The following is a 110,286-nucleotide window of genomic DNA, read 5'->3' as shown; positions in this document are numbered from 1 at the left end:
GCCTCGTCCGTCAGGTTTTCCACCGTCATCACCGCCACCTCCTCGCGTTCGCGCGAGGACGACAAAAGGCCCCGGTCGCCCTCGGCCCGCTGCGGCATCTCGCGCTTCAGCCGCAGCCCGTCGATGGGGCCGAAGGCGATCTCGGCCTCCATCCCCGGGGCCAGAAGGCCGAGGCCGTGCTGCCCCACCATCACCGGCCCGCGCAACAGGAAGGCCGTGCCGGGCAGAATGATTTCGTCGCTGGTATTGGTGACATGGGCGACCAGAAAGGCGGTGGCATCATGGCGCGGCACGGCGCGGGCCTCGATCCGCGCCGACAGCGGCAGAGGGCCGAGCGACAGGCGCAGATCCTCCACCCCCGTCGCCAGGTCGGCGGGTTCGGGATAACGGTAGACCAGCACCTCGCCGTCCTGCACGGGCATGGCGGCCATTTCGGGCGCGGGGGCGGGCATCGGCGCGGCCTCCATCATCGCACCACCGGCGCCGCGGCGGGTATCGGCCGCGGGGCGGCCTTCGGGGCGGATGCGGCGCAGGTCGGGCCAGAGGTCGGCGGGCGCGGCCCCTTCGGCGGGCCGGGCGGTGGAAAGCGTCAGCGCGACGTCCGCCCAGTCCTCGCCGCTGCCCTGCCAGACCAGCGCGCCACGGTCGAGCGTGACCGAGGCCCCCGCCCCCGCGCGGTCGAGCCGCAGGTCATAGACCGGCCGCCAGCCGGCATCGGGCACCATATGGGTGACGCGCAGCACCGCCTCCACCGCCTGCGCAGCGGTCACGGCAAGGTCGAGCGTGGCATAATCGCCGTCAGGCCGCGCCAGCGCGTCGAGCGCCGCGCGGGCATCGGCACTGGCGCGTTCGGCCTTGTCCAGCGCGGTGCGGGCGGCGTGCAGGTCGGGCGCCGCGGCCAGCGCGGCACTGCGGGCGGCGAGCATCTGTTCGCCGAGCGTGGCGGTCAGCGCCGCCAGCGCCTCGGGCGTCGCCGCCTCGGGCTTGGCGGCGCGCAGAAAGGCGACCTGCGCCTCGGCCGCCTCCACCCGCGCCTCGACGGCGGCAAGCGCGGTGCGGGCGGTGCGTTCGGCCGCCTCTGCCGCCTCCAGCCCCGCCTTGGCAGCGGTCCGTTCCGGGCTGTCGGGCAGATCGCGGGGGGCGAGCCGCCCGCTGCGCAGGGCATGCCCGCCAAGCGCCAGCCCCTCGCCCGGCGCCAGCCGCAGCGTCTGCGCAGGAACGCCCGCGGGCAGGTCGCTGACCAGCAGGCTGTGGCGGCCCGCCGGCACCTGCGCGCGCACCTCGCGCGTGACCTCTGCCCCCTGCGGATAGAGCGTGACCGCCACCACCCGACTGGCGGCGGCGATACGGTCGGCCTGCGCCATCTGCGGCAGGGCCAGTACGGCGGCAAGGACAAGGATGCGGCGCATGGGCGGACCTCCGGTTGCGGGCGGGGCCAGCCTAGGGCCGGGGATGCGGGGCTGGCAAGCCGCCGGGATCGCACCGCGGGGGAAGAAACTTTTTCGACGAAAAATTTTCGGCGCCGGGCATGAAAAAAGGGCCGGAAAACCCGGCCCTTCCTCAGCATCCCCTTGCGGGATCAGCCCTTTTTCAGCACCCGGTTGCCCAGAACCTCGGCGATCTGCACCGCGTTCAGCGCCGCGCCCTTGCGCAGGTTGTCGCTGACGCACCACAGGTTCAGGCCGTTCTCGATCGTGGCGTCCTGCCGGATGCGGCTGACATAGGTCGCATATTCGCCCACGCATTCGATGGGGGTGACATAGCCGCCCGGTTCGCGCTTGTCGACGACGAGGATCCCCGGCGCCTCGCGCAGGATGTCGGTCGCCTCTTCCCAGTCGAGGAAATCCTCGGTCTCGATATTGATCGATTCCGAATGGCCGACGAACACCGGCACCCGCACGCAGGTGGCCGTGACCTTGATCGCGGGGTCGAGGATCTTCTTCGTCTCGGCCGCCATCTTCCATTCTTCCTTCGTGTCGCCGCTGTCGAGGAACACGTCGATATGGGGGATGACGTTGAAGGCGATCTGTTTCGGATAGACCTCGGGCGCGACCTCCTGCCCGGGGACATAAAGGCCCTTGGTCTGGTTCCACAGCTCGTCGATGGCCGCCTTGCCGGTGCCGGACACGGACTGATAGGTCGAGACCACCACCCGCTTGATCTTCGCCCGGTCATGGATCGGCTTCAGCGCCACCACCATCTGCGCGGTGGAACAGTTGGGGTTGGCGATGATGTTCTTCTTGGAATAGCCGTGGATCGCCTCGGCATTCACCTCGGGCACGATCAGCGGCACATCGGGGTCATAGCGGTAAAGCGACGAGTTGTCGATCACCACACAGCCCGCGGCGGCGGCGCGCGGCGCGTATTCCTTGGTCGGGCCCGACCCGATGGCGAACAGCGCGATGTCCCAGCCGGTGAAATCGAAGGTCTCGATATCCTTGGTCTTCAGGGTCTTGTCGCCAAAGCTCACCTCGGTGCCGATCGAGCGGCGCGATGCAAGCACCGCGATCTCGTCCACCGGGAACTCGCGTTCTGCGAGGATGTTCAGCATTTCGCGGCCCACGTTCCCCGTGGCCCCCGCGACGACGACCCTGTAGCCCATCATGGCCTCCTTCAGCACGGACCGGGGGGGCATAGCGCAAAGGCGCGCGGGGGGAAAGGGGCATCGTACCGCCCCCCCCCCGGGATCAGTCGGTACGGTCGGCGCTGAACAGATAGGCGGCGCAGCCCGCCAGCGTCACCAGCGCGAAGAAACCGAAGACCGCGCCATAGGCGGCCGCGGGCGTCGCCCCGCCCGCCAGCGCCACGGCATGCACCCGGCCCGACACCATCTGGAACAGCCCCACCCCCCCGATGCCGAAGAGGTTGAGCAGCGTCACCCCCCGCCCCACCAGATGCGGCGGGAACAGCGCGCGCCCGTGCGACATGATGACCGGGAAGGACATGCCGAAGAACCCCACCCCGGCGATCATCACCAGCGCCGCCCAGACCCCGGCCTCGGCGTGATACCAGAGCACCAGCAGACAGGCGACCATCAGCAGGTTGCCCGCCAGCACCACCCCCTTGCGCGTGCGGAACAGCCGGTCGAGCGGCCCATAGGCGAAACTGCCCGCCACCATCGCCAGCCCCATCGCCAGCGTCACCATGCCGATCGCGGCGCTGTCGAGCCCGTGCACCTGCGCGAAATAGGGCCCGATCCAGAGACCGCGGATGCCCGACCCCGGGACATTGACCACCAGCATCATCAGCAGGATTAGCCACAGCGCGGGGTTGCGCAGCACGGACCCGAGCGACCCGGCCGCCGGGTTCGGCGCCACGCGCGGCGGATCCTGCACGAAAACCAGGATCGCCGCCGCCACCGCCAGCGTCACCACCGCCAGCCCCGCCACCGTCCCACGCCAGCCGAAGGCCTCGGCCGCCAGCGACAGGGGCAGCGCCGCCCCGAGATTGCCGAGCGAGCCGACCCCGATCACCACGCCCGCCAGCGTGCCGAAAACCGCCGGGCGGTACATGCGCGCGAAGATGTAATAGGACGACATCAGCACCGGCGCGCAGCCGATCCCGATCAGCGCCATCGCCAGCAGGATCGCGCCGGGCCCCTGCGCCGCGGCGAAAAGCAGCGCCCCGCCCCCGCTGCAAAATCCCAGCAACACCGCCGCCGTCCGCCGCGGCCCCACCCGGTCGAGCGCCCATCCCACCGGGATCTGCATCGCCGCGAAGGCCAGGAACCAGATGCCCACCGCATCGGCCAGCACCGCCTCGGTCGTCCCCAGATCGGCGGCGAGCGCGGGGGCCAGAACGGCCAGGAAGGCGCGATAGAACTGGCTCAGCACATAGCCGAGCACCAGACAGACGATCCCGATGCGCATGACCCCTCCCGGCCCCCCCCTCGCCGGGCGACCTTGGCCGGGGCGCCGGGCCGATGCAAGGGGGCGCGCGCAATCGCGCCCGGCCTGTGGCACGGGCAGCGCCCCCCGGCCGCCGGCCCGGTGCCAGGGGCAGGAGCCTCCGGCGGGGATATCTGGATCCAGCCTGAAGGCGGACGTTGCGCCCCCTCGGGGAAGGAGAGCCCTGTTCACTTTCTGTCCATAAATATCCCCGCCGGAGGCCACCGCCCTCTCCCCCCGCACCGCCGCCGGGCGAAGGCGCAACACGCCGCGGCCTGCGCGCTCAGCCGAGCCGCAGCTTGTAGCCCAGATGGCTGCCCTCGAAGCCGAGCCCCTCGTAGAACCGGTGCGCATCGGCGCGGCTGCGGTCGGTGGTCAGTTGCACCAGATCGCAGCCCCGTTCGCGGCACCGTTCGATGGCCCAGAGGAACATCGCCCGCCCCAGCCCCGCGCCGCGCTGTCCGGCGGCGATGCGCACGCCCTCGATCTGCCCCCGCCAGGCGCCGAGGCGCGACAGGCCGGGGATGAAGCTCAGTTGCATCGTGCCCACCACCGCATCATCCGCCACGGCAACCACCTGCATCTGGTTGGGGTCCGCCGCCATCGCGGCGAAGGCGGCAAGGTAGCGGGGGTTCAGCGGCATCCCCGCATCCTCGCGCCCCCGCCCCAGACCGTCATCGGCCAGCAGCGCGACGATGGCGGGCAGGTCGTCGATCGTGGCGGGGCGGAAGGCGATCGCGGTCATGGCATCCGGGATGGCAGGGGCGGCGGGCGCGGTCAAGCCCGCCCGCGGCATCCGTCTATAGCGGCGCGATGTCGCCCTCGGCCCGCGCGGCGTGGAAATCGGCCACGAAACCCGCCAGCCGCCCCGCCGCGACGGCCTCGCGCAGGCCGGCCATCAGTTCCTGATAATAATGCAGGTTGTGCCAGGTCAGCAGCATCGAGGCGATGATCTCGCCCGACCGGACCACATGGTGCAGATAGGCGCGCGAATAGTTGCGGCAGGCCGGGCAGGTGCAGTGTTCGTCCAGCGGGCGGGGGTCGTCCTGGTGGCGGGCGTTCTTGATGTTCACCTGCCCCCGCCGCGTCCAGGCCTGCCCGGTGCGGCCCGAACGCGAAGGCAGCACGCAATCCATCATGTCGATGCCGCGTTCGACCGCGCCCACGATATCGTCGGGCTTGCCCACGCCCATCAGATAGCGCGGCTTGTCCGCAGGCAGGAAACCCGGCGCATAGTCCAGCACCCCGAACATCGCCGCCTGCCCCTCGCCCACCGCCAGCCCGCCCACGGCATAGCCGTCGAAGCCGATGGCGCGCAGCGCCGCCGCCGATTCCTCGCGCAGTTCGGGCGTTACCCCGCCCTGCATGATCCCGAACAGCGCATGCCCCGGCCGGTCGCCGAAGGCGTCGCGCGAACGCTGCGCCCACCGCATCGACAGCCGCATCGAGGCCGCGACCTCCCCTTCCGTCGCGGGCAGTGCGGGGCATTCGTCGAAACACATCACGATGTCGGAGCCCAGAAGCCGCTGGATCTCCATGCTGCGTTCGGGCGTCAGCAGGTGTCTGGAACCGTCGATATGGCTCGCGAACCGCACCCCCTCCTCGGTCAGCTTGCGCAGGGCGGCGAGGCTCATCACCTGGAACCCGCCCGAATCGGTCAGGATCGGGCGGTCCCAGTTCATGAAACGATGCAGGCCCCCCAACCGCGCGATCCGTTCGGCCCCGGGGCGCAGCATCAGGTGATAGGTGTTGCCCAGAAGGATGTCGGCCCCCGTGGCGCGGACCGATTCGGGCAGCATCGCCTTGACGGTGCCCGCCGTGCCCACCGGCATGAAGGCCGGCGTGCGGATCGCGCCGCGCGGCGTCTCGATCACGCCGGTGCGCGCGCGCCCGTCCACCGCCTGCACCCGAAAGCCGAAAGTTCCCGTCATGCCCGCCCCCTGCGCCTTTGGCGGCCTTGATAGGCCAATCGCGGGAAATGCCAAGCCTTCATGGCGCGACCCCGCGGCACTGGACCCCGGCGGGCGGGTTTCCTATATAATCGGTCAGGAACACAGCGGGACGACAGCAGATGCACACAGAGACCACCCATCCGGTCGAGGGCGCGCCCCTCATCCGCCCGTCCACGACCGACCATCCGCTCTACGACAGCATCGTCGAAGCCTGCCGCACCGTCTATGACCCGGAAATCCCGGTCAACATCTTCGACCTCGGACTGGTCTACACGATCGAGATCGGCCCCGAGAACGCGGTGGAGATCGTCATGACCCTGACCGCCCCCGGCTGTCCCGTGGCGGGCGAGATGCCCGGCTGGGTCGCCGATGCGGTCGAGCCCCTGCCCGGCGTCAAGCAGGTCGACGTGCGCATGACCTTCGACCCGCCCTGGGGGATGGACATGATGTCGGACGAGGCGAAACTCGAACTCGGCTTCATGTGAGGCACCCCATGTTCGGCATTCCCGGAAGACAGGCCGTCACCCTGACCCCCGCCGCCATCACCCAGATCCGCCGGCTGATGGAACGCCAGGGGGCCGAGGGCCTGCGCATCGGCGTCAAGAAGGGCGGCTGCGCGGGCATGGAATACACGATGGACTATGTGTCCGAGGTGAACCCGCTCGACGAGGTGGTGGAACAGGACGGCGCGCGGGTGCTGATCGCGCCGATGGCGCAGATGTTCCTGATCGGCACCGAAATCGATTACGAGACCTCGATGCTCGAGGCGGGCTTCCGCTTCCGCAACCCCAATGTGGTCGAAAGCTGCGGCTGCGGGGAATCGATCAAGTTCCGCGAGGATGCGGGCGAGGGGGCCTGACCCTGCCGGTTTCGCCTGTGGCGAGGACAGGGCCGGGGGCCAGCCCCCGGATCCTCGGGATATTTGGGCCAGCCTGAAGATGCGGGCGGCCTTCAGGTCAAGAAGGCGGGCGGCTTCATCTTGCCGAAAATACTCCGGGGGTCCGGGGGCTGGCCCCCGGCCCTGCGCTCTGCGCCCGCGATGCCCCCCGGCGGGTTTCCCTTCGCGCGCCGATGCTCTATGCCTGTCGCGGTTTGACAGAGGGGATCTGCATGCGCCGCAAGCTTGCCGCCGGAAACTGGAAGATGCATGGCACGGGGGCCGATCTGGCCGAGGTCGCGGCGCTGATCGCCGCCCTGCCCGCCCAGGGCGCGGGGCCCGAGGTGCTGATCTGCCCGCCGGCGACGCTGATCCACCGCATGGCGCAGGCGGCGGGCGGGCGGATCGCCATCGGCGGGCAGGATTGCCATGCCGAACCCGCGGGCGCGCATACCGGCGACATTTCCGCCGCCATGCTGGCCGAGGCGGGGGCGAGCCATGTGATCCTCGGTCATTCCGAACGCCGCGCCGATCATGGCGAGTCCGATGCACAGATCGCCGCCAAGGCGCGTGCGGCGGTGGCGGCGGGGCTGGTGCCGGTGATCTGCCTGGGCGAGACCGCGGCCGAAAGGGACGCGGGCGAAACGCTGGCGGTGATCGACAGGCAGGCGCGGGGCGCGATCCCCGACGGATTGCCGGCGGGGCGGCTGGTGGTGGCCTATGAGCCCGTCTGGGCCATCGGCAGCGGCCGCACGCCCACGCCGGACCAGATCGCCGAGGTCCACGCCCATCTGCGCGCGCATCTGGCGGGGCGGCTCGGCCCCGGGGCGCAGGCGGTGCGGCTGCTTTACGGCGGGTCGGTCAAGCCCGGCAACGCGGCGGCGATCTTTGCACTTCGGGAAGTCGATGGCGCGCTGGTGGGCGGCGCCTCGCTGAAGGCGGCCGAATTCGGGGCGATCATCGCGGCGCTGGCGGCGGCCTGAGGCGCGTCAGCCCGCCAGCAGGGCGCGGGCGGCCTCGCGCGCGGCTTCTGTCACCGTATCGCCGGAAATCATCCGCGCCACCTCGTCCACCCGCGCCTGTGCGTCGAGCGTGATCACGGTCGAGGTCGTGACCTCGCCCGCCACGCGCTTTTCCACCCGCCAGTGATGCGCGCCGAGTGCGGCCACCTGCGGGCTGTGCGTCACCACCAGCACCTGCGCCCCGTCGCCAAGCGCGCGCAGCCGCCGGCCCACCGCATCGGCGGTGGCCCCGCCCACGCCGCGGTCGATTTCGTCGAAGATCAGCGTCAGCCCGGTGGTGCCCTGCGTCAGGCAGACCTTCAGCGCCAGCAGGAACCGCGACAGCTCGCCCCCCGAGGCGATGCGGTCCAGCGCCCCGGCGGGCGCGCCGGGGTTGGTGGCCACGGTGAAGGCCACCGCATCCGCGCCCTCGGGCCCCGGTTCGCCCGGGCTCACCGCCGTCTCGAACCGCGCGCGGTCGAGCTTCAGGGGCGGCAGTTCGACGGCCATCGCGGCATCCAGCCGCCCCGCCGCCTCTGTCCGCAGCGCGGTGAGGGCGGCGGCAGCCTCGGCATAGGCGGCCTCGGCGCGGTTCAGGTCGCGTTCCAGATCCGCCAGCCCCTCGACCCCCGCATCCAGCGCCCGCAGCCGCGCCCGCAGCCCCTCGGCAAAGCCGCCCAGATCGTCGGGCGCGACCTGATGCTTGCGCGCGGCGGCACGGATGGCGAACAGGCGTTCCTCGGCGGCCTCCAGCGCGGCGGGGTCGAAATCCAGCAAGTCGAGGGCGGATTCCACCCCCGCCTGCGCATCGGAAAGTTCGACAAGTGCACGTCCCAGGGCGGCCAGCGGCGGCTCCAGCGCGCCCTCGGCGCGGTCGGCGGCGCCTTCCAGCCAGCGGCGGGCATCGGTCATCAGCGCCTCGGCCCCCTGATCCGACAGCGCCTGCGCCGCCCGGGCCACATCCTCGCGGATGCGCGCCGCGCCCTGCATCTGGCGGCGGCGGATGTCGAGGGCTGCTTCCTCGCCCGGCTGCGGGTCGAGCCTGTCGAGTTCGCCCACCGCGTGGCGCAGATATTCCTCTTCGGCGCGGGCGGCGGCGATCTGCGCCTCTGCCCCGGCCAGCGCGGCGCGGGCGGCGGATTGCGCGCGCCAGGCGGCGCGGGTGGCGGCCAGCGCCGGGCCCGCCCCGGCAAAGGCATCCAGCAACGCGCGATGGCCGCGGGGGTTCAGCAACCCGCGGTCGTCCTGTTGGCCGTGCAGTTCCACCAGCACATCCGACAGCGCGCGCAGCACCTCTGCCCCCGCCCGGCGGTCGTTGACCCAGGCGGTCTTGCGCCCCTCGGCGCTGGCGATGCGGCGCAGGATCAATTCGTCCTCGGCCTCGATCCCGGCTTCTGCCAGCACCGCGCGGGCGGCATGGCCGGGGGGCAGGTCGAACACGGCCGTCACCTCGCCCTGCGCGGCGCCCGCGCGCGCCAGATCCGCCCTGCCCCGCCAGCCGAGCACGAATCCCAGACAGTCCAGCAGGATCGACTTGCCCGCCCCGGTTTCCCCGGTCAGCACGTTGAGCCCGGGGTGGAAGTCGAGTTCCAGCCGGTCGATCAGCAGCATGTCGCGGATGCTCAGCGTGCGCAGCATGGCATCACCCGGTCGCGCGGCCCGCCCCGGTCACAGCCATTCGCCGCGCAGCGTCTGCCGGTAGACCTGCCGCAGCCAGCTGTCGCCCACCGCCTCGGGCGACAGGCCGCGCCCGGTCAGCAGGCGGTGGCTGTCGTCGTAGAACGGGCTGGAGCGGTAGTTGTGGCCCAGGATCGCGGCGGCGGTGCGCGCCTCTTCCGTCAGGCCGAGCGCCAGATACGCCTCGACCAGCCGGTGCAGCGCCTCGGCGGTGTGGGTCGTGCTCTGGAATTCCTGCACCACGATGCGGAAGCGGTTGATCGCCGAGGTGTAATGGCCGCGCCGCAGGTAATAGCGGCCGATCTCCATTTCCTTGCCGGCCAGATGGTCGAAGGCGAGGTCGAACTTGAGGATCGCGGATCGCGCATATTCGCTGTCGGGATAGCGTTCGATCACATCGCGCAGGGCCTGCAACGCCTGGAAGGTCAGGCCCTGGTCGCGGCCCACATCCTCGATCTGGTCGTAGTATGAAATCGCCAGCAGATACTGGGCATAGGCCGCGTCCTCGTCGCCCGGGTAAAGGTCGAGGAAACGTTGCGCCGCGCCGCGCGCCTCTTCATAGGCCTTGCGCTTGTGCAGCGCATAGGTCTGCATGATCAGCGCGCGCTTGGCCCAGGCAGAATAGGGATAGAGCCGTTCGACCTCGGCGAAATAGTTCGACGCATCCTCGCGCCGCGGGCGGGTTTCCAGCGCGTTCTCGCCAAGCTGGTAGATTTCCTCGGCAGACAGGGTTTCCAGCGCGGCCTGGCGTTCCTTCTGCGTGCTACAGCCCGCGAGAATGGCGAGCGCCAGCACCATGCCGATCCGCCCCGCCGCTGTCCTGCCGCCCGTCATGTCCTGCCTGCTCCTGCCTACGGCCCCGGATCGGCGGGGCTTGGGTCCCCGCCGGGGCCTGCACCGCCTTTGCTGCCGTTTCGTTAGCACAGAAAAATCCGGGGCGCAAAACGCCTTTCGCGCGGGCGGTCAGCCCGCGGCGCGCAGGTCGGCGCGGGTGACGCCGGCGCCGGGCAGTTTGCGGCCGGTGGAAAACCCGCAATCGACCCATTCCCAGGCGCCGGGCTGCGCGAACAGCGCCCGCAGCAGCCGGTTGGTCAGCGCATGGCCCGCGCGCGAGCCGGTATAGCGGCCGAGGATCGGCCCCCCCGCCAGCGCCAGATCGCCAAGCGCGTCCAGCATCTTGTGGCGCACGGGTTCGTCGGCATGGCGCAGGCCGCCCGGGCTCAGCACCCGTTCGCCCTCGACCACCACGGCGTTTTCCAGCGTGCCGCCAAGGGCGAGGCCATTGGCGCGCAGCGCCTCGACATCGGCGTTGCGCACGAAGGTCCGGCTGTCGGACAGTTCGCGCACGAAGGCGCCGTTGGACATGTTCAGCCGCTTTTCCTGCCGGCCGATCACCCGGTCGGCAAAGTCGATGCGGAAGTCGATTTCCAGCATGCCGGCGGGTTCCAGGCGGGCCCAGGCCTCGCCCTCGCGCACCTCGACGGGGGCGAGGATGCGCAGCGCGCGGACGGGCACGCCCTGCCCCACGACGCCGGTTTCGATGAAGCCCTTGACGAAGGGTTCGGCGCTGCCGTCGAGGATCGGCACCTCGGGCCCGTCGATGGCGATGCGCGCGTTGTGGATGCCGCAGCCGGCAAGCGCGGCCATCACATGTTCGATGGTGGACACCGAAGGCCCGTCCGCCGCGCCGACGAGGGTGCAGAGCTTCGACGGGACCACCACATCCCACCGCGCCGGGATCTCGGCCCCGCCGAGATCGGTGCGGACGAAGCGGATGCCGTGATCGGCGGGCGCAGGATGCACCGTCATGCGCACCGGGGCGCCGGAATGAAGGCCGACCCCCTCGAATGTGACCGCTGCTGACAAGGTATTCTGCACGTCAGAACCTCTTTACCTGACAGGTCCCCCCGGACCCGCAGGAACGAGGTAGTTTCACGGGGCCCATATCTCAACTCACAGATTGCAACGCTGTGTAACAGGGGGATGGCAGCAAGGTGCAACCCTTTGACAGAAAAGAAAAAAGCCGGGCAAGCCCGGCCTTTACCCACGTTAACGCGGGGATCAGTTCGCCTGACGGCGGAGGAAGGCCGGAACGTCGATCCGGTCTTGTTCGTGATCCTGTTCGTCGTCGTATTGCGTTACCGGCGGCTGGTGGCGCGGGGCCGGTGCCGGGGCGGCGCCCCGTTCGGGTTCCGCGATATGGCCCGCCATGCGGTTGATGAGCGAGCCGAGCCCGAAGCGCGGGCGTTCCTCTGCCACGCCGCCGCGGGCGGCGGCGGGCTGGTGCTGCGGCGCGTGCTGCGCGGGTGCGGGCGTGCCCTGGCGCATGCCGGGGTTCTTGTTCACGGCAGCGCGCAGCCGGTCCATCGCCTCGGGCGAGGGGGTGCCGGCGGGGCGGCGCTGCGGGGCGACGAAGGCTGCGGCCTCGCGCTCGATCTCGGCGTTCGGGACAGGGCGGGGCTGGTGGGCGGCCTGCGGCTGCGGGCGATAGGCGGGGGGCGGCAGGTCGCCCGCGTCCAGGTCGTCGATCAGTTCGGGCAGGAATTCCTCTTCCAGCGGCGCAAGGGGATCGTGCGCGGCGAAAAGGTCCGCCGGCTGCGGCTGCGGCGCGGGGGCCGGGCGCGGGGCGGCGGCCTGCGGTTGGTGCTGCACCGGCTGGGGCGCGGGTTGCGGTGCGGGCGCGGGCTGCTGCTGCACCGGCGCGGGGGCCGCGACGCGGGGCTGCGGCGCGGGGGGCGCCATCTGGCGCTGGACGGCAGAGGCCGCGGCGGCCAGACGCTGTTCCGCGCGCGGTTCGGCCGGCGACGCGGACGCCGCGACGTCGATCCCGGTGGCCACCACCGACACCCGGATGCGGCCTTCCATTTCCGTGTCGAGCGTCGAGCCGACGATGATGTTCGCGTTGGGGTCCACCTTCTCGCGGATCTCGTTCGCGGCCTCGTCCAGTTCGAACAGGGTCAGGTCGTAGCCGCCGGTGATGTTGATCAGCACCCCGCGCGCGCCGTGCAGGCTGATTTCATCCAGCAGCGGGTTGGCGATGGCCTTCTGCGCGGCCTGCTTGGCGCGATCGTCGCCCTCGGCCTCGCCGGTGCCCATCATGGCCTTGCCCATCTCGTCCATCACCGAACGCACGTCCGCGAAGTCGAGGTTGATGAGGCCCGGCCGCACCATGAGGTCGGTCACGCCCTTGACGCCCTGATACAGAACGTCGTCGGCCATCGCGAAGGCTTCGGTGAAGGTGGTGCGTTCGTTCGCCAGCCGGAACAGGTTCTGGTTGGGGATGATGATCAGCGTGTCGACGACCTTCTGGAGCGATTCAACGCCCTCTTCGGCCTGCCGCATGCGTTTGGAGCCCTCGAACTGGAAGGGTTTCGTGACCACGCCCACGGTCAGCACACCCAGTTCGCGTGCCGCCTGCGCGATGATCGGCGCGGCGCCGGTGCCGGTGCCGCCGCCCATGCCGGCGGTGATGAAACACATATGCGCGCCGGCCAGATGGTCGATGATGGTCTCGATCGACTCTTCGGCCGCGGCGGCGCCGATTTCCGGCTTGGCGCCCGCGCCGAGCCCTTCGGTCACTTTGACGCCCAGTTGCACCTTGTGCGCCGCGCGGCTTTGCTGCAACGCCTGCGCATCGGTGTTGGCGACGACGAACTCCACCCCGTCCAGCTGCTTGTCGATCATGTTGTTGACGGCGTTGCCGCCCGCGCCGCCGACGCCGAAAACGGTGATCCGGGGTTTCAGATCGTCGGACCCGGTATTCATGATGAAGTTCAATGCCATTGCTCTGTCCGCCTGCCTCTGGTTGCCCCGGCCCTGTGTTTCGGCCCCAAGTTACGCCCGATTCTATCCACAGAGGCGCATTGCGTCACGAAAAAAACACAAGACGCCCCCAAATATTGCGGAAACCGTGAACGCACCAGCGGTATTTCGCCGAACCTACCGGATATTGCGTCTACCAGTTGTCCTTGAACCAGCGCAGGGCCCGTTTGAGCGACCGCGCCGGGTAGCGTTCCACCGGGATCTCGAAATCCCACCATTCGTCCTGCGGATGCGCGGCAAAGAGGCACAGCCCCACCGTGCTGGCGAAAGGCGCATCCGTCGCCACCTGTGGCAGGCCCTGCAACCGCAGCGGACGCCCAAGCCGCACCCGCTGGCCCAGGATCCGCGCCGCCAGCCCGTCGAGCCCGGGAATGAGGCTCGTCCCCCCCGTCAGCACGATCTGCTGGCTGGGAAGATGTTCGAACCCCGCCGCATCCAGCCGCACGCGGACCTCTTCGAGGATCTCTTCCACGCGGGGACGCATGATGCCGATCAGTTCGGTGCGGCTGATGGACCGGCGGTCCTTTTCCCAGTCGCCGCTGTCGCCGCCCAGTTCGATCCGCTCGCGGTCGTCCATGCCGGTGGCGTGCACGCCGCCGTGGATGGTCTTGATCCGTTCGGCCACGGTTTCGGATACCTGAAGGCCCTTGGCGATGTCCGAGGTCACGTGATCGCCGCCCATGCGCACACTGTCGGCGAAGATCATGTGTTTCTTCATGAAGATGGAAATGCCGGTCGCGCCGCCGCCCATGTCGATGCAGGCGGCGCCGAGTTCCTGTTCATCCTCCACCAGGCTCGCCAGCCCCGCGGCGTACGCCGAGGAGGCGATGCCCGCCACCTCCAGATCGCAGCGTTTGAGGCAATGCAGCAGGCATTCCACCGCCGTCGCCTCGACCGTCAGCAGGTGCATGTCGCAGGTCAGCCGGTGCCCGATCTGCCCGCGCGGGTCCGACAGGCCCGAACGGTGGTCGAGCGCGAAGTTGACCGGATGGGCGTGCAGCACCTCGCGCCCCTCGCCCAGATCGGGCATGGCGCAGGCGGCCAGAACGCGGGCGATGTCCTGTTCCGTGACCACGCTGTCGGCCAGATGGTGTTCGCCCGCCAGCCCATAGCTGCGCGGCCGCGCGCCCGACAGGCAGGCGATGACGTGATCCACCCTTTGGCCCGCGTTCTTTTGCGCCGATTGCAGCACGGTGCGGATGGCGCGTTCGGTTTCGTGCATCGCATCGACCTCGCCGAAGCGCACGCCGCGCGACCGGGTGATGGCCCGGCCGATGACATGGAACTGCGACTGCCCGGCCATCGGGCCCACGCCGTCCTCTGCATGGCTGCGCTCGGGCCCGTCGAAGCGCAGGATCAGGCAGGCGATCTTGGACGACCCGACATCGAGCACCGCGACGACGCCGCGCTGCATCGCCGCCTTGCGCATCTGGCGCATCGCGCGTTGGGACTGGTACAAGTCTGTCATAGGCGGGCCTTTCCGGTCTCTTCCATGGGGGCGCCGCGCAGTTCGGCGGCGGCGCGCGGGGTCAGACGCAGCGTGGGGCGCTGTGCATGGCGCAGGTCGATGGCGACAAGATCGCGCGCCAGCAGGCCCTGCGCCTGATCCAGCGCGATGGCGCGTTCCAGCGCGCGCACGGGGTTGGCGGCGGGCAGCAGAAGGCGCTGGTCGCGGTCCAGCACCACGTCCCACCGCCGCTCGCCGAACCGCACCAGCCCGCGCAGGCGGGGCAGCAGGGGCCCCGCGGCGGCGACCAGCGCCAGCGCCTCGGGCACCGCCCGGTCCGCCCCTTCCCCGGTGATCAGCGGCAGGTCGGCGCGCAGGGCGCGGGCGGTGATCGCGGCGACGCGGTGGCCCTCGGCGTCCAGCAGCCACAGCCCCTCGGCGCTGCGCCAGACCACGGCGGGCAGGCGTTCGGTCACGTTGACCTGCAACACCCCGCCCGGCTGGATGCGCAGATCCGCCGCCTTCACGGCGTCGAAGGCCGTCACCTGCGCATGCGCCGCCGCCATGTCGATGTCGAACGAGGATTTCGGCAGGTCGAGCGCCAGCGCGCGGCGGATGCTTTCGGCCAGCACCGGCGAGGCGCCCTCGATGGCCACCAGCCGCACCATGAACTCCGGCCGGCTCTGGATCGCGTCGCGCATGTCGGTGAACATGCCCGCGAAAGAGGCGCGCCGGTCGGCATCGGCCAGCCAGACGCCGCCGAAGAAGGCGATCAGGAAGGCCGGCAGACCCACCCGCACCAGCACGCGGAACAAGGGCGTCAGCCACAGCCGCTGCATCCGGTAGGCCCACCGCGAGGGCGCGGGGTCGCGGCGCGCGGCCGGATCGCGGCGCAGGGGGGGCTCTATCCGGGTCTGCCTCAGCGGTCGCAACGCGCGTCCTCCACCATCCAGCGCACCAGTTCGGGAAAGCCGATGCCGCAATGCGCCGCCTGTTCGGGCGACAGCGACGTGGGCGTCATCCCCGGCTGGGTGTTCAGTTCCAGCACCACCAGCCCGTCCAGCCCGCGCGGCGCGTCCCACCGGAAATCGGTGCGCGACAGCCCCCCGCAACCAAGCGCGCGATGCGCGCGCAGCGCCATGTCCAGACAGGCGGCGGTGATGTCCGCCGGCAGGTCGGCGGGCAGCACATGGTGCGATCCGCCGGGGCGGTATTTGGCGTCGTAGTCGTACCAGCCCTCGGTCACGATGTCGGTGACGCAGAGCGCGCGGTCGCCCATCACCGTCACCGTCAGTTCGCGCCCCGGGGCATAGGCCTCGACCATCACCATGTCGGGCATGTCGGCGGACAGCGCGGGGGGGGCGTTCGCGGCGTCATGCACGATATAGACGCCGACCGACGACCCTTCGTTGTTCGGCTTGACCACATAGGGGGGCGGCAGGACGTGGCGGGTGCGCACCTCTGCCGCGGACGCCATCACCCCCGCCGCCACCGGCAGGCCGGCGGCGCGCAGCACCTCTTTCGCGCGGGTCTTGTCCATGGCGAGCGCCGAGGCCAGCACGCCCGAATGCGTATAGGGAATGCGCAGCCATTCCAGCAGGCCCTGCACGCAGCCATCCTCGCCCCACCGGCCATGAAGGGCGTTGAAGGCCACATCGGGGGCGATCGCACGCAGGCGTTCGGCCAGATCGGGGCCGGCATCGACCTCGATCACCTCATATCCCGCCTCGCGCAGAGCGGCGGCGCATCCACGCCCGGACGACAGCGACACCTCGCGTTCAGACGAAGGGCCACCCATCAACACTGCCACTCTGGCGGATGCCTTGCCCGACACGCCCGCCATGATCTGCCTCTTGCCGGGGCTGTTGCCGCCCCGTTAGTCGCGCGTCTCTCCGACGCGCATGATTTCCCACTCTAGCGAAATACCGCTGTGGTGCAAAACCCTTTTTCGTACTTCCTCGCCAAGCCCTTCCAGATCGGCCGCCGTGGCGCCGCCGGTGTTGATGAGGAAATTGGCGTGTTTTTCCGACATCTGCGCCCCGCCCCGCCGCGCGCCCTGCATGCCCGCGTCCTGGATCAGCTTCCATGCCTTGAGGTCGTGCACGTCGTCGGCGCGGCCGGTGCTGGAAAACCCGGCCGGGTTGCGGAAGGTGGATCCGGCGCTGCGGTCCTTCACCGGCTGGCTGGCGTCGCGGCGGGCGAGTTGATCCGCCATGCGCGCGGCCAGATCCTCGGGGTCGCCCGGCGGGGGGGCGAAGGTCGCGTCCAGCAGCACCCAGCCTTCAGGCAGGTCGGTCTGGCGGTAGCGGGGGTTCAGGTCATCGCGGGTCAGCGTGACGATCCGCCCGTCCCTTGCCGCGGCGCGGACGGATACCAGATGATCGGCGGTATATTGCCCATAGCAGCCCGCGTTCATCCGCACCGCGCCGCCGATGGACCCGGGGATGGTGCGCAGGAAGGCCAGATCCAGCCCCGCCTCTGCCGCCTTGCGGGCGACATGGGCGTCCAGCATCGCCGCCCCGGCGGTGACGCGGCCATCCGCGATCGTCAGCCCGGAAAACGCCCGCCCCAGACGGATCACCACCGCCCGCAGCCCCCCGTCGCGCACGATGAGGTTCGAGCCGACACCCATCGGGAACACCGGCACCCCCGCGGGCAGCGCGGCGAGGAAGGCGCACAGGTCGGCCTCGTCCGCCGGCTGGAACAGCCAGTCCGCCGGGCCGCCGACGCGCAGCCAGGTGAGATCGGCCAACAGGCGGCCCGGGGTCAGGCTGCCGCGGACGGCGGGAAGGGAAAGGGGCGCAGGCATGGACATGGGCCGTGACTAGCCCCGCGCCCGGGGCACCGCAAGGGGCGGTTCAGCGCAGCGCATGGCGCAAAGGCAGGCCGAGCGCGATTGTCGCCGCCACCAGCCCGCCCAGGCCCCAGACCGGCCCGTGCCGCCAGGTGATCAGCCCCGCCAGCGGCACCGCGATCACGGCCAGAACCAGCGCCACCTGACGGCGGCGCGATTCAGGCAGGAAAGGCACCGCCGCCGCCGCCAGAATCCAGGCCGCACCCAGCCAGAAGCAGACCGGAAGGCCCGCCACGATCACGCCGCGTCCCTTTCCGCCAGCCGGTCGGGCAACGCCTGCGCCCAGGCCGAAATCGTGCCCGCGCCGAGGCAGACCACGATGTCGCCGGGCCGCGCCTGTTCGCGCACCAGCCGCGACAGATCGTCCTCGGACAGGATCGCGCGGGCGTGGCGGTGGCCATGGGCGATCAGCCCCGCCACCAGATCGTCGCGCGATGCGCCCGGGATCGGATCCTCGCCCGCGGCATAGACCTCGGCGATGGCGACGACATCGGCCTCGTTGAAACAGGCGCAGAAATCCTCGAACAGATGGCTCAGCCGCGAATAGCGGTGCGGCTGGTGCACCGCGATGACGCGCGCGCCGGGGCTGCCCGACACGGCCTGCCGCGCCGCACGCAGCACGGCGGCGATTTCCACCGGGTGGTGGCCGTAGTCGTCGATCACGGTGACGCCGCCCAGAACCTCGCCCACCTTGGTGAAACGGCGGTTGACCCCGGCGAAACCGGCCAGCGCCTCGCGGATCTCGGCCTTCTTCATGCCCAGGTGGCGGGCGACGGCGATGGCCGAAAGGGCGTTCGACACGTTGTGATCGCCCGGCATCGGCAGGGTGCAGCCTTCGATTATCGAACCTTCGCCTTCGTTCTGAAGCAGCACGTCGAACTGCGCCTTGCCGTTTTCGAACCGCAGGTTCACCCCGCGCACATCGGCCTGCGCGTTGAAGCCGAAGGTGATGATGCGCCGGTCGGTGACGCGGCCCACCAGCGCCTGCACCTCCGCGTGGTCGGTGCAGCAGACGGCCACGCCGTAGAAGGGGATGTTCGACACGAAATCGAAGAAACCCCGGCGCAGCGCGTCGAAACTGCCCCAGTGTTCCATATGTTCGGGGTCGATGTTGGTGACGATGGCGATGGTCGCGGGCAGGCGGTTGAAGCTGCCGTCGGATTCATCGGCCTCGACCACCATCCATTCCCCTGCCCCCGCCCGCGCGTTCGACCCGTAGGCATGGATCACGCCGCCGTTGATGACCGTGGGGTCGAACCCGCCCTTGTCCAGCAATGTTGCAACCAGAGTGGTCGTGGTGGTCTTGCCATGCGTTCCGGCGATGGCGATGTTCGATTTCAGCCGCATCAGTTCGGCCAGCATCTCTGCCCGGCGCACCACCGGCAGCTTGCGCCGCCGCGCCTCTTCCAGTTCCGGGTTGCCCTTCTTGATGGCCGAGGAAATCACCACCACCGCCGCCTCGCCCAGGTTTTCCGCCCGCTGGCCCTCGAACACCTCGGCGCCGAGCGCGACCAGCCGGTCGGTGATCTTCGACGCCTTCGAATCCGACCCCTGCACGCGATAGCCGAGCGTCATCAGCACCTCGGCGATGCCCGACATGCCGATGCCGCCGATGCCGACGAAATGGATCGGGCCAAGCTCCAGCGGCAGCTTCGTGGCGGCTGCGTTCATGCGGTATCTCCTGCCAGTTCTTCGACCAGGGCGGCCAGCCGTTCGGCCGCGTCGGGCTTGCCTTGCGTCAGCGCATTGCCGGCCATCCGTGCGGCCGCGGCGGGGTTGCCCAGTATCGCCGCCATTTGCGCGCAGAGCGTGGCCGGGTCAAGCAGCTTTTCGGGGATCATCACCGCGGCCTCGGCCCCCACCAGCCCGCGGGCATTGGCGGTCTGGTGGTCGGCGGCGGCGGCGGCATAGGGGATCAGGATCGCGGGCCGCCCGATGGCCGCGATGTCGGCGATGGACGAGGCCCCGGCGCGGGAAATCACCAGTTGCGCCTCCGACAGGCGGCGGGGAATGTCGGTGAAGAAGGGCGCGATGTCCGCCCGGATGCCGGCGGCGGCATAGGCGGCGGCGGCGCGGTCCGCATCCTCGTCGCGGGCCTGATGGGCGACGCGCAGGTTGGCGCGCAGCCCTTCAGGCAGCGCGGCCACGGCGGCGGGCACCACATCCGACAGGATCCGCGCGCCCTGGCTGCCGCCGATGACCAGGAGGCTCATCGGATAGTCGCCGGGCGGAATATAGGGCGCGCCCGCGCGTTCCAGCACGGCGGCGCGCACCGGGTTGCCGGTGTGGATGCCGGTCACGCTGTCGGGCAGCGCGGTGGGCCAGCTGCCGCAGGCCACCGCCTGCACCCGGCGCGCGAAGGCCGCGTTCACCCGGCCGAGGATGCCGTTCTGTTCATGGATCATCCGCGGCAGGCGCAGAAGCGTGGCCGCCGCCAGCGCCGGGATCGAGGGATAGCCGCCGAACCCCACCACCACCGCGGGCCGGTCGCGCAGCATCCGCACCGCCGCCGCGATCACCCCGCCCGCGATCCGCGGCCCCACCGCCAGCCGCGCCAGCGCGCCCCCGCGCGCGAAGGTGGCCGAGGATACCCGTTCCACCGCCACCTGTGCCGGAAACCCCCCGGCATAGCGCGCGCCGCGCGCATCCGTCGACAGCTTCACCCGCCAGCCGCGGGCGATCATGGTTTCCGCCAGCGCCTGCGCGGGAAACATGTGGCCCCCCGTCCCCCCCGCCGCGATCAGCAGCAGCGGCGCCATCACCGCCCCCGCCGGAAGATGTCGCCGATCTCGCCCTGCGGCCGGGTCCGGGTCAGCGCCAGCAGCGCCCCCACCGTGATCCCCGCCGCGATGACGGACGACCCGCCGTAGCTGACGAAGGGCAGCGTCATCCCCTTGGCGGGCAGAAGCCGCACCGCGACCCCCATGTTGATCATCGCCTGCACCCCGAACACACAGGCCAGCCCCGCCCCCGCCAGCCGGGTGAACGGGTCGCGTTCCCGGATCAGCCGCAGGAAGGACCGCACGACGACCACGCCATAGAGCAGGATGACCGCCAGCACGAGGATCAGGCCGTATTCCTCTGCCGCGACCGCGATGATGAAATCGGTATGCGCATCGGGCAGTTGCCATTTCACCTGCCCCTCGCCCACGCCGGTGCCGAAGAAGCCGCCCTGCTGGATCGCATTGGTGGCATAGCCGATCTGCGTGCGCGGGTCGATGTCGGGCGACAGGAACCCGTTGATGCGGCGGGCGAAATGCTCGCTCGCGCCATAGGCGATGAAGCCGCCGAAGAACGCGACCCCCACCAGCAGGCCGATCAGCAGCATCGGCGCACCGGCGATGAAATACATCACCATCCAGGAAAACAGCACCAGCGCCGCCTGCCCGAAATCGGGTTGCAGCACCAGAAGCCCCACCACCGCACCGGTCACGGCCAGCGAGATGCGCCGCCCCGGGGGCCCGTTGATTTCCTGCGCGGCGGCGATCAGCCAGGCCGACAGGATGATGAAGCCGGGCTTGAGGAATTCCGACGGCTGGACCGAGGCGAAGCCGAAGGAGAACCACCGCACCGCGCCCTTGCCGAAATCGGTGCCGAAGAAGGGCAGCGCCGCCAGCGCCGCGAAGCCGAGCGCGAAGGCCAGCACGCCGAGCCGCCGGATCTGCCGCGGGGTCAGCATCGAACAGCCCAGCATCACCGCCAGCGCCAAGCCCCCGAAGGCCGCCTGCCGTTCCACATAGTAGAACCGCGGCAGGTTGTTGCTTTGCGCCAAGGGGACCGAGGCCGCGAGGCCGAGCAGGAGCCCGATGCCGAACAGCAGCAGGATCGCCGTCAGCGACCATTTGTCGATCGTCCGCCACCAGCGGGGAAGAATCGGCTCGCCCACCCGCAGGGGAAGGCTGCCATGAACCATTTCCGTCATGGGATGCCGCCTGAACTGTTCGTACTGCCTCGATCGCCCGGGTTTGCCCGGATCCGGGCCAGACCTTACCACAATCCCGCCCCAAGGCCAGCGGAAACGCGCGGGCGTGGCGCGCGGCGCGCCGGGGGCCAGCCCCCGGACCCCCGGAGTATTTCGGGCAAGATGAAGCCGCGAGGTTTTTTTCGGTTCCGGCGAAGATTCTTTTTGCGGTTAACCGGTTGGTAACGATCTGTGGCGCAATGTCGGACCTGCGAATGAGGCGAGGTTGCGATGGAAAAGGGTTTGTTCTTCTCCCCCACACCCTTCACCCCACCCACCACGGAAGAAGACAGACTGTCGTGGCTGCGTCTCATTCGCTCCTCCCGCGTGGGGCCGACGACCTTTCACCGGCTTCTGGGGGAACATGGTTCCGCCGCCGCGGCGCTGGAGGCCCTGCCCCGCGTCGCCCAGGCGGCGGGCGTGAAGGATTACAGCCCCTGCCCCGAAGGCGTGGCGCGCGCCGAAATGGCCGCCGCGCGGCGGGCAGGCGCGCGGATGGTCTGTTTCGGCAGCCCCCACTACCCCCCCGATCTGGCCGACCTGCCCGATGCGCCCCCGGTGCTGTGGCTGATCGGCGATGCGGCGCTGTTGCACCGGCCGATGGTGGCGCTGGTGGGGGCGCGGAATGCGTCGAGCCTGGGGCTGCGCATGGCGCGGCGGCTGGCGGCGGAACTGGCGGAGGCCGGGATCGCGGTGGTTTCCGGCCTTGCGCGCGGCATCGACGCGGCGGCGCATGAGGCGGCGCTGTCGGGCGGAACGGTGGCGGTGCAGGCGGGCGGGGTGGATGTGGTCTATCCGCTGGAAAACACCGCGCTGACCCACACCATCGGCACGCGCGGGGCGCGGATTTCCGAACAGCCGATGGGGCTGGAACCGCAGGCCCGCCATTTCCCGCAGCGCAACCGCATCGTTTCGGGCATCGCGCTCGGCGTCGTGGTGGTGGAGGCGGCGGAACGGTCGGGCAGCCTGATCACGGCGAAGAACGCGCTCGACCAGGGGCGCGAGGTGATGGCGGTGCCGGGCCATCCGGTGGATGCGCGCGCGGCGGGCTGTAACCGGCTGATCCGCGAGGGCGCGGTGCTGGTGCGCGGTGCGGAGGACGTGATCGAGGCGCTCGGCCCCGCGCTGGCGGCGGCGCGGGCGAACCGGGGGGCGGCCCCGATGGCGACGGCGCCCGAACCCCGCCGGCCGCTCGGCCATCTGGCGGAGGTGGCGGGGGCGGTGCTGCGGGGGCGCAGGACGACTGCCCCCGGGGTGCCGCCCGGCCCCCCGCCGCGGCCCGCGGCGGAAACCGCGGCGCTGCACCGCGCGATCCTCGACCGGCTCGGCGCGGCGCCCCTGGCAGAGGATCAACTGATCCGCGATCTTGCCCTGCCCGCCGCCGCCGTGGCCCCCGAACTGGTGATGCTGGAGCTTGACGGCGCCATCGAACGCGCGCCCGGCGGGCTTCTGTCGCGGGTCCAGGATCATGCCGCAGCGCCGCGAGATTGACATTCGGCCGGCCTTTCGCACATGGTGCCCCGCCGCCGCACCGGTGCGCCAGAGGAAGATCCATGCCCGTCGTCGTCGTCGAATCGCCCGCCAAGGCCAAGACAATCAACAAGTATCTCGGCCCGGATTACACGGTTCTGGCCTCTTACGGCCATGTGCGCGACCTGCCGGCCAAGGACGGGTCGGTCGACCCCGAGCACGATTTCGGCATGACCTGGGAGGTGGCGCCGGAAAGCAGGAAACATGTGCGCGCCATCGCCGAGGCGCTGAAATCCGACGACCGGCTGATCCTCGCCACCGACCCCGACCGCGAGGGCGAGGCGATTTCGTGGCATCTGCGCGAGGCGCTGGCCTCGTCGCTGAAAAAGGGCAAGACGGTGCAGCGGGTGGCCTTCAACGCCATCACCAAATCGGCGGTGACAGAGGCGATCGCCAACCCGCGCGAGATCGACCAGGATCTGGTGGATGCCTATCTGGCGCGCCGGGCGCTGGACTATCTGGTGGGCTTCACCCTGTCGCCGGTGCTGTGGCGCAAGCTGCCGGGCGCGCGGTCGGCGGGGCGGGTGCAATCGGTCTGCCTGCGCCTGATCGTCGAACGCGAGATGGAGATCGAGGCGTTCCGCGCCCGCGAATACTGGACGGTGGGTGCGCGGCTCGCCACGCCGCGGGGGCAGGAATACGATGCGCGGCTGACCGTTCTGGGCGGCAAGCGGCTGGAAAAGTTCGATATTCCGCATGCCGCGGCGGCGGAACTGGCGGTGGCGGCGATCCATTCGCGCCCCTTCGCGGTGAAGTCGGTCGAATCGAAACCCGCCAGCCGCAACCCCTGGCCGCCCTTCATGACCTCGACCCTGCAACAGGAGGCGAGCCGCAAGTTCGGCATGGGCGCCAAGGCCTGCATGTCGGCGGCGCAACGGCTCTACGAGGCCGGGCACATCACCTACATGCGGACCGACGGCATCGACATGGCGCCCGAGGCCGTGATGGCCGCGCGCGACGAGATCCGCAGCCGTTTCGGCGCGAATTACGTCCCCGACAGCCCGCGGATGTACAAGAACAAGGCCAAGAACGCGCAGGAGGCGCATGAATGCATCCGCCCCACCGACATGTCGCTGTCGCCGGAAAAACTGCGGGCCGAGGATGACCAGCGCAAGCTCTACGATCTGATCTGGAAGCGCACCATCGCCAGCCAGATGGCGGCGGCACGGATGGAACGGACCACGGTGGATGTCGCCAGCCCCGACGGGCAGGTGGAACTGCGCGCCACCGGGCAGGTGGTGCTGTTCGACGGGTTCCTGCGCGTCTACGAACAGGGCCGCGACGACGAGGATGACGAGGACGGCGCCCGCCTGCCCCAGATCATGCAGGGCGAACCCGCCGAAAAGCGCGCCGTCACCCCCGAACAGCATTTCACCCAGCCCCCCCCGCGCTATACCGAGGCGACGCTGGTCAAGCGGATGGAGGAGTTGGGGATCGGCCGGCCCTCGACCTATGCCAGCGTGATCACCACCATCCAGGACCGCGAATATGTCCGCAAGGACAAGAGCCGCCTGATCCCCGAGGACAAGGGGCGGCTGGTCACGGCGTTTCTGACCAACTATTTCCGCCGCTACGTCGAATACGACTTCACCGCCGATCTGGAAACCGACCTCGACGACGTGTCCGCCGGCAGCGCGGATTACAAGGAGGTGCTGGCCCGGTTCTGGCGCGATTTCTCCGCCGCCGTCGCCGAAACCGCCGATCTGCGCATCGGCGAGGTGCTGAGCACGATCGACGATTTCCTCGCCCCCCATCTTTACCCGCCGCGCGAGGACGGGTCGGACCCGCGGTCCTGCCCGGTCTGCGGCGCGGGAAGGCTGCATCTGAAAACCGCGCGGTCCGGCGGGGCCTTCATCGGCTGCGGCAACTATCCCGAATGCCGTTATACCCGGCCGCTGTCCGCCCCCGGGGGCGAGGATGGCGCGGTGCAGGCGCTCGACGGCAAGGTTCTGGGCCATGACGAGGACGGCACGCCGGTGACGCTGCGCATCGGCCGCTTCGGCCCCTATGTGCAGAAGGGCGAGGCGACGGCGGAAACGCCCAAACCCCCGCGCGCGAGCCTGCCCAAGGGCTGGCCGCCGGAAACCATCGACCTTGCCCGCGCGCTGGCGCTGCTGTCCCTGCCCCGCCCCATCGGCCCGCATCCCGAGGATGGCGCGCTGGTCGAGGCCGGGATCGGCCGGTTCGGGCCCTATGTGAAGCACGGGCCGAAATACGCCAACCTGCCCGATGTCGAAGAGGTGTTCACCATCGGCATGAACCGCGCGGTCGAGGTGCTGGCGCAGAAGGCCAGCCGCGGCGCGCGCGGCAGCACGCCGGCCACGGCGCTGCGCGATCTGGGCGAACATCCCGACGGCGGGCCGGTGCAGGTGATGCCGGGCCGGTATGGGCCCTATGTCAAATGGGGCAAGATCAACGCCACCCTGCCCAAGGACAGCACGCCCGAGGACGTCACGCTGGACGCGGCGCTGGAACTGATCGCGGCCAAGGCGGGCAAGGCGAAGCCCAAGGCCAAAGCGGCGGCGAAACCGAAGGCCGCAGCCAAGCCCAAGGCAGCCGCCAAACCCAAGGCCGCGGCCAAGACCGCCGCCAAGCCCAAGGCGGCCCCCCGCCGCAAGGCCGCCGCCGATTGACACTGCCGGACGGCCGGGCAACAATCTTTCAAACACGGACGCGAGGGCCTCATGAACAAACTCCATGCCACCGCCGGAGAGGCCCTTGACGGGCTTCTGTTCGACGGCATGACCATCGCCGCGGGGGGGTTCGGCCTCTGCGGTATCCCGGAACTGCTGATTTCCGCCATCCGCGATGCGGGGACCAAGGACCTGACGGTCGCCTCGAACAACTGCGGGGTGGATGATTTCGGGCTCGGGATCCTGCTGGCGACCAAGCAGATCCGCAAGATGATCTCGTCCTATGTCGGCGAGAACGCGGAATTCATGCGCCAGTACCTGAGCGGGGAACTGGAACTGGAATTCAATCCCCAGGGCACACTGGCCGAACGCATGCGCGCGGGCGGCGCGGGGATCCCCGGCTTCTACACCGCGACCGGCGTGGGCACGGTGATCGCCGAGGGCAAGGAGCACAAGGAGTTCAACGGCAAGACCTATATCCTGGAAACCGGGATCGTGGCCGACCTGTCGATCGTCAAGGCGTGGAAGGCGGACCCCTCGGGCAACCTCGTCTTCCGCAAGACCGCGCGCAACTTCAACCCGCCGGCGGCGACCTGCGGCAAGGTCTGCGTGGCCGAGGTCGAGGAAATCGTGCCGATGGGCAGCCTCGACCCCGACCATATCCACCTGCCCGGCATCTATGTGCACCGCCTGATCCAGGGGCAGCACGAAAAACGGATCGAACAGCGCACGGTGCGCAAGCGGGAGGCGGTGTGATGGCCTGGGATCGCAACCAGATGGCGGCGCGCGCCGCGCAGGAACTGCAGGACGGCTGGTATGTCAACCTCGGGATCGGCATCCCGACGCTGGTGTCGAACTACATCCCCGCCGGCGTGAACGTCACGCTGCAGTCGGAAAACGGCATGCTCGGCATGGGCCCCTTTCCCTACGAGGGCGAAGAGGACGCGGACCTGATCAACGCCGGCAAGCAGACGATCACCGAACTGCCGCAGACCGCGTTCTTCGACAGCGCGCAGTCCTTCGCGATGATCCGCGGCGGCAAGATCGCCATGGCGATCCTCGGGGGTATGGAAGTGTCGGAAACCGGCGATCTGGCGAACTGGATGGTGCCGGGCAAGCTGGTCAAGGGCATGGGCGGCGCGATGGATCTGGTCGCGGGCGTCGGCCGGGTGGTGGTGGTGATGGACCACACCAACAAGGCCGGTGAATCGAAGGTGCTCAAGCAATGCACCCTGCCGCTGACCGGCAAGGGCGTGGTCAACCGCATCATCACCAACCTCGGGGTGCTGGATGTGGTGCCGGGCGGGCTGAGGATCGTCGAATGCGCCGAGGGCGTGACCGAGGACGAACTGCGCGCCGCGACCGAGGCGACCATCGTCGGCTGACGGCCCGTGCCGCCGCCTCGGGGGGCATCGAGCCCCCCTCGCCGGCGCTGCCGCGGGCGGGTGGGGACGGTGGCCCTTCATCCGGCCGCCTGTGTCGGGGGAGTGCGGGGGCCTCCGGCGGGGATATTTGGGTCCAGCCGGAAGGATGCGCCGCTTCGTTCCGGGAAGCAGCGTTTTTTGGTTATGACGGGCGGCTGCCGTCCACCGCATGCGACGTCTGCCCCCTTTGGACCGCGACCATTCGCCCGCACCTCGGGGGCGGGGTGGATGTTCCCTCCCCGGCTTTCCTGCGGCTAGTCTGTGCCGACCGCAGCGGGGGCAGGACATGGACGGCAACAGGGTCATCGTGGGCATATCCGGCGCCTCGGGCGCGATCTATGGCCTGCGCTGCCTCGACGCCCTGCGCGCGGCGGGGGTGGAAACCCATCTTGTCGTCAGCCGCGCGGGCGAGATGACGTTGCGCACCGAATGCGGCCTATCCCTGCGCGACATCGAACCCCGCTGCGACCATCTGCATGCGGCCCGCAATGTGGGCGCGGCGATCGCCAGCGGGTCTTTCCGCACCAGGGGCATGATCGTCGCGCCCTGTTCCATCCGCAGCCTGTCGGAAATCGCCACCGGCGTGACCGCGGGCCTGCTGACCCGCGCCGCCGATGTGGTGTTGAAGGAACGCCGCCGGCTGGTGCTGATGGTGCGCGAAAGCCCGCTGCATCTGGGCCATCTGCGCAGCATGGCGGCGGCGGCGGAACTGGGTGCGGTGATCGCGCCGCCGGTGCCCGCCTTCTACACCCGGCCCGAAACGCTGGACGACATCGTGGACCATTCCGTCGGCCGCGTGCTGGACCTGTTCGGGATCGACGCCCCGATCCGCCGGTGGGCGGGGATGGGGCTCAGCCCCCCGCCGAAATCACCTTGAACACGCAAGGATCCGTCACCAGTTCCGGCGGCGTCAGGCACAGGCCCTGCGCCACCTGCCAGGCGGCCAGCACCTTGGGCACATAGGCGCGCGTTTCCGCATAGGGGGGCACGCCCGCATTGCCGCGCACCGCGCCTTCGCCCGCGTTGTAGGCGGCCAACACCATCAGCGGATCGGCGTCGAATTCGCGCATCAGCCAGTCCAGATAGGCCACGCCGCCCTTGATGTTCTCCATCGGGTCGGTCGAATCGGCCACGCCGAAGCGGCTCGCCGTCGCCGGGATCAGCTGCATCAGCCCGACCGCCCCGGCCGAACTGACCGCATCCGCCCGCCCCGCGCTTTCGATCCCGATCACCGCCAGCACCAGCGCGGGCGACACCCGCGTGCCGATGGTCGCGCGCAGGATGTCGGTGCCGAAGCGGGTGGCGAGGTCCTGCATCTGTTGCAGCCGCGGCGCCGGCACGCGCTGGCCGCCGGGCCCCTGCGCCAGCGCCGCCAGCGCCTGCCCGAACCGCCCCGCCTGCGGGCCGAGGCCGGGGGGAACCAGTTCCCAATACCATTCATAGGGCCCCGCCACGACGGGCCCGGGGGCGGCGGGCGCGGACGGGGGCGCATCGGGTTTGCGGGGTTCCACCCTGGGGGCCAGCGCCAGCAGGCGTTTCTGTTCCTCGGGGTCGATCTGTACCGTGATCCGGCGCTGGCCGGGTTCCGGCGGTTTCATCCGGCGGAAGGTGAAATCCGCGCCCTGTTCGGCCATGGCCGGAACGGGGGCCGCAACGGGGGCCGCCGCCAGCGCCGCCGACAGCGCCAGACGCAGCAGCCGCGCGCGGGCGGCGGGTGCGCCGGGGGGGATTCGGCGCTTCGGGGTCATGCGGGGCATCCTGCTCTGCCTGCCGTCATTTGTTTGCGCCGATCATCGCAGGAATCGGCCCGCCGATCCAGCTTTTCCCCCTGCCTTGGGCCGAATCTGCGGCGCAAAGGCCCGCGCCGGATTGGGATCGCATAAAATACCATTCAAAAACAGGTAGTTAAAATTTATCGCAGAAAAATCGCGCTGACCGAAAATACCCCGGACCGGCCCCAATGGTGCCACGATTCGGGGGCCATATATGCTCAAGCCAGGACGGAAGGCGGACCGGAACAGAGGCCGGGGTGATGCAGACCGAAGCGGTGAAACACGTAACGAGCAAATCCTGAAGGGACGTACCCATGAAATTCACCAACCTCCTGAAGAAATTCCGCAACGACGAATCCGGCGCCGTGACCGTTGACTGGGTCGTGCTGACCGCCGCCATCGTGGGCCTCGGCATCGTGGTGATGAACGTCGTCGGCGGCGGCATCGAAAGCGTCGCGACCGGCATCAACGACAACCTGACCGACACCACCATCGGCTACGAGAAGCAGGGCGACGGCGGCGAACAGCAATAATCGCGCCACAGAGCATCCCTTTTCCCGGCGCGGCCGGACAACCGCCGCGCCTCCTCAACCCCGAAACAACCGACATCAAGGACCAGACACATGAAACTCTTCTCGCTGATCAAGAAATTCCGCAACGACGAATCCGGCGCCGTGACCGTTGACTGGGTCGTGCTGACCGCCGCCATCGTGGGCCTCGGCATCGTGGTGATGAACGTCGTCGGCGGCGGCATCGAAAGCGTCGCGACCGGCATCAACGACAACCTGACCGACACCACCATCGGCTACGAGAAGCAGGGCGACGGCGGCGAACAGCAATAATCGCGCCAGAAGCCGAAAAGTTTCAGGGCCGCGCCGCTTGCGCGGCCCTTTTCCTTTTCCGCCCCGTTTGCAATCGCCCGCTTTCCACCCCCGATTGCACCTTCTTTCGCCACATTCGGGCACAAGGCTCATGTCCTGTGGCAGGCCCGATTCCCGGGCCGCGTGACGAGTGGACCCCAAACCGGAAGGGACCGGCAATGTTCAGGATCAGGCGTTTCCTTGCGCGGCAGGACGGGGCGGTGACCGTCGATTTCGTCGTGCTGACGGCGGCGGTGATCGGCATGGTGATGGTGATCATCTTTCCCTTCATGTCGGGCACCACCGATTTCGCCGAACGCCTGGCGGCGCTGACCGCGACCTACACGCCCAAGTGACGGCGCGGGCGGTCCATTCTTTTGCCGCAATCCTGCATCAGGGTGCGGCGTTGACGGAATCGTAACCGATTCCGCCACAGAACCGAGGCGGAACAGGCAAAACCTGCCCCGAGCAGTGAAAGGAAACGGTAGATGCGTCTTGTCTTCGGACTTGTGCTGGTCGTCGGCCTGGGGCTTGCGGGCTTTGCCGCCTATATGGTGCAGGGCTATGTGAAACAGACAGAGGTCGCGCTGGCCCGCGAACGCGCCGCCCGCGCCAAGGCCGGGCCCATGGTCGAGGTCTTCGTCGTCAACAAGCAACTGGCCTATGGCAAACCCCTGCTGCCGGAAGACGTGCAGGTGATCCTCTGGCCGCAGAACGCCCTGCCCGAAGGCGTGTTCACCGACAATGCGGCGCTGTTTCCCGGCGACGGGTCGAAAAAGCGCATGGTGACGCGGCAGATGGAAAAGTTCGAACCCGTGCTGGCCGTCAAGGTGACGGAACCGGGCGAGGTCGCCTCGATCACCTCCAGCCTCGCCAAGGGCATGCGCGCCTTCGCGATCCAGGTCGATGTGGCCTCTGGCGTGTCGGGGTTCCTGCGGCCGCTGGACCGGGTGGACATCTACTGGACGGGCTCCACCCGCGGGATTTCCGAGGCCGAACAGGGCGAGATCACGCGGCTGATCGAAACCGGCGTGCGCATCATCGCCGTGGACCAGACCGCAAGCGCCGATACCGCCGCGACGATCATCGCCCGCACCGTGACGGTCGAGGCGACGCCGCAGCAGGTGGCGAAACTCGCGCAGGCGCAGGCCACGGGGCGGCTGGCGCTGTCTCTGGTCGGCAACGACGACGAGATGACGACGGGCGTCACCGACGTGATGCGGCGCGACATCCTGGGGATCGAGGAAAAGGTCGTGGCCGAGGTGGAACGCGAAAAGGTCTGCACCATCCGCACCCGCCGGGGCGCCGAGGTGGTGGAAATCCCGATCCCCTGCACCAACTGACCACAGCCGCACGGCACCGGGCGCCCGCCGCAAGGGGGGCGCCTTTCGCCATTCCGGCTGCCGGAAGGGTGCCCGCGGCCGGCCCTGCTAGGAAGGCCGCCTGCGCGCGCCCGGGCCGCCCGGGGCCTCTGCCGGGGGCAGGAATTCGTCGGGGAACTGGCTGACGCGGGTCAGCGTGCCCGCGCCGACGAAGGACACATGTTCCAGCATGATCCGCGCCGCCCGTTCCCCGTCGCGCTGGCCGAGCGCATCGGCGATGCGGCGGTGGTCGTCGTGCGAGCGGACGACATCGGCGTAATCCTCCCAGATCGCGATCCGGTCCGACACCAGCGGCACGCTGTGCAGTTGCTCGATGAAGCTCTGCAGCCAGGGGTTGCCGGCCCCGCGGTAGATGGTGCCGTGGAATTCGACGTTCATCTGCCGGTAGGGCACTTGCGTCTCGGGCCGCAGCGTGCCGCAGGCCAGCAGCGCATCGCCCTGCCGCACCAGATCGTGCAGATGTTCCACCTCGGCATCGGTGATGTGGAGCGCGAACAGCCGGCAGGCCAGCGCCTCCAGCTCCGCCCGCACCCGCAGCCCGTGCCGCAGGTCCGACATCGAGAATTCGCGCACCCGGAAACCGCGGTTGGTTTCATACCGCACCAGCCCGGCCTGGGCGAGCGTCGTCAGCGCGGTGCGCAGCGGCGTGCGCGACACGCCCATCTCTTCGGCCAGCCGGTCCTGGTGCAGCCGGTCGCCCGGCCGCAGGGTACCGCAAAGGATCGCCTCGCGCAGTTGCGCGACCAGTTGTTCCGACGTGACCGGCGGCTGGCCCTCTTCCCGCACAAAATCCTGCATGTCGCCCGAAACTCTCCCACGATCAGGGTTTCCCGGCAGCATAATGTATTCAAAACGGATAAACTCAACGAAAATCCCTCGTGACGGAACGTCACGAACCGGGGCTCAGCCCGCAACCACCGATTGCAGCTCGAAAATCGGCAGCAGCACCGCCAGCACCACCACCAGCACGAAGGCGCCGACCAGCACCATCAGCGCCGGGTCCAGCACCGCCGCCAGCCGCTTGCGTTCGGTGTCGAGCCGCGTTTCCAGCACCATCGCCGCGCGGTCGGCCATGCGCGCGACCTGCGCGGTTTCCTCGCCCACGCGCACCATCTGCAGGACGATCCCGGGCAGAAGCGGCAGCCGGGTCAGCGCGGCGGCGAGGCTTTCGCCCTCCGTCACCGCGCGCAGCACCTCGCGCGCCTGATCCTGCGCGCTGCGCAGCGCGATGACCTCTGCCGCGCTGGCCACCGCCGCCTGCACCGTCTGGCGGCTGCCCAGAACCAGCGCCAGCGTGCGCAGGTATTCAGCCGCCATGGCGAGCCGCATCAGCCGCCCCAGCACCGGCAGCCGCAGGGCCGCGCGCTGGATCGCGTCGCGCGGGCCCGGCGCGCGCCAGGCCAGCACCGCGCCGGCCACCGCCGCCGCCAGCAGAAGAAGGATCAGCACCGCATGGCGCTGCACCGCGCCGGATATGCCCAGAACCGCCTGTGTCAGGTCCGGCAGCGGGCGGTTCGCGGCCTGGAACATCACCTGCAATTCCGGCGCGATCTGCGTCACCAGCACCCCGCAGACCAGCAGCGACACCAGCCCCACGAAGGCCGGATAGACAAGCGCCGTGGCCAGAACCGACTTGCGGTTGCCCTGGTTTTCCTGGTGTTCGGCCAGCCGCTCGAACACCTCGGCCAGCCGCCCCGACGCCTCGCCCGCGCGCAGGGACGCGATGCAATAGCCCGGAAACCCCGCCCGCGCCTGCCCCACCAGATCAGCCAGCCCCCGGCCTTCCAGCACGCCGGCCTTCAGCCAGGCGGAAAAAGCATGCAGCCGGGCGGAGCCTTCGGACCCGATCACCGCATCCAGCGCCTGTTCCTTGGACAGCGAGGCCGCCAGCAGCACCGCCATCTGCCGGCAGAAGATCGCGCGCTCGTCGAGGTCGAGCCGCATCGACCGGCCTCGCCGCACCGGCCCCGCCGCCGCCGCGCCCGCCCGGATCTCTGACGGAAACAGCCCCTTGCCCTGCAACTGTTCCAGCGCCGCGCGTTCGTTTTCCGCCACCACCGAGCCCGTGCGCCGCTTGCCCTCGCGCGTGTAGGCGACATAGGCGAAGGCCCGCATCAGAGGTCCCCCAGAACGCGGGCCAGTTCCTCGGGGCTGACCTCGCCGGCGGCGATGCGGCGCAGCGCGCTGGTGGTCATCGTTTCCGCCCCGGGGTCGAGCAGGGCGCGCAATTCGGCCTCTGCCGCGCCCTGGCCGATGGCGGCGGCCATCGGGTCCGGGATTTCGGCGACCTCGAAGATACCGACGCGGCCCGCGTGGCCGGTGCCCGAACAGGCGGGGCAGCCCACGGCATGGCGCACCATGGCGGGCACGGGGATGCCGGCGGCGGTCAGGCGGTGGGCCAGTTCCGCCGCCGGCGGTTCCGCCCGTGCGCAGGCCGGGCAGAGCCGCCGCACCAGCCGCTGCGCCAGCACGCCGCGCAGGGTCGAGGCGATGAGGTAATCATCCAGCCCCAGATCGCGCAGCCGCGTGACCGCCCCCAGTGTGCCGTTCGCATGCAGCGAGGACAGCACCAGATGCCCCGTCAGCGCCGCCTGCGCCGCGACCTTGGCGGTTTCCTGATCGCGGATCTCGCCCACGAGGATCACGTCGGGATCCTGCCTCAGGGTGGCGCGCAGGCCCGCGGCGAAGGTCAGGCCGATGTCGGGGTTGACCTGGGATTGCGAAATGCCGGGCAGTTCGTATTCGATCGGGTCCTCGACCGTCACCACATTGCGTTCGCGCCGGTCGATCAGGTGCAGCAGGGAATAAAGCGTCGTGGTCTTGCCGCTGCCCGTGGGCCCGGTGGCCAGCACGATGCCGTTCGGCCGCCCCGCCAGCCGCCGCAGCTGCGCCGCCTGCGCGGGCGACAGGCCAAGATCGTCCAGCGCCCGGATCCCCGCCTGCCGGTCGAGGATCCGCAGCACCAGCCGTTCGCCATGCTGGCCCGGCAGGCTGGAAAACCGCAGGTCGATCGCCCGGCCGCCGAAACGCAGCGCGATGCGCCCGTCCTGCGGCAGCCGGGTTTCGGACGTATCCAGCCCCGCCATCACCTTGAGCCGCGACACGATCCGGCGCACCGGCACGTCCTCGCGTTCCAGAATGGGGTAGAGCGTGCCGTCGAGCCGCATCCGCGCGCGGATCCCGTCGCGCAGGGGCTCGACATGCAGGTCGGACGCGCCCGCCCGCACCGCGCGGCGCAAAAGCTGGTTGACCAGTTCGATCACCGGTGCCTCTGCCGCATCCTCCAGCAGGTCCTGCACCCGGGCGCCGGTCTCGGTTTCCTCCAGATCGAAGGCGATGTCGGCGCCGCTGTCCTCTGCCTGCCCCGCCACGGTGCTGTAGTGGGCATCGAGCAGCCGGGCAAAGGCGGCGGCGTCGACCTCTTCCACCGCCAGGGGCGCGCCCGCCGCGCGGCGCACCTCTGCCAGCGCCGCGGCCTCGCCCCCCGGGCCCAGGATCATCCGGCCGCCGGTCAGGATCACCTGATGGTCCCGCGCAAAGGCGAAGGGCAGATGCGCCCCCGCCCCGGCGGGATCAGCGGCCATTGCCGAACCTCAGGGGCGCGGGCAGCGGCGGGAAGGACCGTTCGCGCGCCACCCGGTCCACAATGCCCATGTCGAAGGGCTGGTTCAGGTCCACTCCGTCGAAGGGCAGCCCCGCCGCCGGCACCGCCGGATAGACGCCATCGTCGCGCAACTGCATCGTGGCCGAGGCGCGCCGCGCATCCGCCGTCACCTCGCGCGTCAGCTGGTCGGCCAGCTGGTCGTTGTTCACGATCCGGGGCCGCAGCAGCATCAGCAGCACGCGCTGTTGCTTGTTGACCGCCCGGCCGCGGAACAGCCCCCCGATCAGCGGGATCTTCCGCAGCCCCGGCACGCCCGCCGACTGCACCCCCGCGCCGTTTTCCAGCAGGCCCCCCAGCATGATCACCCGCCCGTGGCGCACCAGCACGTTGGTTTTCAGCGCCCGTTTCGACGTGATCTCGCCCCCCGCGGCAGAGGCGGTGTTGGTCAGGCTCGACACCTCCTGCGAGATTTCCATGCGCACGATCTCGTCCGAGGTGATCTGCGGCGTCACCCGCAGCGTCAGGCCCACATCCTCGCGCTGCACGGTCTGGAAGGGGCGTTCGGGCACCGCGCTGTCGCCCACGGTGGCGAAACTGCCGGTGACGAAGGGCACGTTCTGCGCCACGACGATCTCTGCCTCGGCGTTGTTCAGCGTCATCACCGAGGGGGTGGAGAGCAACCGGGTCGAACTTTCGCGCGCCAGCGCCGACAGGAAGCCGACGAAGCCGTCATCCCCGCTCATCCGCGCGCCGCCGATGGTGCCGCCCGCGCCCGGCGTGGCGACGGTGGTGCCCGCCATCGCCGCGCTGACGAGGCTGGACAGCGTGGGCCGGTTGCCGATGGAAAACTCGGCCCCGCCCACCAAAGCGTTGTTCAGCAGCGCCCCGAACTGCGCCGACAGATCCGAGAAGTTCTCGACCGACAGTTCGAAGATCACCGCCTCGACCAGCACCTGCCGCGGCCGCTGGTCGAGGCTGCGGATGGCGGTGACGATGGCGTCGATCCGGTCGCTCGGCGCGGTGACGACAAGGGCGTTGCTTTGCGGTTCGGCCACGATGGACACCTGCGGGCCGACGGCGCCCGCCTGCCCCTCGGTCGCGGTGGCGGTAAACGACCGGGTGATGATCGGTTCCAGTTGCGACGCATCGGCATAGCGCAGCGACACGACCTCGGATTGCAGGCTGCGCTGCGGGGTGTCCAGTTGCGTCACGAGGTTGCGCACGCGCGCGCGAAAGGCATCGCTGCCGGAAATCAGGATCGCATTGGCGCGCGCATCCGCCGACAGCGTGGCCCCCGCGGGCATGATGTCCAGCCCGCGCAACGTTTCCACCATGTCCTCGGCCACGCCATGGTTGAGCCGGACGGTTTCCACCGCGCCGCCGCGCGCACGTTCGAGGCTTTCCAGCAGCCGCCCCACCCGGTCGAGGCTTTCACGCCGGTCCGATACGATCAGCAACCGGCTGGCCGGGATCACGGTCAGCACGGCTTCCTGCGCGATCAGGGGGCGGACGACCTCTGCCGCCTCGGTCACGGGGGTGCCCTGCAATTCGAAGATGCGGGTTTCATAGCCGCCGCTGCCCGACAGCGCGGGCGACAGTTCGCGCGCCTGATCCATCGGCACGATCCGGTCCACCTGCCCGCCGCGCACGATGGTGAGGCGGTTGAGTTCCAGCACGTTGAGGAAGATCTCGTAGAGCGCATCGGCCGAAACCTCGGTCGGCGCGATCACGGTGACGGTGCCGCGCACGCGGCTGTCGAGCGTGTAGTTGCGCCCGGTTTCCGCAGCCACGATCTCGACGAAGGCGCGCAGGTCGGCGTCGCGCAGGTTGAGCCGCACCTGCGCCTCGGCCATGGCGGAGAAACCACCGCCAAGCAGCAGCGCCGCCAGCAGGACGGCCGTCAATCTGTCAAATATCCGCAAGGTTTACCCGTATCTTCCTGTGGGCCCCGCCGCGCGTCACGTCGAGCGCCATGACCCCGGATCGCACCGCGGTGTCATAAGCCCCTGTCAGTTCCGCCCGGCCGCCGACCTTCTGCCCGTTTATCGCAATGATGCTGTCGCCCGGTTTCAATCCCAGGCGGTCGAAAAACTGGCCCGCGCGCACCCAGGTGACGACCAGCGCATCCGCCCCGTCCTCCATCTGCCCGCCGCGCGCCACCAGCCGTTCCAGCGCGCGCCGGTCCAGCTTGCCGACCGGCACCGTCACCTCGTCCGCCGCGGTCTGCGTGGCGGGGGCGGGGTCGGCGGCGGCGCGGGTCGCGGGCAGCCCTGCGCCCTCGGGCACGGCGGGGACCAGCCAGCGCAGGCCCGCGCGTTCCAGCCAGACGCCCTCGGGGGTGATGTCGGCGATGCGGGTGTCGGCGGGCAGCAGGTCGCCCACCTGCGCGGCCGATTGCCCCTGCCCCCAGTCGAGCAGCGCCCAGGCCCGCCCCGGCGCCACGACGATGCCCGCCAGCACGACCTTGGGCGCCTCTTCCGGCGCGGCCTCGGCCACCTGGGCGGCGGGGGCGGCGGCCTCTGGCGCCGGGGCGGTGCCGAAAAGCGCGGGCCAGACGGGTTCGGCCATCCCGGCCCCCGGTTCTGCCAGATCCGCCAGCCCTGACGCCGCGCGCGCGGGCCCTGCGACGGGGCCCGCCGCCGGACCCGGGCGCAGCGCCGCCAGCGCCGCAGCGCCCGCCGCATAGGCCAGCACCGCCGCAGCCACAAGGCCCAGACCCCTATCCAGAACGCGCATCAGACGGGCGCCCCCCTGTCGGCGATAAGCCGCATCACGCAATTCCCTACCAACCCGAAAACCGGAATGCTAGTCTAGCAGCAAAGAACCCCTGTGGGAACGATACCATGACTGCATCCCGCCACCTGCGGCCCCTTCTCGCCGGGCTGGCGCTGGCCGCGCTTGCCGCCTGCGTGCCCGGCCCGCCCGCCGATGTTTCCGGCCAGCCGGTGCGGTTCCGCGAGGATTATTCCAGTGCCCGCGCGGCGCTGGAATCGGGCCGCCACGATCAGGCTGCGGCGCATTATGCCCGCCTGCTGGACCATGCCGGCCCGCTGGAGCCGCGGATCCGGCTGGAATACGCCCATGCCCTGCTGCGCGGCGGGCGGATGGCAGAGGCGTCGCAGAACGCGCGCCGGGTGGCGCTGGCGCAGACGGGGATGCTGCGGTCGGCGGCGCTGGCGGTGCAGGGCACGGCGGAACACGAACTGGCGCTGGCCGCGCTTGCGCGCAACGCGGGCAAGGCAGAGGTCACGGGGCATCTGGCGGCGGCCGAAACCGCGCTGGCCGATGCGCTGGCCAAACACGGCGGGATGGACCCGACAGGCGGGCTGCAACGGCGGCTGGAGGAAATCCGGCGCACGCGCGCCGCGCTTTAAGGCAAGGGCAGCACCGCCGACAGCCGCCAGCCGGTCTCGGTCCGCAGAAGCGCGGGTTCGATCGCCGCGCGCAGGTCGGGGGGCAGGATGGCGGGGTCGGCCAGATCCAGCACCATTTCGGCCTTCCCCGCCTCCAGCATCCCCTGCGCGGCCAGATGCAGGCCCGGCAGGCGCAAATCGGCGGTCCATGCCCCATCCGCCAGCCGCGCCGCCAGCGGCCCATCGCCAAGCGCCGCGCCCGCAAAGACCAGCCCCCGCAGCGCGCCCGCCGCCTCTGCCGCCACCGGCGCGGGGGGGCGCAGGGCCAGGTGCGCGGCGGCGGCGGTCAGCGTGACCTCACCCGCCAGATCCGGCGGCAGGTCGGGGATGGGCCCCCGGACCCGTTCCGCCAGCGCGCGCAGGTCCGCCAGCGATGCGCGGCCCTGAACGCCGGTCAGCCACAGCCGCCCGCCGGTCCAGGACAGTTGCGCGACGCCCTCGGCCCGGCCCGCCGGCGCCTCTGCCCGCAGCGCCCAGACCGGGCCGGCCAGCCCGGGCCACCGCGCGCGCCAGTGCAGCCGCAGGCCCCCCGGCCCCTCTGCCGCGCCGCGCCACAGCCCCGCGTCATCCGCCACCCCCGCAGGCACCGGAACGCCGAGCGCGCGCAGATGACCCGCCCGCCCCTCTGCCAGTGCCGCCGCCAGAAGGCCCGCCAGCACCGCCAATACCAGAACCGCGCGGCGCATCATCCCGCGGGCTCCAGCTGGAACAGCGCGCGCACGCGGCCCGGCGCCAGCCGTTCGACCTGCATCACCGCGATACGATAGCCCGCCGTGCGCTCGACCCCCGCCATCCAGCGGGCGAGCGGGTCGAAGGCCACATCCTCGAACCCCAGATCCACCCCGCCGCCCGCGCGGTTCGACAGAATGCCGAGCCCCTCGCGCAGCCCCGCCGCGACGATGCCGCGTTCCAGTTCCGCCAGTCCCACGGGCGCCACCGCCGCCGCCGCCGGGGCAAGCCCGCCCGCCGGCAGCCCCGCCACCTGCGCCGCGATCCAATCCAGATCCGCCCGCGCCTCGGTCGCCGCCTGCCGCGCCGCGGTGCGGGCATCCAGCAGCGGCAGCAGCACCCCCGCCACCAGCGCCACCGGCAACACCACCGCGACCAGAACACCCAGCAACCACCGCTCGCGCGCGGTCAGCAGGGCCAGACGCAGGCGCAGCGCCGCCATCATCGCCCGGCCCCCACATGCAGGCGCAGTTCCACCCCGCCCTCGGCGCGCACGGCGCTGTCGCGCACCTCTGCCGCCAGCCCTGCGGCGGCAAGATCGGCCACCAGCGCCTCGGCCTCGGCGAAACCGGGGGCGGTCAGCGACAGGATCATGCCGGTTTCGGGCCGCAGCGCCACCATGTCGAGGCGCAGGGGCGAGGCCGCGATCACCCCCGCCGCCCGGTGCAGCAGCGCCACCGCACCCGGCGCGGCCTCTGCCCCGCCCCCGGCGGCCAGCGCGCGTTCCACCTGCCGGCGCAGGTCCGGCAGGGGGCCCGTGGGCAGGATATGGCGGCGCACCAGCGCCTCCGCCGCCGCGCGGTCGGTTTCCGCCATGGCGGTCAGGCGGCGGGTTTCCAGCGCCAGCCCCGCACAGTAAAGCAAAAAGGCCCCCGCCAGCGCCGCCAGCACCCACCGCCGCCGCCACAGCGCCGCCCCCGGCACCGCGCCCCCGGCGGTGCCGCGCAGGTCGGCCAGCCGCAGATCCGCCAGCCGCGGCGGCACCAGCCCGGCGATGGCGGCGGGGTCCTGCACGGGCGTCAGGTCCAGCGCCGCCAGCGTGGCCGCGACCGGCCCCGGCAGGCCGGTTTCCGCCAGCACGGCCCCCGGGCGCCGCACCCCCGCCCACCGGCGCAGCAGGGCGGCGGCCAGATCGGGTTCCGCCGCGAAACCGGCATCCGCGCCGTTGCGCGCCAGGACCACCCCGCCCGCGCCCTGCCGCAGGACCCAGGCGTCGGGCGCATGGGGCAAGGACAGGTAATCCGGCACCAGCGCAAGGCAGCGCGCGCCGCCGGGCAGTGCGCCGGCCCATTCGGCCAGCCGCGCCCGTTCGGCCACCATCAGCACCGACCAGTCGCGCCCGGCTGCGGGCAGCGGCACGGCCTCCACCCCCTCCGCCCGCGCGGCCAGAACGGGGGCCAGCATCGCGCGCGCCACGCGCAGCCGCGCCGCCCCCCGGATCCGCGCCGGAATGTCCAGCCGGTGCAACGCCACCTCTGCCCCCGGGACCAGCGCGACGAAAGGCGCGGCGGGCGGGGTCGCCGCGGCAAGCGGCCAGAACAGCGGCGCCGCCGGTTCCCGTGCTGTCATCGCCGCCTTGCCCATGCGCCCCCCGTTCCCGCGCGCCGACTATGGAATGCCGTGCGTCCCGGATCAATCATGCACCGGCACCGCGCCCAGAACCCGCGTCCCGCCCTCGCGCGCGCTGCGCCGTTCCAGCCGCACCGCCCGGCGCAGCGTCACGCCATCCAGCGTCGCGATCAGCCCCGCCTCGTACCAGCGCGAGGTGATGTCGAACCGCGAAAACGGGATCGCCGCCAGCGCCTCGGGCGGCAGGAAGGCGGCGGCGCGGTAGCGCAGTTCCTCGGGCCGCACGAAGGGGGTTTCGGCCCGCACCCGCAGCAGTTCCGTCAGCGCCGCGGGCGGCAGGCCGGGCAGCACCGCGCGCAGCACAGGTTCGGTGGCGGTATTGGTGTTCAGCCGCGCCGCCGCGGGCAACAACGCCAGATGCGGGGCCAGCGCCCCCCACGCCGTGCCATCCCACCCCGGCAGGTCGAGCAGCTGCATCGGCATCGCCAGCCCCCCGCCCCGCAGCGCGGGCACAAGGGCCGCCAGCGCCTGCGCCCCCCGGTCGGGGTCGAGCCCCCGGTCGCGCCACAGCCGCAGGAAGGCATCGCGCATGAAATCGTCCTGCGGATCGGCGAGCCAGGTCAGGTTGAACCGGCCCTGAAGGTCGGCCACCTGCCCGCCCACCTCGCCCCGGTCGATGGGGAAACTGTAGGGCCGCGCCCAATCCTGCATCAGCGCCACGGGATCGTCGGGCCGCCATGTCCGGTCCAAGAGGTCGGGCAGCAGTTCGGCCAGCGAATCGAGATAGACCGCCGCCTGATCCGCCGCCAGCCCGGCCCCGGTGCGCAGCCGGCTTTGCGCCGCCAGCAGCATGAGCGAGGCCGAAACCCCCGCGATCACCAGGATCGTGACCAGCGCGTTGACCAGCACCATGCCCCGATCCTGCGTGATGTCCTGCGCGTTCATGGCACCACCACCAGCCGGATCGCGCCGTGGCGGGCCTGTTCGATCACCACCTCGACCCCCGCCGCGGCGCTGGCATCCGCCGCCCCCGCCGGGGCGGCGCGCCACTGGGTGCCGTCATGCACCTGCACCCGCAGCGCGGTGACGCCTTCCAGCAGCACCGCGCCCGGGGCATTGGCCTGCACGGCGCCCTCGGCGCGGGCCAGCGGCAGGATGCGCCGTTCCAGCGCGCCGCGCGCCCGGTCGAGCCGCCATTCGACCCGCGCCGCGCCCTCGGCCGGCGGGTCGGTGCCGCGCAGCATGCCGGCGGCGCTGACCGCAATCCGCCCGCGCGCGGGGTCGATCAGCAACGGGGGTTCCAGCCCGCCGTCGGGGGCCGTGTAGGGCAGATCCACCCGCGCCTCCAGATCCCGGCGCAGCAGGCGCAGGGCCAGCGCCAGCGCGCGCCCGTCCTCTCCGGCCGCGCGCAGACCGGTGTCGGCGCGCAGCACCGCGCGGGTGGCCTGCACCCCGGCCAGTGCGACCACCGAAAAGATCGCCAGCACAACCATCAGTTCCAGCAGGGAAAAGCCGCCCTCGCGCCGGGTCATGGCACCGCCCCCGGGCGGCGGTCGGGCGAGACATAAGTCACCAGCCGCGCGCCGGGGCGGCCCGGGGCGCTGACGGTGATGGTGATCTCGACCAGCCCGGCCTGCGACGCGGCCTCGTCCATGCGCACCTGCCAGTCGGCATGACCCATCGGCACCGTGCGCGGCAGGCCCCGCCCCCGCGCCGCACCCAGCAGCCGCAGTTCCTCGGCCCGGTTCAGCGCAACGGTCTGCGCCATCAGCCGGTCGGTTTCCCCGGCCAGCACGCGGGTGGAATGGCCGACGCTGCGCATCGCCGCGATCACGCCGATGGACAGGACCAGCACCGCCACCAGAAGCTCGACCAGCGAAAAGCCCGTATCGGCGGGGCGGCGGCGGGTCATGGCCGGGCGGTGCAGGCGGGCAGTTGCCCCGCCACGGGGGCGCAGCGCCAGACCTGCCCGTCCTGATCCAGATCCAGCGCGAAATCCGATACCTGCCCGGCGGGCCAGAAGAGGATCCGCAACGCGGGCGCGCGCGCCTGCCATGCGGCTGTGCCGCGCCAGTCCACCGCCTCGCCCGCCGCCTGCCAGCCGCCCTCCGCCCGGGTTTCGGCCACAAAGCCGGTGGCGGTGATCCGCAGCGCCCGGGGCGCGCCCCGGTGCACGGCCTCTTCCAGTTGCAGGCGCGCGGCGGCCAAGAAACGGTCGGCATCGCGCGGCGCGGCGCCAGGGCGGAACTGCACGCTCAGCCCCGCAAGGCCCGCCAGCACCGCCAGCGCGGCGACCGCGACCAGAAGCTCCACCAGCGAAAAGCCGGCGGGCGCGCCGGTCACTCGTCCGACCAAGACCCGATGTCCCGGTTCACGCCCTCGCCCCCCGGCTTGCCGTCGGCGCCATAGCTGAACACGTCGAATTCGCCGCGCAGGCCGGGGTAGAGGTACTGGTAATCCGCCCCCCAGGGATCCTTGGGCAGCGATTGCACATAGCCCGCGCCGGCCCAGTTCGGCGGCAACGGCGGGCGGGTGGGCTTTTCGACCAGCGCGCGCAGGCCCTGTTCGGTGGTCGGATAGCCGAGGTTGTCGAGCCGGTAGAGTTGCAGCGCGCTTTCCAGCACCGCGATGTCCGACCGCGCGCGGGCGACGCGCGCCTGATCGGGCCGGTCGATGATGCGCGGCACGATGGCGATGGCGAGGATCGACAGGATCACCACCACAACCATCAGTTCCAGAAGGGAAAACCCCTCGTCATGGCGGCCCGTGCGGGGCCGGTCGGCGGCGGTGTCGGCTGTGGTCATGCGGGTTCTCCGATGCGTGGCGGAAGTCTAGATCAGCCCCCTGCGGGCATCAAGCCCGCGCCCCCGGGGGCTGGCGGGGTGGGGGCGGCGGAACGCCCATCCGCCCCGCAAGGCGATGGAGCCCGGCGCCGATCCGCCCTAAGGTGCCGGGATGGAGCCCTGGCTGCTGTTGATCCTGTCGCCCTTCGCGGGCTCTTTCCTGGGCGTGCTGGCCGACCGGCTGCCCGAGGGGCGCGACGTGCTGACCGCGCGGTCGCGCTGCGCGGCCTGCGGCCATGTTCTGGGACCGGCGGATCTGGTGCCGATCCTGTCCTGGGCCTGGCGGCGGGGGCGCTGCGGGCATTGCGGCGCGGCGATCCCGCTGCACCTGCCGCTGATCGAGGCGGGGGCCATGGCCGGCGCGGCACTGGCGCTGGCGCTGGATCCGCCGGGGGGCGCGCTGGCGGGGGCGCTGGTGCTGTGGCTGCTGGCGACGCTGGCGCTGGCCGATGCGCGCCACCGGCGCCTGCCCGATGTGCTGACCGCGGCGCTGGCGGTGGTGGCGCTGTCCGTGGCCCTTGCGGCTGGCCATGGGGGCGCGGCGCTGGCGGGCGCGGCGATCGGGGCGGGCGGTTTCTGGCTGATCCGCATCGCCTATCGTGCGCTGCGGGGGCGCGAGGGGTTGGGGATGGGCGATGTCAAGCTGATGGCGGGGATCGGCGCACTGCACCCGCTGGCCGACCTGCCGCTGGTGGTGGCGCTTGGCGCGGGCCTGGGGCTGGCCTGGGCACTGGCGGCGCATCGCGGGCGCCCGCCGGCGGCGCTGGCGCTGCCCTTCGGCAGTTTCCTCTGTGCCGGGTCGGCGCTGGTGCTGGTTGCGGGCTGGCTGGCCCCCGCCCTATGATCGCCCGACCCCGGACGAAAGGCCCTGCGATGCGCGTGAAATCCCCCCGGCTGGCGGCGATGGCCGGGCTGATCGGCCTGCTAATCCTTGCCCGGCTGGCGGAAATGGCGGGGCTGGCCGCCGTGCCGCCGCAGGTCTATGCGGCCCTGATCCTGGCCATCGCGGTGCTGAACCTGTGGCTGCTGATCGCCAACTATCGCCGGGGCATGGTCGATGTGTTCGCCGTGGGCCGTCCCATCGAACGGAAAAAGAACGCCGTGGCGTTCTTTTTCGTCTTCTTCGCACTGATGGCGCTGACGATCGGACTCATCGCGGTGCTGGTGCGGTTCCTGGCCGGCTAGGCCCGCAACCGCACCCGCCCGATCAGTCGGATTCGCCTGCCCCGGCCGTGGCCGGCGCGCGCACGCGGACCCGTTCGGGCGCGCCGTCGGCACCCACCACCACCAGTTCGACCAGCCCGCCCGCCGGCGCGATCGCCGCCGCCCGGGCCAGCAGTTCCGGCGAGGGGTTCTCGACCGTCGCCACCTCTGCCCCGGCCAGCCGCAGGGGGCCGGGGGCGGCCGTCACCACCACCTCGGCCGCGGCGCTGCCGGACCGGGGATAGGTGTTGACGTCGGTGTTGAAGGCGCCTTCCTGCACCGCCTGCACCACGATCCGGCTGCCCACCGCCGTCAGCGGACGGACGGTGATCTTCGCAATGTCGACGGTGCCGATGGGTTCCGTCACCGACGAGGTGTTGACCACGATCACCTTGAGACTGCCCGGCTCCAGCAGGATTTCCTGCTGCAACACCGCCGCCGCGTTGGGCGGCAGCGTCACGTCCTCCACCTCCATCTGCGCAGGATCCCAGGTGACGGTCATCTGCGCCACGCCGAACGGATCCGCTGCGGTGAAGAAGGCGAGGTCGAGTTCGCCGGTCTGCCCTTCCTGCACCGCCACGGAAGGCGTGAGGAAGAAGGCATCGCCGGCGAACTGCGCCAGGGCTGCCGCGGGCATCCAGACGGCGGCGGCCGCCGCCAGCGTCAGTCTTTTCGCAAGAACCCCGAGCATCACTGCACCTCGATGATGAAAGTCTTGGTCACGCCGGGCGTCAGGTCGGAACCCGACGTCTGGCCCGAAATCACGGTCGCACCGCTGAACGAGATGAAATAGGTCCCGATCCCGTCCGGCGCCGCCCGGCCGCGCATCAGCACGGTGGTCTGGCCCTTGGGCAATTGCACCGTGACCGACACGCTGCGCACCGGCACCGAAGAGGTCAGCACCGTGCGCCCGTCGATGATCACCTCGTAGATGTCATCGTTGGCCGAACCGTTGTCGCCCATGGTGATGGTGACGTTGCCGGTGCCGCAGGACACGTCGACCGAGGCCGATTTGGTGTCGGAACCGCACAGGACGCGGCTGCCGCTGACCGTGATCGCCCCCGACCCGCCGCCGCTGCCCGGCGCTGGACAGGCCAGCGTCGCCTTGCCGTCGGGCAGGAAGGACAGCAGCCCCCCGTTCGTCGCCGTCAGGTTGAAGTCCTTGGCATCGGCCACCACGCCGCCCGTCGGCGGGATGAAGCCGCAGACCTTGTTGATGAAGTTCTCGAACGCATCCGACAGGCCGGTGGCGTCGAGCGTGTTGCTGACCACGTTCTGGATCGCGGTCAGAAGCCCGGTATAGGAATCCTCGCCGATCTTGGCATAGATCTCGCCCAACAGCTTGTAGGTCGTGCTCTTGGTCATCAGCATGCCGACGATGCGCGCGCCGAGCTTCTTGTTGATCAGCTCTTTCGCGCCCTTGGTCACGCCGAGCCCGCAGAGGTTGTTGAGCCCGATGAACGTCACCTCGGCGGTGATCGTCGCGGTCTCGCCGTCGTCGAGGCTGGTCTTGTCCGAACTCAGGCGGAAGTCGAAGTCGAGCGGCTTGACCAGATCGCCGACGATGCCGGCCACTTGCAGCGGCACGGTCAGCGGCAGACAGAACTTGACGAAGCCCGCCAGCGCCGCGACCTCGATCGCCGGCCCGTCGGCCGGGATCACCGCACCGCCGACCAGCGCCACCAGCGCCGCGGTGGAACAGGCGCCCGCCAGGATGTTGGAACCGGTCGAGATCGCCGAGACCGTGCTTTTCAGCATGCAGACCGCGGGGACATAGATCGCGCAGACATCCGCCGGCGCCTCCACCCCAAGGCGGCGCATCGGCAGCGTGCCCTCGGTCTGGATCGTGGCCACATCGGCGCGGAATTCATCCAGCCCGTTGGCGTAGAACACCGCCTGGAGGAACTGCGCCAGTTGCGCGCCATCGGGCCCGTTCAGCAGTTCGCGCACGCCCTCGACGGCCTCGGCGAACTGCACGCCGCCGGCTTCTGCCCCGCCCATGACGATCTTGAGATCGGCCGGATCGACCCCGCCGCTCTGTTCGGCGAAGGTCTGGGTGGCGGTCCGCTGCCGCTCGATCATGTCGGCGAGTTCGTCGAGGAAGGCCAGCACATCGGCCTTGGCATCGGCGGGCTTGGCCACCGGCGCCTTCAGCAGAAGCGGCATCCGGTCGGCCTCTGCCCCGGCGACCTGGAGCACCACGTCGACCTCGGCATCCGCGCCGACGAGCGATTTGGGCACGACGAAGGTCGCATAGCCGAGGATGGAGCGGAATACCTGCGGCGAGGCGACGCCATCGACCAGCACCGCCACCTCTGCATCCGGGTCGAGCAGCGCGGGAGAGACCATCGAGACGGTCCCCGCCGGGCGCGCCCAGGGGTCGAGAATCGCCGAGGGCAGCGGCGCATCATGCAGCAGCGCCTGCGCGATCAGCCCGATGTCGGCATTGTCGAGCGTGCCCGACAGGTTCATGTCGGCAGCTTCGAAAGCCTCGAATTCCGTATCGTAAAGCCCGGCCGCGGCCTGCGCGGCCAGCAGCAGGTCGTCGAGTTCCAGCACGCCGTCCTGGCCCACGTCGCCGAACATGACCGGAATGCCGACAAAGCCGGGGTTGGCGCCCGCGGCGGCGTCGAACACGCTGATCGCGCCGGTGGTTTCGGCCAGGACCTCGGTCCCCTTCATCGCCTTGACCAGAACGGTATAGACGCCCGCGGCGGGGAAGGTGACGTTCACATCCGCGCCGGCCTTGGTCTGGCCGTCGGAAAATACCCAGTCATATGTATCGGCGCCATCGTTGCCCGTGACGGTCAGCGCAAGCGGGGTGCCCGCGCTGACGGTGGACCGGCCCGCGATCTCGATGATCGTGCTGTCGGCCCCGGCAGTGGGGGTGTCGCTTTTGCAGGCTGCGATGAACGACACCGTGATGACCATCAGCAGCCATCTTACAATACTTGAAAAAGCCATTTTGCCCTCCAATGTGTCGGCATCGATCATAGCACCTATCACGCTTCGGTCAACAAAACGTGACTCCGGCCGCTGTCGCGGGTGGGTTCGGGGCATCGGGCGGGCCGGATCCTTCCCGCGATCCGGCGGCCGCGGCCCGATATGCGGCATTTCGGGCCGGGGCCCGCGGGGCAGGATCGCCGCGGCGGGCGTATCGCGGAATCAGCGCGGAATGCACGGCGGATTGCCCGGGAAACCTCCCCCACGCGGGGCTGGTGCGGGCGGCGGGACTCGAACCCGCACAGGCCAGGCCCTGGCGATTTTAAGTCGCCTGCGTCTACCATTCCGCCACGCCCGCACGCCGCCCCTATAGCAAGCCCGGCCCGGCGGTCAAAGGCCGCTCACGCCACCGTCATGCGCGCCCCCTTTGCTCTGCCCGCGCCGCATGGCACCCTGCACCCGCCGCTGGAAGGAGTGACCCATGCCCCTGACGCTTTCCGCCCTGCGCCCGATCGCGCCCCTGCCGCTCTGCCTGCTGGCGGGGCTCGCCTGCGCGCAGGACACACGGACCCTCACCGGCAGCCTCTCGCTGCGCGAACGCATCGCCCTGCCGCAGGATACGCAGGCGGTGGTGGAACTGCGCCGGCCCGACGGCAGCTTCGTCACCGAATGGCGCGAGGATCTGGGCACGCGCCAGCCGCCGGTGTCCTTTTCCGTCACCGGCCCCGCAGGCGTGGATCTGGTGCTGCACGGCGCGCTGCTGGCGGGCCCCGACAGGGCCTGGGTGACGGGCCCGATGCCCATCGCCGCGGATGCGGGCGAAAAAGGGGACGGGGACGACCTGGGGCTGCTGATGACGCGGGCCTGGCCGCCGCTCGCCTTCGCGCTCGCCCTGCGCTGCGGCGACACCGACCTGCGCATGGGCTTCACCGCCGAAGGCGTGCGGCTGGACATCGGCGGCCGGCTGATCGACCTCGCCCCCGCCGTCGCCGCCTCGGGGGCGAAATACGCCGCCGCGGACGACCCGGAAACCTGGGTCTGGTGGAAGGGCGACCGGGTGGAGGGGATTTCCATCCGCCTCGCGGGCGCGGATCCGGGCGCCTGCCGGCAGGCGGTCCCCGAGGGGCTGTTGCCCCTGACCGCGCGCGGCAACGAACCTTCGTGGATCGTGGTGCTGGCCGAGGACGGCGCGGTCTACGACGGCCCCGGCGGGCGGTTCGAAGGGCCGATGCCCGCCGTCGGGCGCAGCGATGACGAAGGCCGCAGCGTCGATCTGGGCGGGCGGGTGCTGGACCTGCGCGCGGGCCTCTGCCACGACACGATGACGGGCATGCCCTATCCGCTGACCGCCGCCGTGACCGTCGGGGGCCAGACCCATCCCGGCTGCGCGGGCGATCCCGCCGCACTGCTGACCGGGGCCGAATGGCAGGTGGCAGAGATCAACGGCGCGCCCTTGCCCGAGGGCGTGGCCGCGACGCTCGCCTTCGGCAAGGATGGCCGGCTGGCGGGTGCGGCGCCCTGCAACCGCATGGCCGCGGGCTATGAGCTGACGGGCGAAGGGCTGCGGATCACCCGCGCCGCCGCGACCCTGATGGCCTGCCCGCCCCCGCAGATGGAGGCCGAGGCCGGTTTCTTCGACACCCTCGCCCGGGTGGACGGCTTCGACATCGCCGCGGACGGCGCGCTGGTGCTGCACGCCGCCGGCACCCCGGTGATCCGCGCCCGCCGCTGACGCCCGGCGGCGGTGCGGGTGGAAAGGCTGGGGCCGGGGTGAACCCCGGCCTGCGGGCGCAGCGCCTTCATCCAACGGGCGGTGCCGGTGGAGAGTACGGGAGCCTCCGGCGGGGATATTTGAGGACAGAAAGTGTCGCGGGCGTGCCTTCATTTTCTGTCCGAAAATATCCTCAGGGGGTGAATTGGCGCAGCCAAGAGGGGGCAGAATGCCCCCTGCCCGGCCCGCCACGGGGCCGCGCGCAGCCTCTTGACGCCGCGGGACGGATCGGAAAGCGTAACCCCATGTTTCCGATCCGCGATCACAACCCCTCGGGGCGAACCCCTTTCGTCACCTATCTGCTGATCGCGCTGAACGTCGCGGTCTTCCTGTCCTACTGGCCGTTCCAGGACACGCCCGAGGCCGAATACCGGGTGTTCCTCGAATGGGGGGTGGTGCCGCGGCTGGTGGCGGGGGGCGAGGGCTGGCAGACGCTGGCGACCTCGATGTTCCTGCATGGCGACCTGTTCCACCTTGCGGGGAACATGCTGTTCCTGTGGATCTTCGGCGACAACATGGAGGACGCGCTCGGCCATGTGCGGTTCGTGCTGTTCTACCTTGCCTCGGGCGTCGCGGCGGCGGTGTTGCAGGTGGCGGCGGATCCGGGGTCGGGCATTCCGATGGTCGGCGCCTCGGGGGCGATCGCGGGGGTTCTGGGGGGCTATCTGCTGTTCTTCCCCCGCGCGCGCGTCGATGTGCTGATCATCATCGTGATCTTCTTCCGCATCGTGCCGGTGCCTGCCTGGCTGATGCTGGGGCTGTGGCTGCTGTTCCAGGTGGTGAACGGGCTTGCCGCCGACACCGACATGGGCGGGGTCGCCTATTGGGCGCATGCGGGCGGGTTTGCCGCCGGGATGCTGCTGGTGCTGCCGGTGTGGCTGGCGCGCGGGGGGCCGGCGTTCTGGCGGCGCACCGAGGGCGCGCCCCCGCATCCCGAGGCGCAGTACCGCCGCAGCCCCATCCCCCCGGTCAAGCGGCGGCGCTGACCCGCAGCCTATTCGCCGCGGATGACCTTGGCGAAGGGTTCGTAAAGCGCGCCGTTGCCGGCCAGCACCGCGCCCTTTTCCATCGGGTCGTCGCCCGTGCGCACGGCGCCGACGAACCCGCCCGCCTCGCGCACCAGCAGCAGGCCCGCCGCCATGTCCCAGGCCTGGATGCCGCGTTCCCAGTAGCCGTCGTACCGCCCCGCCGCGACATAGGCGAGGTCGAGCGCCGCCGAGCCCCACCGCCGCACGCCCGCGCAGACCGGCATCAAGCGGGCAAGGTCCTGCAGGGTCGCAGGCAGCGTGCCGCGCCCGCCGAAGGGCACGCCGGTGGCGAAGATCGCCTCGATCATGTGGCGGCGGCCCGACACGCGGATGCGGCTTTCGTTCATCCAGGCGCCGGCGCCCTTTTCGGCCCAGAACATCTCGTCCTTCGCCGGGTCGTAGACCACGGCCGACACGATCTCGCCCTTGTGTTCCAGCGCGATCGACACCGCCCAATGCGGCAGGCCGTGCAGGAAGTTGGTGGTGCCATCCAAGGGGTCGACGATCCAGCGCCGCGTCGGGTCCTGCCCCGCCGTCTCGCCGGTTTCCTCGCCGAGCCAGCCGTAGGTGGGCCGCCCGCCCATCAGTTCGTCGCGGATGATGCGTTCGGCCTCGCGGTCGGCCTTGGTGACGAAATCCCCCGGGCCCTTGGCGGAAACCTGAAGGTTCTCGACCTCGCGGAAGTCCTTCACCAGGCTGCGGCCGGCCTTGCGGGCGGCCTTGATCATCAGGTTCAGGTTGGCGCTGCCTTGCATCGGGGACTCCTGCCGTTCAAGGCGGTTGCTCTACACGGCGGGGGGCGAAAAGGGAAGGGTGCACAGCGGGCTTCCGGGGGCGCCTTCGGGGCTTTTGCGGTGCGGCGGTTTCCGCTAACCTTCCGCGCGGCGCCGGACCGGAGGAAAGCGCATGGACCAACCGGAAACGGGCGGCGGCGCCGATGCCCCCGCCGCCGAGGCCTTCATCTTCGTCGTCGACGGCGAGACGCTGGCTTTCCAGTCGCTGTTCCTGGCGATGTCGCTGGCGCAGGCGCATCGGGGGGCGGCGCATCTGCGCGCCATCGCCTATGTCTCGGCCCGGACGGTGCCGATGCTGGATGAAACCGTGCGGCTGGTCTACGAGGCCGCCGGCGTGACCATCGCCCCCCTGCCCCCGCCGGGCAGCCACTGGGCCCGGCCCTACCCGCACGGCAACAAGATCCTCGCCTGCGCCGCGCCGCGCGATGTCGCGCGCACGACCTTTCTGGACACCGACATGGTGGTGACGGGGCGCATCGGCGGCCTTGCCCCGCCGGGCGACACTGCCGTTCTGGCCGTGCCCGAAGGCATCCCGAGCTGGCGCGGCGAGGGGCGGTGGGAACGGGCCTATGCCCATATCGGCCAGGACCTGCCGGCGGAACGGGTCACGCTGGTGCGCGGCCGGCGGCTGCGCCACCTGCCCTATTTCAACGCCGGTTTCATCAGCTTTCCCGAACAGCCCCTGCCGGGGGCGGAGGGACGCTTCGGCCGGCTGTGGCTGGACATGGCATCGGATTTCGACCGCAACTGCATGGTCGGCGGCAAGCGGCCCTGGCTCGACCAGATCACCCTGCCGCTGACGCTCTACCGTCACGGGCTGGCATGGCGGGCGCTGCCCGATATCTACAACTATTCGCTGTCCTACCGCGACCGGGTGCTGCGGCGCGAGGGCAAGGCGAAGGTGCTGCACTATCACCGCCTGCATTTCCTGCGCGGCCGTCCGGTGCTGGCCGACCTGACCGAACGCCTGCACGAAGCCCTGCCGCCCCGGCTGCATGCCCCCCTGGACACCGCGCTGGCGCTGATGGCGGGGGCGTCCGAGGCCGCCTGAGACCGCGCCCGCCCTACCCCGCCCGTTGCAGCTTTACCGGCTCTGTCCGCGCCAGCCGCAGGAAATGCGCCATGAAGGGCTGGGTCGCGTCGCTGGCGCGCGTCGCGGCGTAAAGCCGTTTGACCGGCCGCCCGGCAAGCGGCAGCGTCACGTAATCCGCCGACCCGCGCACCGCGCGCAGCACCCAGTCCGGCAGGACCGACACGCCCCGGTCCGAGGCGACCAGCATCAGGATCACCGCCGTCAGTTCCACCTGCCGCACGGCGCGGGGTTCCACCCGGGCGGGGGTCAGCACCTCGGTGAACACGTCGAGCCGCGCGCGGTCCACCGGATAGGTGATCAGCGTCTGGCCGCGGAAATCCTCGGCGGCGATTTCCGCCTTTTGCGCCAGCGGGTTGGAGGCCGCGGCGATGAAGCGGGGCTCGTAATCGAAAAGCGGGTGGAAGATGACGCCGGCGATATCCTCGGGGTCGGACGACACCACCAGATCGACCTCTTCGCGCAGAAGCGCCGGCAGCGCGCCGAAGGCGAGGCCGGGGCGGATGTCCACATCGACCTCTGGCCAGGCGCGGCGGAAGAGTTCCAGCACCGGCAGAAGCCAGTCGAAACAGGCATGGCATTCGATGGCGATATGCAGCCGCCCGGTACGCCCCGCGCGCAGGGCGCGGAATTCCTCGTCCAGCGCCTCGACCTCGGGCAGCACACGTTCGGCCAGCCGCAACAGCCGCTGGCCCGCCGCCGACAGCCGCAGGGGTTTCGAACGGCGCACGAAGAGTTCGACCCCGGCCTGATCCTCCAGCCCCTTGACCTGATGGCTCAGCGCCGATTGGGTCATGTTCAGCACCTCGGCCGCCCGCGCCAGCCCGCCGGCCTGATGGATCGCGCGGATGGTGCGCAGATGGCGCAGTTCGATATGCATCCCCCTACCGCCTTCATGTTCATCTTGAGGATTATGAATTTGCCTCAGATTAGCGGACATGCCAGAGAGGGGCAACGTACAGGAGCCGCCGATGACCCGCCCGCGCATTTCGTTCGAATTCTTCCCGCCCCGCAATCTGGAAGCATCCTTCCGGCTGTGGGAAACGGTGCAGGCGCTGGCGCCGCTGAAGCCGGGGTTCGTGTCCGTGACCTATGGCGCGGGCGGCACCACGCGGCAGCTGACGCATGAGGCGGTGACGACGATCGGCAAGAACTATGGCCTGAACGTCGCAGCACACCTGACCTGCGTGGATGCGACGAAGGCCGAGACGATGGAGATCGCGGCATCCTATGCCGCCGCCGGGGTCCGGGAAATCGTGGCGCTGCGGGGCGATGCGCCGCAGGGCGCCGCGCGGTTCACCCCCCATCCCGAGGGGTTTGCGGATTCGGTCGAACTGATCGAGGCGCTGGCCGCCACCGGCGATTTCACCCTGCGCGTGGGCGCCTATCCCGAACCCCACCCCGAGGCCGCGGATGCGGGCGCCGACGTGCGCTGGCTGAAACGCAAGATCGACGCGGGGGCGACCAGCGCCATCACCCAGTTCTTCTTCGAGGCCGACACCTTCCTGCGCTTCCGCGACGCCTGCGCCGCGGCGGGGATCGCTGCGCCCATCATCCCCGGCATCCTGCCCATCGACAGTTGGGCCGGCACCAAACGCTTCGCCGCGCGCTGCGGCACCTCGGTGCCGCAATGGCTCGACGATGCCTTCGGGGGCGTGACGGGCGAGGGGGCGGCGGCGCTGTCGGTGCGGCTTTGCGCCGATCTTTGCGCCCGCCTGCTGGCCGAGGGGGTGGAGGATCTGCATTTCTACACCCTCAACCGCCCGCATCTGACGCTGGCGGTCTGCCGGGAACTGGGTGTGGCGGCGGGGCTGGAGGCGGTGGCCTGAACCCCGTGACCGGCGGCGCGCCGGGGGCCAGCCCCCGGACCCCCGGGATATTTAGAGACAGAAAGTGAACAGGGCGTCTTGCAGTGTCAGGCGCTGCGCGGCGTGACGCACAGGCGGATGCCGTCGCGGGCGCGGACCGTAAGGTGCGCGACGGGGACCGGGGGCGGGCCGGCGAGCGTGAAGCGGAAGGCGCGGGTCAGAAGCGCGAGCAGCAGCACCCCTTCGGCCATGGCGAAACCCGCGCCGGTGCAGACGCGGGGACCGGCGGAAAAGGGGATATAGGCGTCGCGGGCGGTCACGCGCGTATCCTCGCGCGACCAGCGGTCGGGGTCGAAGGCGTCGGGATCATCCCACAGCCGTTCGTGCCGGTGCAGGTGCCAGGGAGAGATCACCACCTGCGCCCCCGGCGCGACGGGGCGGCCCCGGAAGGTTTCGGGTTTCACCGATTCCCGCACCATCATCGGCACCGGCGGATAGAGCCGCAGCGTTTCGCGGAACATGTCGCGGGTGAAGCGCAGGCGCGAGAGGCCGGCGAATTCGGGCGCGTCGACGAAGGCCTCGGCCTCTGCCGCAATCCTGTCCTGCGCCTCGGGGTACATCGCCAGCAGCATCAGCGCCCAGGCCAGCGCCGAGGCGGAGGTTTCGTGCCCCGCCAGAAAGAAGATCGCCACCTGATCCACCATTTCGGCGGTGTCGAACCGGCGGCCCGTCTGCGGATCGGCGGTGGTCATGATCTTGGTGGCCAGATCGTCGGGCGCGGTGCCGGCGGCGATGGCCGCCATCCGGTCGGCCGTCAGCCGTTCGATCAGGCGGCGGATGTCGCGGGCGGCGCCGGTGGTGTCGCGGCGGTGAAGGCGCGGGAACCAGCGCGGCAGCGGCAGGAAGGCGGCGAGGTTCAGGATCGGCTGGCTGCGCTGATAGTCGCGGAAGCGGGAAAAGACCTGCGCCGCGACCTCGTGGTCGATCGGGATGGAAAAGAGCGTGCGGAAGATCACGTCGGCGGCGGCGTGGCTGGCGGGTTCCTCGATTTCCACCACCGCGCCGCCCGCCCCGGTGCGCGCCGCCATCCGCGCCACCGCCGCCTGCCCCGCCGCCAGCATCGCCGGGAAGGTGTCGCGCAGCCGCCCGCCCTCGAACGCCGGGTCGATGATGCGCCGTTGCGCCTTCCATACCGCGCCATTGGTGACGAAGACCGACTGGCCCAGAAGCGGCAACAGCCCCTCGCGGATGCGGTTCGATTTCGGGAAATCGTCGGGCCGGCCCTTGAGCACCAGATCCACCAGCGCGGGATCGTTGCACAGGTAGGACCGGAAGAAGGGCGTGCGGAATTCGGCCATCCAGGCGCGGTAGAGCCGCGCGGGCTGCGCCGACAGGATGTCCTGCCGGAAAAGCCGCAGATAGCGGATCAAGGATACGCGGTCGGGCCGGGGGTCTGGTTTCGGCGGGTTCATGCGGCCATCGTGACATGGCGGCCCACGGGCGTCTCGATCCGGCTTTTCGAGGGCGCGCGGTCCGCAAAACGGGCGCCGAGCGTCTGCGGCCCGGCGGTGATGCGGAAATAATCATAGTCCGCGGGCGTGCCCGGCAAGGCGTCAAAAGCGCACATGTACTGGAAATGCAGGCGGAAATAGCGCCGTTTCAGTTCGGCCTGTTTCGCCGGGCTCAGCGTCTGGCTGAAGGCCGCCGACAGCACCAGCGGCCAGCGCTTGTCGGGCGGGGCCACGCCCGTCACCGCCACCGGATCGCACAAAGCGAAGGCGCAGCCGTCGCCCGGTGCGGTCACGTCGACCCATGTCAGCGCATCCGAGGCCGAGAGGTAATGCAGATCGCCGCGCAGCTTGTCCGCCCGCGGCAGGAAGGAAGCCATCGGGATCGCCTGGCCGAGGGTCAGCAGCGACAGCACCGGCCCCCCCTCGGCCCCCCCTTCCGCTCGCCCAGCGCGCAGCAGGTCGGCCAGCACCGTGACCGCGATATGCGCACCCGAGGAATGGCCGACGACCAGCACCTCGTCCGCCCCGGACGCCAGCGCCTCGGCGATGGACTGGCGGAACGCCTCCATCCGCGCGGTCAGTTCGGGCGGATAGGCGCCGCCGTCGCGGGCGGTGTAGGCGAAATCGTGCATCAGGTAATAGGCGTAAAGCCGGTGGTCCTGCCGGCGGAACCAGACCAGCACCGGGGGGATCACCGCCAGCCCCGCCAGCCAGCCCACCCATCCGGGCAGCGCCAGCGCGACCAGCGCCCCAACACCCCAGGCCGCGAGGCAGGCCAGCGCCAGTTGCGCCAGCAACATCGCCTCGGGGTAGAGCGCGGCGAGGATCGGGCCCTTGCGCAGCCGCATCAGCCTGAACAGCGCGCCCGAGCCGATATAGGCCCAGGCCGTGCGAGCCAGTTGCCAGTAGGTGCCGAGGATCCCCTGCCCCATCGACTCGCGCACGATGTCGGACCAGACCAGCACCTCGACATCGGTTTCCACCCGCGCGCCCTCGACCTGCGCCGCGACATGCCAGCCGTAGGGCCCCTTGCTGCGCCTGGGCTTCAACGCCAGTTCATAGCCCGACAGTGCCGCCTGCGCCGCCCCCTCGCGCCGGTAAAGCTCGCGGTAGCGGCGGGGATGGATCGGGTCGAAGCCGGGGATGTAGAACACCCGGCGGCGGCGGACGGTGGGTTCGGTGGTCATCGCTGGTACCTCGGGGCCGAGGATAGCGGAGATTGCGGCGCGGGAAAGGCGCTATCCAAGCACGGCAAGGGCGGGGAAGGTTTCCAGCAGCCAGTAGGAGAAACTGGCGAAGCCCCCGGTCAGCATCAGCAGGCCCACCGTCCACAGAAGAAGGCCCATGATCCGCTCGATCCGTTCCATGTGCCGCTTCATCCAGCCCATGACGCCGGTGAGCCGGGGAAAGAACGCCGCCGCCAGCAGGAACGGAATGCCGAGCCCCACGGCATAGACCGCCAGCAGCGCCGTGCCCCGCGCGATGCTGGCCTCCGACGCCGCAAGCGACAGGATCGCGCCCAGTTGCGGGCCGATGCAGGGGGTCCAGCCGAAGGCGAAGGCAAGGCCCAGCACATAGGCGCCAAGCGCCGAACCGCCCCGGTCGCCCGCGTCCATGCGCATGTCGCGGTCCATGATGCCGATGCGGAAGATGCCCAGGAAATGCAGGCCGAAGACCATCACCACGATCCCGGCGATGGTGTTGAACCAGTCGGCATTGGCCAGGAAGAACGCCCCGAAGGCCGAGGCGGCGAAACCGAGGAACAGAAAGACCGTCGAAAGGCCCAGCACGAAGAACAGCGCGGGCAGGATCGCCTGCCGCTGGCGGCTGCCGCCCTCGCGCAGGTCGTGGACGGAAATCCCGCCGATATAGGCAAGATAGGGCGGCACGATGGGCAGCACGCAGGGGCTGAGAAAGGACAGAAGCCCGGCGATCAGCGCCACCAGCATCGACGGCACCAGCGCCGCATCGAAAAGGTCAATCCCGAACATTGGCCTCGCCCGTTGCCCCGGCGCCCGTGCCGGCGCCCCGTTCCGGTCTATCGCGCGGCGCGGCGCAGGTCACGGGGCGCGGTGGTCACGAAGGCGTTTGTTCCCGCGCGCCCCTGCGGTTTTGGGTCGCAGGGGGTCCGGGGGCGGGTTGCACCGCCCCCGGGGAAAGGTCTCAGCGGGCCCACCAGCCCTTGCGCTTGGGCTTGGCGGCATCGTCGGCCGCCGCCGGTTCGGGTGCGGGGGCATCTGCCGCGACCGTTTCGGCCACGGGTTCGGCTGCCTGCGCCGCCACGGGGGCCGGTTCGGGTGCGGGGGCTTCCACGGCCACGGGGGCCGGTTCCGCCGCCCGCTGCGCCGCGCGCGCGGGGGCCTTGGGCTTCGGCGTTGCCGCCGGGGCTGCCGCTGTGGCCTCGGGCGCGGGGGCCTCTGCGGGGCTTTCTGCGGCCTCGGCCTTCGGCTTGGTGGTGCGCTTGCGCGGGGCGCGTTTCTTGGCCGGGGCGGCCTCTTCGGCCACGGGTGCGGGCGCCGGTTCCGGTGCGGGTTCCGCCACGGCCTCTGCCGCCTCGGCATCCGCCTTGGGCTTGCGCGTCCGGGTGCGGGTGCGCTTTTTCGGCGCCTCGGGTTCGGCCTCGGCCTCGGGCTCCGGCGCGGGTTCCGCGGCAGCCGCTTCGGCCACGGCGGGTTCCGGCGCGGGTTCGCTCACGGCAGGCTCTGCCGTCACCTCCGCCACGGCCTCCGCCTCGGCGGCGTCCTCGTCGCCCTCGTCGTCCGCGCCATCGTCGGATCCGTCATCGGCCAGCGCATCGGCGCTGCCCGCAGGCCCGGTGCCGTTGCCGCCCCGCCGCCGCCGCCGCCGGCGCCGCTTCTTGCGCGGCTGGCCGCCGTCGCCGTCAGCCGCCGGGGTTTCCGCCCCTTCGGCAGCCTCTTCGGCCTCGGCCGGATCCTCTTCGACCAGATCCTCGTCATCCTCGACCAGATCCGGCATCGCGGTGGCGTCGAGCGAGACCACCGGGCTTTGCACCGCCGTCACCAGACGGGTCGCGGTCTTGAACTTCTCGATGGAATAATCCGGGCTGACCAGCGCCGGATCGGCCTCCATCCGCACCGCCATGCCATAGCGCGCCTCGATCGAGGCGACATGTTCGCGCTTCTGGTTGATGAGGAAGTTGACGATCCCCACCGGGGCCTTCAACAGCACCTCTTTCGAACGCTTGCGCGTGCCCTCTTCTTCCAGCGCGCGCAGGATGGCCAGCGCCTGGCTGTCGTCGGACCGGATCAGGCCGGTGCCGTGGCAGTGCGAACAGGGCTGCGTGGTGGATTCGAGCATGCCGGGGCGCAGGCGCTGGCGGCTCATCTCCAGCAGGCCGAAGCCCGAGATGCGGCCAACCTGGATCCGCGCGCGGTCGGTTTTCAGCTTGTCCTTCAGGCGCTTCTCGACGGCGAGGTTGTTCTTGCGTTCCTCCATGTCGATGAAGTCGATGACGATCAGGCCCGCAAGGTCGCGCAGGCGCAACTGGCGGGCGATCTCTTCGGACGCCTCGAGGTTGGTCTTGAGCGCGGTTTCCTCGATCGAGCCTTCCTTGGTGGCGCGGCCGGAGTTCACGTCGATCGCCACCAGCGCCTCGGTCACGCCGATGACGATGTAGCCGCCGGATTTCAGCTGCACCACCGGGTTGAACATGCCCGCAAGGTAGCTTTCCACCTGATAGCGCGCGAACAGCGGCACCTGGTCGACATAGGGCTGCACCTGCTTGGCGTGGGACGGCATGATCATCTTCATGAAGTCCTTGGCGGTGCGATAGCCCGCCTCGCCCTCGACCAGCACTTCCTCGATCTCGCGGTTGTAGAGGTCGCGGATCGTGCGCTTGATGAGGTTGCCTTCCTCGTAGATCGGCGCGGGGGCGATGGACTTGAGCGTCAGTTCGCGCACCTGTTCCCACAGCCGCATCAGATATTCGTAGTCGCGCTTGATTTCCGCCTTGGTGCGCTTGGCGCCCGCGGTGCGGATGATCAGGCCGGCGCCTTCCGGCACGTCGAGTTCGCCCGCGATTTCCTTGAGCTTCTTGCGGTCGGCGGCCTGGGTGATCTTGCGGCTGATCCCGCCGCCCCGGGCGGTGTTGGGCATCAGCACGCAATAACGGCCGGCCAGCGACAGATAGGTCGTCAGCGCCGCGCCCTTGTTGCCGCGTTCTTCCTTGACCACCTGGACCAGCATGATCTGCCGGACCTTGACGACTTCCTGGATCTTGTATTTGCGCGGGCGCGGGCGGCGGGGTTCGGCGATTTCCTCGGCCACGTCCTCTTCGGCGACGGATTCGATCTCGTCGTCGATCTCGGTGGCGTGGTCCATGGCGCGATAGGGCTCGTCGCCGTTCTCGCCATTGCCGTTGCCGTTCGCGGGCGCCTCGTAGAGCGCGTCGGCCCCGGTTTCCTCGCCCAGATCGACAAGGCCCATGCCGCCGATCTCTGCCGTCTGCATGGCGTCGCCGGCCTGCACGGCCTCTGCCGCGGCGGCGGGGGCCGCCCGGCGCGGGCTGCGGCGGCGGCGGTTGTCTTCTTCGTCCTGCTGCTTCTGGTAGGCGCGTTCTTCTTCCAGAAGCGCGCGGCGGTCGGCCACCGGGATCTGGTAATAGTCCGGGTGGATTTCCGCGAAGGCGAGGAAACCGTGCCGGTTCCCGCCGTAATCAACGAAGGCCGCCTGAAGCGAGGGTTCGACCCGCGTCACCTTGGCGAGGTAGATGTTCCCCGCCAGCTGACGCTTGTTCACCGTTTCAAAATCGAATTCCTCGACCTTGTTTCCGTCGACCACCACGACGCGGGTTTCCTCCGCGTGGGTGGCATCAATGAGCATTTTCTTGACCATAGTGTTCCGTTGCACCGCCGCAAACGCCCGCGCCCGGGCACAGGCCCGGGGGGACGGCCGCATTGCGGCAGATGTCTTGTTCGGGCGAGGCGGCACGGGCCGGCCAGCGGGGCGGCGCCGGTCGGGCACCTGAGGCTCTGCTGGGTCGCGGTAACGCGCATCATCGCGGTTCTGTCCCGGGCCCTTGCGGGGCCCATCTGATGAAAGCCCGCACGACCCGGGGGTCTGACGGACATCGCTACGGCCTTGCGGCCATTCCGGCTGTCCCGCCGCGCCGCGGCAAATTCACGGCGGCGAGGGACATGAAATCTTCGTCGGACGGTGACATTCCGTCCGCTTTCGACGACCCTATGGGCAAAGGGCAGGGAAACGCAATGGGCGATTTTCCGCGGCGGCCCGTGCGACGGGCCCCCGCGGCCGCGCGGAAAATCCTTGTGCGAAAGGCTTTCGCCCCCCGCCGCCGGAAAACCTTCCGCGAAAAATCTTCATACGTAGTCGGCGCGGCTGAGCCCGTATTTCGCCATCTTCTCGTTCAGCGTCCGCCGGGGCAGGCACAATTCCTCCATCACCGCGACGATCGATCCCTTGTGGCGGCGCATGGTGTTGTCGATCAGCATCCGTTCGAACGCATCGACATATTCCTTGAGCGGCTTGCCTTCGGTCGTCAGTGCCGGCCCCGCGGCCTCGTTGTCGGCCATCAGCAGCGAGGCGATGGAGCCCGACCCCCGCCGGTTCTGCAATACCGCGCGTTCGGCGATGTTGACCAGCTGGCGCACATTGCCCGGCCAGGGCGCTTGCAGCAGCTGCGCGGCCTCCTGCGCGGTCACGGTCGGGGCCTCGCAGCCGTATTCCTCGGCGAACTGTTCGGCCATGCGGGTGAAAAGGGTCAGGATATCCTCGCCCCGCGCGCGCAGCGGCGGCAGGTCGATCTTCATCGCGCCGAGGCGATAGTAGAGATCCGGGCGCAGCGCGTCTTCCACCGTCTTGTCGGGGGCATGTTCGTTGCAGATCGCGATGATGCGGGTTTCGGGCGGGGTGCCCTGATCGTTGATCAGCGTCAGCAATCGCGCCTGCAAGGGCTGGCTGAGCGATTCGATATCCTCGAGGCACAGCGTACCGCCGCGCGCCTCTTCCACCAGCGGCAGGGTCGCGCCCTCGGCCACCGGGCCGAACAGCCGTTCCGACAGCGCCTCTTCGGGATAGGCGGCGCAGGAGAGCGTGACGAACTTGCGCCCCGCCCGCGGCCCCACGGCGTGCAGCGCATGGGCGACCAGCGTCTTGCCGGTGCCGGTTTCCCCGTCGATCAGCACATGGCTGTCGGCCTGCCCGAGGTCCAGAATGTCCTCGCGCAGCCGTTCCATCACGCCCGAAGTGCCGATAAGCTTTTTCATCAGCACCGTGCCGTCCGACAGTTCCCGCCGCAGCGCGCGGTTGTCCAGCGTCAGGCGGCGCAGGTTGGTGGCCTTCTTGACCAGATCGGTCATCCGGTCGGGGTTGAACGGCTTTTCCAGAAAGTCATAGGCGCCGAGCCGCATCGCCTCGACCGCCATGGGCACGTCGCCGTGGCCGGTGATCATGATGACGGGCAGGCCCGAATCCATGCTCATCAACCGTTTGAGCAGCGCCATCCCGTCCATCCCCGGCATCTTGATGTCGCTGATCACGACGCCCGGGAAATCGGCCCCGATGGCCTTCAGCGCCTCTTCGGCGCTGGCATGGGTTTCCGTATCGAAGCCCGACAGCGCCAGCCACTGGCTGATCGACTGCCGCATGTCCGCCTCGTCATCGACGATCGCCACCTTCATCGCACGTGCCATTGGTCCTCACTCGGCAGCCTTCATTCCATCGCCCAATATGGGGAGTTGCATTTCGAATACAGCCCCCCCCTCGGTGTTGCGGGCCGTCAGCCGGCCCCCGAGGTCCGCAACGATCCCTGACGAGATCGCCAGCCCCAGACCCACCCCCTCGCCGGGTTTCTTGGTGGTCCAGAACGGTTCGAACAGCTTGTCCAGATCCGAAATCCCCGGCCCGTTGTCGCGCACCAGCAGGGTGGCGGTGTCACCGCGGGTCAGGATGATGTCGATCTGCGGCGCCGGCACGTCGCGCGTGGCGTCGAGCGCATTGCGCAGCAGGTTGATGATGACCTGTTCCAGCCGGATGCGGTCGGCCATCACCATCACGGGTTCGCGCGGCAGGGTGCGCAGGATGCGCACGCGGCGCGGTTTCAACTGCGGTTCCATCATCGACAGCGCCTCACCCACGCAGGACCGCAGGTCCACCGGCGCAAAGGCCTCGCCGCCCTTGCGGGCATAGGATTTCAGCTGCCGGGTGATCGCGCCCATGCGGTCGATCAGATCGTCGATGCGCTGGAAGGACGACAGCGCCTCGTCCGGCCGCCGCCGTTGCAGCAGCAGCCGCGCCCCCGCCAGATAGGTCTTCATCGCCGCCAGCGGCTGGTTCAGCTCATGGCTGACCGCCGCCGACATTTCCCCCAGAACCGCCAGTTTCGACGATTGCGCCAGCGTCTGTTCGGCCGCCTCCAGATCGTGCTGGACCTTTTCGCGTTCCGCGATCTCGCGTTGCAGGCGGGCGTTCAGCAGCCGCAGTTCGGCGGATTCCCGCTGGAAGGCGCGCGACTGGAACCGCGCCCGCCGCGACAGCAGGTAGAACCCCGCCGCCAGCAGGATCGCGAACCCCATGATTTCCAGCGCGAGGAAGGCGTTGACCTGTTCGCGCACGGAATCGTAGCGGGTGAAGGCGACCATCCGCCAGCCGCGAAAGGGGATCCGCGCCTCGGTGCGCATCACCGCCTCGCCCTTGACATAGGCGTCGGGGGGGTTCTGGGTCCAGTCGGCCGTGACCTTCAGCGCGCGTTCGATGGCCGAGGGCGCGTCGCGCAGTTGCAGCGCCTCGTCCAGCGTGCGGCCGCGCCAGCGCGGTTCGGTGGCCAGCACCACCTGCCCCTCGCTGTTGATCACCGCCACCGCATCGGCGAACCCCGACCAGGCGCGTTCGTATTTCATCAGGTCGACCTCGACCACGACGACGCCGCGCATCTTGTTGTCGGCCACCAGCGCGCGCGAAAAGGTGAAGCCATAGGCCCCCGTTTCCCGCTTCCAGCTGGTGAACACGGTGTCCTTGGACCGCAGCGCCTCGACGAAATAGGGGTCCTGGCGGTGCTGGGTGCCGATGCGGTTGCGGTCGGTCGCGCCCACGGTGCGCCCCTCGGCATCCAGCAGCAGGATCAGCGCCGCCCCCAGTTCAGACTGGAAGGAAATCAGCCGCTGCGACGTGCCCGAGAACACCCCGTTCTGCAGTGCACCAAGCAGCGAGGGGTCGTTGGCCAGCAGCACCGGCACCACCGAATTGCGTTGCAGTTCGGAAATCAGGTTCCCGGTATACAGCGCCAGCCGCAGTTCCGCGCGGCTGCGCGTGGTTTCCGTGAACCGTTCCGTCAGCCACTGGTTGGTGATCAGCACCAGCGCCGCGGCCACCGCCACCAGCCCCACCACCGCCAGCCGAAGCCAGAGCGTGAGGCCCTTGCCATTCACGGGCGGTGCAGGAGTCTCTGACGTCGCTGGCATGGCGGCAGTCTAGCACCAGCCCCCCGCCGGGCAAGCGCCCGCGCTCAGGCCGCCGCCATCACCGCCGAGAGCGAGCGGAAAAGCACCGATCCGTCGGTGCCGCCCTGCACGTCCTCGATGGCGCGTTCGGGGTGGGGCATCATGCCGAGCACGCGGCGGTTGGCCGACAGCACGCCCGCGATGTCGGCCAGCGCGCCGTTGGGGTTTTCGGCATAGGTGAAGGCGATGCGGTCCTCGCCCTGCAACCGCGCCAGTGTGTCGGCATCGACCTGATAGTTGCCGTCGTGATGCGCCACCGGCATCGTCACCGCCGCGCCCTGTCGCCAGCCGGCGGTGAAGGCGCTGTCGGCGGTCGCCACGCGCAGGCCGACATTGCGGCAGATGAACTTCAGCCCCGCATTGCGCATCAGCGCACCGGGCAGCAGCCCGGCCTCGGTCAGCACCTGAAAGCCGTTGCAGATGCCGATCGCATAGCCCCCGCGCGCGGCATGGGCCGCCACCGCCGCCATCACCGGCGCGCGCGCCGCGATGGCCCCGCAGCGCAGGTAATCGCCATGGCTGAACCCGCCCGGCAGGCCGACCACATCGACGCCCGCAGGCAGCGCGGTGTCCTTGTGCCAGACGCGGACGACCTCTGCCCCCGCCTTGGCGAAACCTTCCGCCAGATCGCGGTCGCAGTTGGAACCGGGAAAGGTGATGACGGCGGCTTTCATGGCCGATCCTCCGGGGCGTCAGGGTGACGGGTCAGGCGATTTCGACGGTGTATTTCTCGATCACCGTATTGGCGAGCAGCTTTTCGCACATCGCGCGCACCTCGGCCTCCGCCGCGGCGCGGTCGGTCGCGGCGAGGTCGAGTTCGATCACCTTGCCCTGCCGCACGGCCTCCACCCCGCCGAAGCCGAGCGTGCCGAGCGCGTGGCGCACGGCCTCGCCCTGCGGGTCGAGCACGCCGTCCTTGAGCATCACATGGACACGGGCCTTGAGGCTGGGGGCGGTCATCGGGCGGGCCTTTCAGTTGATGAGCGAGGGCTTGGTGGCATGCGTGACGTTCGAGGGCAGCACCCCCAGACGCCGCGCGAGTTCGGTATAGACATCGGCCAGCGGCCCCGGTTCGCGGATGTTGCCGTCGCGGTCGGGGATCTCGGCCGCGCGCATGTCCCACAGCCGGCAGCTGTCGGGGCTGATCTCGTCGGCGACGATCAGGCGCATGTAGTCGCCTTCCCAGATCCGGCCGACCTCGATTCGGAAATCCGCCAGCCGGATGCCGACGCCCAGCATCACCCCCGACAGGAAGTCGTTCACGCGCAGCGCCAGCGCGATCATGTCGTCCATGTCCTGCTGGCTGGCCCAGCCGAAGGCGATGATGTGTTCCTCGGTGACAAGGGGATCGCCCAGCTTGTCGTCCTTGAAGTAGAATTCGACGATGGGCCGCGGCAGCGCCGTGCCCTCGGGGATGCCCAGGCGGTTGGACAGGTCGCCCGCGGCATAGTTGCGCACCACCACCATCAGCGGGATGATTTCCGCCATGCGCACCAGTTGTTCGCGCATGTTGATGCGGCGGATGAAATGCGTGGGCACGCCGATGGCGTTGAGCCCGTTCATGAAGAATTCGGACAGCCGGTTGTTCAGCACGCCGCGCCCGTCGCCCTGCTGGCCGCCCGCGGGGCCGGTGCGGGTGGCGGCGGGGGCAGCGGCCTGCCCGGCGGCATCGTCCTTGAAATACTGGATCAGCGTGCCCGGCTCCGGTCCCTCGTACAGGATCTTGGCCTTGCCTTCGTAGATCTTCTTGCGACGTGCCATGCATGCTCCGATCGGTGTGCCGCCCTGCGCCGGCAGGGGCGCAGGCCCGGAGGCCCCGGCGTGTCTGCGTGCCTGCCTGCGCCTATACGGCAACATCCCCGGTGTCGCAAGGCGATCGCGGCCGCGCGCCCGGGGTATGGCGCCATCGCGACACTTGCGGGCGCGGGCGCGCAAGGGCATATGGACATCAGGCACGACCAGACCAGCGAGGCGCATGCATGACCACGTTCGACGACCGCGAAAAGGCCTACGAGGCGAAATATGCCCATGACGCCGAAATGCAGTTCCGGGCAGAGGCGCGGCGCAACAAGCTTGCCGGGCTCTGGGCCGCGGGGCTGATGGGCAAGACCGGCGCGGTGGCCGACGCCTATGCGATGGAAGTGGTGAAGGCCGACTTCGCCGAACCCGGCCCCGATGACGTCATCCGCAAGCTCGCCGCCGATCTGGGCAACCTCGCCGACGAGGCGACGATCCGCGCCAAGATGGACGAACTGCTGTCCACCGCCAAGGTGCAGTTGCTGGACGAGGCGAAGTAAGCCCCCCGCCCGCCCCCGCAGGGCGCGGGCCTGCCACCCACGAAGGGGCCGGACATGGCGGATGCCCTGACCCGGATGCTGAAGACGCGCGACTGGCTGATGGCCGATGGCGCGACCGGCACGGCGTTGTTCAACATGGGCCTCGGCGCGCAGGAGCCGCCCGAGCTGTGGAACACCGGCCAGCCCGCGCATGTGCGCAGCCTCTACCGCGCGGCGGTGGAGGCGGGGGCGGATCTGTTCCTGACCAACAGCTTCGGCGCCAATGCGGGGCGGCTGCGCCCGCACGGGCTTGCGCCCCGGGTGGGCGAACTCAACCGCGCCGCGGCGGAACTGGCGCGCGAGGTCGCGGCCGGCGCGGGGCGCGCGGTGATCGTCGCGGGTTCCATGGGGCCGAGCGGGGGGATCTTCGCCCCCATGGGCACGATGACCCATGCCGAGGCGGTCGAGATCTTCCACGAACAGGCAGAGGCCCTGCGCGACGGCGGCGCCGACCTGCTGTGGGTCGAAACCCTCGCCGCACCCGAGGACCTGCGCGCCGCCGCCGAGGCCGCGCGGCGGGTCGGCATGGACTGGTGCGGCGCGATGAGCTTCGACACCGCGGGCCGCACGATGATGGGCGTGACGCCCGCGCAACTGGCCGATCTGGTGGAAACCCTGCCGAACCCGCCCGCCGCCTTCGGCGCGAACTGCGGCACCGGCGCGTCGGACCTGCTGCGCAGCGTGGCGGGGTTCGTGGCGCAGGGGACGGAACGGCCGATCATCGCCAAGGCGAATGCCGGGGTGCCGAAATACCACGACGGCCACCTGCATTACGACGGCACGCCGGACCTGATGGCCGATTACGCGGTGCTGGCGCGCGATCTGGGCGCGCGGATCATCGGCGGCTGCTGCGGCACCACGCCCGACCACCTGCGCGCGATGCGCGCGGCGCTGGAAACCCGCCCCCGCGGCCCCCGCCCGACGCTGGAAACCATCGCCGGGCGGCTCGGCGGCTTCACGCCCGCGCATCCCGGCTGAGGTGGTGCCCGGTGTCAGGTGGCGCAGGGGGCATTCTGCCCCCTCTTGGCTGCGCCAATTCACCCCCTGAGGATATTTTCAGACAGAAAGTGAAGAAGGGCGCGCCCTGTCCATTTTCTGTCCCTAAATATCCCCGCCGGAGGCCACCGCACGCTCCGCCCGCGGCACGGCCGGGGCAAGGGGCGCCGCCTCCACCACCTGCCCCCACCGCAGCAGCAGGATCGCCGGACCCGCGGGCGTGGCGGCCTCTGCCAGCCGCGCCAGCGGCAGGGTGATGCGATGTTCGTCGGGCAGGCTGCAGGCGGTGACGATGCTCACCGCCGTCGCCGGATCGGCGCCGCGGGCCAGAAGGCTGTCGCGGATGCCGGCCAGCCGGTGCCGCCCCATGTAGAGCGCGAGCGCCGCGCCCGGGCCGAAGCCCGCGCCCGTCCCTTCGGCCAGCACGCCGTCGCGGCCCGTCGCCGTGGCGAGGATCAGCCGCTGCGCCACCCCGCGCGTGGTCAGCGGCTGCCCGAGGCTGGCCGCCGCGGCGGAGGCGGCGGTGATCCCGGGCACGATCTCTGCCGGTGCGCCTTCGGCGGTGGCGGCGGCGACTTCCTCGGCGGCGCGGCCGAAAACCGAAGGATCGCCCGATTTCAGCCGCACGACATGGCGGCCCCGGCGCAGTTCGGCGCGGATGCGCGCGTCGATCGCGGCCTGCGTCCAGCGGTGGCTGCCGCATTCCTTGCCCACGTCGATGCGCGGGATGCCGGGCGGGATCAGCGCCAGCACCCCGGGCCCGACCAGCCGGTCGTGCAGCACGATATCCGCCTGCCGCAGCCGGTCCACCGCGCGCAGGGTCATCAGGTCGGCCGCACCCGGCCCCGCGCCCACCAGCGACAGGCGGCCGGTCTGCGGGGCGGCGGGCTGCATCCGGTTCGGATCGGGCAAGAGGCTCATTCGGCGGCTTCCTTCGGCAGGGGGGCGTGGCGGGCGATCAGGGCGGCGAGTTCCGGGCGGCAGGCCCCGCAACTGGTGCCCGCCCCGAGGCTGTCGCCAAGGGCGGCGACGGTGGGGCAGGCGCCGCTGGCGATGGCGGCGGCGATGGTGTTCAGCCCGACCGCAAGGCAGGCGCAGACCGTGGGGCCGGGGTCGGGGCGGTCGGCCCCCGGGCGGCCCGACAGCAGCGCGGGGCCGGCGGGTTCGCCCAGCAGGGCGGCGACATGGGCGCGGGAAACCGCCACCGGCGCGCGGTCGACGAAAAGTGCGGCGACCAGCGCCCCCCCGTCGATGAAGGCCAGCCGGGTGCGGCCGCGGGACGGATCGGCATAGACCTGCGCCTGCAGCCCCGGCCCCAGCCCGAACAGCCTGCGGGCCGCAGCCTCCCAATCGGCGGGGATATGGCCGCCCGCCAGTTCGGCGGTCATGCCGCGGGCATGGGCGGCGCGCGCCCAATAGGCGCAATCGGGGCGGAAGGGCCGCGCCGCAACCGCATAGCCGAACCAGGCGGGTACGAAGGGCGCGACCGCGACCGCGCCGGATTTCAGCGCCGGCTGGCCCGAGACGGGATCGGCCGCCCCTTCGACCACCGCGCCGATGCGGCCCTGCGCGGCGGTTTCACCCGTCCAGTGGATGGGGGCGAAGGGCTGGCCCGGCGCCACGCGGTCCGACACCAGCACCCGCAGCAGCGCCGCGCGCCCCTGCCCCGCCACCCGCGCGAGGCCATCGGGTTCCAGCCCCAGGCGGCGGGCGTCGTCGGGATGGACCTCCAGATAGGGTTCCGCCATGTGCTGGTTCAGGCGGGGGGACAGGCCGGTGCGGCTCATCGTGTGCCAATGGTCGCGGACGCGGCCGGTGTTCAGGATCATCGGCCCGGCCACCGCCTGCGGGGCGACGGCGATCATCCGCGCCCGGCCGTCCGGGTGGTGAAAGCGCCCGTCCGCGAAGAAGCGCCCGCCCCGCCGGTGCGCATTTGCGGGCCAGACGAAAGGCGCCAGCGCGTCATAGCCCGCCCGCGTGATCCCCGCATGGTCCGAAATGTCGAAATCGGACCCGAGCGCCCCCGCCACCCCCGACAGCGCCGCGTGTTCGGCGAATATCTGCGCCGGATGGTCCCAGTCGAAGCCGGCAAAGCCCATCCGCCGCGCGACCTGCGCCATCTGCCACCAGTCCGCCCGCGCCTGCCCCGGGGGGGCGCGGAACGGGCGCTGGCGGCTGATCCGGCGTTCGGAATTGGTGACGGTGCCGTCCTTTTCGCCCCAGCCGGCGGCGGGCAGGCGCACATGGGCCAGCCGCATCGTATCGGTTTCGGCCATCATGTCGGACACCACGACGAAATCGCAACCGGCGATGGCCTGCGCCACCCGGTCGGCCTGCGGCATCGACACGACCGGATTGGTGCACATGATCCACAGCGCCTTGATGCGGCCGTCGCCCACCGCGCGGAACAGATCCACCGCCTTCAGCCCCGGCCTTTCGGCCAATGCGGGCGCGGCCCAGAAACCGCGCACGGCGGCGCGGTGGGCGGCGTCCTCGATATTCAGGTGGCAGGCCAGCATGTTGGACAGCCCCCCGACCTCGCGCCCGCCCATCGCATTGGGCTGTCCGGTCAGGCTGAACGGCCCCGCGCCGGGCTTGCCGATGCGGCCGGTGGCCAGATGCAGGTTCAGGATCGCGTTCACCTTGTCGGTGCCGGTGTCGGACTGGTTGATGCCCATGGACCAGGCGGTGACGACCTTTTCGGCCCCCAGCCACAGGTCGAAGAAGGCCGCCAGTTGCTGCGGGCCGAGCCCGGTCAGGCCCGGGTCGGTCGCCCGTGCGGCGGCCAGCGCGGCCTCGACCCCCTCGATATTGCGCAGGCGGTCGCGATCCAGCAGCCCGCGCCGCGCGGCCTCTGCCAGCGCGAGGTTGAACAGCGCCGCATCGCCCCCGGGTGCGATGGGCAGGTGCAGGTCGGCGCTGTCGCAGGTCGGGGTGCGGCGCGGGTCGATCACCACCACGCGGGTGCCCCGCGCCGCGCGCGCCGCCATCAGGCGCTGGAACAGCACCGGGTGGCACCAGGCCATGTTGGACCCGACCAGCACCACCACATCGGCCAGTTCGAAATCCTCATAGAGCCCCGGCACGGTATCGGTGCCGAAGGCGCGGCGGTGCCCGGCCACGGCAGAGGCCATGCAGAGCCGCGAATTGGTGTCGATATTGGCGCTGCCGATGAAGCCCTTCATCAGCTTGTTCGCGACATAGTAATCCTCGGTCAGGCACTGGCCCGAGACGTAGAAGGCCACCGCATCCGGCCCGTGGTCCGCGATCGTCCGGCGGAACCGCGCGGCGACCAGATCCAGCGCCTCGTCCCAATCCGCCGCACGCTCGCCGATCATCGGCGCCAGCAGCCGCCCCTCGGGCCCCACCGTTTCGGCCAGCGCCGCGCCCTTGGAACAGAGCCTGCCGCGGTTGGCCGGGTGGTCCGGGTCGCCCCGCACCTCGACCCCGGTTGCGGTGGCGCGCAGCAGCACGCCACAGCCCACCCCGCAATAGGGGCAGGTGCTGCGGATTTCACCCATCGCCGCCTAGCCCCCGTTCCGCCCGCGGGACGACAGGTCCAGAAAGACGCGCCCCCCCTCGACCCGGGCGGGAAAGGTGGCGACGGCGCCTTCGTCGGCCCCCTGCGCCTGCCCCGAATTCATGTCGAAAACCCAGTTGTGCAGCGGGCAGGTCACGGCCTCGCCATGCACGATCCCTTCGGACAGCGGCCCGCCCTTGTGGGGGCAGCGGTCGTTCAGGGCGAAGACCCGGTCGCCCGCGGTGCGGAACACCGCGATGCAGCCCCGCGGCGTCCTGACCACCCGCGCGCCCTGCGGGGGAATGTCGGACAGAAGGCCGATCTCGATCCAGCTTGCGGCCATGCTGTTCATTCGGCGGCCTCCAGCGGGATCGTTTTCAGCGGCGCCCAGTCCGCCGGGCGGGCGGCATATTCGGCCCAAGGATCGTTCTGGTGGACCGACTGGCCGATCATGAACCGGTCGTAAAGCGCGCGGCGCGTGGCCGGGTCGGCGACCTGCGCGCGGCACCAGTCGAGCCCCACCGCCGCGACCCATTTGTAGATGCGGTGCAGGTAGCGCGCGTTTTCGCGGTAAAGCTGGATGAAGGCGGCGATGACCTCGACCGCCTCGTCCGCGGTGGCGACGGTCAGCAGGGGTTCGGTTTCCCGCACATCCATGCCCGCCGCACCCGCGACGCCGATCTGGAACCCAGACTCGACGCAGACCACGCCCACATCCTTGCACGTCGCCTCGGCGCAGTTGCGCGGGCAGCCCGACACGCCCAGCTTGACCTTGGCGGGCGTCCACGACCCCCAGAGCAGCTTTTCCAGCCGGATGCCGAGGCCGGTCGAATCCTGCGTGCCGAAGCGGCAGAATTCGCTGCCGACACAGGTTTTCACCGTGCGCAGCCCCTTGGCATAGGCGTGGCCCGACACCATCCCGGCGGCGTTCAGGTCGGCCCAGATCGCGGGCAGGTCCTCTTTGCGCACGCCCAGAAGGTCGATCCGCTGCCCGCCCGTGACCTTGACCATCGGCACCGCGAACTTGTCGGCCGCATCCGCGATGGCGCGCAGTTCGGCGGGCGTGGTGACGCCGCCCCACATGCGCGGGACGACCGAATAGGTGCCGTCCTTCTGGATGTTGGCGTGGTTCCTTTCGTTGACGAAACGCGACTGGCGGTCGTCGCGATAGTCCAGCGGCCAGTCCGCCAGCAGGTAATAGTTCAGCGCCGGCCGGCAGGACGCACAGCCGCCCGCCGTCTTCCAGCCCAGTTCCTGCATCACCGCCGGGATGGATTTCAGCCGCTGCGCCTTGATCAGGCGGCGCACATCCTCGTGCGTGTGGTCGGTGCAGCGGCACATCGGCGGGTCGGCATCGGCCCTGAACCCCTCACCCAGGGTCAGCGCCATGATCTTTTCCACCAGCCCCGTGCAACTGCCGCAGGAGGCGCTGGCCTTGGTCTGCGCGCGCACGGCATCCAGCGTCGCCGCGCCGCCCTGCACCGCCTGCATGATCCGCCCCTTGCAGACGCCGTTGCAGCCGCAGATCTCTGCCTCAGGCGGCAAGGCTGCAACGGCGGCCAGAGGGTCCGCCGCCGCCCCCCCGGCGGCGAAGGCGGGGCCGAAGATCAGCGTGTCGCGGATGGCGGACACATCGGCGCCCTGCCGGATCTGGTCGAAGAACCACGACCCGTCGGCGGTATCGCCATACATCACCGCGCCGACCAGCCGCTCTCCCTCTAGGATCAGGCGCTTGTAGACGCCCCGGCCCGGATCGCGGAACACGATGTCCTCGCGCCCCGGCGCGTCAGTGAAATCGCCCGCGCTGAACAGGTCCACCCCCGTGACCTTCAGCCGGGTCGCGGTCTGCACGGGGCGGAAGGCGGCCTCGGCCCCGTTCAGCGCATCGGCCAGCACCTTCGCCTGATCGTAGAGCGGCGCGACGAGGCCGAAAAGCTGCCCGCGATGTTCCACGCATTCGCCAAGGGCAAAGATCGCAGGGTCGGAGGTGCGCATCGCGTCGTCCACCACGATGCCGCGGTTCACCTCCAGATGCGCGTCGGTGGCAAGGCGCACCTCGGGGCGGATGCCCACGGCCATGCAGACCAGATCGGCGGGATAGACGGTGCCGTCTTCCAGCAGCACCGCCTCTGCCCGGCCATGCCCGAGGATCGCCTTGGTCGCCCCCCGGCAGTGGACCCGGATGCCCCGGCGTTCCAGATCCTTCTGCAACAGATAGCCCGCCGCGGGGTCCAGCTGGCGTTCCATCAGATGGCCCATCAGGTGGATCACCGTCACCTCTGCCCCGCGCGCGGCCATGCCCGCCGCCGCCTCCAGCCCCAGAAGGCCGCCGCCGATCACCACCGCCGTGGCGCCCGGTTTCGCGGCGGCGATCATGGCGTTGGTATCTTCCAGATCGCGATAGGTGCAGACCCCGGGCAGGTCCTTGCCCGGCACCGGGATGATGAAGGGCGCCGATCCGGTCGCGATCACCAGCGCGTCATAGGGCACGCCGCCTGCGCTGGACCGGACCACCCGGTTCGCGCGGTCGATCTTCACCACCGGCTCGCCGAAGCGGCAGTCGATGCCGCGGGCGGCGTACCAGTCCGCATCATGGGTGACGATTTCCGCATAGGTCTTTTCGCCCGACAGCACCGGCGACAGCATCAGCCGGTTGTAGTTGCCGCGCGGTTCGGCGTTGAACAGGGTCACGTCCCAGCCGTCCCCGCCCCCGTCCAGCAGATGTTCCAGCATCCGCCCCGAGGCCATGCCGGCCCCGATCACCACAAGCCGTCTGGCCATCATGCTGCCTCCTCTGTTTTCGCGGGGGCCGCGGCGGGCCCGTGGGCGTGGTCGTGCAGGAAATCCAGGATCTCGGCCCGGTGGCGCCAGTAGTCGGGGTGGTCGAGCATCGCCCGGCGGCTTCGCGGGCGCGGCAGGTCCACCGTGGCGATCCGGCCGATGGTGGCGCGGGGGCCGTTGGTCATCATCACCACCCGGTCGGCCAGCAGGATCGCCTCGTCCACGTCATGGGTGACGCAGACGGCGGTGACCTGCGTCCGGCTCCAGACCTCCATCAGCACATCCTGAAGGTCCCACCGGGTCAGGCTGTCGAGCATCCCGAAGGGTTCATCCAGCAGCAGCAGCTTGGGCGACAGCGCGAAGGCCCGCGCGATACCCACCCGCTGGCGCATCCCGTTCGACAGATCCGCCGCCAGCCGGTGCATCGCATCGCCAAGACCCACCCGTTCGAGGTAGTATTCCACCACCTCCTGCCGTTCGGCCCGGCTGGCGGCCGGATAGACGCGATCCACCCCGAGCGCGACGTTTTCCCGCGCCGTCAGCCAGGGAAACAGCGAGGGCGCCTGAAACACCACCGCGCGTTCGGGGTCCGCGCCCTCCACGGCATATCCGTCCAGCTTGATCGCGCCCGAGGACACGCCCGTCAGCCCCGCGGTCATCGACAGGACGGTGGACTTGCCGCAGCCGGAATGGCCGATCAGGCTGACGAATTCGCCCTTCTTCAGCCTGAGGTCGAAATTCTCCACCACCGTCAGCGGCCCTTTCGGCGTGTCATAGACCTTGGACAGTTGCGAATAGTGCAGATAGCGGCCGTCGATCGGGCCGGCCGCGGCCTGCGCATAGGCGCGGGGCAGCGCATGGCGGGGCGTCAGCAGGGGCAGGTGCCGCACCGTCCCGGCCCCTGCCCCCGACGCGCGCCCGGCCTGTATCAGTTCCGCCGTCACCGCCGCGCGCAGGCGCTGGAAGGCGGCGTCGCCGTTCAGGGCGCCCCGGTCGCGCGGCCGGTCCAGCGCCACGGCGAAATCGCGCCCCAGGGTGCCGTCGGGGTTCAGGATCACGATCCGGTCGGCCAGCACGATGGCCTCGTCCACGTCGTTGGTGATCAGCACCGCGGTGCGCCGGTCGCGCCGCCAGATCCCCTCGATCTCGTCGGCCAGCCCGGCGCGGGTCATGGCGTCCAGCGCCGACAGGGGTTCGTCCATCAGCAGGACCTGCGGTTCCATCGCCAGCGCCCGGGCAACCGCCACGCGCTGCCGCATGCCCCCCGACAGTTCCGCCGGGCGGCGGGCGGCGGCATGCGACAGGCCCACCATGGCGACATATTCCGCCACCATCGCCGCGCGTTCGGCCCGGGGCCGCTGCCCGTGCACCGCATCGACGGCCAGCGCGACATTCCCCGCCACCGTCAGCCAGGGCATCAGCGAATACGACTGGAACACCAGCCCCCGTTCCGGCCCCGGCCCCGTCACGGGTGCGCCGCGGAACAGCACCTCGCCCCGGTCGGGTGCGGCAAGCCCGGCCATCAGGCTTATCAGCGTCGTCTTGCCGGTGCCCGAGAAACCGAGGATGGCCAGAAACTCGCCCTCCGCCACCGTCAGGTCGATGTTGCGCAGCACCTCGGATCGCGCCGCACCCGCGCCGAACCCCTTGCAGACGTTCCTGAATTCGAGAATGGCCATGATCACCCCCGCCCGTCGAAGGTCAGCAGCGTCTGCAACGCGACCATCACCCGGTCCAGCAGCAGCCCGATGATGCCGATGGTCAGCACCGCCACCATGATCCGCGCCAGGCTGTCGGAGGATCCGTTCTGGAACTCGTCCCAGACGAACTTGCCGAGGCCGGGGTTCTGGCTCAGCATCTCTGCCGCGATCAGCACCATCCAGCCCACGCCCAGCGACAGCCGCAGCCCGGCAAAGATCAGCGGCAGCGCCGAGGGCAGCACCAGCCGGGTGATCCGCGTCCACAGGCCCAGCTTCAGCACCCGGCCGACATTGACCAGATCCCGGTCGATGCTGGCCACGCCCAGCGCGGTGTTGATCAGCGTCGGCCAGAGCGAACACAGCATCACCGTCACCGCCGACACCACGAAGCTGCGCGGCAGGGCCCCCTCGCCCCCGGCATAAAGCGCCGAGACGGTCATCGTCACGATCGGCAGCCACGCAAGCGGCGACACCGGCCGGAACACCTGGATCAGCGGCGACAGCGCCGCATTGGCCGTGGACGACAGGCCCGCAAGGATGCCCAGCGGCACCGCCACCAGCGCGGCCAGCACGAAGCCCGCGAACACGGTCCTGAGCGAGGTCAGGATCTGGTCCACATAGGTAGGCTTGCCCGCATAGCTGCGGTTGCGCACCTCGTCCGCCTTGCCGGCGGCGACCAGTTCGGCGTTGCGTTCCGCCTGCCGTTCGTAGAACGCCGCCTCGCGCGCGCGTTCGGCCTGCGCATCGGCGCGCAGCACGCCCACCTGCTGCCAGACCTGCGCGGGCCCCGGGATCGCCCCCAGCGAGGTTTCCACCCGCGGCGCAAGCGTGGCCCAGAGCGCGAGGAAGGCCACGATCGCCAGCAGCGGCACCAGCAGCGTGCGCCAGATCGCGCGCAACTGCACCCGCGGCGCATCGCCCAGCATCAGCCGCCACAGCGGCGCGAGCCAGGCCAGCCCCAGCAGGGCGAACCACGGCTCCAGCCGGGCGATGAGGATTTTCAGCCGCGCGACATTGGCGGCGATGACGGCGGGATCGTCTTCGGGAAGGGCGGCGGGGTCCATCGAGGTCATGGCGGTGATCCGGTTCTGGCTGGAGGCGATCAGGGGGGGCGATCAGTTGGCGACGGCACCGGCGACGACCTTCTGGTCGCCCTTCAGGCCGATGGCGAAACCGTCGAGGTAGGCGTTGGGCCGGGTGCCGTCGAAGACCACCCCGTCGATGAAGGTGGCGTTGGGTGCGCGGTAGCCGTCGGGGTCGAAGTCGAAATCGGCCCCGGCCGCCTTGCCCTCGGCAATCAGCTGTTGCGCGGCGGCGGTGAAGATGTCGGGGCGGTAGACGGCTTTCGCGGTCGCGTCGTACCATTCATCGGGCATGGCCGTTGCGATCTGGCCCCAGCGGCGCATCTGGGTCAGCGTCCAGACCGCATCCGAATAATAGGGAAAGGCCGCATTGCCCCGGAAGAACAGGTTGAAATCGGGCTCGTCCCGGATGTCGCCCCTTTCATATTCGAAGGTGCCGGTCATCGAATTGGCGATCACCGCCGCATCCGCCCCCACATATTCCGGGCGCGCCAGAATCTCGACCGCCTCGGCCCGGTTGGCGTTGTCGCCCGCGTCCAGCCACATCTGCGCCCGGATCAGCGCCTTGGTCAGCGCGATGACGGTATTCGGGTTCTCCTCGGCGAAGGCGCGGGTCAGGCCGAACACCTTTTCCGGGTTCTGCTGAAAGATCGCCGCGTCCGAAATGACCGGCACCCCGATCCCCTTGGCCACCGCGGCCTGGTTCCAGGGCTCGCCCACGGAATAGCCGTCGATGGTCCCGGCCTCCAGCGTGGCGGGCATCTGCGGCGGCGGCGTCACCGACAGCAGCACATCGGCCCCGATCTGGCCCGAGGTGTCGTCGGGCGCATAGAAGCCGGGGTTGATCCCGCCCGCCGCCAGCCAGTAGCGCAGTTCGTAATTGTGCGGCGAGACGGGAAAGACCATCCCCATCGCGAACATCCGCCCCCGGTCGGCCGCATCCTCGATCGCCGGCAGCAGGGCCGAGGCCGGGATCGGATGGCGCGGCCTGCCCGCCCCGTCCAGCGCGAGGCCGGGTTTCATCAGATCCCACACCGCGTTGGACACGGTGATGGCGTTGCCGTTCAGGTCCAGCGCAATGGGCGCGATCAGCGCGCCCGCCGTGCCATAACCGATGGTCGAGGCCAGCGGCTGCCCGGCCAGCATATGGGCGCCGTCGATCTCTCCCGACAGCACGCGGTCGAGCAGCACTTTCCAGTTCGACTGCGCCTCCAGCGTGACGGTCAGGCCCTCGTCCTCGAAGAACCCCTTTTCCCTGGCGATGGCCAGCGGGGCCATGTCGGTCAGCTTGATGAAGCCGAGCGTCAGCATGTCCTTTTCCACCCCGGCGGGGGCGGCGAGGGGCAGCCCGGCGAGGGCGGCGGAAAGCAGAAGATGGCGGATCAGGGGCATCGGGATCTGTCCTTGAAAGCTGGTGGAAAACGCGAAAACGGCCGCAGACAGCCTCGGGCACGGGAGGGTGCCGAAAGCGGTCAGGCGGCCTTGCCTGGTCTCGTCATGGCGGAGACGAACGGGACGCCATTGCCCCGTCTTGAGGATCAGGGTCCACGCGGGCGGCGCACGGGTCAAGCGGGCGGGGCCGCGTCATGCCGCGATGCAGCATCCTGCCCGGTTTTTGGTCACTCCGCGGGCGCCGGGTCGAAAACCGCGCCATCGAAGAAACGGTTCCGCATCAGCATCAGGCTGCCCCGCACCGCCGGCAGGGATTCGGCCGTGGCCAATGCCCCTTCCAGCTTGTCCGAGGCCGGAGGCAGCGGCACGCCGGCGGGCCCGAGGAACCGGCGATAGAGATCGCTGCGAAAGACCGCCCGCGCCGCACGGGCCGCGGCGCGCGGGTCCAGCCCATGCGCCGCCGCCAGTTCCGCCCCGATCCAGCCCGCCTGACTGCGCCAGGGAAAGTTCGCCAGCCCCGCGTGAAAGGCCAGAAGCTGCGGCACCGCCACCTCCGGGCCGCGCGCATCGGGCAGGACGCGGCCCCGCAGCGCCGGTTCCATATGCAGCGCCGGGGTGTCGAGCGTGTGCGGCTGCGCCAGCAGTTCGGCCAGCGTCGTCCGGTTCGCCGGATCCTCCGCCCACCGCCCCGCCCGCCAGACCGCCCGCATCAGCGCGGCGGCGCGCGCGGGGTCGGCCTCGGCCCAGCCGTGGCGGGCGGCCAGCACCTTTTCGGGCGACTGGCTCCAGATCGCGGCGCCGGGCAGGATCAGCCGCGCCCCCGCCACCTGCACCGCGCGGGTGCCCCAGGGCTCGCCCACGCAGAAGCCGTCGATCTCGGCGGCCTGCAATGCCTCTGTCATGCGGGGCGGCGGCACCGCATGCAGGGTGAAAGCCAGATCCGGCGCCATGCGCGACAGCCAGTAGCGCAGCAGCAGCGCATGCATGGAAAAGGGAAAGGGCACGCCGAAGCGCAGGACCCGCCCCGGCGCGGCCAGCCCCGCCGCCACCGCCGGATCGCCGAAGGGGACGGGGCCAAGCGCCCCCGACAGCCCCACGACCTGCCCGTTCAGCGACAGGACCATCAGCACCTCCAGCCCGCCCTGCCCGCCGCCCAGCCCCAGCGCCCGCGCCACCGGCATCGCCGACAGCATATGCGCCGCCTCGACCGCCCCCAGATCCAGCAGGTCGCGCAGCTGCGACCAGCTGGCCGCGCGGCACAGTCGCAGGCGCAGACCCTCCTGTTCGGCGAACCCCAGTTCGGCGGCGACGATCAGCGGCGCGGCATCCAGCAGCGGCACGAAGCCGAGAGTGATCGCGGCGGTCATTTCAGCAGTTCCGACGCCGTGACCAGCGCCTGCGCCAGATCGGCCAGCCGCTTGCCCTGATCCATCGCCGCGCGGCGCAGCAGCGCATAGGCCTCTTCCTCGCTGATCCCCCTGGCGCGCATCAGGATGCCCTTGGCACGGTCGATCAGCTTGCGCTCCTCCAGCGCGGCGCGGGTGGCGGCAAGCTCGCTGCGCATGCGCTGAAAGACGTGAAAGCGGGCGATGGCGGCGTCGAGGATGGGGCGGATGCGTTCCGCCCGCAGCCCGTCCACGACATAGGCCGAAACCCCCGCCTCGATGGCGGCACGGGTCAGGTGCCGGTCGGCGCGGTCCACGAACATCGCCACGGGCCGTTCCAGCGGCCCCGCGGCGAGCGTCAGTTCCTCCAGCGCGTCGCGGGACGGATCGCCCGCGTCGATCAGCACGAGGTCGGGGCGCATCTCGGCCACCCGCCGCGCAAGGCCCGTGCCGGAACCGATGACATGGATGTCGTGTTCGCCAAAGGCGCGCAGCGCGTCCACGATCATCCGGGCGCGGTCGCGGTCCTGTTCGACGATGATGACGGTCAGCGCGGTTTTCATCTTGTGCCCCGCATCCTCTGGACGGCACCCGCCGCCCCGTCCATGCCCCGGGCGACGGCGCGCGCGCCCCTACCGTCCCGCGGGTGCGGGATGCCCGTTTTCCGGCATTGGGTGCACAGTTTCCGGGCAGCGCCCGAACGCCGCCCCGCAGAGGTTCCGCGCCTGCCGGGCGGCGCAGGGGGCATTCTGCCCCCTCTTGGCTGCGCCAATTCACCCCCTGAGGATATTTAAGGACAGAAAGTGAGGGAGGGTGCGCCTCTGTCCACTTTCTGTCCTTAAATATCCCCGCCGGAGGCTCCTGCCCCATCCACCCGCACCGCCGCCGGGCGGGTTCAGAACAGCGACAGCTGCGCCCCCGCCGCCTGCGGCACATGGAACAGGTCGCAGCGCAGGGGCGGTTGCGGCCTGTCGAGGCCGAGGCGCGCCACCGCCACGGCGAAGCGGCGCGCGATCAGTTCCGCATGGACCCCCTGCCCGCGCATCCGTTTGCCCCAGGCCGGGTCGTAGTCGCGCCCGCCCTGCGTCTCGCGCACCCGCGCCATGACCCGCGCGGCGCGGTCGGGAAAGCGCGCCTCGAGCCATTCGCGGAACAGCCCCGCGACCTCCATCGGCAGGCGCAGCATGATCCAGCTGGCCGCCCCCGCCCCGGCGGCCTGCGCCGCCGCCAGGATCGGTTCCAGTTCGTGGTCGGTCAGCCCCGGCACGACCGGGGACACCATCGCCCGCACCGGCACCCCCGCCCCCGCCAGCCGCGCGATCACCGCCAGCCGCCGTGCGGGCGCGGGCGCGCGGGGTTCCATCGCACGGGCCACCGCGGGATCCAGCGTCGTGACCGACACCCCCACCCGCGCCAGCCCCTTCGCAGCCATCGGCGCCAGCAGGTCGAGGTCGCGTTCCACCAGCGTGCCCTTGGTCACGATCGCCACCGGGTGGTCGTGGGCGGCCAGCACCTCCAGCACCTCGCGCATCACCCGGTGGTCGGCCTCTATCGGCTGATAGGGGTCGGTGTTGGTCCCGATCGCCACCGGCGCCACGCGATAGCCCTTGCGCCCCAGTTCGCGCGCCAGCACCGCGCCGATCCCCGGCCGCGCCACCAGCCGGGTTTCGAAATCGAGCCCCGGCGACAGGTTCAGCCAGGCATGGGTGGGCCGCGCGAAGCAATAGATGCAGCCATGTTCGCACCCCCGGTACGGGTTGATCGAGCGGTCGAAGGGCAGGTCGGGCGAGCGGACAAGGTTCAGCGCCGACCGCGGGCGTTCGATCCGCACCTCGGTGCGGATCAGCCGCGGCGGCTCGTCCTCATCGGTCCAGCCGTCATCGAACGCCTCGCAGGTCGTGGCCTCGTAGCGGCCGGCGGTATTGCTGCCCGCGCCGCGCGCGCGCAGGCGCTGTCCCCTGAGAATGCCCTTGCCCGGATTTTCCATGCCGCATGATAGAACAAATCAGGAACACATGCCAAGACCACCCGCAAACCCTTGTTTCCGGCGGAAAGCTGCCTTTTCCCGCCGGCCCGCCGCATGCCGCTTTGCGCCCCGATGCGGTCGTGACAAGCTGTCGCAAGGGCCGCCATCGCGGCCCGCCCGAATCGGGGCCCGGCCCGGCGCCGGCCCTTCCCCCACCCGCAGGCCGATGCCTGCCCAGGATGCGAGGACGACCCATGCCGAATGCCCGCGACATCGAATCCGAACTCCGCGCCGCACGCCAGGATATCGAGACCCTGGCCTCGCTCGCCGCGGAACGCGCCGCCGAGGTGGGATCCGCCGCCGCGGCGATGGCGGACGAGCGGCTTCAGAACTTGTCGGAAGAGGCGCGCAAGCTCTATGGCGATGCGCTCGGCAGCGGCAAACGCGTGCGCCAGCAGGCCGAGGCGAAGATCCGCGACAATCCGCTGGCCGCGGCGGGGATCGCCTTCGTCGTCGGCATGCTGGTCGCCGCGGTGCTGGGCCGCAGATGATCGGCCGCAGCGGGCTGTTCGGGGCGGCGCTGATCGGCATCGCCCGGGAACGCGCGCGCCGGCGGCTGCGCCGGGCGATGGTTCTGGGGCTGCTGATCGGGCTGGCCGCGCTGATGGCGGTGTTCGTGCTGGCCTTCCTGGGCCTTGCCGCCATGCATGCGCTGGACCGCCCCCTGGGGCGTGAAGGCGCGGCGCTGGTGGTCGCCGCGGGTTTCGCGGTGATCGCCGCGGCGCTGGTGCTGGCCGCCGCCATCGTCGCCCGCCGCGACCCGCCCCCGCCGCCCGTCCTGCCCGTGGCGGGCGCGGCGGCGGGCGCGGCCGGCGAGGCGGTGGCCGAAAGCGTCGCCGATCTGGGCCGCACCGCGCGCCGGGCGATGCGCGACAATGCCCCCACGCTGGCGCTGCTGGCCTTCATCGCCGGCTTCATGGCCAGCCGGCGCTGATGCCCGCCCCGCCCGCGCCCGGCTTGCGGGATCACCTGCGCGCCATCCGGCGGATGGTGGGGGTGATCCTGCTCATCCTTCTGTTCACGGTGATCTATTTCGCCCGCGACCTGCTGTTGCCGGTGGTGATCGGGCTGATGATGGCCCTGACGCTGAGCCCGATCACCCGCTGGCTTGGACGGCACGGCGTGCCGCCCCCGGCGGCGGCGACGCTGATCATGGTGCTGGCGCTGGCGGCGCTGGCGGGGGGCATGGCGGCGGTCGGCACGCAGGTGGGCGACTGGGCCGACAACCTGCCCGAGATTTCCGCCCAGGTGCGGCGCAAGCTGTCGGCGCTGTTCGAATCGCTGGCGCGGGTGCGCGATCTGTCGGACCAGATGGGCGAGGTGGCGCAGGGCACCGACGGCATGCCCGCCGACCGGGTGGTGGTCCAGCAGCCGGGGCTTCTGTCGGATGCGGTGTCGGGAATTGCCAGCATCGGCACCTCGGTGATCGCGGGCTGCATCCTGGCGCTGTTCCTTCTCGGCGCAGGGCGGACGGTGCATGAAAAGCTGATCGGCACCTTCCAGCGGCTCGGCGACAAGAAGCGCGCGCTGCGCATCGCCTATGAGATCGAATACCACATCTCGCGTTACCTGCTGACGATCACGGTCATCAACGCGGGGCTCGGGTTGCTGGTGGGGATCTGGCTGTGGCTGCTCGGCGTGCCCTATTACGCCGCCTGGGGGATCATGGCCTTCGTGCTGAACTTCCTGCCCTTTCTGGGCGGGATCATCGGGCAGATCCTTGTCGGCACCTATGCGCTGGTGGCGCTGCCGGGGATGGCGCCGGCGGCGCTGGCGGTGGCGGGGTATTTCTGCCTCAACGCGATCGAGGGGCAGGTGGTCACGCCCTGGTTGCTGGGGCGCAGCCTGCGGATCAATACGGTGTCGGTGTTCCTGGCGGTGATCCTGTGGGCCTGGCTGTGGGATGTGCCGGGGGCGCTGATGGCGGTGCCGGTGCTGGTGTCGGTCAAGGTGGCCTGCGACCATATCCCGAGCCTCGGCTGGCTGGGAAACCTTCTGGGCCCGGCCTCGGACCCGCCCGAGGCGGAGCGGGGGTCCGAGGGTTAGGCGGATCGGCGGCCGGCACCGCCGCTCTGTCTGGCGAAGGCGCGTGCCTTCGCCACCGCGATGCGGGTGGAGTTGCCCCGGCCGGGGGCCCAAAGCCCCCGGTGAGCCGCCCGCCCCGCCCATGGCGGGCGCTTCCCGCCCGCCGGGGCAGGCGCTGGCCTTTCCATTTTTCCCGGCATCTCCGTCTCTCACGGCACCGCCGCGCGAACGGGCGGGGGAAACGCGGTGCGTTTCCTGATCCCGCCCGGCCCGGCGACAGCGCTGAATGCTGCCCCTACGCCGCCGCCTCTGCCGCCACGCGGCGGATGCGTTCGACCATCGCGCGCAGCCCGTTCGAGCGTTGCGAGGACAGGTGCTGGTCGAGCCCGAGCCGCCCCAGTTCCGCCGCGGCATCGACCTGCCCCACCTCGGCCAGCGTCAGCCCGGAATAGAGCGCATGCAGCACCGCGATCAGCCCGCGCACGATCATCGCATCGCTGTCGCCGGCGAAATCGAACCGGGCGGCGGGCCCCTGCCCCTCGATCCGCGGCAGGATCCAGACCTGGCTGGCGCAGCCGTCCACCTTGGTGGCCGGCACGCGGAAGGCGTCGTCGAACGGCGGCATCGCCTTGCCCAGTTCGATCACATGGCGGTAGCGGTCTTCCCAGTCGTCCAGAAAGGCGAAGGTGTCGGCGATGTCCTCGAAGGCGGGGGTGGCCATCGGTATCCTCCTGCTTGGCCGCGCGGCCTGGCCCCGGAGGTACGCCCGCGGGGCCGGAAGGTCCAGCCCGGAATGGCTTTTCAAAGCCCCCGCCATGCGCTACCCAAGTCCGGCAAGCGATGAGGGGACGGATATGCGCAGACCGCTGATGGCCGCATTGTTGCTGGGGGTGACGCTGGTCGGCTGCGCCACGGTGCGCGACTCGCGGATCAACCCGTTCAACTGGTTCGGCCGGTCGGAACGGGCCGAGGCGGTGGCCGACGCCCCCGCCGCGCCGGGAACCGCCTTCGTGCAGGTGGCCGAAGTCACCTCGCTGACGGTGGAACCGACGAACAGCGGCGCCATCGTCAAGGCCACCGGCCTGCCGCCGACGCAGGGCTGGTGGGATGGGGACCTGATCCCCGAACCCTCGGACGATCCCTCGGTGCTGGTGTTCCGCTTCGTGCTGAAAGCCCCGCCGGACGTGGCGCAGCGCCGCATCTCGACCCCGCAATCGCGCGAGGTGACGGTGGCGACGCAGCTGTCGCGGCACAAGCTGCAGGGGGTGAGCCGGATCACCGTCACCGGCGCGGGGAATGCGCGGACGACCGCGCGGCGGTAGGATCGGGCATCGCCTGTGTCGAGGGCGGCGCCGGGGCGCTGCCCCGGACCCCGGAGTATTTGGGAAAAGATGAAGCAGCGGGGGAGCGGCCGGGGCCTGCCCCGAGGCGGATGCGGCTGGCCTGCGGGCGGCGGCGCGCCGGGGGCCGGCCCCCGGACCCCCGGAGTATTTAAGGCAAGATGAAGCAGCGGGGAGCGGACCGGATCGGCAGCCGGGGCCTGTGATGGGGGCGGCGACAGGTTCCGGTGCGCGGGTGGCGGCGCCGGTTCACGCCACCCCGGCAAGAGCGGACGGGCCGGGATCGAAGGGGTGCGCGCCCGTCAGAGGCGCACCACCCGCACCTCCTGCCCCATGGCGGACAGCGCGATCTCGCCCTTGCAGAGCCGCAGCGCATCCGCCCCGAAGACCTCGTGCCGCCAGCCCCTGAGCGCCGGCAGGTCGCGTTCGCCCGCCGCGATCGCGTCGAGATCGCCGGCAGAGGCGATCAGCCGCGCCGCCACGCCGGCGGATTCGGATTTCGCCTTGAGCAGCACGCGCAGCAGATCGGCCAGCGCCGGGTTCACCTGCAACTGGTCGCGGCTGTCGTCGGGGCGGGGGGTCTTGTCGGCGGGCATGTCGAGCCCCGCCTTGACCGCCGCCAGAATCCCGTCGGCGATGTCGCCCTTGCGGCCTTCGCGCAGCAAAAGCCGGGCGCGGCCCAGTTCCTCGACATTCGTGGGGCGGGTGGAGGCGAGTTCCAGCAGCGCGTCGTCCTTCATCACGCGCGAGCGCGGGATGTTGCGGCTTTGCGCATATTCCTCGCGAAAGCGCGCCAGTTCCTTGACCACCGCGAGGAACCGGCCCGAGGTGGTGCGGGTCTTGATCCGCTGCCAGGCATCCTCGGGGGTGACGGTATAGGTGGCCGGGTCGGTCAGGATCGCCAGTTCCTCTTCGACCCAGTGCTGGCGGCCGCTCTTGCGCAGCTGCGCCGAGAGGTTTTCGTAGATCACCCGCAGATGGGTGACATCGGCCAGCGCGTATTCCTTCTGCGCCTCGGTCAGCGGGCGGCGCGACCAGTCGGTGAAGCGGCTGGTCTTGTCGAGGTTCTCGCGCGCGATCTTCTTGACCAGCGTCTCGTATCCCGCCTGTTCGCCGAAACCGCAGACCATCGCGGCCACCTGCGTGTCGAAGAGCGGCACGGGGAATACCCCGCCCTCGACAAAGAAGATCTCCAGATCCTGCCGGGCGGCGTGGAACACCTTGACCGTCGCCTCGTGGCGGAAAAGGTCGTAGAGCGGTTCGAGGCTCATCCCCTCGCCCAGGATCGGGTCCACCAGCACCGCGGGCCCGGTCTTGCCGGGCAGCGCCAGCTGGATCAGGCAGAGCCTGGACCAATAGGTCCGCTCGCGCAGGAATTCGGTGTCGACGGTGACATAGGGCTGCGCCTTGGCAAGGTCGCAGAAGGCGGCGAGTTCTTCGGTGGTGGTGATCGTCTGCATCGGTCCTCGTGCCGCGGGGTCGTCCCACCTAGCCGCTATAGGCAGCATGAAGGCGAATGAAAAGGCGTCAGGGCAGGAAAACCGGGGTCCGGTCGCCTGCCGCATAGCGGCGCAGCACCGCCGGATAGAGCCGGTGTTCCATCGCCAGCACCCGCGCGGCCAGCGTATCGGCGGTGTCGCCCGCCATCACCGGCACCCGCGCCTGGCCGAGGATGGGGCCATCGTCCAGCGCCGCCGTGACCTCGTGCACCGTGCAGCCGGCCTCGGCGTCGCCGGCGTCCAGCGCGCGCTGGTGGGTGTGCAGGCCCTGGTATTTCGGCAGGAGCGAGGGGTGGATGTTCAGCATCCGCCCCTCGAACCGGGCCACGAAACCGGGGGTGAGAACGCGCATGAAACCCGCAAGGCAGATGATGTCGGGCGCGGCGGCGAGGATGGGGCCCAAGAGCGCGGTCTCGAACGCGGCGCGGTCCTTGCCGAAGGGGCGGTGGTCCACCGCCGCTACCGGCACCCCCATCGCCGCGGCGCGCGCCAGCCCCGCCGCCGCGGGATCGTTGGAGGCGACCAGAACCGGCCGGGCGGGGTGATCGCCGGTCATGCTTTCGACAAGGCGGATCATGTTCGACCCGCCGCCGGAAATCAGGATGACGACGCGCTTCACAGAAGCCGCCCGGTATAGGCGACCCCCTGCCCCGGCTGCACGGTGCCGAGCCGCACCACCCGTTCGCCCTGCGCCGCCAGCAGATCGGCCAGCGCCTCGGCCCGGTCGGCGGCGACCACGGCGATCATGCCGATGCCGCAGTTGAAGGTTTTCAGCAATTCGCCCTCGGCCATGTTCGCGGTTTCGGCCAGCCAGCGGAACACCGGCGGCAGTTGCCATGCGCCAAGGTCGACCGTGGCCCCCAGCCCCTCGGGCAGCACGCGGGGCAGGTTTTCCGTCAGCCCGCCGCCGGTGACATGCGCCAGCCCATGCACCCCGCCCGCGCGCACCGCCGCCAGCGCGGGCTTGACGTAAAGCCGCGTCGGCACCAGCAGCGCCTGGCCCAAGGACCCGCCGCCGAAGGGCGAGGGCGCGTGCCACGACAGGCCCGACAGTTCCACCACCTTGCGCACGAAGGAATAGCCGTTGGAATGCACCCCGTCGGACCCGAGGCCCAGCAGCACATCGCCCGCCTGCACGCCCTTGGGCAGGTCGGCGCCGCGTTCCATCGCGCCCACGGCGAAGCCCGCCAGATCGAAATCGCCGCCATGGTACATGCCCGGCATCTCTGCCGTCTCGCCCCCCACCAGCGCACAGCCGGAAGCCGCGCAGCCCGTGGCGATGCCGGTGACGATGCGCGCGGCCTGACCGACATCGAGCTTGCCGGTGGCGAAATAGTCGAGGAAGAACAGCGGCTCCGCCCCTTGGCAGACCAGATCGTTGACGCACATCGCCACCAGGTCGATGCCGATCGTATCCACCACCCCGGTGTCGATGGCGATGCGCAGCTTGGTGCCCACGCCATCGGTCGCCGCCACCAGGATCGGGTCGCTGTATCCGGCCGCCTTGAGGTCGAACAGCGCGCCGAAGCCGCCGAGGCCCCCCATCACCCCCGGCCGCAGGGTGCGTTTCGCCGCGGGCTTGATCCGCTCCACCAGCGCATTGCCGGCGTCGATGTCCACGCCGGCATCGGCATAGGTCAGCCCGTTCTTCCCTGCGGTCATGGCAGCGCCCCCAAGCGGAAAATCCTGCCCCGCGCCTTAGACCATCGCCGGGCGGGGCGCAACGGCGCGCTCAGTCCGCGTCGTCCTCTGCCGCATCGAGGCTGCCGCCCCGGCCGCGAAAGCCCTGCGCGACGACGAACTTTTCCGAACTGTCCGACCGGCTGGCGGGCGGCTTGACGTTCGCCACCTTGCGGAAGCTGCGTTTCAGCAGCGCCTGCATCTCGTTCTCCGCCCCGCCGGCCAGCACCTTGGCGACGAAGGTGCCGCCCTCTTCCAGCACGTCGAAGGCGAAATCCAGCGCCGCCTCGACCAGCGCGATGATGCGCAGGTGATCGGTGCCCTTGTGGCCCGAGGCGGCGGCGGCCATGTCGGACATCACCACATCCGCCTTGCCGCCGAGCCACGCCTTGACCTGATCGTCGGCGCCGTCGGACAGGAAGTCGAGCTGGTGGATTTCCGCCCCCGCGATGGGTTCGACCGCCTGCAGGTCCACCCCCAGAACGGTGCCCACCGGTTTCTTCGGGTTCTGGCCGAGCGCATTGACCCGCGCCACCGCCACCTGGCACCAGCCGCCGGGCGCGCAGCCCAGATCCACCACCCGCGCGCCGGGCGTCAGGAACCCGTAGCGGTCATCCAGTTCGAGGATCTTGTAGGCCGCGCGGCCGCGATAGCCCTCTTTCCTGGCGCGCTGCACATAGGGGTCGTTCAACTGCCGTTCCAGCCACAGCGTGGACGACAGCTTGCGCCCCTTCGCGGTCTTGACCCGCACGCGCAATTCGCGCTGGCCGCGGCCAGAGGTCGCCTTTTCCTTGGTCATCCCCGTCTCCTCATGCCCGCGGCGCATCCAGCAACACGCCATCGGCCGTCATCTGGGCATACAGCAGCCCCTCGCGCAGGCCCCGGTCGGCGACCGACAGCCGGTCGGTCGGCCAGACCCGCATCAGCGCCTGAAGGATCGCCGCCCCCGACATGATCAGCGTGTGCCGGTCGCGCCCGATGCGCGGATCCGTCCGCCGCCCCTCGGGGCCGAGGCTCAGGTAATCGCGGATCACCGTGTCGATCTGCGCCGTGGTCATGTGCAGCCCGTCCACCTTGGCGCGGTCATAGCGCCGCAGCCCCAGATAGGACGCCGCCACCGTGGTCACGGTGCCCGAGGTGCCGATGATCTGGAACCCCTCGCGCGGCTGTTCGTTGTTGTAGGGCGAGAAACTGCACAGATGTTCCTCGAAATACCAGCTCATCAGCGCGAAACGCGCGGCGTCGTCCTCGACATCGCCGAACTGTTCGCGCAGCGTGGCGACGCCCAGAGGCACGCTGATCCAGTCCACCACCCGGGCGGAGGGCCCCTCCACCTCGGGGGCAAAACCGGTGTGGAACCGCATCAGCGCGCGCGGCCGTTCCGCCTGCGGCACCCCGGTGAGGTCGATCCAGACAAGCTCGGTCGACCCCCCGCCGATGTCGACCACCAGCAGTTGTTCGGTGCGCGGCAGCACCAGCGGCGCGCAGGACACGACGGCCAGCCGCGCCTCTTCCTCGGGCGCGATGATCTCGAGGCTCAGCCCGGTTTCGCGCCGCACCTGGCGGATGAAGTCGCGCGCGTTGCTGGCGCGGCGGCAGGCCTCTGTCGCCACCAGCCGCATGCGGTGGACGCCATGCGATTCCAGCTTTTTCTGGCAGATGCGCAGCGCCTGCACCGTCCGGCCCATCGAGGCGCGCGACAGCCGGCCGGAACTTTCCAGCCCCAGTCCGAGTTGAACAGACTTGGAAAAGCTGTCCACGATATGGAACTGACTGCCGCGCGGGCGGGCAATCAGCATGCGGCAACTGTTCGTGCCAAGGTCCAGCGCCGCATAAAGCTGCGCCGGGTCGTGTTTGCGGGTGCCGGACGATTCGGCCGGCGGGCCGCCGCCCCGGGTGGGCGTGGCCACGACTTTCGGGATCGCGTCCGCACCCTGGGGACGCTCGGGCGTCATCTGTCGCCCTCCAATACAAGGTTGGAACCAACCTAGTCCCCGCGCCCCCGCCGCGCAAGAACCGATCCCGCGCAATCCTTGTGCTTCGCTGCGCACCCCGCCCCCGGCGGGTGACGCAGGGAAAAGGCCGGTGGCGCGCCGCGCGGGGATATTCAGGGACAGAAAGTGGCGCAGGCCGCGCCCTTCACCACTTTCTGTCCGAAAATATCCTCAGGGGGTGAATTGGCCGCAGGCCAAGAGGGGGCAGAATGCCCCCTGCCCGGCCCGACGCGGGCGCGCGGTCAGCCCAGTGCGGCGATGACCGCGCGGCGGGCGATGACCTTGACCAGATGCGCCCGGTAGTCCGCGCCGCCATGCAGATCGGCGATCATGCCATCCGCCGGAACGTCGAGATGCGAGAACTCGGTCGGGGCGAAATGCGTGTTCAGCGCCTCTTCGGCCTCGGTCCAGCGGTAGACGCCTTCCTCGGATGCGCCCGTGACCGCCACGCGCGCGCCCTCGGCGAATTTCGCCACGAACACGCCTACCAGCGCGAAACGCGAGGCGGGTTGGGCGAATTTCACATAGGCCGCCACCTGCGGGACGGGAAAGTCCACGGCGGTGATGACCTCGCCCTCGTCCAGCGCGGTGGCGAACATGCCCTGGAAATAGTCGTCCGCCGCGATCTGCCGCCGGTCGGTGTGGATCGTGGCGCCCGAGGCCAGCACCGCCGCCGGATAGCAGGCCGAGGGGTCGTTGTTGGCAAGGCTGCCGCCGATGGTGCCGCGGTTGCGCACCGCCGGGTCGCCGATCTGCCCCGCCAGCCGGGCAAGCGCGGGGTAATGCGCCGCCGCCGCGCGCGCGACCACCGCGTGGGGGGTGGCGCCGCCGATGCGCAGGCGGCCGGGCGCGGGGGTCACGCCCCGCAGATCGGCGATGCCGGTGAGGCTGACCAGCCGTTCGGGCGCCGCCAGCCGCTGTTTCATCGCCGGCAGCAGCGTCATGCCGCCTGCCAGCGCCTGCGCGCCCTCGGCCCCGAGGGCGGCCACGGCCTCTGCCAGCGTAGCGGGTTTCACGAATTCGAAATCGTGCATCTTGTCCCCCTCAGTTCGCGTGCATCGCCGCCCAGACCCGCGCGGGGGTCAGCGGCATGTCGATATGGGTCACATGGGCGTAGCCCGCCCGTTGCAGCGCATCCACCACCGCATTCACCACCGCGGGGGGCGAGCCGATGGCCCCCGCCTCGCCGCAGCCCTTCACGCCGAGCGGGTTGTGGGTGCAGGGTGTGGCGCAGCTGTGATCGACCTCGTAGAACGGCAGGTCGTCGGCGCGCGGCATGGCGTAATCCATGAACGAGCCCGACAGCAGTTGCCCGTTGCCGTCATAGACGCAGTTTTCCAGCAGCGCCTGCCCAATCCCCTGCGCCAGCCCGCCGTGGACCTGGCCCTCGACGATCATCGGGTTGACGACATTGCCGAAATCGTCTGCGGCGACAAAGCGGCAGATCGTCACCTTGCCGGTTTCGGGATCCACCTCGACCTCGCAGGCATAGGCGCCGGCGGGGTAGGTGAAGTTCGACGGGTCGTAAAAGGCGGTTTCCTCCAGCCCCGGTTCGAGGCTTTCCAGCGGGTAGTTGTGGGGCACATAGGCGGCAAGGCAGACCGCGCCCCAATCCACCGAACGGTCGGTGCCGGCGACGGCGAACTTGCCGTCCTTCAGTTCGATGTCGGCCTCGGCCGCCTCCAGCAGATGGGCGGCGATCTTTTTCGCCTTGTTGACGATCTTGGTCGTCGCCTTGACCAGCGCCGAGCCGCCCACGGCGAGGCTGCGCGAGCCGTAGGTGCCCATTCCCATCGGCGTGTTGGAGGTGTCGCCATGCACGATGTCGACCTGCGCCGCGGGGATGCCGATCATGTCGGCCACTACCTGGGCAAAGGTGGTCTCATGCCCCTGGCCGTGGCTGTGGCTGCCGGTGAAGACGCTGATGGACCCGGTGGCGTTCACCCGCACCGTGGCGCTTTCGTAAAGCCCCGCGCGCGCGCCCAGCTGGCCCACCAGGTTCGAGGGCGCGATGCCGCAGGCCTCGATATAGTGGGCGATGCCGAAGCCGCGCAGGCGGCCATGGTGGGCGCTGTCGAGCCGCCGCGCCTCGAACCCCTCGCGGTCGGCGATCTGCAACAGCCGGTCCAGCGTGGCGTTGTAATCGCCGGTATCATAGACCACGGCGACCGGCGTCTGGTACGGGAATTCGGTGACGAAGTTCCGCCGGCGCAGTTCGACCGGATCCATCCCGATCTCGCGCGCGGCCTTGTCGATCACCCGTTCCAGCTGGAAGGTCGCCTCGGGCCGGCCGGCGCCGCGGTAGGCGTCGACGGGGACGGTATTGGTGAAGACGGCCTTCACGTTCACATAGATCAGCGGCGTGCGATAGTTGCCCGCCATCAGCGTGCCATGCAGCCATGTGGGGATCGAGGGCGCGAAGGTGGACAGATACGCCCCCATGTTCGCATAGGTTTCCGTCCGCAGGGCGAGGAAGTTGCCCTCTGCGTCCAGCGCCAGTTCGATCCGGCCCACATGGTCGCGCCCCTGCGCGTCGGATATGAACGCCTCCGACCGGCTGGCGGTCCATTTCACCGGGCGGCGCAGGGCCTTGGCGGCGAAGGTGACGAAGGCTTCCTCGGCATAATGGTAGATCTTCGACCCGAAGCCCCCGCCCACATCCGGCGCGACCACCCGCAGCCGGTGTTCCGGGATGCCCAGAACGAAGGCCCCCATCAGCAGGCGGATCACATGCGGGTTCTGGCTGGTGGTGTAGAGCGTGTGGTGATCGGTGGCGAAATCGTAGTCCCCCACGGCCACGCGCGGTTCCATCGGGTTGGCGACCAGCCGGTTGTTCACCAGATCGAGCGTGGTGACGTGATGGGCCGTGGCGAAGGCCGCGTTCACCGCCTCGCGGTTTTCCTCGACGAAGCCCCAGTCGTAGCAGAGGTTCCCGGTCAGGTCGTCATGGACCTTCGGCGCGCCCTCGGCCAGCGCGGCGCGCATGTCCAGCACCGCGGGCAGGTCCTCGATATCCACCACGATCGCCTCGGCGGCGTCGCGCGCCTGTTCCGCGGTTTCGGCCACCACGGCGGCGATGGGGTCGCCCACATGGCGCACCTTGCCCTCTGCCAGCACGGGGTGTTTGGGTTCCTGCATCGGCTTGCCGAAGCGGTCCGTCACCTGCCAGCCGCAGGGGATGCCGCCCACGCCCGCAAGATCGGCGGCGGTGAAGATGCGCAGCACGCCGGGCATCGCCGCCGCCGCAGCGGTGTCGATGGACCGGATCCGGCCATGCGCGATGTCGGAGCGCAGGAAATGCACATGGGCCTGTCCGCGCAGGTTGATGTCGTCGGTATAGCGTCCGCGTCCCGTCAGGAACCGGACATCCTCGCGCCGCTTGCTGCTGGCGCCGATGCCATCCTTGGGCATGTGGTGATCCTCCCTTTGTCGCTGGTGCATGCCGGGCGCGCCGTCGCCGCGCCGCGGGTCCGTGCCTGGCCGGCGGCGCACCGCCGGAGGGGGTCGTTCATTCGGCGGCGATGCCTCCGAAGCGGCTCACATCCTGGCCGGATGCGGCGAGCACCGCCTTGACGATGTTGTGGTAGCCCGTGCAGCGGCAGATGTTGCCTTCCAGATAGTGGCGCACCTCTGTTTCCGTCGGCCGCGGGTTTTCGGCCAGCAGGGCGGCGGCCGACATCACCATGCCGGGGGTGCAGAAGCCGCATTGCAGCCCGTGATGGTCCTGGAACGCCTGTTGCAGGGGCGACAGCGTGCCGTCGGGGGCCGCCATGCCCTCGATGGTGCGCACATCGGCCCCCTCGGCCTCCAGCGCCAGCAGGGTGCAGCTTTTGACCGCCTGCCCGTCCACATGCACCACGCAGGCCCCGCATTGCGAGGTGTCGCAGCCCACATGCGTGCCGGTCAGCCCCTGCCCCTCGCGCAGGAACTGCACCAGCAGGGTGCGGCCCTCGACCTCTCCGGTAACGACTTGGCCGTTGATCTTCATCGACACCTTGGCCATGCAATCCTCCCTCTTGGCTGCCGCCCGGGGGACGGCGCTGAGATCACAATAGCCCGGCTTTCGCTTTTGTCAGCCCTCGCGTGGGTGGGGGCGCTGCGGAATTTCCGCCAGAAGCCCGCCGACGCCCATCCCCGCGATGTCGCCGCCGGTGACGGGGATGCCGCAGGCGAGCCGTTCCAGCACCCAGTCCGCCCCGTTCAGCGCGGGCGACCGCACGCAGCCCGGAAGGCCGATCACCGGGCGGGGGCCGGGCGTGCCCCCGAGCGAACCAATGAACAGAAGGTTCCCCGGATCCACCGGCATGCCGAACCGTTCCACCGCCCCGCCCGCCTGCCGCAGCCCCTCGGGCGCGGTGTCGTGCAGGTCGGAGGTGGCCGAACCCGTCAGGATCAGCCCCATGGCGCCGGGCATCCGGCCCAATGCGGCGGCGATGGCGCCGGCGTCATGCGCCACGACCTCCGCCCCCGCCAGCGCCATGCCGAGCGCGGTCAGGCGCGCCTCGACCGCGCGGATGCCCTTGGCGGTCAGCCCGGGCTTCTGCCCCGCGACCTCGGTCACCACCAGCCCGGCATCGGGCAGCAGCACCGGGCGCACGGCAAAGGCCCCCGCCATCCCCGCGCAGGCCGCCGCCAGCGCCGCGCCGGGCACGGCATAGGGGATGATCTTGACGGTGGCGACCAGATCGCCCGGCGCGACGCGGGCCAGCGGCGGCAGGGTGGCCAGCGTGATCGCCGGATCGGTGCGGTTGAGCGCATCGACCCGCGCGGCATCGACCGCCAGCACCCCCGCGCGGGCGGCCTTGAAATTCACCCGTCCCGTCGCCGCCACCGTCAGGGCCAGATGCGCCGCCGCCGGATCGGGCACCAGCGCCGCCGCCAGGGTGGCGGCCGCCGCATCCTCGGTCACGTCGCCCGGGGCGGGGCGGGCCACCGTCACCATGCCCACCCCCGCCGCCGCCAGCATGGCCAGATGCGCGGGGCCCAGCACCAGCCCCTTGCGCAGCCGCCCGCCGCCCGGCAGCGCCAGCGAATGCGCCAGGATCGCGCCTTCGGCCAGCGCCAGCGGAACGGGGCCGAAGTCCATTATCCCTGCCGCAGGACCTGCGTCATCTCGGCCAGTACCGAGACGGCGATTTCCGCAGGGCTCCGCGCGCCGATCGCCAGCCCCACCGGCGCATGGATCCGCGCCAGCGCCGCCGGCCCCACGCCCGCAGCGGCCAGCCGGTCCACCCGTTTCGCATTGGTGCGGCTGGATCCGAGGCAACCGAGGTAGAACACATCCGACGCCAGCGCCGTCAGGATCGCGGGATCGTCGATCTTGGGGTCATGCGTCAGCGTCACCACCGCCGTGCGCGCATCGAGGCCGAGGGCCGCCAGCGCCTCGTCCGGCCAGTCGTGCAGGATCCTTTCGCCCGGAAAGCGGGCGGCGGATCCGAACGCCTCGCGCGGGTCCACCAGCACGGGATCGTACCCGGCCAGCCGCGCCATCGGCACCAGAGCCTGCGCGATATGCACCGCGCCCACGACGACCAGCCGCAGGGGCGGGTTGTGGATGGCGACGAATTCCGCCCCCTCCACCCCCGAACGGTCGGAACGGAACCGCGCGGCGATGCCGGGCGGCGCATCGGTGGGGGCGACCAGCCGGCGCGCCCATGTCGTCAGATCCGTCGCCACCGCCACCGCCTGCCGCGCCGCCCGCGCCGCGACCAGCCCGTCCAGCAGGGGCTCGGCCAGCGCCTGCGGCCCCGCGCCCACGGGTTCGACCAGCACCCGGATCGTGCCGCCGCAGGCGAGGCCCACCTCGAAGGCGGTATCGTCGCTGACGCCGAAGGTCAGCAGCCGGGGCCTGCCGTCGGCCAGCGCGTCGAGCGCCTCTGTCACCACCGCGCCCTCGACACAGCCGCCCGAGACCGATCCCATGATCTCGCCCGCGCCGGAAACCGCCAGCTGGCTGCCCGCCGCACGGGGGGCGGACCCCCAGGTTTCCACCACCGTCGCCAGCGCCGCGCCGCGGCCGGTGCGGTGCCAGTCCAGCGCGATTTCGGGGATGCGGTCGTGGTCGGAAGGGTGCATGGCGGCGGTCCTTTGCCCCGACTATGCGCCAGCGCCGGGGCGCGCGCCAGCCCCCTCTGCCGCCATCGCCCGCAGCATCCGCGCGCGTTCCCCGCCATCGCCGGGATCGGCCAGCGCGGCCGCCAAAGCCTGCAACGAGGCCAGCGAATGCCCCGCCCGCAGCGCATCCACATGCGGCAGCATCGCCCGCACGCCCGCCGCGCGCGGCGCGAACCCGTCCCACCGCAGCAGCGGGTTCACCCAGATCAGGCGGCGGCAGGACAGGTGCAGCCGTTCCATCGCCGCCGCCAGCACCGCCGGGTCGTCGCGTTCCAGCCCGTCGGTGATCAGCACCACCACCGCGCCCCGCGCCAGCACCCGGCGCGACCAGTCGCGGTTGAAGGCGGCAAGGCAGGCGCCGATGCGGGTGCCGCCCTGCCAGTCCTGCGCCTCTGCCCCCGCGGCGGTAAGCGCGGCATCGGCGTCGCGCTGCGCCAGATGGCGGGTGATGTTGGTCAGCCGCGTGCCGAAGGTGAAGGCATGCACCCTGCCCCAGCCCCCGGCCCGCCGCCCGCGCACCTGCCCCGTGCGGCAGGCCACCGCATGGGTGAACTGCAACAGCATGCGCGAATAGGCCGCCATCGACCCCGAGATGTCGCAGATCACCACCAGATCGGGCCGGCGGGGGGGTGCGGCGCGCCGGGGCAGCGCCGCGATGTCGCCCCCCCGCCGCATCATCGCGCGCAGCGCCCGGCGCGGATCCACCCGCCCCTGCGCCTGCGGCAACAACCGGCGCGCGGGCAGCGGGCGGGCGGGCAAGGCCAGATCCGCCAGCATGCGGCGGGCGGCGGCGGCCTCTGCCACGCTCATCTGTTCGAAATCGAGCGTCCGCAGACGTTCCCGGGCCGAGGCGGTGCGGCTCGCGTCGATCTCGATCCGCGCGGCATCGTCCTGCGGCGGGGACGCATCGGGGGCGGCGGCGTCCAGCAGCGCCTCCGCCGCGCGGCGCGCGCCGGGGGCGGCGGCGCGTTCCTCTGCCACGCCACGGACCGAGGGCAGCAGCAACGCCATCATATGTTCCATATAGCGCGGGTCGCGCCAGAACAGGCGGAACACCTGCGCAAAGACCACGCGCTGTTCGGGGCGGGAAACGAAACAGGCGTGCAGCGTCCAGTAGAAATCCTCGCGCCGCCCGAACCCCGCGGCGGCCACGGCCTCTGCCGCCTCGCGCACGCGGCCGGGGCCGATGGGCAGCCCCGCCCGGCGCAGGGCGCGGGCGAAATGGGCAATGTTGTGCAAAAGCTTGCCGTCCTCGGGGATGGGCAGCGCGGGGGGCCCCTCAGCCATCGCGGCGCCGCCCGATCCGGCCCAGATGCGTGTCCTGGAACGTCGCCCCCTTGAGCCCGTAGCCCAACATCCGGTCCATCCCGATATGCGCCGCCCAGACCGCGGCGAGCCCGAGCCAGACCGACGCCCCGCCCGCCAGCCAGACCGCCCCGGCCAGCACCAGCGGCCCCAGATGGCTGTGGGCGAGGTTGTAGCCCACGGCGCCGAACCGGGGCCCCGCCAGATAGGCGGCAAAGCCGGCATCGGGCAGGATGAACACCGCCAGCCCGATCCAGAACGGCACGCCGAGCGCCCAAGCCGCCACCAGCCCCGCCGCCAGGACCGCCGCGCCCTCCAGCCGCAGCCAGGGTGTCGCCGGGTGGCTCATGCGTCCTCCAGCGCCTTTTTCGCCTCGTCCAGCAGCCGGCCCGCCTCTGCCCCCTGCAGCCGCGCGATGTCGTCCTGGTATTTCAGCACCGCGCCGATGGTGTCGGCGATCACCTCGGGCGACAGCGCGATCACATCCAGCGCCAGCAGGCATTTCGCCCAGTCGATGGTTTCCGCCACGCCGGGCTTCTTGAACAGATCCTCGGACCTGAGCCGCTGGACGAAGGCCACGACCTCGCGGCTGAGCGTTTCCGACGCGGCGGGGGCACGGGCGCGCAGGATCTCGATTTCCCGCGCGAAGCCGGGGTAGTCCACCCAGTGGTAAAGACAGCGGCGCTTCAGCGCGTCATGCACCTCGCGCGTGCGGTTGGAGGTGAGGATGACGATGGGCGGCGCCGGCGCGCGGATGGTGCCGAGTTCGGGGATCGTCAGCTGATAGTCCGACAGCGCCTCCAGCAGGAACGCCTCGAAGGGTTCGTCGGTACGGTCGATTTCGTCGATCAGCAGCACGGGCGGGCCGCCGGGCTGCGGGCGCATCGCGGCCAGAAGGGGGCGCTCGACAAGGTAGCGTTCGGAAAAAAGCTCTGCCTGCAACGCCTCGCGATCCGCGCCGCCCCCCGCCTCGGCGGCGCGGATGGCGATCATCTGGGCGGCGAAGTTCCAGTCGGCCACCGCGCTCGCGGCATCGAGCCCCTCATAGCATTGCAGCCGGATCAGGCGGCGGCCGACGGCGGCGGCGATGGCCTTGGCGATTTCCGTCTTGCCGGTGCCGGGCTCGCCTTCCAGGAACAGGGGCCGGCCAAGGCGCAGGGCCAGGAACACCACCGTCGCCAGCGCCCGGCCGCAGACGTAATCCTGTTCGGCAAGCATCGCCTGCACCGCGTCGATGGAACCGATGTCGTGCATGTCGCCCCCCTTGCCGGTTGCCGCCATGCTGCGGGGGCGGCGCGCGCGGGTCAAGCTTGCGCGCGCGCCCCGCGCATGCTTGGCTGGCGCGAAAAGGGGGCGGCATGCGGGCACTGGCGATCACCACGGTGAAGAACGAGGGCGCGTTCCTGATCGAATGGCTGGCCCATCACCGTGCCGTGGGCTTCACCGATTTCCTCGTCTTTTCCAACGATTGCGACGACGGGACGGATGCGATGCTGGACCGGCTGGCGGATATGGGCTGGCTGACCCATATCCGCAACGACGGCCCCCATGCCGAAGGCCCGCAATGGGCGGCGCTGAAGGCCGCCGACCGCCACCCGCTGCGGCAGGCGGCCGACTGGGTGCTGGTCTGCGACGTGGACGAATTCGTCAACATCCATGCGGGCGACCGCACGCTCGGCGCGCTGCTGGCGGCGCTGCCCGGGGCGACGGCGATTCCCCTCACCTGGCGGTTCTTCGGCAATGCGGGCGTGGTAGGGTATCGGGACGCGCCGGTGACGCAGACCTTCACCCGCGCCGCGCCGCGGGTGCTGCACTGGCCCTGGCGGGCGGCGATGTTCAAGACGTTGTTCCGCGACGACGGCGCCTATGGCAAACTCGGCGTCCACCGCCCCCGCAGCCCGGTGGAGGCGCGGATGGCCGGCCAGCACTGGGTCGACGGATCGGGCCGCCCCCTGCCCCCGGCCTTTGCGCGCAACCGGATCTTTTCCGATTTCGGGCAGGACAACCACGCGCTGGTGCAGCTCAACCACTATGCGCTCGGCGCGATGGAAAGCTTTGTCGTCAAATGCGACCGGGGGCGGGCGAACCGCGAGGGGACGGGGTTCGACATGGGCTATTGGGTGGACCGCAACTTCTGCGCCGAGGAGGACCGGTCGATCCTGGCGATGGACCCCCGCAGCGCGCCGATCCGCGCCGCGCTGCATGCCGACCCGGTGCTGGGGCCGTTGCATGCCCGCGCGGTGGCCTGGCGGCACGGCCGCTTTGCCGCGCTGATGGCGCAAGAACCCTGGCGCGCCTTCTTCGGGCGGCTGATGCTGGCCCCGCCCTCGCGCGTGCTGACGCGGGATCAGGCGGAACTCGTCCTGCGCCATGCGCGCGCGGGGGGATCCTAGGCCGGAAACGGCGGCGGCGGACTGTTTCCGGCAACGGCCCGCGCACCGCAAAGCCGCCCCATTGTCAGCACCGTTCGATCACGAAACGATGCGACAACGGCGGCCAAGCCGAAGGCCCGAAAGACCGAGGATGACCATGCAGGACGTGAATACCCCCATCGACGCCGCCGACGCGACCGACCGCGAAAGCTGGCTGCGCCTGATCGAACGGATCGGCGACGAGGCGGGATATTTCGAACCGCTCGGCGCGCGCCACTGGGCGTTCTTCGTCGACGAGGGGCCGCAGCTTCTGGTGACGTTCGAGGAACTGGGCGCGATCCGCGCGCGCCCCGGGCAGATGCCGCTCGGCCATGACATCGCGCGCCGGCACGGCTGGTCGCATCTGTGCATCATCGCCGAAGGCGCGACATGGTACCGAGACCGCCGGGTCTGGGGCTATTTCGACCGGCTGGTGGACGATGCCTTTTTCGAGGATTTCGACCGCACGCTGTTCTTCGGGGCCGACATGGGCGGCTATGCCGCCTGCGCCTATGCCGTCGCCGCGCCGGGCACCACGGTGCTGGCGATCCGGCCCCGGGCGACCCTTTCCCCCGCCGTCGCCGGCTGGGACAACCGCAACCGCGCCGCGCGGCGGCAGGATTTCACCTCGCGCTACGGCTATGCGCCCGACATGATCGACGGGGCGGAACGGATGTTCCTCGTCCACGATCCGGCGGAACCGGCGGATGCGATGCATGCCGCACTCTACCGCAAGCCCTTCGTCACCCGGCTCGACACGCGCCACCTCGGCCCGCGGCCGGAAATCGCGCTGGCGCAGATGGACCTGCTCGAACCGCTGATCGAATCGGTGGCCAGGGGCGAGATGACCCCCGCGGTCTGGGCCCGGATGTGGCGGGCGCGGCGCGGCTTCGGGCCCTGGCTCAAGAACGTGCTGGCGCGGCTGACGCAGGGCCGCAGCCGCCTGCGCGAGGCGATCTTCTGCCGCGCGGCGCTGGCCCGGCAGAACATGCCCCGCGTGCGCCGTCGCCTGACCGAACTGGAAACCGAACTCGGCCAGCAGGGCATCGCCCTGCCCCCGGTCCTGCCGCCGCAGGAATGACTCAGCGCATCGCCGCGAGCGACTCCAGATCCGCGGCGCGCTGCACGGTCAGCCGTTCGAGGCAGGCATAGATCGCCATCCCCTGGGCCGAGCCGCCGGTGAACACCCAGCCTTCGGCATCGCAGGCGCCGTCGCGGAAGGCGATCCAGGTGCGTTGCGCATCGCGCAACGACCGCTCCGCCCCGCGCCGGTCGGGCGGCAGGGCCGCGTCGATCCCCCGCATCACCGCCCGCGCCCTGGGGTAGGCCGCGTTCAGCCGCGCATCGGCGCGCAGCCAGGCCTGTTCGGCGCACCAGGTCAGTTCCACCTGTACCTGCGGATCGGCACAGTTCACCGGCTGCGCCGCCGCAGGGGCGGCCAGCAGCAGGACAGGCAAGGCAAGGGGACGGAGGGTCATGGCGCTTCTCCCGAATACGGTCCGGGTATCCTATGCGCCTGCGGGTCCGCCGCACAGCCCCCGCCGAATCGACTGTGACGAGCGTAGCGCCGGGGGCCAGCCCCCGGACCCCCGGGATATTTATCTCACGGTGAAAGGCGGGGGCGTTTCTTCGGGAAGACGCGGACGCAACTTCATCTTGCCGGAAATACTCCGGGGGTCCGGGGGCTGGCCCCCGGCGCCCACCGAAAGGCCGGGCGCCCCCCGATGGTACTGGAAATGCCGCACGCAATCGGCTAGTGGCGCGGCATGACCGAACGCCTCAGCCTCCGCCGCCCCGATGACTGGCACCTGCATCTGCGCGACGGCGCGATGTTGCAGGGCATCCTGCCCGAAACCGCGCGCCATTTCGCCCGCGCCATCATCATGCCGAACCTCGTGCCCCCGGTGGTCACAGGGGCGCAGGCCGCCGCCTATCGCGACCGCATCCTCGCCGCCCTGCCCGAAGGCATGCGGTTCGAGCCGCTGATGACGCTCTACCTGACCGAGGACACCGACGCAGCCGATGTGGCCGCCGCCCATGCCTCGGGGCTGGTCAAGGCGGTCAAGCTCTATCCCGCCGGGGCTACCACCAATTCCCATTCCGGCGTGCGCGATTTCACCCGGGTGCAGGGCGTGCTGGAGCGGATGGCGGAAATCGGCCTGCCCCTTTGCATCCATGGCGAGGTGACGACACCCGAAGTCGACATCTTCGACCGCGAGGCGGTGTTCATCGACACGGTGCTCGACCCGTTGCGCCGCCGCATCCCCGGGCTGCGGGTGGTGATGGAACATATCACCACGCGCGAAGGCGTGGCCTATGCCCGTGCGGGCGGCGACGATCTGGGCGCGACGATCACCGCGCACCATCTGGTGATCAACCGCAACCATATCCTCGTCGGCGGGATCAAGCCGCATTACTACTGTCTGCCCGTCGCCAAGCGCGAGGAACACCGGCTGGCGCTGCGCGGGGCCGCGACCTCGGGCGAGGGGCGGTTCTTCCTCGGCACCGATTCGGCGCCGCATGTCGATGCGCTGAAGGAACATGCCTGCGGCTGCGCCGGCTGCTTCACCGCGACCAACACCATGTCGCTTCTGGCCGAGGTGTTCGAACAGGACGGCGCAATGGACCGGCTGGAGGCCTTCGCCTCGCTCAACGGGCCGGCCTTCTACCGCCTGCCCGCGAACGAGGACCGCATCACCCTGACCCGCGGCGCGCCGGTGGCCTATCCGGCCAAGATCATCACCGGCGCCGGCCCCGTGACGGTGTTCGACCCCGGCTTTGCGCTGCACTGGCACGTCACCGCCTGAGAAAGGACCGCCATGATCCCCGCCTCCTACCCGCCCCGGGAAGAGATCGCCCGCCTGACCGCGCGCATGCTGCTGGAAATCAAGGCGGTGCATTTCAACGCGGAAACGCCGTTCACGCTGGCATCCGGCCTGCCCTCGCCGACCTATATCGACTGCCGCAAGCTGATCAGCTATCCGCGCATCCGCGCCACCCTGATGGATTTCCTCGCCGTCACCGTGCTGCGCGAGGCGGGGTTCGAGGCGTTCGACAACGTGGCGGGCGGGGAAACCGCGGGCATCCCCTTCGCCGCGCTGGTGGCCGAGCGGCTGGCGCTGCCGATGACCTATGTGCGCAAGAAGCCCAAGGGCTACGGCCGCAACGCCCGGATCGAGGGCGTGATGACCGAGGGGCAGCGCGTGCTGCTGGTCGAGGATCTGACGACCGACGGCGGATCGAAACTGTCCTTCGTCGATGCGATCCGCGAAACCGGGGCGGCCTGCGGGCATACGGCGGTGATCTTCTACTACGGCATCTTCCCGGATACCGAATCGCGGCTGGCGGCGCATGGGGTGCGGCTGCATCACCTGTGCACCTGGCGGGACGTGCTGGCAGAGGCGCGCGCGCAGGGCGCCTTCGACGCCGCGACCCTGGCCGAGGTGGAGGCGTTCCTGAACGCGCCCCGCGCCTGGCAGGAAGCGCGCAAGGGGTAGGTTCCGCCCCCGTATCGCCCCTGTGGATGACCGGCGGGGGCCGGGCCGCCCGAATCCCCGCGCTTGCCCCCTGCCCGCCTGCCGATCGCAAGATATGGGGGGCGGGGCATCCGTCCACAGCTTGTCCACAGGATTCAGGGCCGCTTGTCCCCGATTTCGTCCTCATTGCGCCGACAGCGCCATTGGCGCTATGCAGTACCACAAAAGAACAACACCCCGAGGCCGGCATGAGCGATATCGCAACCCTGCGCAGCAGTCTTCCCGCCACGCCCGCCGCCACCCCCGAAGAACCCGAGGCTCTGCCGCATAATATCGAGGCGGAACAACAGCTTCTGGGCGCGATCCTGACCAACAACGACGTCTACGACAAGATCGCGGCGCTGGTGAAGGCGGATCATTTCTTCGACCCCGTGCACCAGCGCATCTACGAGATCGCCGCCGCGCGCATCCAGAAGAACGCGCTCGCCAGCCCGGTGACGCTGAAGGCGTTCATGGAGGATGACGCGGGCCTCAAGGAACTCGGCGGCCCGGCCTATCTGGTGCGGCTGGCGGGGGCGGCGATTTCGGCCTTTGCCGCGCGCGACTATGCGCAGATGATCTACGACCTTGCGGTGCGGCGCGAACTGATCGCGCTCGGCCGCGACATCTCGGCCAAGGCGGCGAAGGTCGAGGTCGAATCCGAACCGCGCGAGCAGATCACCGAGGCCGAACAGCGGCTTTACAAGCTCGGCGAACAGGGCGTGGCGGAACGGGGGTTCCAGAGCTTCCTGCGCGCGGTGACGGCGGCGGTGGATGTGGCCAACGCCGCCTATCAGCGCGGCGGCGGGTTGTCGGGGATCCCCACGGCGCTGGTCGATCTCGACAAGAAGCTGGGGGGCCTGCATCCGTCCGACCTTCTCATCCTTGCCGGGCGGCCCTCGATGGGCAAGACCTCGCTGGCCACCAACATCGCCTTCAACGTCGCCAAGGCCTACAAGCGCGGGCGCAAGCCCGACGGGTCCGAAGGCGCGGTGGAAGGGGGCGTGGTCGGGTTCTTCAGCCTCGAGATGTCCGCCGAACAGCTGGCGGCGCGAATCCTGTCGGAGGCGGCAGAAGTGCCATCCGAACAGATCCGCCGCGGCGACATGACGGAACAGGAATTCCGCCGCTTCGTCGAGGCGGCGAAATCGCTGGAATCCTGCCCGCTTTACATCGACGACACCCCCGCCCTGCCCATCAGCCAGGTCGCGGCGCGGGCGCGGCGGTTGAAGCGGACGCACGGGCTCGACGTGCTGATGGTGGACTATCTGCAACTGCTGAAAGGGTCCAGCAAGGACAACCGGGTGCAGGAAGTGTCTGAAATCACCCAAGGTCTGAAGGCCATCGCCAAGGAACTGAACATCCCCGTCATCGCCCTGTCGCAGCTGTCGCGCGCCGTCGAAAGCCGCGACGACAAGCGCCCGCAACTGTCGGACCTGCGGGAATCGGGGTCGATCGAACAGGACGCGGATGTGGTGATGTTCGTGTTCCGCGAGGAATACTATCGCGAACGCGAAAAGCCCGGGGACCACGATCTGGAGGCCATGGCGAAATGGCAGCAGATCATGGAACAGGTCCATGGCAAGGCCGAGGTCATCATCGGCAAGCAGCGCCACGGGCCCATCGGCACGGTCGAACTGTCGTTCGAGGGCCGCTTCACCCGCTTCGGCAACCTCGCCAAGGCGTGGCAGGGGGATGCGGGCGGCGGCTTCTGACCGCCGCCGCGCCGGTCAGTCGTGCGCCCGGTCAGTCGTGCGACAGCGTGACCGGGATGTTGCCCTTGGTGGCATGCGAATAGGGGCAGACGACATTGGCCTTGGCCAGCAGGTCGTCGGCCACCGACGCGTCCACCCCCGGCAGATGCGCGCGCAACGCGACCTCCAACCCGAAACCCTCGCCATCCTCGCGCGGGCCGATGCCGACCTGCGCGGTGATCGCGGCATCGTCGGGCAGCGTCACCTTGGCCTTGCCCGCCACCAGCTTGAGCGCGCCGAGGAAACAGGCGGCATAGCCCGCGGCGAACAATTGTTCGGGGTTGGTGCCCTTGCCCCCGGCGCCGCCCATGTCCTTGGGTACGGCCAGCGCGACTTCCAGCGCGCCGTCGGGCGTCACGGCGCGGCCATCGCGCCCGCCGGTGGCGCGGGCCTCGGCGCGGTACAGGATCTTCTGGGTCATCGGTCGGCCTCCTTCAGGGGTGAAAATTGTGTATCGTGATATTCAATCGCGTACGATAGGATAGGCATGGCCGGGCGGCGGGGTCAATGCCTTGCGGTCCCGCTGCGCGCGATCTAGCCTGCCCCGCCCCATCGACCAAAGGTGCCCATGCTCAGCCCCGCCCAGCTTTTGTGCTTCAACCTCTATGCCGCCAGCCACGCCTTCCAGCGCGCCTACAAGCCGCATCTGGACCCGCTCGGCCTGACCTATCCGCAGTTTCTCGTGATGGTCAGCCTGTGGCAGCAGGACGGCCAGCCGGTCGGCGCGCTGGCAGAGGGGTTGGGGTTGGAAAGTTCCACCCTGTCGCCGCTGATCAAGCGGCTGGAGGCCGCGGGGCTGGTGACGCGCGCGCGGTCGGGGCAGGACGAACGCCGCGTGATCGTGACGCTGACCCCGCAAGGGCGCACGGCGGCGGCGCAGGCGGCGAAGGTGCCCGAATGCCTGATCGCCGCAGCGGGGCTGAGCGGGGCCGAATACCGCCACGCGATGGAAACGGTCGGCGACCTGCGCGCCCGGCTGGCGGCGGCGGCGGAGACGCCCATTGACCCCCGGCCCGGCTGCGTGCAGGAAGACGGCATGCTGATCTACAAGATCTTCCGCCGCCCCGAATGGGATGCCCTGCGCGCCGCCGGCGAAACGGCGGGCGCGCCCGTCGATCTGGCCGACGGGTTCATCCATTTTTCCACCGCCGCACAGGTGGCCGAAACCGCCGCGCGCCATTTCGCGCAGGAAAGCGATCTGGTGCTGGTCGCGGTATCCTCTGCCGCGCTCGGCCCGGCGTTGAAGTGGGAACCCTCGCGCGGCGGCGCGCTGTTCCCCCACCTCTACCGCCCGCTGCGGCTGGCGGATGTGGTCTGGGACAAGTCGCTGCCGCTTGGCGCCACCGGCCATATCTTTCCCGAGGGGCTGCTGTGAACGCGGTCGAGCGCCTCGGCCTTTGCGCCCTGCACCGGATGGACCCGGAACGCGCGCATGGCCTGTCGCTGCGGGCGCTGCGGGCGGGGCTGGTGCCGCTCGCGGGCGTGGTGTCCGGCCCGCGGCTGGCGGTGGATCTGGCCGGGCTGCGCCTGCCGAACCCGGTGGGGCTGGCCGCCGGTTATGACAAGAACGCGGTGGCGCTGGCGGCGCTGACCCGCGCGGGCTTCGGCTTTGTCGAGGTCGGCGCCGCGACGCCCCGGCCGCAACCGGGCAACCCCCGCCCGCGGCTGTTCCGCCTGACCGAGGACCGGGCGGTGATCAACCGCTTCGGTTTCAACAACGAGGGCGCGGCGGCGATCGGGGCGCGGCTGGCGGCGCATCCGCGCGGAACCGTGCCGGTGGGGCTGAACCTCGGCGCCAACAAGGACAGCGCCGACCGGGCGGGCGATTTCGCCGCGGTGCTGGCCTCCTGCGGCCCGCATGTCGATTTCGCCACCGTCAACGTATCCTCGCCCAACACCGAACGCCTGCGCGACCTTCAGGGCCGGGCGGCGCTGGCCGCACTGCTGGCGCGGGTGATGGAGGTGCGGGCGGGTCTGGCGCGGCGGGTGCCGGTGTTCCTCAAGATCGCACCCGACCTGACCGGCGACGAGATCGCAGAGATCGCCGAAGTGGCGCTGGACGCCGGGGTGGATGCGATCATCGCCACCAACACCACTTTGAGCCGCGAAGGTTTGAAATCTGCAAGCCGCGATCAGGCAGGCGGGCTTTCCGGCGCGCCGTTGTTCGAAAAGTCCACCCGTGTGCTGGCGCAGCTTTCCGCCGCCACGGGGGGCCGCCTGCCGCTGGTGGGCGTGGGCGGCATCGGTTCCGCTGCCGACGCCTATGCCAAGATCCGCGCCGGGGCCTCTGCCGTGCAGCTTTATTCGGCGCTGGTCTATCAGGGCCTGTCGCTGGCGGCGGATGTCGGGCGCGGGCTCGACGCGGCGCTGGCGCGCGACGGGTTCGACAGCGTGGCGCAGGCCGTGGGTAGCGGACGGGGGGACTGGCTGTGACCGAGATCTGGCACAATCCGCGCTGCGGCAAGTCGCGCGAAACGCTGGCCCTGCTGGAATCGCGCGGGATCAATCCCCGCATCCGCCGCTATCTGGACGACCCGCCGACCGAGGCCGACCTGCGCGCGGCGCTGGCGGCGCTTGGCCAGCCCGCCCATGCGCTGCTGCGCTGGAAGGATGCGCCGGACCTCGACCCCGGCATGGGCGAGGATGCGGTGATCGCGACGCTCGCCGCCCGGCCCGCGCTGATCGAACGGCCGCTGGTGATCCACGGGGGCCGCGCAGCACTCGGCCGTCCGCCGGAATCGGTGCTGGCGCTATTCTGACAGCCGCGCCTCGACCCGCGGATAGCGCAAGGCCATCGTGATCCCCCGCACCGCATTTAGCACCATCAGCGCGGCCCAGAGCCCGTGGTTGCCGAAAACGGGCACCAGCGCCGCCAGCGCCACGCCATAGACCAGCACGGAAACGAACATCGCATTGCGCATGTCGCGGGTCATCGTGGCGCCGATGAACACACCATCCAACATCCAGCTGGCCACGCCGATCAGCGGCGCGGCAACCAGCCAGGGCAGGTAATCCCGCGCCGCCGCCCGCACCTCGGGCGCCGTGGCCATCAGGTCGATGATCGCCGGCCCCGCAGCCAAGAACACCGCCGCCAGCGCCACCGCCCCGCCGACACCCCATTGCGAGGCCACCACCGCCGCCCGCCGCACCCCGGGGCGCGACCGTGCGCCGACCGCCTGCCCCACCAGCGTTTCGGCGGCAAAGGCGAAACCGTCCAGCGCATAGGCGGTGATTTCCAGAAACTGCAACAGCACCTGGTTCGCCGCCAGCCGCACATCCCCCTGCGCCGCGCCGAGGAACAGGAAGGTGGTGAAGCTGGCCTGCAAACAGACAGACCGGATCATGATGTCGGTGTTGACCGCCAGCATCCGCCGCAGCGGCCCCACCGCCAGCACGCCCGCAGCCCCCGACAGCCCGTCGCGGCACAGCCACAGCCCGACCGCCAGCCCCGACCATTCCGCGATCAGCGTCGCCACCGCCACGCCGGGCACACCCCAGCCGAGCCCCAGCACGAACCACAGGTCCAGCGCGACGTTGAGCCCGTTCATCCACAACTGCACCGCCAGCACCGCCCGCGTGCGTTCCACCGCGATCAGCCAGCCGGTGACGGCGTAAAGCGCGATGGTCGCGGGCGCCCCCCAGATGCGGATCGCCAGATACTGCCGCGACAGCGCCTCGACCTCGGCGCTCGCGGGGGCCAGCCGGAAGGCGCCCCAGACCACGGGCCCCTGCAAGGCCACCAGCGCCAGCCCCGCCACGCCCGCCACGACCAGCGCCCGGATCAGGATCGCCGCGCGTTCGCCCGTGTCCCCCGCGCCATGCGCCTGCGCCACGAGGCCGGATGTCCCCATGCGCAGAAACCCGAAGATCCAGTAGACCGAGGCGAGGATCACCGCCCCGATCCCCACCGCGCCGATGGGCGCGGCCTGCCCCAGCTGGCCCACCACGCCGGTATTGACGGCCCCCAGCAAGGGCACCGTCGCATTCGCCAGCACGATGGGTGCCGCGATGCGCAGCACGCGGCCATTGGTGATGGGTCGGCTCACCTCTGCGGCATCAGGAAATGGCCCGTCGCCTGCGCGAAAAGCCGCGCCCGGTTGTCCTGCCATGCCTCGACATGCACGCTGGCATAGCGGCGGCCCGAACGGTTCACCCGCGCCCGCGCATAGGCATCGCGCGGCAGGCCGGACCGCAGATAGTCCACCGTGAAGTCGATGGTGCGCGGCAGTTGCGGCAGATGCGTCGGATGCAGCGTGGTGGGGTCGAGCTTGCCGGTCTCCATCTCTTCCCAGAGCGCGGACCAGGCCAGTTCGATGATCGCCGCGGTTTCCAGAAACGCCGCCGTCACCCCGCCATGCAGCGCCGGCAGCACCGGGTTGCCGATCAGCGAATCGTCATAGGGCAGGACGGCCGTCAGCTCATCCCCCCGGCGGTCGAACTGGACGCCGAGGAACTGGATATAGGGCACCCCCTGCACCAGCGCCCGCAGGGCGGTGTCGCGGCGCAGCTTGATCTGCTGCACGGGTTCGCGGCGCGATTGCCTGGGGGTCATGACCGTCCCTCCATCCCGGGTTCCACGGTGAAGGCGCCGGTGGCGACGGCCACGGGACGCGCGGTGTCGTCGTCGCAGGCGGTGACGCGGATGAAGGCGACCGAACGGGTGACGTGATAGCAGACCGCATCGGCCACGATCCGCTGGCCCGGGGTGGCGGCGCGCATGTAGTCCACCCGCAGGTCCATCGTCGCCGTACCCCCCGGCCCCGCGGGATGCAGGATCACCGCGGTGCCGGCGGCGCTGTCCATCAGCGTGAACACCACGCCGCCATGCAGCACCCCGGTCTGCGGGTCGCCCACGAAGCGCAGGTCATAGGGCAGCGCCAGCACCGCGCGGGCCTCGGCCAGTTCCACCACCTCGATCCCGAGCGCGCGGACATGGGGGATCGCCTCCATGAACTGGCGCGCGATCTTGAGCTTGTCGACCTTCATGGGCCCCCCTTTCCCCGCCACTATTCGCCCGAAGCCCGCGGCCTTCAAGGCCGATTGCGCGGCCCGGGTGTTGACCTTAGGTTATCTCGACAAGGGGTAGCAGATGACCGAAACCGAGATCAGCTTCAAGGACATGTGCGCGCGGTTCGAGGTGACGCCGCGCACCCTGCGCTATTACGAATACATCGAACTGCTGCGCCCCCGGAAGGACGGCCGCGCGCGATTCTACGGCCCGCGAGAGGTGGTGCGGATGACGCTGATCCTGCGCGGGCGGCGTTTCGGCTTCAGCCTTGAAGAGATCCGCCAGTGGCTTGAAATGTACCATGAAAGCGGCACCGAGGCGCAAACCCGCGTGCTGCTCGACGCCGCCGACCGGCAACTGGCGGCGCTGGAGGCGCAGAAGGCCGCGCTTCAGGCCGCAATCGACGATCTGGCCGCACTGCGCGCCGAGGCGGCGGAGCGGCTGGGTACCCCCTGACTACCTTCCCCCGACCCTTTTGAGTTCCGCCTCGACGTTCTGGACCATGAGGGTGAGCCTTGGCCCGACGTCTTCGCGGATGCGGGCTTCGGTGAGCTGGAAGGC

Annotated in this window: 107 protein-coding genes, 1 tRNA gene and 1 pseudogene (1 of these 109 only partly in view); 35 read left to right on the top strand and 74 right to left on the bottom strand. The window is 70.5% G+C overall.

Annotated elements, in window-relative coordinates; all coding sequences use genetic code 11:
- The 5 genes from RGD00_RS05270 to tgt form a co-directional block, all read right to left on the bottom strand.
- Positions 1-1,409, bottom strand: partial view of a DUF4139 domain-containing protein gene (locus tag RGD00_RS05270; RefSeq protein WP_310456247.1) — the 5' portion only. Its footprint begins 208 nt before the window's first position; 1,409 of the gene's 1,617 nt are visible here — the first part of the coding sequence; its start codon is at positions 1,407-1,409; its stop codon lies off the left edge, out of view.
- 170 nt (positions 1,410-1,579) lie between these two features.
- Positions 1,580-2,602 carry an aspartate-semialdehyde dehydrogenase gene (locus RGD00_RS05265; RefSeq protein ID WP_310456246.1) on the bottom strand — a complete coding sequence of 341 codons (1,023 nt, stop codon included), beginning with the start codon at positions 2,600-2,602 and terminating at the stop codon, positions 1,580-1,582.
- A gap of 85 nt (positions 2,603-2,687) precedes the next feature.
- Positions 2,688-3,869 carry an MFS transporter gene (locus RGD00_RS05260; RefSeq protein ID WP_310456245.1) on the bottom strand — a complete coding sequence of 394 codons (1,182 nt, stop codon included), beginning with the start codon at positions 3,867-3,869 and terminating at the stop codon, positions 2,688-2,690.
- A 301-nt stretch (positions 3,870-4,170) separates the two neighbouring features.
- A complete protein-coding gene (locus RGD00_RS05255; RefSeq protein WP_310456244.1) occupies positions 4,171-4,632 on the bottom strand; it encodes a GNAT family N-acetyltransferase in 462 nt (153 codons plus the stop codon).
- 55 nt (positions 4,633-4,687) lie between these two features.
- Positions 4,688-5,818, bottom strand: a complete 1,131-nt coding sequence (gene tgt / locus RGD00_RS05250; RefSeq protein WP_310456243.1) for a tRNA guanosine(34) transglycosylase Tgt — start codon at positions 5,816-5,818, stop codon at positions 4,688-4,690.
- 140 nt (positions 5,819-5,958) lie between these two features.
- Here tgt and RGD00_RS05245 point away from each other — a divergent pair, with 140 nt between their 5' ends.
- The 3 genes from RGD00_RS05245 (at position 5,959) to tpiA (ending at position 7,699) form a co-directional block, all read left to right on the top strand.
- Complete coding sequence (locus RGD00_RS05245) at positions 5,959-6,324, top strand: SUF system Fe-S cluster assembly protein (protein WP_310456242.1); 366 nt, start codon at positions 5,959-5,961, stop codon at positions 6,322-6,324.
- Between the two features lie 8 nt (positions 6,325-6,332).
- Positions 6,333-6,698: a HesB/IscA family protein gene (locus RGD00_RS05240; protein ID WP_310456241.1), complete on the top strand. Its 366-nt coding sequence runs from the start codon at positions 6,333-6,335 to the stop codon at positions 6,696-6,698.
- Positions 6,699-6,949: 251 nt separating this feature from the next.
- Positions 6,950-7,699, top strand: coding sequence for a triose-phosphate isomerase (tpiA, locus tag RGD00_RS05235; protein ID WP_310456240.1), 750 nt, complete (start codon positions 6,950-6,952; stop codon positions 7,697-7,699).
- 6 nt (positions 7,700-7,705) lie between these two features.
- Here the strand turns inward: tpiA and recN are convergent, their stop codons facing one another.
- The 12 genes from recN to RGD00_RS05175 all read right to left on the bottom strand — a co-directional run bounded on the left by recN (position 7,706) and on the right by RGD00_RS05175 (position 21,439).
- Complete coding sequence (gene recN, locus RGD00_RS05230) at positions 7,706-9,355, bottom strand: DNA repair protein RecN (RefSeq protein ID WP_310456239.1); 1,650 nt, start codon at positions 9,353-9,355, stop codon at positions 7,706-7,708.
- Positions 9,356-9,385: 30 nt separating this feature from the next.
- Entirely contained in the window at positions 9,386-10,228 is an 843-nt protein-coding gene (locus RGD00_RS05225) for an outer membrane protein assembly factor BamD (protein ID WP_310456238.1), read from the bottom strand.
- 129 nt (positions 10,229-10,357) lie between these two features.
- Positions 10,358-11,272 carry a UDP-3-O-acyl-N-acetylglucosamine deacetylase gene (gene lpxC, locus RGD00_RS05220; RefSeq protein ID WP_310456237.1) on the bottom strand — a complete coding sequence of 305 codons (915 nt, stop codon included), beginning with the start codon at positions 11,270-11,272 and terminating at the stop codon, positions 10,358-10,360.
- Between the two features lie 183 nt (positions 11,273-11,455).
- A complete protein-coding gene (gene ftsZ / locus RGD00_RS05215) occupies positions 11,456-13,177 on the bottom strand; it encodes a cell division protein FtsZ (protein ID WP_310456236.1) in 1,722 nt (573 codons plus the stop codon).
- A gap of 172 nt (positions 13,178-13,349) precedes the next feature.
- On the bottom strand, positions 13,350-14,684 hold the full coding sequence (gene ftsA / locus RGD00_RS05210) for a cell division protein FtsA (RefSeq protein WP_310456235.1): 1,335 nt from the start codon (positions 14,682-14,684) through the stop codon (positions 13,350-13,352).
- Complete coding sequence (locus RGD00_RS05205) at positions 14,681-15,595, bottom strand: cell division protein FtsQ/DivIB (protein WP_425603369.1); 915 nt, start codon at positions 15,593-15,595, stop codon at positions 14,681-14,683. The genes ftsA and RGD00_RS05205 overlap by 4 nt, the downstream gene beginning before the upstream one ends.
- Positions 15,583-16,506, bottom strand: coding sequence for a D-alanine--D-alanine ligase (locus tag RGD00_RS05200; RefSeq protein ID WP_310456234.1), 924 nt, complete (start codon positions 16,504-16,506; stop codon positions 15,583-15,585). Before RGD00_RS05200 ends, RGD00_RS05205 begins: the two co-directional genes overlap by 13 nt.
- Positions 16,507-16,539: 33 nt before the next feature.
- The gene (murB, locus tag RGD00_RS05195; RefSeq protein ID WP_310456233.1) at positions 16,540-17,472 is read right to left on the bottom strand and encodes a UDP-N-acetylmuramate dehydrogenase; all 933 of its coding nucleotides are present in this window, start codon (positions 17,470-17,472) and stop codon (positions 16,540-16,542) included.
- A gap of 49 nt (positions 17,473-17,521) precedes the next feature.
- Entirely contained in the window at positions 17,522-17,758 is a 237-nt protein-coding gene (locus tag RGD00_RS05190; protein WP_310456232.1) for a DUF2484 family protein, read from the bottom strand.
- Positions 17,755-19,188 (bottom strand): UDP-N-acetylmuramate--L-alanine ligase, encoded by a 1,434-nt coding sequence (murC, locus tag RGD00_RS05185; RefSeq protein ID WP_310456231.1) that lies wholly within the window; start codon positions 19,186-19,188, stop codon positions 17,755-17,757. Before murC ends, RGD00_RS05190 begins: the two co-directional genes overlap by 4 nt.
- Entirely contained in the window at positions 19,185-20,276 is a 1,092-nt protein-coding gene (locus tag RGD00_RS05180) for a UDP-N-acetylglucosamine--N-acetylmuramyl-(pentapeptide) pyrophosphoryl-undecaprenol N-acetylglucosamine transferase (RefSeq protein ID WP_425603368.1), read from the bottom strand. The genes murC and RGD00_RS05180 overlap by 4 nt, the downstream gene beginning before the upstream one ends.
- Positions 20,276-21,439 (bottom strand): peptidoglycan glycosyltransferase FtsW, encoded by a 1,164-nt coding sequence (locus RGD00_RS05175; RefSeq protein WP_310456229.1) that lies wholly within the window; start codon positions 21,437-21,439, stop codon positions 20,276-20,278. The genes RGD00_RS05180 and RGD00_RS05175 overlap by 1 nt, the downstream gene beginning before the upstream one ends.
- Positions 21,440-21,709: 270 nt before the next feature.
- On the opposite strand from RGD00_RS05175, the gene dprA reads away from it, so the two are divergent.
- From dprA to RGD00_RS05150, 5 genes are all read left to right on the top strand, one after another.
- The gene (gene dprA, locus RGD00_RS05170; protein ID WP_310456228.1) at positions 21,710-22,969 is read left to right on the top strand and encodes a DNA-processing protein DprA; all 1,260 of its coding nucleotides are present in this window, start codon (positions 21,710-21,712) and stop codon (positions 22,967-22,969) included.
- A 62-nt stretch (positions 22,970-23,031) separates the two neighbouring features.
- Positions 23,032-25,641, top strand: a complete 2,610-nt coding sequence (gene topA / locus RGD00_RS05165; protein WP_310456227.1) for a type I DNA topoisomerase — start codon at positions 23,032-23,034, stop codon at positions 25,639-25,641.
- A gap of 51 nt (positions 25,642-25,692) precedes the next feature.
- Positions 25,693-26,397, top strand: a complete 705-nt coding sequence (locus tag RGD00_RS05160; RefSeq protein WP_310456226.1) for a CoA transferase subunit A — start codon at positions 25,693-25,695, stop codon at positions 26,395-26,397.
- The gene (locus tag RGD00_RS05155) at positions 26,397-27,026 is read left to right on the top strand and encodes a 3-oxoacid CoA-transferase subunit B (protein ID WP_310456225.1); all 630 of its coding nucleotides are present in this window, start codon (positions 26,397-26,399) and stop codon (positions 27,024-27,026) included. The genes RGD00_RS05160 and RGD00_RS05155 overlap by 1 nt, the downstream gene beginning before the upstream one ends.
- A gap of 325 nt (positions 27,027-27,351) precedes the next feature.
- Positions 27,352-27,942, top strand: coding sequence for a UbiX family flavin prenyltransferase (locus tag RGD00_RS05150; protein WP_310456224.1), 591 nt, complete (start codon positions 27,352-27,354; stop codon positions 27,940-27,942).
- On the opposite strand, the gene RGD00_RS05145 is transcribed toward RGD00_RS05150, so the two are convergent.
- Entirely contained in the window at positions 27,917-28,699 is a 783-nt protein-coding gene (locus tag RGD00_RS05145; RefSeq protein WP_310456377.1) for a lytic transglycosylase domain-containing protein, read from the bottom strand. The genes RGD00_RS05150 and RGD00_RS05145 overlap by 26 nt on opposite strands.
- Positions 28,700-29,151: 452 nt before the next feature.
- Between RGD00_RS05145 and RGD00_RS05140 the strand changes: the two genes are divergently transcribed.
- The 4 genes from RGD00_RS05140 (at position 29,152) to cpaB (ending at position 31,040) form a co-directional block, all read left to right on the top strand.
- Positions 29,152-29,370: a Flp family type IVb pilin gene (locus RGD00_RS05140; protein WP_310456223.1), complete on the top strand. Its 219-nt coding sequence runs from the start codon at positions 29,152-29,154 to the stop codon at positions 29,368-29,370.
- Positions 29,371-29,460: 90 nt separating this feature from the next.
- Positions 29,461-29,679 carry a Flp family type IVb pilin gene (locus RGD00_RS05135; protein ID WP_310456222.1) on the top strand — a complete coding sequence of 73 codons (219 nt, stop codon included), beginning with the start codon at positions 29,461-29,463 and terminating at the stop codon, positions 29,677-29,679.
- A 197-nt stretch (positions 29,680-29,876) separates the two neighbouring features.
- Positions 29,877-30,053: a hypothetical protein gene (locus RGD00_RS05130; RefSeq protein WP_310456221.1), complete on the top strand. Its 177-nt coding sequence runs from the start codon at positions 29,877-29,879 to the stop codon at positions 30,051-30,053.
- A gap of 132 nt (positions 30,054-30,185) precedes the next feature.
- Complete coding sequence (gene cpaB, locus RGD00_RS05125) at positions 30,186-31,040, top strand: Flp pilus assembly protein CpaB (protein WP_310456220.1); 855 nt, start codon at positions 30,186-30,188, stop codon at positions 31,038-31,040.
- Positions 31,041-31,127: 87 nt separating this feature from the next.
- Here the strand turns inward: cpaB and RGD00_RS05120 are convergent, their stop codons facing one another.
- The 5 genes from RGD00_RS05120 to RGD00_RS05100 all read right to left on the bottom strand — a co-directional run bounded on the left by RGD00_RS05120 (position 31,128) and on the right by RGD00_RS05100 (position 37,419).
- Positions 31,128-31,877 carry a GntR family transcriptional regulator gene (locus tag RGD00_RS05120; protein ID WP_310456219.1) on the bottom strand — a complete coding sequence of 250 codons (750 nt, stop codon included), beginning with the start codon at positions 31,875-31,877 and terminating at the stop codon, positions 31,128-31,130.
- A 105-nt stretch (positions 31,878-31,982) separates the two neighbouring features.
- On the bottom strand, positions 31,983-33,194 hold the full coding sequence (locus tag RGD00_RS05115; RefSeq protein ID WP_310456218.1) for a type II secretion system F family protein: 1,212 nt from the start codon (positions 33,192-33,194) through the stop codon (positions 31,983-31,985).
- Positions 33,194-34,663 carry a GspE/PulE family protein gene (locus tag RGD00_RS05110; RefSeq protein WP_310456217.1) on the bottom strand — a complete coding sequence of 490 codons (1,470 nt, stop codon included), beginning with the start codon at positions 34,661-34,663 and terminating at the stop codon, positions 33,194-33,196. Before RGD00_RS05110 ends, RGD00_RS05115 begins: the two co-directional genes overlap by 1 nt.
- Complete coding sequence (gspD, locus tag RGD00_RS05105; RefSeq protein ID WP_310456216.1) at positions 34,653-36,587, bottom strand: type II secretion system secretin GspD; 1,935 nt, start codon at positions 36,585-36,587, stop codon at positions 34,653-34,655. The genes RGD00_RS05110 and gspD overlap by 11 nt, the downstream gene beginning before the upstream one ends.
- 4 nt (positions 36,588-36,591) lie before the next feature.
- Positions 36,592-37,419 carry a type II secretion system protein N gene (locus RGD00_RS05100; RefSeq protein ID WP_310456215.1) on the bottom strand — a complete coding sequence of 276 codons (828 nt, stop codon included), beginning with the start codon at positions 37,417-37,419 and terminating at the stop codon, positions 36,592-36,594.
- A gap of 107 nt (positions 37,420-37,526) precedes the next feature.
- Here RGD00_RS05100 and RGD00_RS05095 point away from each other — a divergent pair, with 107 nt between their 5' ends.
- Complete coding sequence (locus tag RGD00_RS05095; protein ID WP_310456214.1) at positions 37,527-38,057, top strand: tetratricopeptide repeat protein; 531 nt, start codon at positions 37,527-37,529, stop codon at positions 38,055-38,057.
- Here the strand turns inward: RGD00_RS05095 and RGD00_RS05090 are convergent.
- Genes RGD00_RS05090 through gspG form a run of 8 tightly spaced genes read right to left on the bottom strand, consistent with a single transcriptional unit; the run spans position 38,054 to position 43,198 of the window.
- Positions 38,054-38,785 carry a hypothetical protein gene (locus RGD00_RS05090; RefSeq protein WP_310456213.1) on the bottom strand — a complete coding sequence of 244 codons (732 nt, stop codon included), beginning with the start codon at positions 38,783-38,785 and terminating at the stop codon, positions 38,054-38,056. The two genes, RGD00_RS05095 and RGD00_RS05090, sit on opposite strands and share 4 nt — an antisense overlap.
- Positions 38,782-39,270, bottom strand: a complete 489-nt coding sequence (gspM, locus tag RGD00_RS05085; protein ID WP_310456212.1) for a type II secretion system protein GspM — start codon at positions 39,268-39,270, stop codon at positions 38,782-38,784. Before gspM ends, RGD00_RS05090 begins: the two co-directional genes overlap by 4 nt.
- The gene (gene gspL, locus RGD00_RS05080) at positions 39,267-40,409 is read right to left on the bottom strand and encodes a type II secretion system protein GspL (protein ID WP_310456211.1); all 1,143 of its coding nucleotides are present in this window, start codon (positions 40,407-40,409) and stop codon (positions 39,267-39,269) included. Before gspL ends, gspM begins: the two co-directional genes overlap by 4 nt.
- A 48-nt stretch (positions 40,410-40,457) precedes the next feature.
- Positions 40,458-41,339 (bottom strand): type II secretion system minor pseudopilin, encoded by an 882-nt coding sequence (locus RGD00_RS05075; RefSeq protein WP_310456210.1) that lies wholly within the window; start codon positions 41,337-41,339, stop codon positions 40,458-40,460.
- The gene (locus tag RGD00_RS05070) at positions 41,336-41,926 is read right to left on the bottom strand and encodes a prepilin-type N-terminal cleavage/methylation domain-containing protein (protein ID WP_310456209.1); all 591 of its coding nucleotides are present in this window, start codon (positions 41,924-41,926) and stop codon (positions 41,336-41,338) included. Before RGD00_RS05070 ends, RGD00_RS05075 begins: the two co-directional genes overlap by 4 nt.
- Positions 41,923-42,306: a type II secretion system protein GspI gene (locus tag RGD00_RS05065; protein WP_310456208.1), complete on the bottom strand. Its 384-nt coding sequence runs from the start codon at positions 42,304-42,306 to the stop codon at positions 41,923-41,925. Before RGD00_RS05065 ends, RGD00_RS05070 begins: the two co-directional genes overlap by 4 nt.
- Entirely contained in the window at positions 42,303-42,749 is a 447-nt protein-coding gene (locus RGD00_RS05060) for a prepilin-type N-terminal cleavage/methylation domain-containing protein (RefSeq protein WP_310456207.1), read from the bottom strand. Before RGD00_RS05060 ends, RGD00_RS05065 begins: the two co-directional genes overlap by 4 nt.
- Positions 42,734-43,198 (bottom strand): type II secretion system major pseudopilin GspG, encoded by a 465-nt coding sequence (gene gspG, locus RGD00_RS05055; RefSeq protein ID WP_310456206.1) that lies wholly within the window; start codon positions 43,196-43,198, stop codon positions 42,734-42,736. The genes RGD00_RS05060 and gspG overlap by 16 nt, the downstream gene beginning before the upstream one ends.
- A 151-nt stretch (positions 43,199-43,349) precedes the next feature.
- On the opposite strand from gspG, the gene RGD00_RS05050 reads away from it, so the two are divergent.
- Both RGD00_RS05050 and RGD00_RS05045 read left to right on the top strand, forming a co-directional pair.
- Complete coding sequence (locus RGD00_RS05050) at positions 43,350-44,081, top strand: prepilin peptidase (RefSeq protein WP_310456205.1); 732 nt, start codon at positions 43,350-43,352, stop codon at positions 44,079-44,081.
- A 29-nt stretch (positions 44,082-44,110) separates the two neighbouring features.
- Positions 44,111-44,422 (top strand): hypothetical protein, encoded by a 312-nt coding sequence (locus RGD00_RS05045; RefSeq protein WP_310456204.1) that lies wholly within the window; start codon positions 44,111-44,113, stop codon positions 44,420-44,422.
- Between the two features lie 22 nt (positions 44,423-44,444).
- Here the strand turns inward: RGD00_RS05045 and RGD00_RS05040 are convergent, their stop codons facing one another.
- The 3 genes from RGD00_RS05040 to RGD00_RS05030 form a co-directional block, all read right to left on the bottom strand.
- Positions 44,445-45,131 (bottom strand): hypothetical protein, encoded by a 687-nt coding sequence (locus RGD00_RS05040; protein WP_310456203.1) that lies wholly within the window; start codon positions 45,129-45,131, stop codon positions 44,445-44,447.
- Positions 45,131-47,404: a PKD domain-containing protein gene (locus RGD00_RS05035; RefSeq protein WP_310456202.1), complete on the bottom strand. Its 2,274-nt coding sequence runs from the start codon at positions 47,402-47,404 to the stop codon at positions 45,131-45,133. Before RGD00_RS05035 ends, RGD00_RS05040 begins: the two co-directional genes overlap by 1 nt.
- Positions 47,405-47,656: 252 nt before the next feature.
- Positions 47,657-47,741: transfer RNA gene (locus RGD00_RS05030), tRNA-Leu, on the bottom strand.
- Between the two features lie 123 nt (positions 47,742-47,864).
- On the opposite strand from RGD00_RS05030, the gene RGD00_RS05025 reads away from it, so the two are divergent.
- Both RGD00_RS05025 and RGD00_RS05020 read left to right on the top strand, forming a co-directional pair.
- Positions 47,865-49,115 (top strand): META domain-containing protein, encoded by a 1,251-nt coding sequence (locus RGD00_RS05025; protein WP_310456201.1) that lies wholly within the window; start codon positions 47,865-47,867, stop codon positions 49,113-49,115.
- 284 nt (positions 49,116-49,399) lie between these two features.
- Positions 49,400-50,140 (top strand): rhomboid family intramembrane serine protease, encoded by a 741-nt coding sequence (locus RGD00_RS05020; RefSeq protein ID WP_310456200.1) that lies wholly within the window; start codon positions 49,400-49,402, stop codon positions 50,138-50,140.
- A gap of 8 nt (positions 50,141-50,148) precedes the next feature.
- Here the strand turns inward: RGD00_RS05020 and RGD00_RS05015 are convergent, their stop codons facing one another.
- Positions 50,149-50,937, bottom strand: a complete 789-nt coding sequence (locus tag RGD00_RS05015; RefSeq protein ID WP_310456199.1) for an inositol monophosphatase family protein — start codon at positions 50,935-50,937, stop codon at positions 50,149-50,151.
- 151 nt (positions 50,938-51,088) lie between these two features.
- Here RGD00_RS05015 and RGD00_RS05010 point away from each other — a divergent pair, with 151 nt between their 5' ends.
- On the top strand, positions 51,089-52,027 hold the full coding sequence (locus RGD00_RS05010) for a hypothetical protein (protein WP_310456198.1): 939 nt from the start codon (positions 51,089-51,091) through the stop codon (positions 52,025-52,027).
- 13 nt (positions 52,028-52,040) lie between these two features.
- Here RGD00_RS05010 and RGD00_RS05005 read toward each other — a convergent pair whose 3' ends face one another.
- Entirely contained in the window at positions 52,041-52,946 is a 906-nt protein-coding gene (locus tag RGD00_RS05005; RefSeq protein ID WP_310456197.1) for a LysR family transcriptional regulator, read from the bottom strand.
- A 91-nt stretch (positions 52,947-53,037) separates the two neighbouring features.
- On the opposite strand from RGD00_RS05005, the gene metF reads away from it, so the two are divergent.
- Entirely contained in the window at positions 53,038-53,895 is an 858-nt protein-coding gene (metF, locus tag RGD00_RS05000; protein WP_310456196.1) for a methylenetetrahydrofolate reductase [NAD(P)H], read from the top strand.
- A gap of 86 nt (positions 53,896-53,981) precedes the next feature.
- On the opposite strand, the gene RGD00_RS04995 is transcribed toward metF, so the two are convergent.
- The 9 genes from RGD00_RS04995 to RGD00_RS04955 form a co-directional block, all read right to left on the bottom strand.
- Positions 53,982-55,346 carry a cytochrome P450 gene (locus RGD00_RS04995; protein ID WP_310456195.1) on the bottom strand — a complete coding sequence of 455 codons (1,365 nt, stop codon included), beginning with the start codon at positions 55,344-55,346 and terminating at the stop codon, positions 53,982-53,984.
- Positions 55,343-56,572, bottom strand: a complete 1,230-nt coding sequence (locus RGD00_RS04990; protein WP_310456194.1) for a hypothetical protein — start codon at positions 56,570-56,572, stop codon at positions 55,343-55,345. Before RGD00_RS04990 ends, RGD00_RS04995 begins: the two co-directional genes overlap by 4 nt.
- A gap of 51 nt (positions 56,573-56,623) precedes the next feature.
- Positions 56,624-57,376: a cytochrome c biogenesis CcdA family protein gene (locus tag RGD00_RS04985; protein WP_310456193.1), complete on the bottom strand. Its 753-nt coding sequence runs from the start codon at positions 57,374-57,376 to the stop codon at positions 56,624-56,626.
- A 172-nt stretch (positions 57,377-57,548) separates the two neighbouring features.
- The gene (locus tag RGD00_RS04980) at positions 57,549-60,239 is read right to left on the bottom strand and encodes an Rne/Rng family ribonuclease (protein WP_310456192.1); all 2,691 of its coding nucleotides are present in this window, start codon (positions 60,237-60,239) and stop codon (positions 57,549-57,551) included.
- A 485-nt stretch (positions 60,240-60,724) separates the two neighbouring features.
- Positions 60,725-62,056 (bottom strand): sigma-54-dependent transcriptional regulator, encoded by a 1,332-nt coding sequence (locus RGD00_RS04975; RefSeq protein ID WP_310456191.1) that lies wholly within the window; start codon positions 62,054-62,056, stop codon positions 60,725-60,727.
- A gap of 6 nt (positions 62,057-62,062) precedes the next feature.
- On the bottom strand, positions 62,063-63,823 hold the full coding sequence (locus RGD00_RS04970) for a sensor histidine kinase (RefSeq protein WP_425603365.1): 1,761 nt from the start codon (positions 63,821-63,823) through the stop codon (positions 62,063-62,065).
- 44 nt (positions 63,824-63,867) lie between these two features.
- On the bottom strand, positions 63,868-64,536 hold the full coding sequence (purQ, locus tag RGD00_RS04965) for a phosphoribosylformylglycinamidine synthase subunit PurQ (protein ID WP_310456189.1): 669 nt from the start codon (positions 64,534-64,536) through the stop codon (positions 63,868-63,870).
- 31 nt (positions 64,537-64,567) lie between these two features.
- A complete protein-coding gene (purS, locus tag RGD00_RS04960) occupies positions 64,568-64,822 on the bottom strand; it encodes a phosphoribosylformylglycinamidine synthase subunit PurS (RefSeq protein ID WP_310456188.1) in 255 nt (84 codons plus the stop codon).
- Positions 64,823-64,834: 12 nt separating this feature from the next.
- A complete protein-coding gene (locus RGD00_RS04955) occupies positions 64,835-65,623 on the bottom strand; it encodes a phosphoribosylaminoimidazolesuccinocarboxamide synthase (protein ID WP_310456187.1) in 789 nt (262 codons plus the stop codon).
- Between the two features lie 218 nt (positions 65,624-65,841).
- Between RGD00_RS04955 and RGD00_RS04950 the strand changes: the two genes are divergently transcribed.
- Together RGD00_RS04950 and bmt are read left to right on the top strand one after the other, a co-directional pair.
- Positions 65,842-66,159: a DUF1476 domain-containing protein gene (locus RGD00_RS04950; protein ID WP_310456186.1), complete on the top strand. Its 318-nt coding sequence runs from the start codon at positions 65,842-65,844 to the stop codon at positions 66,157-66,159.
- A 54-nt stretch (positions 66,160-66,213) separates the two neighbouring features.
- The gene (bmt, locus tag RGD00_RS04945) at positions 66,214-67,176 is read left to right on the top strand and encodes a betaine--homocysteine S-methyltransferase (RefSeq protein WP_310456185.1); all 963 of its coding nucleotides are present in this window, start codon (positions 66,214-66,216) and stop codon (positions 67,174-67,176) included.
- A gap of 123 nt (positions 67,177-67,299) precedes the next feature.
- On the opposite strand, the gene cobA is transcribed toward bmt, so the two are convergent.
- The 10 genes from cobA to RGD00_RS04895 form a co-directional block, all read right to left on the bottom strand.
- Positions 67,300-68,115 (bottom strand): uroporphyrinogen-III C-methyltransferase, encoded by an 816-nt coding sequence (gene cobA / locus RGD00_RS04940; protein ID WP_310456184.1) that lies wholly within the window; start codon positions 68,113-68,115, stop codon positions 67,300-67,302.
- Positions 68,112-70,715 carry a molybdopterin-dependent oxidoreductase gene (locus tag RGD00_RS04935; protein ID WP_310456183.1) on the bottom strand — a complete coding sequence of 868 codons (2,604 nt, stop codon included), beginning with the start codon at positions 70,713-70,715 and terminating at the stop codon, positions 68,112-68,114. Before RGD00_RS04935 ends, cobA begins: the two co-directional genes overlap by 4 nt.
- 6 nt (positions 70,716-70,721) lie before the next feature.
- Positions 70,722-71,057, bottom strand: coding sequence for a nitrite reductase small subunit NirD (gene nirD, locus RGD00_RS04930; protein WP_310456376.1), 336 nt, complete (start codon positions 71,055-71,057; stop codon positions 70,722-70,724).
- A gap of 5 nt (positions 71,058-71,062) precedes the next feature.
- Complete coding sequence (nirB, locus tag RGD00_RS04925; RefSeq protein WP_310456182.1) at positions 71,063-73,495, bottom strand: nitrite reductase large subunit NirB; 2,433 nt, start codon at positions 73,493-73,495, stop codon at positions 71,063-71,065.
- Positions 73,495-75,174 carry an ABC transporter ATP-binding protein gene (locus tag RGD00_RS04920; protein ID WP_310456181.1) on the bottom strand — a complete coding sequence of 560 codons (1,680 nt, stop codon included), beginning with the start codon at positions 75,172-75,174 and terminating at the stop codon, positions 73,495-73,497. The genes nirB and RGD00_RS04920 overlap by 1 nt, the downstream gene beginning before the upstream one ends.
- A gap of 2 nt (positions 75,175-75,176) precedes the next feature.
- Positions 75,177-76,268, bottom strand: a complete 1,092-nt coding sequence (locus RGD00_RS04915; protein WP_310456180.1) for an ABC transporter permease — start codon at positions 76,266-76,268, stop codon at positions 75,177-75,179.
- A 42-nt stretch (positions 76,269-76,310) separates the two neighbouring features.
- Positions 76,311-77,669 (bottom strand): CmpA/NrtA family ABC transporter substrate-binding protein, encoded by a 1,359-nt coding sequence (locus tag RGD00_RS04910; RefSeq protein WP_425603364.1) that lies wholly within the window; start codon positions 77,667-77,669, stop codon positions 76,311-76,313.
- 227 nt (positions 77,670-77,896) lie between these two features.
- Positions 77,897-79,036 (bottom strand): CmpA/NrtA family ABC transporter substrate-binding protein, encoded by a 1,140-nt coding sequence (locus tag RGD00_RS04905; RefSeq protein WP_310456179.1) that lies wholly within the window; start codon positions 79,034-79,036, stop codon positions 77,897-77,899.
- A complete protein-coding gene (locus tag RGD00_RS04900) occupies positions 79,033-79,617 on the bottom strand; it encodes an ANTAR domain-containing response regulator (RefSeq protein ID WP_310456178.1) in 585 nt (194 codons plus the stop codon). Before RGD00_RS04900 ends, RGD00_RS04905 begins: the two co-directional genes overlap by 4 nt.
- Before the next feature lie 332 nt (positions 79,618-79,949).
- The gene (locus tag RGD00_RS04895) at positions 79,950-81,041 is read right to left on the bottom strand and encodes a PA0069 family radical SAM protein (protein ID WP_310456177.1); all 1,092 of its coding nucleotides are present in this window, start codon (positions 81,039-81,041) and stop codon (positions 79,950-79,952) included.
- 233 nt (positions 81,042-81,274) lie between these two features.
- Here RGD00_RS04895 and RGD00_RS04890 point away from each other — a divergent pair, with 233 nt between their 5' ends.
- From RGD00_RS04890 to RGD00_RS04880, 3 genes are read left to right on the top strand one after another with little or no spacing between them, the layout of a single operon-like run.
- On the top strand, positions 81,275-81,571 hold the full coding sequence (locus RGD00_RS04890; RefSeq protein WP_310456176.1) for an ElaB/YgaM/YqjD family protein: 297 nt from the start codon (positions 81,275-81,277) through the stop codon (positions 81,569-81,571).
- Positions 81,568-82,014, top strand: a complete 447-nt coding sequence (locus RGD00_RS04885) for a phage holin family protein (protein WP_310456175.1) — start codon at positions 81,568-81,570, stop codon at positions 82,012-82,014. Before RGD00_RS04890 ends, RGD00_RS04885 begins: the two co-directional genes overlap by 4 nt.
- Entirely contained in the window at positions 82,014-83,126 is a 1,113-nt protein-coding gene (locus tag RGD00_RS04880) for an AI-2E family transporter (protein WP_310456174.1), read from the top strand. The genes RGD00_RS04885 and RGD00_RS04880 overlap by 1 nt, the downstream gene beginning before the upstream one ends.
- A gap of 274 nt (positions 83,127-83,400) precedes the next feature.
- On the opposite strand, the gene RGD00_RS04875 is transcribed toward RGD00_RS04880, so the two are convergent.
- The gene (locus tag RGD00_RS04875) at positions 83,401-83,826 is read right to left on the bottom strand and encodes a SufE family protein (protein ID WP_310456173.1); all 426 of its coding nucleotides are present in this window, start codon (positions 83,824-83,826) and stop codon (positions 83,401-83,403) included.
- Positions 83,827-83,959: 133 nt separating this feature from the next.
- Between RGD00_RS04875 and RGD00_RS04870 the strand changes: the two genes are divergently transcribed.
- Positions 83,960-84,427: a hypothetical protein gene (locus tag RGD00_RS04870; protein WP_310456172.1), complete on the top strand. Its 468-nt coding sequence runs from the start codon at positions 83,960-83,962 to the stop codon at positions 84,425-84,427.
- 320 nt (positions 84,428-84,747) lie between these two features.
- Here RGD00_RS04870 and rnd read toward each other — a convergent pair whose 3' ends face one another.
- The 13 genes from rnd to RGD00_RS04805 form a co-directional block, all read right to left on the bottom strand.
- On the bottom strand, positions 84,748-85,905 hold the full coding sequence (rnd, locus tag RGD00_RS04865) for a ribonuclease D (protein ID WP_310456171.1): 1,158 nt from the start codon (positions 85,903-85,905) through the stop codon (positions 84,748-84,750).
- A gap of 67 nt (positions 85,906-85,972) precedes the next feature.
- Entirely contained in the window at positions 85,973-86,563 is a 591-nt protein-coding gene (purN, locus tag RGD00_RS04860; protein ID WP_310456170.1) for a phosphoribosylglycinamide formyltransferase, read from the bottom strand.
- The gene (purM, locus tag RGD00_RS04855; RefSeq protein WP_310456169.1) at positions 86,560-87,606 is read right to left on the bottom strand and encodes a phosphoribosylformylglycinamidine cyclo-ligase; all 1,047 of its coding nucleotides are present in this window, start codon (positions 87,604-87,606) and stop codon (positions 86,560-86,562) included. Before purM ends, purN begins: the two co-directional genes overlap by 4 nt.
- A 70-nt stretch (positions 87,607-87,676) precedes the next feature.
- The gene (locus RGD00_RS04850) at positions 87,677-88,423 is read right to left on the bottom strand and encodes an RlmE family RNA methyltransferase (protein WP_310456168.1); all 747 of its coding nucleotides are present in this window, start codon (positions 88,421-88,423) and stop codon (positions 87,677-87,679) included.
- A 10-nt stretch (positions 88,424-88,433) separates the two neighbouring features.
- Entirely contained in the window at positions 88,434-89,579 is a 1,146-nt protein-coding gene (locus tag RGD00_RS04845; RefSeq protein WP_310456167.1) for a Ppx/GppA phosphatase family protein, read from the bottom strand.
- A gap of 281 nt (positions 89,580-89,860) precedes the next feature.
- A complete protein-coding gene (locus RGD00_RS04840; RefSeq protein WP_310456166.1) occupies positions 89,861-90,652 on the bottom strand; it encodes an FAD binding domain-containing protein in 792 nt (263 codons plus the stop codon).
- A gap of 10 nt (positions 90,653-90,662) precedes the next feature.
- Positions 90,663-93,029 carry a xanthine dehydrogenase family protein molybdopterin-binding subunit gene (locus tag RGD00_RS04835; protein WP_310456165.1) on the bottom strand — a complete coding sequence of 789 codons (2,367 nt, stop codon included), beginning with the start codon at positions 93,027-93,029 and terminating at the stop codon, positions 90,663-90,665.
- 97 nt (positions 93,030-93,126) lie between these two features.
- Positions 93,127-93,621 carry a (2Fe-2S)-binding protein gene (locus RGD00_RS04830; RefSeq protein ID WP_310456164.1) on the bottom strand — a complete coding sequence of 165 codons (495 nt, stop codon included), beginning with the start codon at positions 93,619-93,621 and terminating at the stop codon, positions 93,127-93,129.
- Positions 93,622-93,690: 69 nt separating this feature from the next.
- Positions 93,691-94,704 carry a molybdopterin-binding protein gene (locus RGD00_RS04825; protein ID WP_310456163.1) on the bottom strand — a complete coding sequence of 338 codons (1,014 nt, stop codon included), beginning with the start codon at positions 94,702-94,704 and terminating at the stop codon, positions 93,691-93,693.
- On the bottom strand, positions 94,704-95,693 hold the full coding sequence (locus tag RGD00_RS04820; protein WP_310456162.1) for an XdhC family protein: 990 nt from the start codon (positions 95,691-95,693) through the stop codon (positions 94,704-94,706). Before RGD00_RS04820 ends, RGD00_RS04825 begins: the two co-directional genes overlap by 1 nt.
- Before the next feature lie 21 nt (positions 95,694-95,714).
- Positions 95,715-97,019 (bottom strand): vWA domain-containing protein, encoded by a 1,305-nt coding sequence (locus tag RGD00_RS04815; RefSeq protein WP_310456161.1) that lies wholly within the window; start codon positions 97,017-97,019, stop codon positions 95,715-95,717.
- Complete coding sequence (locus RGD00_RS04810) at positions 97,012-97,386, bottom strand: DUF4260 family protein (protein WP_310456160.1); 375 nt, start codon at positions 97,384-97,386, stop codon at positions 97,012-97,014. The genes RGD00_RS04815 and RGD00_RS04810 overlap by 8 nt, the downstream gene beginning before the upstream one ends.
- Positions 97,383-98,291 (bottom strand): AAA family ATPase, encoded by a 909-nt coding sequence (locus RGD00_RS04805; protein ID WP_310456159.1) that lies wholly within the window; start codon positions 98,289-98,291, stop codon positions 97,383-97,385. Before RGD00_RS04805 ends, RGD00_RS04810 begins: the two co-directional genes overlap by 4 nt.
- Positions 98,292-98,395: 104 nt before the next feature.
- Here RGD00_RS04805 and RGD00_RS04800 point away from each other — a divergent pair, with 104 nt between their 5' ends.
- Together RGD00_RS04800 and RGD00_RS04795 are read left to right on the top strand one after the other, a co-directional pair.
- Entirely contained in the window at positions 98,396-99,430 is a 1,035-nt protein-coding gene (locus RGD00_RS04800; protein WP_310456158.1) for a glycosyltransferase family 2 protein, read from the top strand.
- A 130-nt stretch (positions 99,431-99,560) separates the two neighbouring features.
- Positions 99,561-100,529, top strand: coding sequence for a phosphoadenosine phosphosulfate reductase (locus RGD00_RS04795; protein WP_310456157.1), 969 nt, complete (start codon positions 99,561-99,563; stop codon positions 100,527-100,529).
- A gap of 1 nt (position 100,530) precedes the next feature.
- Here the strand turns inward: RGD00_RS04795 and RGD00_RS04790 are convergent, their stop codons facing one another.
- The gene (locus RGD00_RS04790) at positions 100,531-100,926 is read right to left on the bottom strand and encodes a lysozyme inhibitor LprI family protein (protein WP_310456156.1); all 396 of its coding nucleotides are present in this window, start codon (positions 100,924-100,926) and stop codon (positions 100,531-100,533) included.
- A gap of 288 nt (positions 100,927-101,214) precedes the next feature.
- Here RGD00_RS04790 and pyrC point away from each other — a divergent pair, with 288 nt between their 5' ends.
- From pyrC to RGD00_RS04775, 3 genes are all read left to right on the top strand, one after another.
- The gene (gene pyrC, locus RGD00_RS04785; RefSeq protein ID WP_310456155.1) at positions 101,215-102,255 is read left to right on the top strand and encodes a dihydroorotase; all 1,041 of its coding nucleotides are present in this window, start codon (positions 101,215-101,217) and stop codon (positions 102,253-102,255) included.
- Positions 102,256-102,267: 12 nt separating this feature from the next.
- Positions 102,268-102,945, top strand: coding sequence for an orotate phosphoribosyltransferase (locus tag RGD00_RS04780; protein ID WP_310456154.1), 678 nt, complete (start codon positions 102,268-102,270; stop codon positions 102,943-102,945).
- 227 nt (positions 102,946-103,172) lie between these two features.
- Positions 103,173-104,678: a replicative DNA helicase gene (locus RGD00_RS04775; protein ID WP_310456153.1), complete on the top strand. Its 1,506-nt coding sequence runs from the start codon at positions 103,173-103,175 to the stop codon at positions 104,676-104,678.
- Positions 104,679-104,709: 31 nt separating this feature from the next.
- Here the strand turns inward: RGD00_RS04775 and RGD00_RS04770 are convergent, their stop codons facing one another.
- Positions 104,710-105,138, bottom strand: coding sequence for an organic hydroperoxide resistance protein (locus tag RGD00_RS04770; protein ID WP_310456152.1), 429 nt, complete (start codon positions 105,136-105,138; stop codon positions 104,710-104,712).
- A gap of 147 nt (positions 105,139-105,285) precedes the next feature.
- Between RGD00_RS04770 and RGD00_RS04765 the strand changes: the two are divergent.
- The 4 genes and pseudogenes from RGD00_RS04765 to arsC form a co-directional block, all read left to right on the top strand.
- Positions 105,286-105,591 (top strand): annotated as a pseudogene (locus RGD00_RS04765) (MarR family winged helix-turn-helix transcriptional regulator); the annotation flags it as partial.
- Between the two features lie 162 nt (positions 105,592-105,753).
- Complete coding sequence (locus RGD00_RS04760; protein WP_310456374.1) at positions 105,754-106,092, top strand: DUF952 domain-containing protein; 339 nt, start codon at positions 105,754-105,756, stop codon at positions 106,090-106,092.
- Positions 106,089-107,150 (top strand): quinone-dependent dihydroorotate dehydrogenase, encoded by a 1,062-nt coding sequence (locus RGD00_RS04755; RefSeq protein ID WP_310456151.1) that lies wholly within the window; start codon positions 106,089-106,091, stop codon positions 107,148-107,150. The genes RGD00_RS04760 and RGD00_RS04755 overlap by 4 nt, the downstream gene beginning before the upstream one ends.
- The gene (arsC, locus tag RGD00_RS04750) at positions 107,147-107,476 is read left to right on the top strand and encodes an arsenate reductase (glutaredoxin) (RefSeq protein ID WP_310456150.1); all 330 of its coding nucleotides are present in this window, start codon (positions 107,147-107,149) and stop codon (positions 107,474-107,476) included. The genes RGD00_RS04755 and arsC overlap by 4 nt, the downstream gene beginning before the upstream one ends.
- Here arsC and RGD00_RS04745 read toward each other — a convergent pair.
- From RGD00_RS04745 to RGD00_RS04735, 3 genes are read right to left on the bottom strand one after another with little or no spacing between them, the layout of a single operon-like run.
- Positions 107,468-108,826: an MATE family efflux transporter gene (locus tag RGD00_RS04745; protein ID WP_425603362.1), complete on the bottom strand. Its 1,359-nt coding sequence runs from the start codon at positions 108,824-108,826 to the stop codon at positions 107,468-107,470. The genes arsC and RGD00_RS04745 overlap by 9 nt on opposite strands.
- The gene (locus tag RGD00_RS04740; RefSeq protein ID WP_310456148.1) at positions 108,760-109,269 is read right to left on the bottom strand and encodes a PaaI family thioesterase; all 510 of its coding nucleotides are present in this window, start codon (positions 109,267-109,269) and stop codon (positions 108,760-108,762) included. Before RGD00_RS04740 ends, RGD00_RS04745 begins: the two co-directional genes overlap by 67 nt.
- Positions 109,266-109,703: a PaaI family thioesterase gene (locus tag RGD00_RS04735; RefSeq protein ID WP_310456147.1), complete on the bottom strand. Its 438-nt coding sequence runs from the start codon at positions 109,701-109,703 to the stop codon at positions 109,266-109,268. Before RGD00_RS04735 ends, RGD00_RS04740 begins: the two co-directional genes overlap by 4 nt.
- A gap of 103 nt (positions 109,704-109,806) precedes the next feature.
- Here RGD00_RS04735 and RGD00_RS04730 point away from each other — a divergent pair, with 103 nt between their 5' ends.
- Positions 109,807-110,181 carry a MerR family transcriptional regulator gene (locus RGD00_RS04730; RefSeq protein ID WP_310456146.1) on the top strand — a complete coding sequence of 125 codons (375 nt, stop codon included), beginning with the start codon at positions 109,807-109,809 and terminating at the stop codon, positions 110,179-110,181.
- The last annotated feature ends 105 nt before the right edge of the window (positions 110,182-110,286 follow it).

It is taken from the genome of Ruixingdingia sedimenti, assembly GCF_031432425.1.
Classification (GTDB): Bacteria; Pseudomonadota; Alphaproteobacteria; order Rhodobacterales; family Rhodobacteraceae; genus Ruixingdingia; species Ruixingdingia sedimenti.
The sequence above is the reverse complement of the archived record's forward strand: the minus strand, read 5'-3'. Positions and strand labels throughout refer to the sequence as shown.

Excerpts from the sequence above, each read along its gene's own strand:
- RGD00_RS05265 (WP_310456246.1), bottom strand. The coding sequence starts at position 2,602 with ATGGGCTACAGGGTCGTCGTCGCGGGGGCCACGGGGAACGTGGGCCGC.
- RGD00_RS05260 (WP_310456245.1), bottom strand. The coding sequence starts at position 3,869 with ATGCGCATCGGGATCGTCTGTCTGGTGCTCGGCTATGTGCTGAGCCAG.
- RGD00_RS05255 (WP_310456244.1), bottom strand. The coding sequence starts at position 4,632 with ATGACCGCGATCGCCTTCCGCCCCGCCACGATCGACGACCTGCCCGCC.
- tgt (WP_310456243.1), bottom strand. The coding sequence starts at position 5,818 with ATGACGGGAACTTTCGGCTTTCGGGTGCAGGCGGTGGACGGGCGCGCG.
- RGD00_RS05245 (WP_310456242.1), top strand. The coding sequence starts at position 5,959 with ATGCACACAGAGACCACCCATCCGGTCGAGGGCGCGCCCCTCATCCGC.
- RGD00_RS05240 (WP_310456241.1), top strand. The coding sequence starts at position 6,333 with ATGTTCGGCATTCCCGGAAGACAGGCCGTCACCCTGACCCCCGCCGCC.
- tpiA (WP_310456240.1), top strand. The coding sequence starts at position 6,950 with ATGCGCCGCAAGCTTGCCGCCGGAAACTGGAAGATGCATGGCACGGGG.
- recN (WP_310456239.1), bottom strand. The coding sequence starts at position 9,355 with ATGCTGCGCACGCTGAGCATCCGCGACATGCTGCTGATCGACCGGCTG.
- RGD00_RS05225 (WP_310456238.1), bottom strand. The coding sequence starts at position 10,228 with ATGACGGGCGGCAGGACAGCGGCGGGGCGGATCGGCATGGTGCTGGCG.
- ftsZ (WP_310456236.1), bottom strand. The coding sequence starts at position 13,177 with ATGGCATTGAACTTCATCATGAATACCGGGTCCGACGATCTGAAACCC.
- ftsA (WP_310456235.1), bottom strand. The coding sequence starts at position 14,684 with ATGACAGACTTGTACCAGTCCCAACGCGCGATGCGCCAGATGCGCAAG.
- RGD00_RS05200 (WP_310456234.1), bottom strand. The coding sequence starts at position 16,506 with ATGGCGGGCGTGTCGGGCAAGGCATCCGCCAGAGTGGCAGTGTTGATG.
- murB (WP_310456233.1), bottom strand. The coding sequence starts at position 17,472 with ATGCCTGCGCCCCTTTCCCTTCCCGCCGTCCGCGGCAGCCTGACCCCG.
- murC (WP_310456231.1), bottom strand. The coding sequence starts at position 19,188 with ATGAACGCAGCCGCCACGAAGCTGCCGCTGGAGCTTGGCCCGATCCAT.
- RGD00_RS05180 (WP_425603368.1), bottom strand. The coding sequence starts at position 20,276 with ATGGCGCCGCTGCTGCTGATCGCGGCGGGGGGGACGGGGGGCCACATG.
- RGD00_RS05175 (WP_310456229.1), bottom strand. The coding sequence starts at position 21,439 with ATGACGGAAATGGTTCATGGCAGCCTTCCCCTGCGGGTGGGCGAGCCG.
- dprA (WP_310456228.1), top strand. The coding sequence starts at position 21,710 with ATGGAAAAGGGTTTGTTCTTCTCCCCCACACCCTTCACCCCACCCACC.
- topA (WP_310456227.1), top strand. The coding sequence starts at position 23,032 with ATGCCCGTCGTCGTCGTCGAATCGCCCGCCAAGGCCAAGACAATCAAC.
- RGD00_RS05160 (WP_310456226.1), top strand. The coding sequence starts at position 25,693 with ATGAACAAACTCCATGCCACCGCCGGAGAGGCCCTTGACGGGCTTCTG.
- RGD00_RS05155 (WP_310456225.1), top strand. The coding sequence starts at position 26,397 with ATGGCCTGGGATCGCAACCAGATGGCGGCGCGCGCCGCGCAGGAACTG.
- RGD00_RS05150 (WP_310456224.1), top strand. The coding sequence starts at position 27,352 with ATGGACGGCAACAGGGTCATCGTGGGCATATCCGGCGCCTCGGGCGCG.
- RGD00_RS05145 (WP_310456377.1), bottom strand. The coding sequence starts at position 28,699 with ATGGCCGAACAGGGCGCGGATTTCACCTTCCGCCGGATGAAACCGCCG.
- RGD00_RS05140 (WP_310456223.1), top strand. The coding sequence starts at position 29,152 with ATGAAATTCACCAACCTCCTGAAGAAATTCCGCAACGACGAATCCGGC.
- RGD00_RS05135 (WP_310456222.1), top strand. The coding sequence starts at position 29,461 with ATGAAACTCTTCTCGCTGATCAAGAAATTCCGCAACGACGAATCCGGC.
- RGD00_RS05130 (WP_310456221.1), top strand. The coding sequence starts at position 29,877 with ATGTTCAGGATCAGGCGTTTCCTTGCGCGGCAGGACGGGGCGGTGACC.
- cpaB (WP_310456220.1), top strand. The coding sequence starts at position 30,186 with ATGCGTCTTGTCTTCGGACTTGTGCTGGTCGTCGGCCTGGGGCTTGCG.
- RGD00_RS05120 (WP_310456219.1), bottom strand. The coding sequence starts at position 31,877 with ATGCAGGATTTTGTGCGGGAAGAGGGCCAGCCGCCGGTCACGTCGGAA.
- RGD00_RS05115 (WP_310456218.1), bottom strand. The coding sequence starts at position 33,194 with ATGCGGGCCTTCGCCTATGTCGCCTACACGCGCGAGGGCAAGCGGCGC.
- RGD00_RS05110 (WP_310456217.1), bottom strand. The coding sequence starts at position 34,663 with ATGGCCGCTGATCCCGCCGGGGCGGGGGCGCATCTGCCCTTCGCCTTT.
- RGD00_RS05100 (WP_310456215.1), bottom strand. The coding sequence starts at position 37,419 with ATGCGCGTTCTGGATAGGGGTCTGGGCCTTGTGGCTGCGGCGGTGCTG.
- RGD00_RS05095 (WP_310456214.1), top strand. The coding sequence starts at position 37,527 with ATGACTGCATCCCGCCACCTGCGGCCCCTTCTCGCCGGGCTGGCGCTG.
- RGD00_RS05090 (WP_310456213.1), bottom strand. The coding sequence starts at position 38,785 with ATGATGCGCCGCGCGGTTCTGGTATTGGCGGTGCTGGCGGGCCTTCTG.
- gspM (WP_310456212.1), bottom strand. The coding sequence starts at position 39,270 with ATGATGGCGGCGCTGCGCCTGCGTCTGGCCCTGCTGACCGCGCGCGAG.
- gspL (WP_310456211.1), bottom strand. The coding sequence starts at position 40,409 with ATGGGCAAGGCGGCGATGACAGCACGGGAACCGGCGGCGCCGCTGTTC.
- RGD00_RS05075 (WP_310456210.1), bottom strand. The coding sequence starts at position 41,339 with ATGAACGCGCAGGACATCACGCAGGATCGGGGCATGGTGCTGGTCAAC.
- RGD00_RS05070 (WP_310456209.1), bottom strand. The coding sequence starts at position 41,926 with ATGACCCGGCGCGAGGGCGGCTTTTCCCTGCTGGAACTGATGGTTGTG.
- RGD00_RS05065 (WP_310456208.1), bottom strand. The coding sequence starts at position 42,306 with ATGACCCGCCGCCGCCCCGCCGATACGGGCTTTTCGCTGGTCGAGCTT.
- gspG (WP_310456206.1), bottom strand. The coding sequence starts at position 43,198 with ATGACCACAGCCGACACCGCCGCCGACCGGCCCCGCACGGGCCGCCAT.
- RGD00_RS05050 (WP_310456205.1), top strand. The coding sequence starts at position 43,350 with ATGGAGCCCTGGCTGCTGTTGATCCTGTCGCCCTTCGCGGGCTCTTTC.
- RGD00_RS05045 (WP_310456204.1), top strand. The coding sequence starts at position 44,111 with ATGCGCGTGAAATCCCCCCGGCTGGCGGCGATGGCCGGGCTGATCGGC.
- RGD00_RS05040 (WP_310456203.1), bottom strand. The coding sequence starts at position 45,131 with ATGCTCGGGGTTCTTGCGAAAAGACTGACGCTGGCGGCGGCCGCCGCC.
- RGD00_RS05035 (WP_310456202.1), bottom strand. The coding sequence starts at position 47,404 with ATGGCTTTTTCAAGTATTGTAAGATGGCTGCTGATGGTCATCACGGTG.
- RGD00_RS05025 (WP_310456201.1), top strand. The coding sequence starts at position 47,865 with ATGCCCCTGACGCTTTCCGCCCTGCGCCCGATCGCGCCCCTGCCGCTC.
- RGD00_RS05020 (WP_310456200.1), top strand. The coding sequence starts at position 49,400 with ATGTTTCCGATCCGCGATCACAACCCCTCGGGGCGAACCCCTTTCGTC.
- RGD00_RS05015 (WP_310456199.1), bottom strand. The coding sequence starts at position 50,937 with ATGCAAGGCAGCGCCAACCTGAACCTGATGATCAAGGCCGCCCGCAAG.
- RGD00_RS05010 (WP_310456198.1), top strand. The coding sequence starts at position 51,089 with ATGGACCAACCGGAAACGGGCGGCGGCGCCGATGCCCCCGCCGCCGAG.
- RGD00_RS05005 (WP_310456197.1), bottom strand. The coding sequence starts at position 52,946 with ATGCATATCGAACTGCGCCATCTGCGCACCATCCGCGCGATCCATCAG.
- metF (WP_310456196.1), top strand. The coding sequence starts at position 53,038 with ATGACCCGCCCGCGCATTTCGTTCGAATTCTTCCCGCCCCGCAATCTG.
- RGD00_RS04995 (WP_310456195.1), bottom strand. The coding sequence starts at position 55,346 with ATGAACCCGCCGAAACCAGACCCCCGGCCCGACCGCGTATCCTTGATC.
- RGD00_RS04990 (WP_310456194.1), bottom strand. The coding sequence starts at position 56,572 with ATGACCACCGAACCCACCGTCCGCCGCCGCCGGGTGTTCTACATCCCC.
- RGD00_RS04985 (WP_310456193.1), bottom strand. The coding sequence starts at position 57,376 with ATGTTCGGGATTGACCTTTTCGATGCGGCGCTGGTGCCGTCGATGCTG.
- RGD00_RS04980 (WP_310456192.1), bottom strand. The coding sequence starts at position 60,239 with ATGGTCAAGAAAATGCTCATTGATGCCACCCACGCGGAGGAAACCCGC.
- RGD00_RS04975 (WP_310456191.1), bottom strand. The coding sequence starts at position 62,056 with ATGGCACGTGCGATGAAGGTGGCGATCGTCGATGACGAGGCGGACATG.
- RGD00_RS04970 (WP_425603365.1), bottom strand. The coding sequence starts at position 63,823 with ATGCCAGCGACGTCAGAGACTCCTGCACCGCCCGTGAATGGCAAGGGC.
- purQ (WP_310456189.1), bottom strand. The coding sequence starts at position 64,536 with ATGAAAGCCGCCGTCATCACCTTTCCCGGTTCCAACTGCGACCGCGAT.
- purS (WP_310456188.1), bottom strand. The coding sequence starts at position 64,822 with ATGACCGCCCCCAGCCTCAAGGCCCGTGTCCATGTGATGCTCAAGGAC.
- RGD00_RS04955 (WP_310456187.1), bottom strand. The coding sequence starts at position 65,623 with ATGGCACGTCGCAAGAAGATCTACGAAGGCAAGGCCAAGATCCTGTAC.
- RGD00_RS04950 (WP_310456186.1), top strand. The coding sequence starts at position 65,842 with ATGACCACGTTCGACGACCGCGAAAAGGCCTACGAGGCGAAATATGCC.
- bmt (WP_310456185.1), top strand. The coding sequence starts at position 66,214 with ATGGCGGATGCCCTGACCCGGATGCTGAAGACGCGCGACTGGCTGATG.
- cobA (WP_310456184.1), bottom strand. The coding sequence starts at position 68,115 with ATGAGCCTCTTGCCCGATCCGAACCGGATGCAGCCCGCCGCCCCGCAG.
- RGD00_RS04935 (WP_310456183.1), bottom strand. The coding sequence starts at position 70,715 with ATGGGTGAAATCCGCAGCACCTGCCCCTATTGCGGGGTGGGCTGTGGC.
- nirD (WP_310456376.1), bottom strand. The coding sequence starts at position 71,057 with ATGGCCGCAAGCTGGATCGAGATCGGCCTTCTGTCCGACATTCCCCCG.
- nirB (WP_310456182.1), bottom strand. The coding sequence starts at position 73,495 with ATGGCCAGACGGCTTGTGGTGATCGGGGCCGGCATGGCCTCGGGGCGG.
- RGD00_RS04920 (WP_310456181.1), bottom strand. The coding sequence starts at position 75,174 with ATGGCCATTCTCGAATTCAGGAACGTCTGCAAGGGGTTCGGCGCGGGT.
- RGD00_RS04915 (WP_310456180.1), bottom strand. The coding sequence starts at position 76,268 with ATGACCTCGATGGACCCCGCCGCCCTTCCCGAAGACGATCCCGCCGTC.
- RGD00_RS04910 (WP_425603364.1), bottom strand. The coding sequence starts at position 77,669 with ATGCCCCTGATCCGCCATCTTCTGCTTTCCGCCGCCCTCGCCGGGCTG.
- RGD00_RS04905 (WP_310456179.1), bottom strand. The coding sequence starts at position 79,036 with ATGACCGCCGCGATCACTCTCGGCTTCGTGCCGCTGCTGGATGCCGCG.
- RGD00_RS04900 (WP_310456178.1), bottom strand. The coding sequence starts at position 79,617 with ATGAAAACCGCGCTGACCGTCATCATCGTCGAACAGGACCGCGACCGC.
- RGD00_RS04895 (WP_310456177.1), bottom strand. The coding sequence starts at position 81,041 with ATGGAAAATCCGGGCAAGGGCATTCTCAGGGGACAGCGCCTGCGCGCG.
- RGD00_RS04890 (WP_310456176.1), top strand. The coding sequence starts at position 81,275 with ATGCCGAATGCCCGCGACATCGAATCCGAACTCCGCGCCGCACGCCAG.
- RGD00_RS04885 (WP_310456175.1), top strand. The coding sequence starts at position 81,568 with ATGATCGGCCGCAGCGGGCTGTTCGGGGCGGCGCTGATCGGCATCGCC.
- RGD00_RS04880 (WP_310456174.1), top strand. The coding sequence starts at position 82,014 with ATGCCCGCCCCGCCCGCGCCCGGCTTGCGGGATCACCTGCGCGCCATC.
- RGD00_RS04875 (WP_310456173.1), bottom strand. The coding sequence starts at position 83,826 with ATGGCCACCCCCGCCTTCGAGGACATCGCCGACACCTTCGCCTTTCTG.
- RGD00_RS04870 (WP_310456172.1), top strand. The coding sequence starts at position 83,960 with ATGCGCAGACCGCTGATGGCCGCATTGTTGCTGGGGGTGACGCTGGTC.
- rnd (WP_310456171.1), bottom strand. The coding sequence starts at position 85,905 with ATGCAGACGATCACCACCACCGAAGAACTCGCCGCCTTCTGCGACCTT.
- purM (WP_310456169.1), bottom strand. The coding sequence starts at position 87,606 with ATGACCGCAGGGAAGAACGGGCTGACCTATGCCGATGCCGGCGTGGAC.
- RGD00_RS04850 (WP_310456168.1), bottom strand. The coding sequence starts at position 88,423 with ATGACCAAGGAAAAGGCGACCTCTGGCCGCGGCCAGCGCGAATTGCGC.
- RGD00_RS04845 (WP_310456167.1), bottom strand. The coding sequence starts at position 89,579 with ATGACGCCCGAGCGTCCCCAGGGTGCGGACGCGATCCCGAAAGTCGTG.
- RGD00_RS04840 (WP_310456166.1), bottom strand. The coding sequence starts at position 90,652 with ATGCACGATTTCGAATTCGTGAAACCCGCTACGCTGGCAGAGGCCGTG.
- RGD00_RS04835 (WP_310456165.1), bottom strand. The coding sequence starts at position 93,029 with ATGCCCAAGGATGGCATCGGCGCCAGCAGCAAGCGGCGCGAGGATGTC.
- RGD00_RS04830 (WP_310456164.1), bottom strand. The coding sequence starts at position 93,621 with ATGGCCAAGGTGTCGATGAAGATCAACGGCCAAGTCGTTACCGGAGAG.
- RGD00_RS04825 (WP_310456163.1), bottom strand. The coding sequence starts at position 94,704 with ATGGACTTCGGCCCCGTTCCGCTGGCGCTGGCCGAAGGCGCGATCCTG.
- RGD00_RS04820 (WP_310456162.1), bottom strand. The coding sequence starts at position 95,693 with ATGCACCCTTCCGACCACGACCGCATCCCCGAAATCGCGCTGGACTGG.
- RGD00_RS04815 (WP_310456161.1), bottom strand. The coding sequence starts at position 97,019 with ATGGCTGAGGGGCCCCCCGCGCTGCCCATCCCCGAGGACGGCAAGCTT.
- RGD00_RS04810 (WP_310456160.1), bottom strand. The coding sequence starts at position 97,386 with ATGAGCCACCCGGCGACACCCTGGCTGCGGCTGGAGGGCGCGGCGGTC.
- RGD00_RS04805 (WP_310456159.1), bottom strand. The coding sequence starts at position 98,291 with ATGCACGACATCGGTTCCATCGACGCGGTGCAGGCGATGCTTGCCGAA.
- RGD00_RS04800 (WP_310456158.1), top strand. The coding sequence starts at position 98,396 with ATGCGGGCACTGGCGATCACCACGGTGAAGAACGAGGGCGCGTTCCTG.
- RGD00_RS04795 (WP_310456157.1), top strand. The coding sequence starts at position 99,561 with ATGACCATGCAGGACGTGAATACCCCCATCGACGCCGCCGACGCGACC.
- RGD00_RS04790 (WP_310456156.1), bottom strand. The coding sequence starts at position 100,926 with ATGACCCTCCGTCCCCTTGCCTTGCCTGTCCTGCTGCTGGCCGCCCCT.
- pyrC (WP_310456155.1), top strand. The coding sequence starts at position 101,215 with ATGACCGAACGCCTCAGCCTCCGCCGCCCCGATGACTGGCACCTGCAT.
- RGD00_RS04780 (WP_310456154.1), top strand. The coding sequence starts at position 102,268 with ATGATCCCCGCCTCCTACCCGCCCCGGGAAGAGATCGCCCGCCTGACC.
- RGD00_RS04775 (WP_310456153.1), top strand. The coding sequence starts at position 103,173 with ATGAGCGATATCGCAACCCTGCGCAGCAGTCTTCCCGCCACGCCCGCC.
- RGD00_RS04770 (WP_310456152.1), bottom strand. The coding sequence starts at position 105,138 with ATGACCCAGAAGATCCTGTACCGCGCCGAGGCCCGCGCCACCGGCGGG.
- RGD00_RS04760 (WP_310456374.1), top strand. The coding sequence starts at position 105,754 with ATGCTGATCTACAAGATCTTCCGCCGCCCCGAATGGGATGCCCTGCGC.
- RGD00_RS04745 (WP_425603362.1), bottom strand. The coding sequence starts at position 108,826 with ATGGCAGGACAACCGGGCGCGGCTTTTCGCGCAGGCGACGGGCCATTT.
- RGD00_RS04740 (WP_310456148.1), bottom strand. The coding sequence starts at position 109,269 with ATGACCCCCAGGCAATCGCGCCGCGAACCCGTGCAGCAGATCAAGCTG.
- RGD00_RS04735 (WP_310456147.1), bottom strand. The coding sequence starts at position 109,703 with ATGAAGGTCGACAAGCTCAAGATCGCGCGCCAGTTCATGGAGGCGATC.
- RGD00_RS04730 (WP_310456146.1), top strand. The coding sequence starts at position 109,807 with ATGACCGAAACCGAGATCAGCTTCAAGGACATGTGCGCGCGGTTCGAG.